The organism is Streptomyces sp. NPDC054872 (genome assembly GCF_053610705.1).
Map to the genome: position 1 here is coordinate 112,435 of NZ_JBSGYY010000008.1, position 112,771 is coordinate 225,205.

General features: G+C 70.3%; 104 protein-coding genes, 2 pseudogenes and 1 riboswitch (1 of these 107 cut by a window edge). Of the genes and pseudogenes, 52 read left to right on the forward strand and 54 right to left on the reverse strand.

What is annotated here, in order from left to right:
* Positions 1-25 precede the first annotated feature (25 nt).
* Together ACWGIH_RS12430 and ACWGIH_RS12435 are read right to left on the reverse strand one after the other, a co-directional pair.
* Positions 26-1,204 (reverse strand): adenylate/guanylate cyclase domain-containing protein, encoded by a 1,179-nt coding sequence (locus ACWGIH_RS12430; RefSeq protein ID WP_453452347.1) that lies wholly within the window; start codon positions 1,202-1,204, stop codon positions 26-28.
* Positions 1,205-1,431: 227 nt separating this feature from the next.
* Positions 1,432-2,328: a biotin--[acetyl-CoA-carboxylase] ligase gene (locus tag ACWGIH_RS12435; RefSeq protein WP_453452348.1), complete on the reverse strand. Its 897-nt coding sequence runs from the start codon at positions 2,326-2,328 to the stop codon at positions 1,432-1,434.
* A gap of 171 nt (positions 2,329-2,499) precedes the next feature.
* Here ACWGIH_RS12435 and ACWGIH_RS12440 point away from each other — a divergent pair, with 171 nt between their 5' ends.
* From ACWGIH_RS12440 to ACWGIH_RS12455, 4 genes are all read left to right on the forward strand, one after another.
* Positions 2,500-4,155, forward strand: coding sequence for an acyl-CoA carboxylase subunit beta (locus ACWGIH_RS12440; protein WP_453452349.1), 1,656 nt, complete (start codon positions 2,500-2,502; stop codon positions 4,153-4,155).
* A 26-nt stretch (positions 4,156-4,181) separates the two neighbouring features.
* The gene (locus ACWGIH_RS12445) at positions 4,182-4,388 is read left to right on the forward strand and encodes an acyl-CoA carboxylase subunit epsilon (RefSeq protein WP_453452350.1); all 207 of its coding nucleotides are present in this window, start codon (positions 4,182-4,184) and stop codon (positions 4,386-4,388) included.
* Positions 4,389-4,484: 96 nt separating this feature from the next.
* A complete protein-coding gene (gene mmpB, locus ACWGIH_RS12450) occupies positions 4,485-4,613 on the forward strand; it encodes a morphogenic membrane protein MmpB (RefSeq protein WP_451207149.1) in 129 nt (42 codons plus the stop codon).
* 31 nt (positions 4,614-4,644) lie between these two features.
* Positions 4,645-5,253: a nucleoside triphosphate pyrophosphatase gene (locus tag ACWGIH_RS12455; protein ID WP_453452351.1), complete on the forward strand. Its 609-nt coding sequence runs from the start codon at positions 4,645-4,647 to the stop codon at positions 5,251-5,253.
* A 25-nt stretch (positions 5,254-5,278) separates the two neighbouring features.
* On the opposite strand, the gene ACWGIH_RS12460 is transcribed toward ACWGIH_RS12455, so the two are convergent.
* Complete coding sequence (locus ACWGIH_RS12460; RefSeq protein WP_453452352.1) at positions 5,279-5,755, reverse strand: hypothetical protein; 477 nt, start codon at positions 5,753-5,755, stop codon at positions 5,279-5,281.
* Positions 5,756-6,104: 349 nt separating this feature from the next.
* On the opposite strand from ACWGIH_RS12460, the gene ACWGIH_RS12465 reads away from it, so the two are divergent.
* Together ACWGIH_RS12465 and ACWGIH_RS12470 are read left to right on the forward strand one after the other, a co-directional pair.
* The gene (locus ACWGIH_RS12465) at positions 6,105-7,877 is read left to right on the forward strand and encodes an acetyl/propionyl/methylcrotonyl-CoA carboxylase subunit alpha (protein WP_453452353.1); all 1,773 of its coding nucleotides are present in this window, start codon (positions 6,105-6,107) and stop codon (positions 7,875-7,877) included.
* Positions 7,878-8,010: 133 nt separating this feature from the next.
* A complete protein-coding gene (locus tag ACWGIH_RS12470) occupies positions 8,011-8,655 on the forward strand; it encodes a TetR/AcrR family transcriptional regulator (RefSeq protein ID WP_453452354.1) in 645 nt (214 codons plus the stop codon).
* On the opposite strand, the gene ACWGIH_RS12475 is transcribed toward ACWGIH_RS12470, so the two are convergent.
* Together ACWGIH_RS12475 and ACWGIH_RS12480 are read right to left on the reverse strand one after the other, a co-directional pair.
* Positions 8,641-9,618, reverse strand: a complete 978-nt coding sequence (locus ACWGIH_RS12475; RefSeq protein ID WP_453452355.1) for a DeoR/GlpR family DNA-binding transcription regulator — start codon at positions 9,616-9,618, stop codon at positions 8,641-8,643. The genes ACWGIH_RS12470 and ACWGIH_RS12475 overlap by 15 nt on opposite strands.
* 219 nt (positions 9,619-9,837) lie before the next feature.
* Positions 9,838-11,286, reverse strand: coding sequence for an NAD(P)H-quinone dehydrogenase (locus ACWGIH_RS12480; protein WP_453452356.1), 1,449 nt, complete (start codon positions 11,284-11,286; stop codon positions 9,838-9,840).
* Positions 11,287-11,415: 129 nt separating this feature from the next.
* On the opposite strand from ACWGIH_RS12480, the gene ACWGIH_RS12485 reads away from it, so the two are divergent.
* From ACWGIH_RS12485 to ACWGIH_RS12500, 4 genes are all read left to right on the forward strand, one after another.
* Complete coding sequence (locus ACWGIH_RS12485; RefSeq protein ID WP_249588135.1) at positions 11,416-11,853, forward strand: gamma-glutamylcyclotransferase; 438 nt, start codon at positions 11,416-11,418, stop codon at positions 11,851-11,853.
* A gap of 111 nt (positions 11,854-11,964) precedes the next feature.
* Positions 11,965-12,786, forward strand: a complete 822-nt coding sequence (locus tag ACWGIH_RS12490) for a purine-nucleoside phosphorylase (RefSeq protein WP_453452357.1) — start codon at positions 11,965-11,967, stop codon at positions 12,784-12,786.
* 844 nt (positions 12,787-13,630) lie between these two features.
* Positions 13,631-15,277, forward strand: a complete 1,647-nt coding sequence (locus tag ACWGIH_RS12495; RefSeq protein WP_453452358.1) for a phospho-sugar mutase — start codon at positions 13,631-13,633, stop codon at positions 15,275-15,277.
* 142 nt (positions 15,278-15,419) lie between these two features.
* Positions 15,420-16,667: a hypothetical protein gene (locus tag ACWGIH_RS12500; protein ID WP_453448103.1), complete on the forward strand. Its 1,248-nt coding sequence runs from the start codon at positions 15,420-15,422 to the stop codon at positions 16,665-16,667.
* A gap of 39 nt (positions 16,668-16,706) precedes the next feature.
* On the opposite strand, the gene ACWGIH_RS12505 is transcribed toward ACWGIH_RS12500, so the two are convergent.
* Complete coding sequence (locus ACWGIH_RS12505) at positions 16,707-17,366, reverse strand: PH domain-containing protein (RefSeq protein WP_453448102.1); 660 nt, start codon at positions 17,364-17,366, stop codon at positions 16,707-16,709.
* A 122-nt stretch (positions 17,367-17,488) separates the two neighbouring features.
* Here ACWGIH_RS12505 and deoC point away from each other — a divergent pair, with 122 nt between their 5' ends.
* From deoC to ACWGIH_RS12520, 3 genes are read left to right on the forward strand one after another with little or no spacing between them, the layout of a single operon-like run.
* A complete protein-coding gene (deoC, locus tag ACWGIH_RS12510) occupies positions 17,489-18,448 on the forward strand; it encodes a deoxyribose-phosphate aldolase (protein WP_453448112.1) in 960 nt (319 codons plus the stop codon).
* Positions 18,449-18,451: 3 nt separating this feature from the next.
* Positions 18,452-19,891 carry an aldehyde dehydrogenase family protein gene (locus ACWGIH_RS12515; protein ID WP_453448101.1) on the forward strand — a complete coding sequence of 480 codons (1,440 nt, stop codon included), beginning with the start codon at positions 18,452-18,454 and terminating at the stop codon, positions 19,889-19,891.
* The gene (locus ACWGIH_RS12520; RefSeq protein ID WP_453448100.1) at positions 19,884-20,798 is read left to right on the forward strand and encodes an aldehyde dehydrogenase family protein; all 915 of its coding nucleotides are present in this window, start codon (positions 19,884-19,886) and stop codon (positions 20,796-20,798) included. The genes ACWGIH_RS12515 and ACWGIH_RS12520 overlap by 8 nt, the downstream gene beginning before the upstream one ends.
* 118 nt (positions 20,799-20,916) lie before the next feature.
* Here the strand turns inward: ACWGIH_RS12520 and ACWGIH_RS12525 are convergent, their stop codons facing one another.
* Entirely contained in the window at positions 20,917-21,321 is a 405-nt protein-coding gene (locus tag ACWGIH_RS12525) for a hypothetical protein (RefSeq protein WP_453448099.1), read from the reverse strand.
* 123 nt (positions 21,322-21,444) lie between these two features.
* On the opposite strand from ACWGIH_RS12525, the gene ACWGIH_RS12530 reads away from it, so the two are divergent.
* Positions 21,445-22,083, forward strand: a complete 639-nt coding sequence (locus ACWGIH_RS12530) for a uridine kinase family protein (protein ID WP_453448098.1) — start codon at positions 21,445-21,447, stop codon at positions 22,081-22,083.
* Positions 22,084-22,263: 180 nt separating this feature from the next.
* On the opposite strand, the gene ACWGIH_RS12535 is transcribed toward ACWGIH_RS12530, so the two are convergent.
* Positions 22,264-23,043, reverse strand: a complete 780-nt coding sequence (locus ACWGIH_RS12535; protein ID WP_453448097.1) for a SigE family RNA polymerase sigma factor — start codon at positions 23,041-23,043, stop codon at positions 22,264-22,266.
* 181 nt (positions 23,044-23,224) lie between these two features.
* Here ACWGIH_RS12535 and afsQ1 point away from each other — a divergent pair, with 181 nt between their 5' ends.
* The 5 genes from afsQ1 to ACWGIH_RS12560 all read left to right on the forward strand — a co-directional run bounded on the left by afsQ1 (position 23,225) and on the right by ACWGIH_RS12560 (position 27,015).
* Complete coding sequence (gene afsQ1 / locus ACWGIH_RS12540) at positions 23,225-23,902, forward strand: two-component system response regulator AfsQ1 (RefSeq protein ID WP_030562528.1); 678 nt, start codon at positions 23,225-23,227, stop codon at positions 23,900-23,902.
* Positions 23,899-25,479, forward strand: coding sequence for an ATP-binding protein (locus ACWGIH_RS12545; RefSeq protein ID WP_453448096.1), 1,581 nt, complete (start codon positions 23,899-23,901; stop codon positions 25,477-25,479). The genes afsQ1 and ACWGIH_RS12545 overlap by 4 nt, the downstream gene beginning before the upstream one ends.
* A complete protein-coding gene (locus ACWGIH_RS12550) occupies positions 25,476-26,078 on the forward strand; it encodes a hypothetical protein (protein ID WP_453448095.1) in 603 nt (200 codons plus the stop codon). Before ACWGIH_RS12545 ends, ACWGIH_RS12550 begins: the two co-directional genes overlap by 4 nt.
* A 53-nt stretch (positions 26,079-26,131) precedes the next feature.
* Entirely contained in the window at positions 26,132-26,722 is a 591-nt protein-coding gene (locus tag ACWGIH_RS12555) for a VanZ family protein (protein WP_453448094.1), read from the forward strand.
* Between the two features lie 89 nt (positions 26,723-26,811).
* Positions 26,812-27,015, forward strand: coding sequence for a PspC domain-containing protein (locus tag ACWGIH_RS12560; RefSeq protein WP_453448093.1), 204 nt, complete (start codon positions 26,812-26,814; stop codon positions 27,013-27,015).
* Between the two features lie 91 nt (positions 27,016-27,106).
* Here the strand turns inward: ACWGIH_RS12560 and ACWGIH_RS12565 are convergent, their stop codons facing one another.
* Both ACWGIH_RS12565 and ACWGIH_RS12570 read right to left on the reverse strand, forming a co-directional pair.
* Complete coding sequence (locus tag ACWGIH_RS12565; protein ID WP_453448111.1) at positions 27,107-27,559, reverse strand: ATP-binding protein; 453 nt, start codon at positions 27,557-27,559, stop codon at positions 27,107-27,109.
* Between the two features lie 142 nt (positions 27,560-27,701).
* Complete coding sequence (locus ACWGIH_RS12570; RefSeq protein ID WP_453448092.1) at positions 27,702-28,871, reverse strand: adenosine deaminase; 1,170 nt, start codon at positions 28,869-28,871, stop codon at positions 27,702-27,704.
* Positions 28,872-28,985: 114 nt separating this feature from the next.
* On the opposite strand from ACWGIH_RS12570, the gene ACWGIH_RS12575 reads away from it, so the two are divergent.
* Positions 28,986-29,750 (forward strand): alpha/beta hydrolase, encoded by a 765-nt coding sequence (locus ACWGIH_RS12575; protein WP_453448091.1) that lies wholly within the window; start codon positions 28,986-28,988, stop codon positions 29,748-29,750.
* Between the two features lie 28 nt (positions 29,751-29,778).
* Here the strand turns inward: ACWGIH_RS12575 and ACWGIH_RS12580 are convergent, their stop codons facing one another.
* Complete coding sequence (locus ACWGIH_RS12580; protein WP_453448090.1) at positions 29,779-30,777, reverse strand: LysR family transcriptional regulator; 999 nt, start codon at positions 30,775-30,777, stop codon at positions 29,779-29,781.
* A gap of 62 nt (positions 30,778-30,839) precedes the next feature.
* Here ACWGIH_RS12580 and ACWGIH_RS12585 point away from each other — a divergent pair, with 62 nt between their 5' ends.
* Both ACWGIH_RS12585 and ACWGIH_RS12590 read left to right on the forward strand, forming a co-directional pair.
* Positions 30,840-32,141 (forward strand): MFS transporter, encoded by a 1,302-nt coding sequence (locus ACWGIH_RS12585; protein ID WP_453448089.1) that lies wholly within the window; start codon positions 30,840-30,842, stop codon positions 32,139-32,141.
* Positions 32,142-32,261: 120 nt separating this feature from the next.
* Positions 32,262-33,269: a sigma-70 family RNA polymerase sigma factor gene (locus ACWGIH_RS12590; RefSeq protein ID WP_453448088.1), complete on the forward strand. Its 1,008-nt coding sequence runs from the start codon at positions 32,262-32,264 to the stop codon at positions 33,267-33,269.
* Here the strand turns inward: ACWGIH_RS12590 and ACWGIH_RS12595 are convergent.
* From ACWGIH_RS12595 to ACWGIH_RS12655, 13 genes are all read right to left on the reverse strand, one after another.
* The gene (locus ACWGIH_RS12595) at positions 33,156-33,548 is read right to left on the reverse strand and encodes an STAS domain-containing protein (protein WP_453448087.1); all 393 of its coding nucleotides are present in this window, start codon (positions 33,546-33,548) and stop codon (positions 33,156-33,158) included. The two genes, ACWGIH_RS12590 and ACWGIH_RS12595, sit on opposite strands and share 114 nt — an antisense overlap.
* A 233-nt stretch (positions 33,549-33,781) precedes the next feature.
* A complete protein-coding gene (locus tag ACWGIH_RS12600; RefSeq protein WP_453448086.1) occupies positions 33,782-35,059 on the reverse strand; it encodes a thymidine phosphorylase in 1,278 nt (425 codons plus the stop codon).
* Positions 35,060-35,168: 109 nt separating this feature from the next.
* Entirely contained in the window at positions 35,169-35,558 is a 390-nt protein-coding gene (locus tag ACWGIH_RS12605; protein WP_453448085.1) for a cytidine deaminase, read from the reverse strand.
* Positions 35,555-36,817: an ABC transporter permease gene (locus tag ACWGIH_RS12610; RefSeq protein WP_453448084.1), complete on the reverse strand. Its 1,263-nt coding sequence runs from the start codon at positions 36,815-36,817 to the stop codon at positions 35,555-35,557. Before ACWGIH_RS12610 ends, ACWGIH_RS12605 begins: the two co-directional genes overlap by 4 nt.
* Positions 36,814-37,947 (reverse strand): ABC transporter permease, encoded by a 1,134-nt coding sequence (locus ACWGIH_RS12615; RefSeq protein WP_453448083.1) that lies wholly within the window; start codon positions 37,945-37,947, stop codon positions 36,814-36,816. Before ACWGIH_RS12615 ends, ACWGIH_RS12610 begins: the two co-directional genes overlap by 4 nt.
* The gene (locus ACWGIH_RS12620; protein WP_453448082.1) at positions 37,944-39,680 is read right to left on the reverse strand and encodes an ABC transporter ATP-binding protein; all 1,737 of its coding nucleotides are present in this window, start codon (positions 39,678-39,680) and stop codon (positions 37,944-37,946) included. Before ACWGIH_RS12620 ends, ACWGIH_RS12615 begins: the two co-directional genes overlap by 4 nt.
* A 95-nt stretch (positions 39,681-39,775) precedes the next feature.
* Positions 39,776-40,831, reverse strand: a complete 1,056-nt coding sequence (locus ACWGIH_RS12625; protein ID WP_453448081.1) for a BMP family lipoprotein — start codon at positions 40,829-40,831, stop codon at positions 39,776-39,778.
* Between the two features lie 244 nt (positions 40,832-41,075).
* Positions 41,076-42,200, reverse strand: coding sequence for a BMP family lipoprotein (locus ACWGIH_RS12630; RefSeq protein ID WP_453448080.1), 1,125 nt, complete (start codon positions 42,198-42,200; stop codon positions 41,076-41,078).
* A gap of 174 nt (positions 42,201-42,374) precedes the next feature.
* Entirely contained in the window at positions 42,375-43,673 is a 1,299-nt protein-coding gene (locus ACWGIH_RS12635) for a M20 family metallopeptidase (protein ID WP_453448079.1), read from the reverse strand.
* 256 nt (positions 43,674-43,929) lie between these two features.
* A complete protein-coding gene (locus ACWGIH_RS12640) occupies positions 43,930-45,054 on the reverse strand; it encodes a hypothetical protein (protein WP_453448078.1) in 1,125 nt (374 codons plus the stop codon).
* A 74-nt stretch (positions 45,055-45,128) separates the two neighbouring features.
* Positions 45,129-46,058, reverse strand: coding sequence for an N-acetylneuraminate synthase family protein (locus ACWGIH_RS12645; RefSeq protein ID WP_453448110.1), 930 nt, complete (start codon positions 46,056-46,058; stop codon positions 45,129-45,131).
* A gap of 26 nt (positions 46,059-46,084) precedes the next feature.
* Positions 46,085-47,371: a cytidylyltransferase domain-containing protein gene (locus ACWGIH_RS12650; RefSeq protein WP_453448077.1), complete on the reverse strand. Its 1,287-nt coding sequence runs from the start codon at positions 47,369-47,371 to the stop codon at positions 46,085-46,087.
* Between the two features lie 44 nt (positions 47,372-47,415).
* Positions 47,416-48,741 carry a DUF6716 putative glycosyltransferase gene (locus ACWGIH_RS12655; RefSeq protein WP_453448076.1) on the reverse strand — a complete coding sequence of 442 codons (1,326 nt, stop codon included), beginning with the start codon at positions 48,739-48,741 and terminating at the stop codon, positions 47,416-47,418.
* 198 nt (positions 48,742-48,939) lie between these two features.
* Between ACWGIH_RS12655 and ACWGIH_RS12660 the strand changes: the two genes are divergently transcribed.
* From ACWGIH_RS12660 to ACWGIH_RS12670, 3 genes are read left to right on the forward strand one after another with little or no spacing between them, the layout of a single operon-like run.
* On the forward strand, positions 48,940-49,917 hold the full coding sequence (locus ACWGIH_RS12660) for a glycosyltransferase family 2 protein (protein ID WP_453448075.1): 978 nt from the start codon (positions 48,940-48,942) through the stop codon (positions 49,915-49,917).
* Complete coding sequence (locus tag ACWGIH_RS12665) at positions 49,917-51,275, forward strand: alpha-2,8-polysialyltransferase family protein (RefSeq protein ID WP_453448074.1); 1,359 nt, start codon at positions 49,917-49,919, stop codon at positions 51,273-51,275. Before ACWGIH_RS12660 ends, ACWGIH_RS12665 begins: the two co-directional genes overlap by 1 nt.
* Complete coding sequence (locus tag ACWGIH_RS12670) at positions 51,272-52,414, forward strand: acyltransferase family protein (RefSeq protein ID WP_453448073.1); 1,143 nt, start codon at positions 51,272-51,274, stop codon at positions 52,412-52,414. The genes ACWGIH_RS12665 and ACWGIH_RS12670 overlap by 4 nt, the downstream gene beginning before the upstream one ends.
* Here ACWGIH_RS12670 and ACWGIH_RS12675 read toward each other — a convergent pair.
* Positions 52,398-52,556: a hypothetical protein gene (locus ACWGIH_RS12675; RefSeq protein WP_453448072.1), complete on the reverse strand. Its 159-nt coding sequence runs from the start codon at positions 52,554-52,556 to the stop codon at positions 52,398-52,400. The two genes, ACWGIH_RS12670 and ACWGIH_RS12675, sit on opposite strands and share 17 nt — an antisense overlap.
* 126 nt (positions 52,557-52,682) lie before the next feature.
* Between ACWGIH_RS12675 and ACWGIH_RS12680 the strand changes: the two genes are divergently transcribed.
* Positions 52,683-53,147, forward strand: a complete 465-nt coding sequence (locus ACWGIH_RS12680; protein WP_453448071.1) for a MarR family winged helix-turn-helix transcriptional regulator — start codon at positions 52,683-52,685, stop codon at positions 53,145-53,147.
* A gap of 31 nt (positions 53,148-53,178) precedes the next feature.
* Here the strand turns inward: ACWGIH_RS12680 and leuE are convergent, their stop codons facing one another.
* Both leuE and ACWGIH_RS12690 read right to left on the reverse strand, forming a co-directional pair.
* On the reverse strand, positions 53,179-53,832 hold the full coding sequence (gene leuE / locus ACWGIH_RS12685; RefSeq protein ID WP_453448070.1) for a leucine efflux protein LeuE: 654 nt from the start codon (positions 53,830-53,832) through the stop codon (positions 53,179-53,181).
* Positions 53,833-53,960: 128 nt separating this feature from the next.
* Positions 53,961-55,541: an acyl-CoA mutase large subunit family protein gene (locus tag ACWGIH_RS12690; protein WP_453448069.1), complete on the reverse strand. Its 1,581-nt coding sequence runs from the start codon at positions 55,539-55,541 to the stop codon at positions 53,961-53,963.
* Positions 55,542-55,671: 130 nt separating this feature from the next.
* Between ACWGIH_RS12690 and ACWGIH_RS12695 the strand changes: the two genes are divergently transcribed.
* A complete protein-coding gene (locus ACWGIH_RS12695; RefSeq protein ID WP_453448068.1) occupies positions 55,672-56,517 on the forward strand; it encodes a L,D-transpeptidase family protein in 846 nt (281 codons plus the stop codon).
* A gap of 259 nt (positions 56,518-56,776) precedes the next feature.
* Here the strand turns inward: ACWGIH_RS12695 and ACWGIH_RS12700 are convergent, their stop codons facing one another.
* From ACWGIH_RS12700 to ACWGIH_RS12715, 4 genes are all read right to left on the reverse strand, one after another.
* Positions 56,777-57,838: a hypothetical protein gene (locus ACWGIH_RS12700; RefSeq protein WP_453448067.1), complete on the reverse strand. Its 1,062-nt coding sequence runs from the start codon at positions 57,836-57,838 to the stop codon at positions 56,777-56,779.
* The gene (locus tag ACWGIH_RS12705) at positions 57,838-58,503 is read right to left on the reverse strand and encodes an RNA polymerase sigma factor (RefSeq protein WP_451207272.1); all 666 of its coding nucleotides are present in this window, start codon (positions 58,501-58,503) and stop codon (positions 57,838-57,840) included. Before ACWGIH_RS12705 ends, ACWGIH_RS12700 begins: the two co-directional genes overlap by 1 nt.
* Positions 58,504-59,208: 705 nt before the next feature.
* Entirely contained in the window at positions 59,209-59,796 is a 588-nt protein-coding gene (locus tag ACWGIH_RS12710; protein WP_453448066.1) for an RNA polymerase sigma factor, read from the reverse strand.
* A gap of 113 nt (positions 59,797-59,909) precedes the next feature.
* Entirely contained in the window at positions 59,910-60,752 is an 843-nt protein-coding gene (locus ACWGIH_RS12715; RefSeq protein WP_453448065.1) for a hypothetical protein, read from the reverse strand.
* 202 nt (positions 60,753-60,954) lie between these two features.
* On the opposite strand from ACWGIH_RS12715, the gene ACWGIH_RS12720 reads away from it, so the two are divergent.
* Positions 60,955-63,765 carry an FG-GAP-like repeat-containing protein gene (locus ACWGIH_RS12720; protein ID WP_453448064.1) on the forward strand — a complete coding sequence of 937 codons (2,811 nt, stop codon included), beginning with the start codon at positions 60,955-60,957 and terminating at the stop codon, positions 63,763-63,765.
* A gap of 119 nt (positions 63,766-63,884) precedes the next feature.
* Here the strand turns inward: ACWGIH_RS12720 and ACWGIH_RS12725 are convergent, their stop codons facing one another.
* The 3 genes from ACWGIH_RS12725 to ACWGIH_RS12735 all read right to left on the reverse strand — a co-directional run bounded on the left by ACWGIH_RS12725 (position 63,885) and on the right by ACWGIH_RS12735 (position 66,846).
* The gene (locus ACWGIH_RS12725; protein WP_453448063.1) at positions 63,885-64,532 is read right to left on the reverse strand and encodes a hypothetical protein; all 648 of its coding nucleotides are present in this window, start codon (positions 64,530-64,532) and stop codon (positions 63,885-63,887) included.
* Between the two features lie 31 nt (positions 64,533-64,563).
* Complete coding sequence (locus ACWGIH_RS12730; RefSeq protein WP_453448062.1) at positions 64,564-65,070, reverse strand: hypothetical protein; 507 nt, start codon at positions 65,068-65,070, stop codon at positions 64,564-64,566.
* 174 nt (positions 65,071-65,244) lie between these two features.
* Positions 65,245-66,846, reverse strand: coding sequence for a beta-N-acetylhexosaminidase (locus tag ACWGIH_RS12735; protein WP_453448061.1), 1,602 nt, complete (start codon positions 66,844-66,846; stop codon positions 65,245-65,247).
* A gap of 370 nt (positions 66,847-67,216) precedes the next feature.
* Between ACWGIH_RS12735 and ACWGIH_RS12740 the strand changes: the two genes are divergently transcribed.
* The 10 genes from ACWGIH_RS12740 to ACWGIH_RS12785 all read left to right on the forward strand — a co-directional run bounded on the left by ACWGIH_RS12740 (position 67,217) and on the right by ACWGIH_RS12785 (position 79,580).
* Positions 67,217-67,750, forward strand: a complete 534-nt coding sequence (locus ACWGIH_RS12740) for a 2-oxo-4-hydroxy-4-carboxy-5-ureidoimidazoline decarboxylase (RefSeq protein WP_453448060.1) — start codon at positions 67,217-67,219, stop codon at positions 67,748-67,750.
* A gap of 149 nt (positions 67,751-67,899) precedes the next feature.
* Positions 67,900-68,280: a succinate dehydrogenase, cytochrome b556 subunit gene (gene sdhC, locus ACWGIH_RS12745; protein WP_160506796.1), complete on the forward strand. Its 381-nt coding sequence runs from the start codon at positions 67,900-67,902 to the stop codon at positions 68,278-68,280.
* A gap of 8 nt (positions 68,281-68,288) precedes the next feature.
* Positions 68,289-68,771: a succinate dehydrogenase hydrophobic membrane anchor subunit gene (locus ACWGIH_RS12750; RefSeq protein ID WP_351172835.1), complete on the forward strand. Its 483-nt coding sequence runs from the start codon at positions 68,289-68,291 to the stop codon at positions 68,769-68,771.
* Positions 68,772-68,787: 16 nt separating this feature from the next.
* Positions 68,788-70,542, forward strand: a complete 1,755-nt coding sequence (sdhA, locus tag ACWGIH_RS12755; RefSeq protein WP_453448059.1) for a succinate dehydrogenase flavoprotein subunit — start codon at positions 68,788-68,790, stop codon at positions 70,540-70,542.
* Positions 70,542-71,312: a succinate dehydrogenase iron-sulfur subunit gene (locus ACWGIH_RS12760; RefSeq protein WP_453448058.1), complete on the forward strand. Its 771-nt coding sequence runs from the start codon at positions 70,542-70,544 to the stop codon at positions 71,310-71,312. Before sdhA ends, ACWGIH_RS12760 begins: the two co-directional genes overlap by 1 nt.
* A gap of 223 nt (positions 71,313-71,535) precedes the next feature.
* Positions 71,536-72,162, forward strand: coding sequence for a Uma2 family endonuclease (locus ACWGIH_RS12765; protein WP_453448057.1), 627 nt, complete (start codon positions 71,536-71,538; stop codon positions 72,160-72,162).
* Positions 72,163-72,286: 124 nt separating this feature from the next.
* Positions 72,287-72,934 (forward strand): hypothetical protein, encoded by a 648-nt coding sequence (locus ACWGIH_RS12770; RefSeq protein WP_453448056.1) that lies wholly within the window; start codon positions 72,287-72,289, stop codon positions 72,932-72,934.
* Complete coding sequence (locus ACWGIH_RS12775) at positions 72,934-74,004, forward strand: hypothetical protein (protein ID WP_453448055.1); 1,071 nt, start codon at positions 72,934-72,936, stop codon at positions 74,002-74,004. The genes ACWGIH_RS12770 and ACWGIH_RS12775 overlap by 1 nt, the downstream gene beginning before the upstream one ends.
* 31 nt (positions 74,005-74,035) lie before the next feature.
* Positions 74,036-78,583 carry a DUF6531 domain-containing protein gene (locus tag ACWGIH_RS12780; protein WP_453448054.1) on the forward strand — a complete coding sequence of 1,516 codons (4,548 nt, stop codon included), beginning with the start codon at positions 74,036-74,038 and terminating at the stop codon, positions 78,581-78,583.
* A 526-nt stretch (positions 78,584-79,109) separates the two neighbouring features.
* Complete coding sequence (locus tag ACWGIH_RS12785; protein ID WP_453448053.1) at positions 79,110-79,580, forward strand: VOC family protein; 471 nt, start codon at positions 79,110-79,112, stop codon at positions 79,578-79,580.
* Between the two features lie 15 nt (positions 79,581-79,595).
* Here ACWGIH_RS12785 and ACWGIH_RS12790 read toward each other — a convergent pair whose 3' ends face one another.
* Positions 79,596-80,162 (reverse strand): MarR family winged helix-turn-helix transcriptional regulator, encoded by a 567-nt coding sequence (locus ACWGIH_RS12790; protein ID WP_453448052.1) that lies wholly within the window; start codon positions 80,160-80,162, stop codon positions 79,596-79,598.
* Between the two features lie 79 nt (positions 80,163-80,241).
* On the opposite strand from ACWGIH_RS12790, the gene ACWGIH_RS12795 reads away from it, so the two are divergent.
* A complete protein-coding gene (locus tag ACWGIH_RS12795) occupies positions 80,242-81,516 on the forward strand; it encodes an MFS transporter (RefSeq protein ID WP_453448051.1) in 1,275 nt (424 codons plus the stop codon).
* Here the strand turns inward: ACWGIH_RS12795 and ACWGIH_RS12800 are convergent.
* Positions 81,456-81,899: an Lrp/AsnC family transcriptional regulator gene (locus ACWGIH_RS12800; RefSeq protein ID WP_453448050.1), complete on the reverse strand. Its 444-nt coding sequence runs from the start codon at positions 81,897-81,899 to the stop codon at positions 81,456-81,458. The two genes, ACWGIH_RS12795 and ACWGIH_RS12800, sit on opposite strands and share 61 nt — an antisense overlap.
* Positions 81,900-82,011: 112 nt before the next feature.
* On the opposite strand from ACWGIH_RS12800, the pseudogene ACWGIH_RS12805 reads away from it, so the two are divergent.
* Positions 82,012-82,952: pseudogene (locus ACWGIH_RS12805) on the forward strand (SMP-30/gluconolactonase/LRE family protein).
* Here ACWGIH_RS12805 and ACWGIH_RS12810 read toward each other — a convergent pair.
* Positions 82,949-85,384 (reverse strand): MMPL family transporter, encoded by a 2,436-nt coding sequence (locus ACWGIH_RS12810; RefSeq protein WP_453448109.1) that lies wholly within the window; start codon positions 85,382-85,384, stop codon positions 82,949-82,951. The pseudogene ACWGIH_RS12805 and the gene ACWGIH_RS12810 sit on opposite strands and share 4 nt — an antisense overlap.
* Positions 85,385-85,650: 266 nt before the next feature.
* Between ACWGIH_RS12810 and ACWGIH_RS12815 the strand changes: the two genes are divergently transcribed.
* Both ACWGIH_RS12815 and ACWGIH_RS12820 read left to right on the forward strand, forming a co-directional pair.
* Entirely contained in the window at positions 85,651-86,316 is a 666-nt protein-coding gene (locus ACWGIH_RS12815; protein ID WP_453448108.1) for a response regulator transcription factor, read from the forward strand.
* Positions 86,313-87,758, forward strand: coding sequence for a sensor histidine kinase (locus ACWGIH_RS12820; RefSeq protein ID WP_453448049.1), 1,446 nt, complete (start codon positions 86,313-86,315; stop codon positions 87,756-87,758). Before ACWGIH_RS12815 ends, ACWGIH_RS12820 begins: the two co-directional genes overlap by 4 nt.
* Before the next feature lie 60 nt (positions 87,759-87,818).
* Here ACWGIH_RS12820 and ACWGIH_RS12825 read toward each other — a convergent pair whose 3' ends face one another.
* The 3 genes from ACWGIH_RS12825 to ACWGIH_RS12835 form a co-directional block, all read right to left on the reverse strand.
* The gene (locus ACWGIH_RS12825; RefSeq protein WP_453448048.1) at positions 87,819-88,214 is read right to left on the reverse strand and encodes an ATP-binding protein; all 396 of its coding nucleotides are present in this window, start codon (positions 88,212-88,214) and stop codon (positions 87,819-87,821) included.
* A gap of 147 nt (positions 88,215-88,361) precedes the next feature.
* Positions 88,362-89,621: a metallophosphoesterase gene (locus tag ACWGIH_RS12830; protein WP_453448047.1), complete on the reverse strand. Its 1,260-nt coding sequence runs from the start codon at positions 89,619-89,621 to the stop codon at positions 88,362-88,364.
* 66 nt (positions 89,622-89,687) lie between these two features.
* Positions 89,688-89,930 (reverse strand): SCO4848 family membrane protein, encoded by a 243-nt coding sequence (locus ACWGIH_RS12835; protein ID WP_453448046.1) that lies wholly within the window; start codon positions 89,928-89,930, stop codon positions 89,688-89,690.
* A gap of 127 nt (positions 89,931-90,057) precedes the next feature.
* Here ACWGIH_RS12835 and ACWGIH_RS12840 point away from each other — a divergent pair, with 127 nt between their 5' ends.
* Positions 90,058-91,305 (forward strand): D-alanyl-D-alanine carboxypeptidase family protein, encoded by a 1,248-nt coding sequence (locus ACWGIH_RS12840; RefSeq protein ID WP_453448045.1) that lies wholly within the window; start codon positions 90,058-90,060, stop codon positions 91,303-91,305.
* Here the strand turns inward: ACWGIH_RS12840 and ACWGIH_RS12845 are convergent.
* Genes ACWGIH_RS12845 through ACWGIH_RS12860 form a run of 4 tightly spaced genes read right to left on the reverse strand, consistent with a single transcriptional unit; the run spans position 91,268 to position 94,125 of the window.
* A complete protein-coding gene (locus ACWGIH_RS12845; protein WP_453448044.1) occupies positions 91,268-92,227 on the reverse strand; it encodes a YihY/virulence factor BrkB family protein in 960 nt (319 codons plus the stop codon). The genes ACWGIH_RS12840 and ACWGIH_RS12845 overlap by 38 nt on opposite strands.
* A complete protein-coding gene (locus ACWGIH_RS12850) occupies positions 92,215-92,640 on the reverse strand; it encodes a GtrA family protein (RefSeq protein WP_453448107.1) in 426 nt (141 codons plus the stop codon). The genes ACWGIH_RS12845 and ACWGIH_RS12850 overlap by 13 nt, the downstream gene beginning before the upstream one ends.
* 26 nt (positions 92,641-92,666) lie before the next feature.
* A complete protein-coding gene (locus ACWGIH_RS12855; RefSeq protein ID WP_453448043.1) occupies positions 92,667-93,611 on the reverse strand; it encodes a decaprenyl-phosphate phosphoribosyltransferase in 945 nt (314 codons plus the stop codon).
* Complete coding sequence (locus ACWGIH_RS12860; RefSeq protein WP_453448042.1) at positions 93,604-94,125, reverse strand: phosphatase PAP2 family protein; 522 nt, start codon at positions 94,123-94,125, stop codon at positions 93,604-93,606. The genes ACWGIH_RS12855 and ACWGIH_RS12860 overlap by 8 nt, the downstream gene beginning before the upstream one ends.
* A gap of 166 nt (positions 94,126-94,291) precedes the next feature.
* Here ACWGIH_RS12860 and ACWGIH_RS12865 point away from each other — a divergent pair, with 166 nt between their 5' ends.
* Both ACWGIH_RS12865 and ACWGIH_RS12870 read left to right on the forward strand, forming a co-directional pair.
* On the forward strand, positions 94,292-95,701 hold the full coding sequence (locus tag ACWGIH_RS12865; RefSeq protein WP_453448041.1) for an FAD-binding protein: 1,410 nt from the start codon (positions 94,292-94,294) through the stop codon (positions 95,699-95,701).
* A gap of 20 nt (positions 95,702-95,721) precedes the next feature.
* Positions 95,722-96,477: a decaprenylphospho-beta-D-erythro-pentofuranosid-2-ulose 2-reductase gene (locus tag ACWGIH_RS12870; RefSeq protein ID WP_453448040.1), complete on the forward strand. Its 756-nt coding sequence runs from the start codon at positions 95,722-95,724 to the stop codon at positions 96,475-96,477.
* A gap of 13 nt (positions 96,478-96,490) precedes the next feature.
* Here the strand turns inward: ACWGIH_RS12870 and ACWGIH_RS12875 are convergent, their stop codons facing one another.
* Together ACWGIH_RS12875 and trpS are read right to left on the reverse strand one after the other, a co-directional pair.
* A complete protein-coding gene (locus tag ACWGIH_RS12875) occupies positions 96,491-97,078 on the reverse strand; it encodes a 2'-5' RNA ligase family protein (RefSeq protein ID WP_453448039.1) in 588 nt (195 codons plus the stop codon).
* Between the two features lie 73 nt (positions 97,079-97,151).
* Positions 97,152-98,165 carry a tryptophan--tRNA ligase gene (gene trpS, locus ACWGIH_RS12880; protein WP_453448038.1) on the reverse strand — a complete coding sequence of 338 codons (1,014 nt, stop codon included), beginning with the start codon at positions 98,163-98,165 and terminating at the stop codon, positions 97,152-97,154.
* A gap of 182 nt (positions 98,166-98,347) precedes the next feature.
* On the opposite strand from trpS, the pseudogene ACWGIH_RS12885 reads away from it, so the two are divergent.
* Together ACWGIH_RS12885 and ACWGIH_RS12890 are read left to right on the forward strand one after the other, a co-directional pair.
* Positions 98,348-98,422, forward strand: a pseudogene (locus ACWGIH_RS12885) (siderophore-interacting protein); the annotation flags it as partial.
* 47 nt (positions 98,423-98,469) lie between these two features.
* Entirely contained in the window at positions 98,470-99,282 is an 813-nt protein-coding gene (locus ACWGIH_RS12890) for a hypothetical protein (RefSeq protein WP_453448037.1), read from the forward strand.
* A 57-nt stretch (positions 99,283-99,339) separates the two neighbouring features.
* Here the strand turns inward: ACWGIH_RS12890 and ACWGIH_RS12895 are convergent, their stop codons facing one another.
* On the reverse strand, positions 99,340-100,653 hold the full coding sequence (locus ACWGIH_RS12895; protein WP_453448036.1) for a serine hydroxymethyltransferase: 1,314 nt from the start codon (positions 100,651-100,653) through the stop codon (positions 99,340-99,342).
* Positions 100,654-100,693: 40 nt separating this feature from the next.
* Positions 100,694-100,785, reverse strand: a riboswitch (ZMP/ZTP riboswitch).
* A 111-nt stretch (positions 100,786-100,896) separates the two neighbouring features.
* Here ACWGIH_RS12895 and rocD point away from each other — a divergent pair.
* On the forward strand, positions 100,897-102,099 hold the full coding sequence (rocD, locus tag ACWGIH_RS12900; protein ID WP_453448035.1) for an ornithine--oxo-acid transaminase: 1,203 nt from the start codon (positions 100,897-100,899) through the stop codon (positions 102,097-102,099).
* A 21-nt stretch (positions 102,100-102,120) separates the two neighbouring features.
* On the opposite strand, the gene ACWGIH_RS12905 is transcribed toward rocD, so the two are convergent.
* The 3 genes from ACWGIH_RS12905 to ACWGIH_RS12915 form a co-directional block, all read right to left on the reverse strand.
* Positions 102,121-102,906 (reverse strand): SAM-dependent methyltransferase, encoded by a 786-nt coding sequence (locus tag ACWGIH_RS12905; protein ID WP_453448034.1) that lies wholly within the window; start codon positions 102,904-102,906, stop codon positions 102,121-102,123.
* 122 nt (positions 102,907-103,028) lie between these two features.
* Entirely contained in the window at positions 103,029-104,216 is a 1,188-nt protein-coding gene (locus tag ACWGIH_RS12910; protein ID WP_453448033.1) for a glutathionylspermidine synthase family protein, read from the reverse strand.
* A gap of 54 nt (positions 104,217-104,270) precedes the next feature.
* Positions 104,271-104,618 (reverse strand): hypothetical protein, encoded by a 348-nt coding sequence (locus tag ACWGIH_RS12915; RefSeq protein ID WP_453448106.1) that lies wholly within the window; start codon positions 104,616-104,618, stop codon positions 104,271-104,273.
* A 235-nt stretch (positions 104,619-104,853) separates the two neighbouring features.
* Between ACWGIH_RS12915 and ACWGIH_RS12920 the strand changes: the two genes are divergently transcribed.
* Entirely contained in the window at positions 104,854-105,720 is an 867-nt protein-coding gene (locus ACWGIH_RS12920) for a hypothetical protein (protein ID WP_453448105.1), read from the forward strand.
* Positions 105,721-106,389: 669 nt separating this feature from the next.
* On the opposite strand, the gene pdxR is transcribed toward ACWGIH_RS12920, so the two are convergent.
* A complete protein-coding gene (pdxR, locus tag ACWGIH_RS12925; protein WP_453448032.1) occupies positions 106,390-107,796 on the reverse strand; it encodes a MocR-like pyridoxine biosynthesis transcription factor PdxR in 1,407 nt (468 codons plus the stop codon).
* A 47-nt stretch (positions 107,797-107,843) separates the two neighbouring features.
* Between pdxR and ACWGIH_RS12930 the strand changes: the two genes are divergently transcribed.
* Genes ACWGIH_RS12930 through ACWGIH_RS12940 form a run of 3 tightly spaced genes read left to right on the forward strand, consistent with a single transcriptional unit; the run spans position 107,844 to position 109,542 of the window.
* Entirely contained in the window at positions 107,844-108,353 is a 510-nt protein-coding gene (locus ACWGIH_RS12930) for a carboxymuconolactone decarboxylase family protein (RefSeq protein WP_453448031.1), read from the forward strand.
* Positions 108,350-108,826: a carboxymuconolactone decarboxylase family protein gene (locus ACWGIH_RS12935; protein WP_453448030.1), complete on the forward strand. Its 477-nt coding sequence runs from the start codon at positions 108,350-108,352 to the stop codon at positions 108,824-108,826. Before ACWGIH_RS12930 ends, ACWGIH_RS12935 begins: the two co-directional genes overlap by 4 nt.
* A complete protein-coding gene (locus ACWGIH_RS12940) occupies positions 108,823-109,542 on the forward strand; it encodes an isocitrate lyase/PEP mutase family protein (protein WP_453448029.1) in 720 nt (239 codons plus the stop codon). The genes ACWGIH_RS12935 and ACWGIH_RS12940 overlap by 4 nt, the downstream gene beginning before the upstream one ends.
* 90 nt (positions 109,543-109,632) lie before the next feature.
* Here the strand turns inward: ACWGIH_RS12940 and ACWGIH_RS12945 are convergent, their stop codons facing one another.
* The 3 genes in view from ACWGIH_RS12945 to ACWGIH_RS12955 are tightly spaced (at most 46 nt apart) and all read right to left on the reverse strand, a layout consistent with a single transcriptional unit that may run on beyond the window.
* The gene (locus tag ACWGIH_RS12945; RefSeq protein WP_453448028.1) at positions 109,633-110,595 is read right to left on the reverse strand and encodes a glycine betaine ABC transporter substrate-binding protein; all 963 of its coding nucleotides are present in this window, start codon (positions 110,593-110,595) and stop codon (positions 109,633-109,635) included.
* A gap of 46 nt (positions 110,596-110,641) precedes the next feature.
* Entirely contained in the window at positions 110,642-112,660 is a 2,019-nt protein-coding gene (locus tag ACWGIH_RS12950) for an ABC transporter permease (protein WP_453448027.1), read from the reverse strand.
* On the reverse strand, positions 112,657-112,771 hold the 3' end of the coding sequence (locus tag ACWGIH_RS12955; protein WP_453448026.1) for a quaternary amine ABC transporter ATP-binding protein. The gene runs 995 nt beyond the window's last position; 115 of the gene's 1,110 nt are visible here — the last part of the coding sequence; the start codon falls outside the window, past its right edge; the stop codon is at positions 112,657-112,659. Before ACWGIH_RS12955 ends, ACWGIH_RS12950 begins: the two co-directional genes overlap by 4 nt.

Here is a 112,771-nt window from a genome sequence, read left to right on the forward strand (position 1 = left end):
CGGGTCGGTCAGCGGGAAAAAACCGTCAGCTCCGCCGGGCGAGCAGCCAGGGCTCCACCACGCCGAGGCCTCGTACGGGACGCTGCCACATCGGCTGCAGGGCGAAGCGGTAGGAGGGGGGCTCCGTGCCCTCCTTCTCCGCCTGCTCGGCCGCCTCCGCCGCCTCCGTCTCGGAGGCGGGCGCGTCTCCCGTACGCGTCAGTTCCTCGGCGAGCGCGCCGTCCACCAGGACCGCGTCCTTGGGCGCTATCGACGTGAGGCGGCTCGCGAGGTTCACCGTCGTGCCGAAGACGTCGCCCATCCGCGTCGTGACCGTGCCGAACGCGATGCCGACGCGCAGCTCGGGCATCGTCTCGTCGTTGGCCATGGTCTCGATCAGCCGCAGCGCGATCTCCGCGGCGACGCCCGCGTCATCGGCGGCGTACAGCACTTCGTCGCCCAGCGTCTTGATGAGCCGCCCGCCGTGCGCCGCGACGAGATCCGCCGCCGTGGTCTCGAAGGCCTCGACGAGCTCGCCGAGTTCCTCCTCCTCCATGCGCCGGGTGAGCCGCGTGAAACCGACGAGGTCGGCGAATCCGACGGCCAGGCGCCGGTCGACCATCTCCTCGTCGTCCGCGGCCTGCACGACCCGGCCGGTGGCGGCGGCCAGCTGGCGCCGCCACACGTAGACGAGGAACTCCTCCAGCTCGGGCAGGAGCAGCTCTATCAGCGGATACGTGACCTCGGTCCGCGTCATGCCCGGCTCGGGCGGCTCCGTCAGACCCTCCAGGAAGGAGTCGATCTGCCACTCGGCCAGACGGGCGGTGGTCTGCCCGGTCGACCGGGCCACCTGCACCGCCATCGCCTCGCTGAGCAGCCCCGCCTCGACGAGGCCCGCCAGGCGGCGCAGCGCGAGTACGTCCGCCTCGGTCAGGGCCTTGGCCTGGCCGATGTCGGGGAAGCCCATGGCGCGCCAGAAGCGGGAGGCCAGCTCCATGGACACGCCGGCGCTGCGGGCCGCCTGGAACGGGGTGTAGCGGCGGTCCGCGCCGAGGATCAGCCCTTCGAGGCGCAGCGCCAGGGGGTCCTTCTCCGGATCTCCCGGCTTCTCGTCCCCGGAGTCCATCGAGTCGAACCCGTCCGTGGCGGCCCCTGCGGTACGTCCGGGCTCACCGTCGGGGCCGGGGGATGCACCCGTACCGGAGCCCGTGTCGTCGACGGTCACGCCTGCTGCCCTTCCGATCTGCCGCGGTCAGGTATCGACCGGCGCCAACTTTACGGCAGGTGTGCCGCAGCTCACGCCTTTCCCGGGCGGGGGCGCCTTGGACAGCGCTTTCCCCTCCGAGGTGGGCGCGAACACCCTTTTCCCACCCACCCGCCCGTTTGCCCCGCATCCTCACCTGGACGAACAAGCTTTTCCCGCCAACCCGCCCGATTGCCCCGCAGCTCCCCTTACGCCTTCCTCAAATGCACGACATCCCCCGCCCCCACCGGCTCCTGCACCCCGTCCTCGGTGGCCAGGACCAGGCGTCCGTCACCGTCCACCGCCACTGCCTCCCCCGTGATCGACCGGTCGCCCGGCAGCTCCGCCCTGACCTTGCGGCCCAGCGTCGCGCAGCCCGCGGCGTAGGTCTCCTGGAGGCGGGAAGCCGCCGGGTCGCCGTCTGCCGCGCGCCAGTCGCCGTACCACTGCTCAAGAGAACGCAGCACCGCCCGCAACACCGTGTCCCGGTCGGTGCTCGCCGCTCCGGCGAGCGCGAGGGACCCGGCCGTGGGCACCGGCAGTTCGTCCGCGCGCAGCGTCACGTTGATGCCGATGCCGACCACGACACCTCCGCCGTCCCCGGAACCCGCCCGCTCGGCGAGGATGCCCCCGGCCTTGCGCTCCTCTCCCCCCACCGTCACCAGCAGGTCGTTCGGCCACTTGAGCGCCGTGTCCACCCCGGCCGCCTTGGAGAGGCCCGTGGCGACGGCGACCCCGGTCAGCAGCGGCAGCCACCCCCAGCGCGCCACCGGGACCGTGGGCCCCGGCTTCAGGAGCACCGAGAAGAAGAGGCCCGAGCGGGCCGGCGCCGACCAGCGGCGGTCGAGCCGGCCACGGCCCGAGCTCTGCTCCTCGGCGACGAGCACCGCCCCCTCGGGAAGCTCGTCCGCGCGGGCGGCCAGGTCGGTGTTGGTCGACCCCGTCGCGGGCACCACCTCCAGGGAGGTCCACAGCCCCCCGTCCCGCAGCAGCGCACGCCGCAGCGACGCGGAGTTCAGGGGCGGACGGTCGAGGTCGGACCACCGGCCGCCACCCGTACCGAAAGGAGTGTCCGAAGGGTCGTCTGAAGCATCTCGCGGCGTCATGCAAGCCACCTTAGGTGTGGTAAACGCCGCACTGCCGATCCGTAGGCGCGCCGATACCCTACGAGTCAGTAGCAAGCGATCATCAGCAGCCGCGGAGCCACATGCCGCGGCCGCGAGCCGCAGCCGCAAGCCGCCAGTCGCCCCTTTGAGCAGGCAGGGAGCCGCATCCCTATGTCCGAGCCGGAAGAGCCCAACGTGCCCGTGCAGAGCGCCGCAAGCGATACCAACGCCACCACCGCCCCGGAGGCAGGTATCGACATCCATACGACTGCGGGCAAGCTCGCTGATCTGCAGCGCCGCATCGAGGAGGCCAAGCACGCCGGTTCGGCCCGCGCGGTCGAGAAGCAGCACGCCAAGGGCAAGTTGACGGCGCGCGAGCGCATCGAACTGCTTCTGGACGAGAGCTCCTTCGTCGAGTTCGACGAATTCGCTCAGCACCGCTCGACGGACTTCGGCCTGGAGGCCAACCGTCCCTACGGCGACGGCGTCGTGACCGGTTACGGCACCGTCGACGGCCGCCCGGTGGCCGTCTTCTCGCAGGATTTCACCGTCTTCGGCGGCGCACTCGGCGAGGTCTTCGGCCAGAAGATCGTCAAGGTCATGGACTTCGCCCTGAAGACCGGCTGCCCGGTCGTCGGCATCAACGACTCCGGCGGCGCCCGCATCCAGGAGGGCGTCATGGCCCTCGGGATGTACGGGGAGATCTTCCGCAGGAACACCCACGCGTCCGGTGTGATCCCGCAGATCAGCCTGGTCGTCGGCCCCTGCGCGGGCGGCGCGGTCTACTCCCCCGCGATCACCGACTTCACCGTCATGGTCGACCAGACCTCGCACATGTTCATCACGGGCCCCGACGTCATCAAGACGGTCACCGGCGAGGACGTCGGCTTCGAGGAGCTCGGCGGCGCCCGCACCCACAACAGCACCTCCGGTGTCGCGCACCACATGGCGGGCGACGAGAAGGACGCGATCGAGTACGTCAAGTCCCTTCTCTCCTACCTGCCTTCGAACAACCTCAGCGAGCCGCCCGCCTTCCCCGAGGAGGCGGACCTGGCGCCGACGGACGAGGACCGCGAGCTCGACACGCTCATCCCGGACAGTGCCAACCAGCCGTACGACATGCACACGGTGATCGAACACGTCCTGGACGACGCCGAGTTCTTCGAGACGCAGCCGCTGTTCGCGCCGAACATCGTCACCGGCTTCGGCCGGATCGAGGGCCGCCCGGTCGGCATCGTCGCCAACCAGCCGACGCAGTTCGCCGGCTGCCTGAACATCGACGCGTCGGAGAAGGGTGCCCGCTTCGTCCGCACCTGCGACGCGTTCAACGTCCCCGTCATCACCTTCGTCGACGTGCCGGGCTTCCTGCCGGGCGTCGAGCAGGAGCACACGGGCATCATCCGCCGCGGCGCCAAGCTGATCTACGCGTACGCCGAGGCGACGGTCCCGCTGATCACCGTCATCACCCGCAAGGCGTTCGGCGGCGCGTACGACGTCATGGGCTCGAAGCACCTGGGCGCCGACCTCAACCTGGCCTGGCCGACCGCGCAGATCGCGGTGATGGGCGCGCAGGGCGCGGTGAACATCCTGCACCGCCGCACCATCGCGGCGGCCGGTGACGAGGCGGCCCAGGAGGCCACCCGCGCCCGGCTGATGCAGGAGTACGAGGACCGGCTGCTCAACCCGTACACGGCCGCCGAGCGCGGCTACATCGACGCCGTGATCATGCCGTCGGAGACCCGCTCCCATCTGGTGCGCGGCCTGCGTCAGCTGCGGACGAAGCGGGAATCCCTTCCCCCGAAGAAGCACGGCAACATCCCCCTGTAGTCCGTGCGGCAGTGAGGAGACCGTTCATGATCAAGGTCGTACGGGGCAATCCCACCCCGGAGGAGCTGGCCGCCGCGCTCGCGGTGGTCCAGGCGCGCGCCGCGGCGGTCGCGAACCAGCCGTCCGGCGCGCCCACGGCGCTCGACGCCTGGGCGGACCCCGCCCGGGTGGCCCGCCACCGGCTGCCCGCGCCGGGGCCGACGTCGTGGGGCCGCACCTACTGGCCCGGCTGAGCCCGGCGGCACGGTGCGGGAATGAGTGGGACGGGCCGGGGCGCCTGAGTACGCGTACTCAGGCGCCCCGCCGTCACCGCGCGCAGTATCGATTGCATGCTGTGGTCGGACCCGGAGGACAACCCGCCGAAGGACATGCGGGACATGCAGGCGAAGATGCGCCGTGCGGGGCTCGTCCTCGCCCTGGCCATGGTCATCGCGATGTTCGTCCTGGGCATCCACTGAGACGTCCGCCGCGGCTCGCTAACCTGACCGCATGACTGATCAGCCCCGCCGCCTCGTCCTCGCCTCCAAGTCCCCCGCACGGCTCGGCCTCCTGCGCCAGGCCGGTCTCGCCCCCGAGGTGATCGTCAGCGGGGTCGACGAGGACGCGATCTCCGCACCGACACCCGCCGAGCTCGCCCTGGCCCTCGCCGAGGCCAAGGCATCGGTCGTCTCGGCGCGCCCGGACACCAAGGGCGCCCTGGTCATCGGCTGCGACTCGGTCCTCGAACTGGACGGTCAGGCGCTCGGCAAGCCCGCCGACGCCGAGGAGGCCACGGCCCGCTGGAAGTCGATGCGCGGGCGCGCGGGCGTCCTGCAGACCGGCCACTGCGTGTACGACACCGCGGCCGGCCGCCATGTGTCGGCGGTCGCGTCGACCGTCGTCCGCTTCGGCGACCCTTCCGACGAGGAGATCGCCGCGTACGTGGCGAGCGGCGAACCCCTGCACGTGGCGGGCGCGTTCACGCTCGACGGCCGCTCGGCCCCCTTCGTCGACTCGATCGAGGGCGACCACGGCAACGTCATCGGCCTCTCGCTGCCGCTGCTGCGCCGCCTGCTGTCCGAATTGGGCGTCGGCATCACGGAGTTGTGGGCGCAGTAGATCCACACGACGGCCCCTGAGGGGCTCAGGCGGGCTGTGGGGCGCCGTTCTCCGGGGCCGCGCCGCCCGCCGCCCCGTTGCCGGTGCGCGGCTCGTCGGCGACTTCGCCGGGCTTCTTGTCGTACGCCACGAGGGTCAGGACGATCAGGCCGAGCACGACCATCATGAAGACGAAGGCGGGCCAGCCGACCAGGCCGACCGAGAACGCCCCGAGCAGCGCGTGCACCACGGCGGCGCTGATCAGCAACAGCCGTCCGAAGCGCCCCGGCGCGCGGTCGCTGATCCCCGAGCGCGCCATGACGAGGGCGCACAGCGCGAGGTAGAGGCCGAAGACGCCGCCCGCGATCCACGTCGAGACGGACATCGCGTGCGGGTCGAGCCCGGCGAGGGACATGTCCTGCTTGTTCACGACAAGCCCCAGGAACCAGTTGAGGAGTGCGATGCCCACCGCCTCCACCAGGAGCACGATCGCGCCCACCAAGGCCACCGGTCTACGCGCCACGGCGCCCCACCTCTTCCCCTGTTACCGCCAGTACGTGCCAGACATCGCGAAGGCTACTAACGGGTAAACCGAGGGACAAGGGCCCTGCTGATGGCAAAGAATCATTGGGCCATTCGTAGGGACTCCACAAAGATTGCCCCTCTGCCGCAGCACGCTCTCACAGAGACCTTGGCCACACCGGGACGTTAGTCTGCCGGTAAGGGACCCTGCGTACCGTGGTGCGACAAGGGATTTCGCGGTACGGGCAGGCCCGGATCACGCTCCGTGTGGGCAAGCTCACCATTGGGGACGGGTCGAAAGGTCGTGTCGGCAGTCCCTAAACTCGGCTTGTTTCAAGGAGGGAGCCATCGTGCGCAAGGTGCTCATCGCCAACCGTGGCGAAATCGCTGTCCGCGTTGCTCGGGCATGCCGGGATGCAGGGATCGCGAGCGTAGCCGTCTACGCAGATCCTGACCGGGATGCTCTGCATGTACGTGCGGCAGATGAGGCGTTCGCGCTGGGCGGTGACACTCCGGCCACCAGCTACCTGGACATTTCCAAGGTGCTGGCAGCGGCCAAGGACGCGGGGGCGGACGCGGTCCACCCCGGCTACGGCTTCCTTTCGGAGAACGCCGACTTCGCGCAGGCCGTACTGGACGCGGGCCTGATCTGGATCGGCCCGCCGCCGCAAGCCATCCGTGACCTCGGTGACAAGGTCGCGGCCCGGCACATCGCGCAGCGCGCGGGTGCCCCGCTGGTGGCCGGTACGCCGGACCCCGTCAGCGGTTCCGACGAGGTCGTCGCCTTCGCCGAGGAGCACGGCCTGCCGATCGCGATCAAGGCCGCCTTCGGTGGCGGCGGGCGCGGTCTGAAGGTGGCCCGGACCCTCGAAGAGGTGCCCGAGCTGTACGACTCCGCCGTACGCGAGGCCGTCGCCGCCTTCGGCCGCGGCGAGTGCTTCGTGGAGCGTTACCTCGACAAGCCGCGGCACGTGGAGACGCAGTGCCTGGCCGACAAGCACGGCAACGTGGTCGTCGTGTCGACCCGTGACTGCTCGCTCCAGCGCCGCCACCAGAAGCTGGTGGAGGAGGCCCCCGCGCCGTTCCTGAGCGAGGCCCAGAACGCCGAGCTGTACGCGGCGTCGAAGGCGATCCTCAAGGAAGCGGGCTACGAGGGCGCCGGCACCGTCGAGTTCCTCGTCGGCACCGACGGCACGATCTCCTTCCTGGAGGTCAACACCCGTCTCCAGGTGGAGCACCCGGTCACCGAAGAGATCACCGGCATCGACCTGGTCCGCGAGATGTTCCGCATCGCCGACGGCGAGGAACTGGGTTACGGCGACCCCGAGATGCGTGGCCACTCCTTCGAGTTCCGCATCAACGGCGAGGACCCGGGCCGCGGCTTCCTGCCCGCTCCGGGCACCGTGACCACCTTCGCCCCGCCGTCGGGTCCGGGCGTCCGCCTGGACGCGGGCGTGGAGTCCGGCAGCGTCATCGGCCCGGCGTGGGACTCGCTCCTCGCCAAGCTGATCGTGTCGGGCGCGACGCGTCAGCAGGCGCTGCAGCGGGCCGCGCGCGCCCTCGAGGAGTTCACCGTGGAGGGCATGGCCACGGCCATCCCGTTCCACCGCGCGGTCGTCAAGGACCCGGCCTTCGCCCCCGAACTGACCGGCTCCACCGACCCGTTCACGGTCCACACCCGCTGGATCGAGACCGAGTTCGTCAACGAGATCCCGGCGTTCTCCGCGACGGCCGACGCCGAGACGGACGAGGAGCCGGGCCGCGAGACGGTGGTCGTCGAGGTCGGCGGCAAGCGTCTCGAGGTCTCGCTCCCCTCCTCGCTGGGCATGACCATCGCCCGCACGGCAGCGGCGGGCGGCGCCCGCCCCAAGCGCCGCGCGGCGAAGAAGTCGGGACCCGCGGCCTCCGGTGACACCCTGGCCTCCCCCATGCAGGGCACGATCGTCAAGATCGCTGTCGAGGAGGGCCAGGAGGTGCAGGAGGGCGACCTGGTCGTCGTCCTGGAGGCCATGAAGATGGAACAGCCCCTGAACGCGCACCGCTCGGGCACGATCAAGGGCCTCACGGCGGAGGTCGGCGCGAGCCTGACCTCCGGCGCGGTCATCTGCGAGATCAAGGACTGACCCCGCTTCTCGAACGCCGGACGAGCTGAATGCAGCCCGTCCGGCGTTTGAGGACGAACTCGGCGAAGCCGGTGATGAACGGCACGCACGCTTCGGGCAGACTTGAAGCACGCGTACGTCCAGGAGGCACGCCATGGCAGAGGCAGAGAGCCCGCAAGAGCGCCCCCGCTTGAAAAGAGCGGACGCGCGCCGCAACTACGACCGGCTCCTGGCGGAGGCCCGCGCCGCCTTCGCCGAGCACGGCACGGACGCCTCACTCGAGGACATCGCCCGCCACGCGAACGTAGGCATCGGCACCCTCTACCGCCACTTCCCCAACCGGCACGCCCTGATGAGCGCCGTCTTCGAAGAGGCGGTCAGCGACCTCCTGGACCGCTCCCACGCGCTGCTCGAAGATCCGCAGCCCTGCTCGGCCCTGGTGACCTGGCTGCGCGCCATCATCACTCATGCGGGTGAGTACCGCGGGCTCTCCCGCGCCCTCATGTCGGCGTCGCACGACGACAGTTCGGCACTCTCCCGATGCAGCAAGCCCATGCGTGAGGCGGGCACGGCCCTGCTCGCGCGAGCGCAGCAGGCCGGTGCCGTACGCCCCGGCGTCTCGATCGGCGACCTGATGCAGCTGACCAACGCGATCGCGCTGGCCGCCGAAGAGACCCCCGACGAGCCCGAGTTGGCCGACCGCCTCCTGATGCTGACCCTGCGCGGCCTGAAGGCCGAAGGACCGGCCCCCGAAGACCGCGGTTCGGCCCCGGCGGCGGCCGGTTCAGCGGCGGCGTAGATCCGCCACCCGCGCGGCCCGCTCCCCGGGCTGCTGCTCCCCGAGCACCGCACTGCGCAACTGCGCCCCGGGACCTGACCCGTGACCGCCGTGGTTACGGCGCTGTCCCGGCAGTGGCACGTCCCGACGCGGTTGTCGCGCCGGGGCGGAGTCCACCCCCGGCCCGGAGTTGGGGCTCGCCGTCCCGCCGGCGACCGCGATCTGCACGCCCTGGTCGGCCAGGGCCTGCAGTTCGGTGGCCGCGCGGTCGTCGTGCGTGGGCGGTTCGTCCGTGACCAGACGGGTGATGACGTCCGTCGGCACCGTCTGGAACATCGTGTCGGTGCCGAGCTTGGTGTGGTCGGCGAGGACCACGACCTCGGCAGCCGCCTGGACGAGCGCACGGTCCACGCTCGCCGAGAGCATGTTGGACGTGGAGAGCCCGCGTTCGGCGGTCAGACCACTGCCCGACAGGAAGGCGCGCGAGACCCGCAGGCCCTGCAGGGACTGTTCGGCCCCACTGCCCACGAGCGCGTAGTTGGAACCGCGCAGAGTGCCGCCGGTCATGACGACCTCGACGCGGTTGGCATGAGCCAGGGCCTGTGCCACCAGAAGGGAATTGGTGACGACGGTCAGACCGGGTACCCGCGCGAGCCGTCGGGCCAGCTCCTGCGTGGTCGTACCCGCCCCGACGACGATGGCTTCGCCTTCTTCGACGAGTCCCGCCGCGAGATCGGCGATGGCCGTCTTCTCGGCGGTCGCGAGATGTGATTTCTGCGGAAAGCCGGACTCCCGCGTAAATCCGCCCGGCAATACCGCACCGCCATGTCTGCGGTCGAGGAGTCCTTCTGCCTCCAGCGCGCGCACGTCCCGCCGTACGGTCACTTCTGAGGTCTGGACGACGCGGGCGAGCTCCCGGAGCGATACCGCTCCGTTGGCCCGCACCATTTCGAGGATCAATTGGCGACGTTCTGCAGCGAACACGAAACTGACAGTAACCCCAACGACCGTCTGCTTTCAGCAGTTTGCGCCGAATTACAGAAGTTGTTCGCACGGTTGGGTGGGAAGTGGTATACGCGCCTACCCACCCCGCCTATGCCGGGCGAATGGGCGACAACAGCCCGTGACCTGCGCAGAGTTGTTGCCCCGTACGCGCCGTACAGAAACCGATCAGTCGGCGTTCAGCCGACGATCGGCCCGCGATCAGGCTTCGCCCGCCGACTTCCGCGTGTGGAGCTGACGCGCGACCTCGGCGATCGAGCCCGAAAGGGATGGATACACGGTGAACGCATTCGCGATCTGCTCGACCGTCAGATTGTTGTCGACCGCGATCGAGATGGGGTGGATCAGTTCCGAAGCGCGCGGTGCGACGACCACACCGCCCACCACGATGCCCGTACCCGGACGGCAGAAGATCTTGACGAAGCCGTCGCGAATGCCCTGCATCTTCGCGCGCGGGTTGCGAAGGAGCGGCAGCTTGACGACGCGGGCGTCGATCTTGCCGCCGTCGACGTCGGACTGGCTGTAGCCGACGGTCGCGATCTCGGGGTCGGTGAAGACGTTCGACGACACGGTCTTCAGGTTCAGCGGCGTCACCGCGTCGCCCAGGAAGTGGTACATCGCGATGCGGCCCTGCATGGCGGCGACGGAGGCCAGCGCGAAGATCCCGGTCACGTCACCGGCGGCGTACACGCCCGGCGCGGAGGTGCGCGACACCTTGTCGGTCCAGATGTGCCCGGAGTCCTTGAGCTTGACCCCGGCCTCCTCCAGGCCCATGCCGCTGCTGTTGGGGATGGCGCCCACGGCCATCAGACAGTGCGTGCCGGAGATGACGCGGCCGTCGTTGAGCGTGACCTCCACGCGGTCGCCCACGCGCTTGGCGGAGGCGGCGCGGGAGCGCGACATGACGTTCATGCCACGGCGCCGGAAGACGTCCTCGAGGACGGCGGCGGCGTCCGGGTCCTCGCCGGGCAGCACGCGGTCGCGGCTCGACACGAGCGTGACGTTCGACCCGAGCGCCTGGTAGGCGCCGGCGAACTCGGCACCGGTGACACCGGAGCCGACCACGATGAGCTCCTCGGGGAGCTCGTCCAGGTCGTACACCTGGGTCCAGTTCAGGATCCGCTCGCCGTCGGGCAGCGCGTCGGGAACCTCGCGGGGGTGCCCGCCGGTGGCGATCAGCACGGCGTCGGCCACGAGCGTCTCTTCGGTGCCGTCGGCCGCGCGCACGATGACCTTGCGCGAACCGTCGGTGTCCTGCTGGCCCTCCAGACGGCCGCGGCCGCGCAGCACGCGCGCGCCCGCACGCGTGACGGACGCGGTGATGTCGTGGGACTGCGCGAGCGCGAGGCGCTTCACACGGCGGTTGACCTTGCCGAGGTCCACGCCGACGACACGGGCGGGGGTGTCGATGTGCGGGGTGTCGTCCGCGACGATGATGCCCAGCTCCTCGTACGAGGAGTCGAAGGTGGTCATCACCTCGGCCGTGGCGATCAGAGTCTTGGACGGGACGCAGTCGGTGAGCACCGACGCCCCGCCCAGACCGTCGCAGTCGACGACGGTCACCTCCGCGCCGAGCTGGGCGGCAACGAGTGCCGCCTCGTATCCGCCGGGTCCGCCGCCAATGATCACGATCCGAGTCACGTACTCCATTGTCCCGCACGCTTCAAGGTGCTTCGCCCCCGGGGGCGCCATCCGGGCCGATCCGGTCCGTTCTTCCTACAAGAAGGGCACTTCCGTTACCGGAGGGACGCACGGGTCGGCTGCCGTACCCTCGATCACATGTCGCTCTACGCCGCGTACGCCGGCAATCTGGATCCGCGGCTCATGTCCCGCCGCGCCCCGCACTCGCCGCTGCGCCAGACGGGCTGGCTGAACGGCTGGCGGCTGACGTTCGGCGGGGAGCACATGGGGTGGGAGGGCGCACTCGCCACCATCGTCGAGGCGCCGCGCTCACAGGTCTTCGTGACGCTGTACGACGTCGCCCCCATGGACGAGGACTCCATGGACCGCTGGGAGGGCGTGGGGCTCGACATCTACCGCAGGATGCGCGTGCGCGTGCACACCCTCGACGGCGAGGAGCCCGCCTGGGTGTACGTCCTCAACGGGTACGAGGGCGGCCTGCCGTCGGCGCGTTACCTGGGGGAGCTGGCCGACGCGGCGGAGACCGCGGGGGCGCCGCACGACTATGTGATGGAGCTGCGCAAGCGGCCCTGCTAGGCCGCCCCGGGGTGCCCGGAGGGCTCTCGTCGGAAACGACAAGACAACGATCCGAATCCCGTGAGCATCGTCATCTACGCGCGTAGGGCGAGAGCGGCTACTCTCGTCCGCGTGAACGCTTCAGTTATTTCGGACGACCAGGGCGACCCGTACGCCGCCGCCGACGCCGCCGCCACGCGCCTGCGTGAGCTGACGGGCGCCGAGACCCACGACGTGGCCCTCGTGATGGGCTCCGGCTGGGCGCCGGCCGTCGGCGCGCTGGGCGAGCCGGAGGCGGAGTTCCCCGTCACCGAGCTTCCCGGCTTCCCGGCGCCGGCGGTCGAGGGCCACGGCGGCAGCATCCGCTCCATCAAGATCGGTGAGAAGCGCGCCCTGGTCTTCCTGGGCCGCACCCACTATTACGAGGGCCGCGGCGTCGCCGCCGTCGCGCACGGCGTGCGCACCGCGGTGGCCGCGGGCTGCAAGACGATCGTGCTGACGAACGGCTGCGGCGGTCTGCGCGAGGGCATGCGCCCCGGTCAGCCGGTCCTGATCAGCGATCACCTGAACCTGACGGCCACGTCGCCGATCGTCGGCGCGAACTTCGTGGACCTCACGGACCTGTACTCCCCGCGGCTGCGCAACCTCTGCAAGGAGATCGACCCCTCCCTCGAAGAGGGCGTCTACGCGCAGTTCCCCGGCCCGCACTACGAGACTCCGGCGGAGATCCGCATGGCCCGCACCATCGGTGCGGACCTGGTGGGCATGTCGACGGTCCTCGAGGCGATCGCCGCGCGCGAGGCCGGCGCGGAGGTGCTCGGCATCTCCCTGGTCACGAACCTTGCCGCGGGCATGACGGGTGAGCCGCTGAACCACGAGGAGGTCCTTCAGGCGGGCCGCGACAGTGCTACCCGCATGGGCGAGCTGCTGGGTCAGGTCCTGGGCCGTATTTAGTTTCCCCCTGGCGGGGCTTTTCCCTGGCGGGGCGCCTTGCCTGGCGGGGGGCCTTGCCCGGCGGGGTGGCCTTGCCCGGCGGGGCGGCCTTGCCCGGCGGGGCGCCTTTCCGGCGGGGCGGCCTTGCCAGGCGGGGGCCTCTGCGCTGTGGGGCCTCTGCGTTGTGGCTTGGCGGTCTGCGGCGGCCGCTGCCGCGAGGCTTTCCCACCCGCCCGCCCGGTTGCCCCGCGGCATCGGCCCCTTGCCGCACAAGCCTCCCCGCCCACCCGCCCGTTCACCCCGCGGCTTCGGCTCCTGCCGTAGGGGCCTTCCCACCCACCCACCCGATTGCCCCGGAGTACTGCCCGTTGCCGAACAGGCTCTCCCGCCCAACCGCCCGCCCGATTGCCCCGGAGCGTCGGGGGGCGCACGACACCTTTCGCCCCGGGGTAATCGGGTGGGTGGGCGCACGAGATCTTTCACCCCGGGGTAATCGGGTGGGTGGGCGGGAAAAATCCGCCGCGGAGCGGCGGGACAGGAACGCACCACCGGGCCGCGCCGTGCACGCGCGCACCGGCGGGACAAGAAAGCACCACCGGCCCGCACCGTGCACGCGCACACCGGCGGGACAGGAACGCACCACCGAGCCACCGCACCGACCCACCGCACCGCACCGCGCAAACATCACCTGCGGGACAGCAACGCACCGCAGGGCCATCGCCGCGTCGGGTAGGCATACCCGGGGCGGGCCGCAAAGCCTGCCGGGCCCCGGGCCCAGCGGGCCACACAGGCTGCCGGGCCCCGGGCCCAGGGACCCGAACCCGGGCCCCGCACACGAACTCCGCACACGAGAGGCTGAAGAAACGTGCCGGACGACTCTGAACTCATCGCGCGGGCCCAGGCCTGGCTTGCCGAGGACCCGGACCCCGAGACCCGCGAGGAACTCGCGAAGCTCATCGACACCGCGGACACCGACGAGCTGAGCGCCCGCTTCAGCGGCACCCTCCAGTTCGGCACCGCCGGCCTCCGCGGCGAGCTCGGCGCGGGCCCCATGCGCATGAACCGCTCCGTGGTCATCCGCGCCGCAGCGGGCCTCGCCGCGTACCTGAAGGCCGGGGGGCAGGCCGGCGGCCTCGTCGTCATCGGCTACGACGCCCGCCACAAGTCCGCGGACTTCGCGCGCGACACCGCCGCCGTCATGACCGGCGCCGGACTCCGCGCGGCGGTGCTCCCGCGCCCGCTCCCCACCCCCGTACTCGCCTTCGCCATAAGGCACCTCGGCGCGGTCGCCGGCGTGGAGGTGACGGCGAGCCACAACCCGCCGCGCGACAACGGCTACAAGGTCTATCTGGGCGACGGCTCCCAGATCGTGCCGCCCGCGGACGCGGAGATCGCGGCGCAGATCGACGCGGTGGCCTCCCTCCACGACGTCCCCCGCCCGGAGTCCGGCTGGGCGACCCTCACGGACGACGTCCTGAACGCCTACCTGGCCCGCACGGACGCCGTCCTGTCCCCGGGCTCCCCCCGTACCGCCCGCACCGTCTACACGGCGATGCACGGCGTCGGCAAGGACACCCTCCTCGCGGCGTTCGAGCGGGCGGGATTCCCCGCCCCGGAGCTCGTCGCCGAACAGGCGGAGCCCGACCCGGACTTCCCGACCGTCGCGTTCCCCAACCCGGAGGAGCCGGGCGCGATGGACCTCTCCTTCGCGAAGGCCCGCGAGGTGGACCCGGACCTGATCATCGCCAACGACCCGGACGCGGACCGCTGCGCCGCCGCGGTCAAGGACGGCCCCGACAACGCGGACTGGCGCATGCTCCGGGGCGACGAGGTCGGCGCACTCCTGGCGGCGCACCTCGTGCGCAGGGGCGCCCGCGGCACGTTCGCCGAGTCGATCGTCTCCTCGTCCCTGCTCGGCCGGATCGCCGAGAAGGCGGGTCTGCCGTACGAGGAGACCCTCACCGGCTTCAAGTGGATCGCCCGCGTCGAGGGTCTGCGTTACGGCTACGAAGAGGCCCTCGGCTACTGCGTGGACCCCGAAGGCGTACGCGACAAGGACGGCATCACGGCGGCGCTGCTCCTCACCGAGCTGGCGTCCGAGCTGAAGGAGCAGGGGCGCACGCTCCCCGACCTTTTGGACGACCTGGCCGTGGAGCACGGCCTGCACGCCACCGACCAGCTGTCGGTCCGCGTGGAGGACCTCTCCGTGATCGCGGACGCGATGCGTCGCCTGCGTGAACTGCCGCCGACCACGCTCGCGGGCCTGCCCGTGACCAGGGCCGAGGACCTGACGCAGGGCACGGACACGCTGCCGCCCACGGACGGCCTGCGGTACACGCTCGACGGGGCCCGCGTCATCGTGCGCCCGAGCGGCACCGAGCCGAAGCTGAAGTGCTACCTGGAGGTGGTGGTCCCGGTCGCGGCGAGGGACGGACTGCCCGCCGCCCGCACGGAGGCGACGGACCTCCTCGCGGCGATCAAGCGCGACCTGTCCGCCGCCGCGGGCATCTAGCGGGCTCCCGAGGCGGGTGGCCGCGGGGCCGCCACCCGTCCGGGTGGTTCGCACGGCGCAGCCGCCTCAGTGATCCGGTGCGCTGCCGGTCCCCCGGGAAGGGTGACCGGCAGCGCACGATCACGTTCCAGGAGCTGCCGCAGTGCCGTACGGACCGACCCCTGAGACCACCTCGACCGCACCGGCGCCATCCGCTGAGCCCCGGGTCGTCGCCCCGTCCCGCCGCCCCCGCATCGCTCCGGGCCGCTCCCCCGGCCGCCCCGCACGCGCCGTCCGCGCCCTGCGCCGCGCGTCGCCCGCACTCCTCGCGTACGCCGCCGTACGCCTCTTCGGCGCCCTGGTCTTCGCCCTGTGGGCGCGCGAGGAGCACCGGGACGTCTGGCATCTGCTGGCGGAGTCCTGGGACTGCGACTGGTATCTGAAGATCGCGGACACGGGGTACGCGGACACCCTGGGCACCAGGATCGACGCGAACAACCTCGCCTTCTTCCCGCTGCACTCCCTGCTCATCAGGGCGGGCAGTCTGCTCGTCCCGGAGCCGCGCGGGGCCGTGGGTCTCGCGATCGCCGTCACGTGTTCGTTCCTCGCGGCGTGGGGGATCTTCGCGGTGGGCGAGCGGCTGTACGGGCGCAGGGCGGGCGTCCTGCTCGCCGTTCTCTGGGGGTCGCTCCCCGTCGCGCTCGTGCAGTGGATGGGCTACACGGAGTCGCTGTTCACGGCGCTCACCGCGTGGGCGCTGTACGCCGTGCTCACCGGCCGCTGGATCTGGGCGGGTTCGCTGGCCGCGCTCGCGGGCCTGACCCGCCCCACGGGTGTGGCGCTCGCGGCGGCGGTGTCCCTGGCGGCCCTGCTCGCGCTGTGGCGCGCGCGCCGCGGTGGCGGCACCGCCGGCCGCCCACGCCTGCTCCTGGGGGCGTTGCTCGCCCCGCTCGGCTGGCTCTCGTACGTCGCCTGGGTGGGGCTGCGGCTCGGCCGCTGGGACGGCTACTTCGCCGTACAGAAGTTGTGGCACAACGAGTGGGACGGCGGGGTGGCGACTCTGCGGACCGTGCAGGACCTGCTGTCGGTCCAGCGGCCGCAGCTGTTCCTGATGATGGTGACCGCGACGCTGCTCGCGTCGGTGGCGCTGTTCGTCCTGTCGGTGGGTGACCGGCAGCCGCTGCCGCTCCTTGTCTTCACGGGCCTGCTGCTCCTGATCGTGCTCGGCAGCAAGGGGGTCTACTTCCCCCGGGCCCGCTTCCTGCTCCCCGGCTTCCCCCTGCTGCTGCCGCTCGCGGCGGCGCTGTCCCGCGCACGTACGCACGTCGCCGTGACGGTGACGGCAACAGCGGCGCTCACATCGGCGGCGTTCGGCGGCCACATGCTGCTGGCCTGGCTGGGCCCACCGTAAGGCCGCGAGAAACAGCCGCACCGCGAGAAACAGCCACCCCTACCCGACAGCGAGCAGCACCACGAGCAGCACCGCCCCGGCCAGCGCGGGCGCCAGGATTTCGTAGCCCCAGCGCACCTCGGGCTCGCCCTGCGCCGACTTCGCGGAGGCGCGGAGTTCCGCCAGGTCGCGCAGGTCGTCCATGATCTGGTCCCCGGCGGCGCGCTGGGTCTCGGGCCGGCCGGACCTCATCGAGGCGCGCAGGCCCGGGCCGCCGACGCTCGGATCGCCCGCGGCCATCCCCTGCGACTTCCTGCGGGCGGCTTTCTTGCGGCCGCGCAGGGAGACCGGGATGGCCCAGAGCTGGTACTTGGTGCCCGTCTGGGTGAAGACCTCGTTCGAGTACCCGGAGCGGAGCCCCGAGACGGACGCCCACGGCAGCGTGATCGTCCGGAAGGGGTTGCGGATGCGCAGCCGGTCGTCGTTGGCGTACACGACGGGGCGCACGGTGAAGGCGACGACGACGGGCACCGCAAGGAGCAGCCCGGCGAGCGCGAGCCACGGGGTGCGGCCCTCCCCCCGGATCATCGCGTCGATGCCGAGCCAGCCGCCGAGGGCGAGCAGCAGGACGCCTCCGGCGATACCGCCGGACGACCGGTAGGTCCGGTCCTTGTACTCGGGGTACTGGGGCTCCGCCACGGGGGGCTGGGGGTCGCTCATACCTCTGATTCTGCCTGAGGCCCGGCTCGGGGGGCCTGCGGGTCCCGCCACGCCTCCCCGCCTCCGTTCCCACTCGCCCCCTGTACAGCCGCTACGCGCGTAGATATGCTCCCCTCGTGACCATGCCCCATGCATCCGCCCCCATCGCACACGCGCTGACGGACGCCACAGCGTCGGACCGCACGCTGCGCCGCTTCCTCCACGGGCTGCCCGGCGTCGACACGGTCGGCCTGGAGGCACGCGCCGCGGCGCTCGGCACCCGTTCGATCAAGACGACGGCGAAGGCGTACGCCATCGACCTCGCCATCTCGATGATCGACCTGACGACGCTGGAGGGCGCCGACACCCCGGGCAAGGTCCGGGCGCTCGGCGCGAAGGCCGTGAACCCCGATCCGACCGACCGCGGCACCCCGAGGACCGCCGCGGTCTGCGTCTATCCGGACATGGTGGCCACCGCCAAGGAGGCCGTCGGCGACAGCGGGGTCAAGGTCGCCTCCGTCGCGACCGCCTTCCCCGCGGGCCGCGCCGCCATCGACGTGAAGCTCGGCGACGTCCGCGAGGCCGTCGCGGCGGGTGCCGACGAGATCGACATGGTCATCGACCGCGGCGCCTTCCTCGCCGGTGACTACATGACGGTGTTCGAGCAGATCCGCGCCGTGAAGGAGGCCTCGGGCGAGGCCCGGCTCAAGGTCATCTTCGAGACCGGCGAGCTCTCCACGTACGACAACATCCGCCGCGCCTCCTGGATCGGCATGCTGGCGGGCGCGGACTTCATCAAGACCTCGACCGGCAAGGTCGGCGTCAACGCCACCCCCGCGAACACCCTCCTGATGCTGGAGGCCGTACGCGACTTCCGCGAGCAGACCGGGGTACAGGTCGGAGTGAAGCCCGCGGGCGGCATCCGCACCACCAAGGACGCGATCAAGTTCCTCGTCCTGGTGAACGAGACCGCGGGCACGGACTGGCTGGACAACCACTGGTTCCGTTTCGGCGCCTCATCACTCCTCAACGACCTGCTGATGCAGCGCCAGAAGCTGGCCACGGGCCGCTACTCCGGCCCCGACTACGTCACGGTGGACTGACCCATGACTTCCACGCCCTTTGACTACGCACCCGCTCCGGAGTCCCGCTCCGTCGTCGACATCGCGCCGTCGTACGGCCTGTTCATCGACGGCGAGTTCGTGGAGGCGGCCGACGGCAAGGTCTTCAAGACCGTCTCGCCCTCCACCGAAGAGGTCCTCTCCGAAGTCGCCCAGGCCTCCTCCGAAGACGTCGACCGCGCGGTGAAGGCCGCCCGCAAGGCCTTCGAGAAGTGGTCGGCGCTGCCGGGCGCCGAGCGCGCCAAGTACCTCTTCCGCATCGCCAGGATCATCCAGGAGCGCAGCCGCGAACTGGCCGTCCTGGAGACCCTCGACAACGGAAAGCCCATCAAGGAGACGCGCGACGCCGACCTCCCCCTGGTCGCCGCGCACTTCTTCTACTACGCGGGCTGGGCCGACAAGCTCGACCACGCGGGGTATGGCGCGGACCCGCGGCCGCTGGGCGTCGCGGGCCAGGTCATCCCCTGGAACTTCCCGCTCCTGATGCTCGCCTGGAAGATCGCCCCGGCGCTCGCCACGGGCAACACGGTCGTCCTGAAGCCCGCCGAGACCACTCCCTTGAGCGCCCTGTTCTTCGCGGACATCTGCCGCCAGGCCGGCCTGCCCAAGGGCGTCGTCAACATCCTTCCCGGGTACGGCGACGCGGGCGCGGCCCTCACCGCGCACCCGGACGTGAACAAGGTCGCCTTCACCGGCTCGACCGCCGTCGGCAAGGCCATCGCGCGCCAGGTCGCGGGCACGGACAAGAAGGTCACGCTCGAACTGGGCGGCAAGGGCGCCAACATCGTCTTCGACGACGCCCCCGTCGACCAGGCCGTCGAGGGCATCGTCACCGGCATCTTCTTCAACCAGGGCCAGGTCTGCTGCGCGGGATCGCGCCTCCTCGTACAGGAGTCGGTCCAGGACGAGGTGCTCCACGCGCTCAAGCGGCGCCTGTCCACCCTGCGCCTGGGCGACCCGCTGGACAAGAACACGGACATCGGCGCGATCAACTCCGCCGAGCAGCTCGCCCGCATCACCGCGCTCGCCGAGACGGGCGAGGCGGAGGGCGCCGAGCGCTGGTCCGCCCCGTGCGAACTGCCCTCCTCCGGCTACTGGTTCGCGCCGACGCTCTTCACGAACGTCACCCAGGCGCACACCGTCGCCCGCGACGAGATCTTCGGCCCGGTGCTCTCGGTGCTGACCTTCCGGACCCCGGAAGAGGCCGTCGCCAAGGCCAACAACACGCAGTACGGCCTCTCCGCCGGCATCTGGACGGAGAAGGGCTCCCGCATCCTCGCGGTCGCCGAGCGCCTGCGCGCGGGCGTCATCTGGGCCAACACGTTCAACAAGTTCGACCCGACCTCGCCCTTCGGCGGCTACAAGGAATCGGGTTACGGCCGCGAGGGCGGTCGCCACGGCCTGGAGGCTTACCTCGATGTCTGAGCAGCGTTTGAGTGTCTTCAAGACCTACAAGCTGTACGTCGGGGGCAAGTTCCCCCGCAGCGAGAGCGGCCGGGTGTACGAGGTGACCACAGGAACATCAGCCGCTGCCGCGGCGGGCAAGAACAAGTGGCTGGCCAACGCCCCGCTCTCGTCCCGCAAGGACGCGCGTGACGCGGTCGTCGCCGCGCGCAAGGCGCAGGGCGGCTGGGCGGGCAAGACGGCCTATCTGCGCGGCCAGATCCTCTACCGCGTCGCGGAGATGCTGGAGGGCCGCAAGGACCAGTTCGTGCGCGAGGTCGCCGAGGCGGAGGGCCTGTCCAAGTCCAAGGCCGCCGCGGTCGTGGACGCGGCGATCGACCGCTGGGTCTGGTACGCGGGCTGGACCGACAAGATCGCCCAGATCGTGGGCGGCGGCAATCCCGTGGCGGGCCCCTTCTTCAACATCTCCTCGCCGGAGCCGACGGGCGTGGTGACGGTCGTCGCCCCGCAGAAGTCGTCGTTCCTCGGCCTGGTCTCGGTGATCGCCCCGGTGATCGCGACGGGCAACACGGCCGTGGTGATCGCGAGCGAGAACTCCCCGCTCCCCGCGCTCTCGCTCGGCGAGGTCCTCGCCACCTCCGACCTGCCAGGCGGCGTCGTGAACATCCTGTCCGGCAGGACGGCGGAGATCACCCCGTCGCTCGCCGCGCACCAGGACGTGAACGCGATCGACCTCGCGGGTGTCGAGGACGACGACCTGGCCAAGGAACTCGAGGTCGCCGCCGCGGACAACCTGAAGCGCGTCGTCCGTCCACAGCCTGTGGACTGGTCGGCCGATCCGGGCACGCACCGCCTTACGGCGTTCCTGGAGACCAAGACCGTCTGGCACCCCACGGGTTCACTGGGCGCGTCGGGCTCCTCGTACTGAGACCGCCCGGGCCCGCCTGAAGCCGCCTGAAGCCGCCTGAAGCCACTGCGCACGACGAAGCCCCGGTCCTCCTCCGTCCAGGAGGGCCGGGGCTTCGCCACATCACCGGGCGGACCGGCTAGCCGGGCAGCAGCCCCGTGGCCGGACCCACCACCGGCAGGTCGCTCAGCGAACCCCCGCCCTGGGTCAGCGGGGCGGTCAACGGCGCCGTCGAGACCGGCTTGAAGTCCGCGATCTGGGTGCCCAGGGCGTTGTCCAACGGGTCGGACCCCGTCCCCGCCAGCGGGTTGATCTTCAGCTCCTTGACGGTTCCGAGCCCACCCCCGGTGACCTCCTCCACCGCCCGGAGCACTCCCGCACCGGCGGCCGGCAGGTTCTCGGAGGCGGGGGGCGCGGGCGCCGGCGCGGCGCTCGCCGTCGCCGCGCCACCGATGCCGAGCGCCGAGCCCGCGACGGTGACCGTCAGACCCGCCCGCAGCAGGACGCGGGAGAGGTGCTTGGAGGCTGTTGCGTGCCGTGCCATGGGTTCCGCCCTTATCCGCTTGAGTAATCAGATGCGCACGTAGCGTAGTTGAGGGGCGGTGCGGGCACCAAAGCCCTACCCTTCGGGTCGCCTGGGCGGGTCAATGCAGCACACTGTTCTCTCGTGAGTTCCCATCCCCCGATACCCACCCGAGTCGTGCTGCTCGCCGGCCCCTCGGGCTCAGGCAAGTCGTCGTTCGCGGCCCTCACCGGCCTGCCCGTCCTGTGCCTCGACGACTTCTACAAGGAGCACGACGACCCGACACTGCCGCAGGTCCCCGGCAGCACGGACATCGACTGGGACTCCCCCGACTCCTGGGACACGGACGTCGCCGTCGCCGCCATCGAGCAGCTGTGCCGCACGGGACGTACGCGCATCCCGGTCTACGACATCGCCACCAGCTCGCGTACGGGCGAGACGGCGATGGACATCGAGCGCACACCCCTCTTCATCGCGGAGGGCATCTTCGCGGCGGACATCGTGGAGCGGTGCCGGGAGATCGGGGTGCTCGCCGACGCGATCTGTCTGCGGGGGCGGCCGTCCACCACCTACCGGCGTCGCCTCCTGCGGGACCTGCGCGAGGGGCGGAAGTCCGTGGCGTTCCTGCTGCGGCGTGGCTGGCGCCTGATGCGGGCCGAGCGCGCGATCGTCGCCCGGCAGACCGCCCTCGGCGCGCACCCCTGCGGCAAGGACGAGGCCCTGGGTCGGCTCGCGGACGCCGCGGCCGGCCGGTGCGCCAAGGCTCGCGCCGACGCCGCGTAACTCCGTACGGGCGAGGGGACGCACGCCAAGCCGCCGGGACAAAGCAGAAGGACCGGAAAGACCCCCCGGCCTTCCGGTCCCGCCACTTGCTTCCCCCGTGGATCCCCCGTGATCCCCGTTTCCCCCGTGTCCCCCCTGCTTCCGCCGCCTCCCCCCGGGAGCGGCGGCCCCCCGTAATCCCTAGGCGACCAACTCGCCGAAGGACTCCTCCTGGTCACGGCCGAAGCTGAGGACGTCGTCCTCGCGCAGCCGGCGCAGGGAGCGCCAGATGCTGGACTTCACCGTGCCCACGCTGATGTCGAGGATGTCGGCGATCTCGGGGTCCGTGCGGCCCTCGTAGTAACGCAGGACCAGCATCGTCCGCTGCAGTTCGGGGAGGCGGGCCAGGGCCTGCCAGAGAACCGCGCGGAGTTCGGTGCCACGCATCGCGTCCGTGTCGCCCGCCGTCTCCGGCAGCTCCTCGGTCGGGTATTCGTTGAGCTTGCGGCGCCGCCAGGCGCTGATGTGCAGGTTGGTCATGGTGCGGCGGAGGTACCCGCCGACCGCGGCCTTGTCGCTGATCCTGTCCCAGGCCCGGTACGTCGAGAAGAGGGCGCTCTGGAGCAGGTCCTCGGCCTCGAAACGGTCACCGGTCAGGTGATAGGCGGTTGCGTACAGGGAGGCACGACGCTCCTGGACGTAGGCGGTGAACTCCGCCTCCGACGCTGTGGTGCGCTCCCCCGTGTCCTCCCTGTACGCGGCTCCCCCGTGAGCCCCCCCATCGGTTCCCCCGTTGTCCCCGCGGGTCGCCCCCGGGAACGCGTCAACCACCGTCATGTACGCGGTGTGCTGACGCCCGGTGCCGCGAGCGCACCCCCGCCCGCTCACGGCACCGGACTTCTCGTGCCTCTCGGCAGGCCGGATCACGTCGTGGAGACGCGTGATTACTGCGCTTGAGCTGGTGCTGTGCAGTGTGTTCATCTCGCGCCCCCCGTCGGTGGAGTCCGGCTTTTTCCGTGTGACCAGAACTCTGCCGGACCCACTTCATGACGGTGTCCGCCGACTGTCACAGGCCTGCAACAGGCCTTCCATGTGTAGGGGAGAAGTGTGGGACACCACCAACAGTCGAACTGTGCCCGTGCCATGGGACAGAATGACGTCCGTGCCTTCCCTGTTGCTGATCGAGGACGACGACGCCATCCGTACGGCCCTTGAGCTTTCGCTCACCCGCCAAGGGCATCGGGTGGCCACTGCTGCCACCGGCGAGGACGGCCTGAAGCTGCTCAGTGAGCAGCGGCCGGACCTGATCGTGCTGGATGTGATGCTGCCGGGCATCGACGGATTCGAGGTGTGCCGTCGCATCCGGCGCACCGACCAGTTGCCGATCATTCTGCTGACCGCGCGCAGCGATGACATCGACGTGGTCGTCGGGCTCGAGTCCGGTGCCGACGACTATGTCGTGAAACCCGTGCAGGGACGGGTGCTCGACGCCCGTATCCGTGCGGTCCTGCGCCGCGGTGAGCGCGAGGCCAACGACGCGGCGACCTTCGGTTCGCTCGTCATCGACCGTGCCGCGATGACCGTCACGAAGAACGGCGAGGACCTGCAGCTCACGCCGACCGAGCTGCGGCTGCTCCTGGAGCTGAGCCGCAGGCCCGGACAGGCGCTCTCCCGGCAGCAGTTGCTGCGTCTGGTGTGGGAGCACGACTACCTCGGTGACTCCCGGCTCGTCGACGCGTGCGTGCAGCGGCTGCGCGCGAAGGTGGAGGACGTGCCGTCCTCACCGACGCTGATCCGTACGGTGCGTGGAGTGGGCTACCGGCTGGACACTCCTCAGTGACCAAACCGCAGGACAAGCTCCGCGGTTGGGCCGCGGCGCGCAAGGCGATCATGGCAGGGCTGCGCTTCACGAGCCTCAGGCTCCGGCTCGTCGTGGTGTTCGGTCTGGTGGCCCTCACCGCCGCCGTGACGGCGTCCGGGATCGCGTACTGGCTGAACCGCGAGGCGGTCCTGACGCGCGCGCAGGACGCGGCCCTGAAGGACTTCCAGCAGGAGATGCAGACCCGCGCCGGCGCGCTGCCGCCCAATCCGACCCAGGACGAGCTGCAGCAGGCCGCCGGGACGATGGCCAACAGCAGCCAGCGCTACAGCGTGCTCCTGATCGGGAAGGACGCCGACGGTGACACGATCGTCGGCTACTCCGACCTGGACGCCTTCACGCTCGCCGACGTGCCCAAGTCCCTGCGTAAGACGGTGAACAAGGAACAGCCGCTCACCTCCAGCAACAAGAGTCCGTACCACCTGTACTGGCAGCGGACCGTCGAGGACGGCACCCCGTATCTCGTGGGCGGCGCCAAGGTCATCGGCGGCGGGCCGACCGGTTACATGCTCAAGTCCCTCGAGCCGGAGGCGAAGGACCTGAGTTCGCTCGGCTGGTCCCTCGCCATCGCCACGGGTCTCGCGCTCATCGGTTCCGCGCTGCTCGCGCAGGCCGCGGCGACCACCGTGCTCAAGCCGGTGCACCGGCTCGGTGTCGCCGCGCGGCGGCTCGGCGAGGGCAAGCTGGACACGCGCCTGAGGGTGTCGGGCACCGATGAACTGGCCGATCTGTCACGGACGTTCAACCGGACCGCGGAGAGCCTGGAGAAGAAGGTCGACGACATGAGCGCCCGTGACGAGGCGTCACGGCGCTTCGTCGCCGACATGTCGCACGAGCTGCGTACGCCGCTGACCGCGATCACCGCGGTGACGGAGGTGCTCGAGGAGGAGCTGGACGCGGAGACCGGCAGCGTGGACCCGATGATCGAGCCCGCCGTACGGCTCGTGGTCAGCGAGACCCGCCGTCTGAACGACCTGGTGGAGAACCTGATGGAGGTCACCCGCTTCGACGCGGGTACGGCAAGGCTCGTCCTGGACCACGTCGACATCGCCGACCAGATCACGGCCTGCATCGACGCCCGTGCCTGGCTCGACGCGGTCGAGCTGGACGCGGAGCGCGGCATCATGGTGCGGCTCGACCCGCGCCGCCTCGACGTCATCCTGGCGAACCTGATCGGCAACGCGCTCAAGCACGGCGGCTCCCCGGTGGAGGTCTCGGTGCGGCTCGCGGGCGAGAAGCTCGTCATCGCGGTGCGTGACGGGGGCCCCGGCATCCCCGAGGACGTACTGCCGCACGTCTTCGACCGCTTCTACAAGGCGAGCGCGTCCCGGCCGCGGTCGGAGGGCAGCGGTCTCGGGCTCTCCATCGCCCTGGAGAACGCCCACATCCACGGCGGGGAGATCACCGCCGCGAACTCGCCCGAGGGCGGCGCGGTGTTCACGCTGTGGCTGCCGCGCGACCCGTCGGCGCTGCTGCCCGAGGACGAGGCCGCGGAGGGCACGGACGGCGGCGACGCCGTCGAGGGGGAGAAGCGATGAACCACCGACGGCTTCGCGCCGCGCTGCTCGCCACCGCGCTGACCGCGGTCCTCGCGGGCTGCGGCATCCGCTCGACGGAGGTGCCGACGGACTTCGGCCCGGGGCCCTCCCGGGTGCCCTGCGTGATGTCCGGGTCGAGCATCGCCTCGCAGTCCACCAGCGGGGTTCCCGTGCAGGTCTTCCTGGTGTGCGCGGCACAGCTGGTGACCGTCGACCGGTCGGTGCGGATCCCCACCGAGAAGGCGACGACGGACCGCGTCCGGATCGCGCAGGCGCTCGTCGACGAGCTGTCGCAGGCGCCCTCGGCCCCGGAGAAGCAGGCGGGCTTCGCGACGGACGTACGCGCCGGCACGGTCGTCGACGGTCCCAAGAACGGCGACCCCGAGGACGCCCTGCGGTTCAGCACGTCCCCGGAGGATCTGTCGGCGTTCGCTCTGGCACAGATCGTTTGCACCTTCGCGGACAGCGCGGCGGCGGGCGACGACCGCGAGGTGATCATGGGCGGCCCCGGCGACGACCCGCTGCGCCGCTATGAATGCACCCAGGCGGTCCGGCAGCGCCCCGGGACGGTGGCTCCGCCCACCGAGACCGTGAAGTAGTCGATCAAGACAGTCACGGTGTGCGATCAGGACAGTGCGTGTTCCGGGAGTGAATGCGCGGAACCGATCCTGCCGTCAGGCGCGTCTTGGGGGGCGTGCGTCAAGGCTCGGGCGGCCACGGGGCCGCCATCCGCTTCCGTGCGGCAGGAGGATTCCTCCTCGTCGCGCATCTTCTGTTCGTCGGCTGGCTCACTCTGCGTCCACTGGACGTGCCGTGGGTCAGCGCGGCGAATCTGCAGCCCTTCGCCGGCATCAAGGCGGATCTGGCGCTCGGACCTGTGCAGGCCGCCCGGCAGATAGGCGGCAGTCTGCTGCTCCTCGCCCCGCTCGGTGTGCTGCTTCCGCTCGCCGGTGGGCGGGTTCACGTGTCACCGCTCGGTTCGCTGGTGCGGACGGTCGCGGCGGGCGCGCTGATCTCGCTCGGCATCGAACTGCTGCAGACCGGGGTCCCCGGGCAGGTCGTCGACATCGACTCGCTGTTCCTGAATTCCGTGGGCGTGGCCCTCGCGCATCTCGCCGTGGTGCCCGCCGCCAGGGCCAGGCTCCGCCGCCGTACGGACGGGGAGCATCGGGCGACCCTCCTGCGGGAGGACGCCTCTCAGGGATCGACCCCGACGATTCCCAGGGTCGGTATCGCACCTTAGAGCGACGCTTCGCCCGCTTCGTGAACGTAGCTTTGAGTCATCGGGGAAACGCCCCGGACCTGATCGCCACGGTTCACGAAGGAGCCACCATGACCGCCCTTGCCCGCCCCACCCACGGCCGGATGATCGGCGGAGTGTGTGCCGCCCTCGCCCAGCGTTTCGGCACGTCGGCGACCACGATGCGCGTGATCTTCGTGCTCTCGTGCCTGCTGCCCGGCCCGCAGTTCCTGCTCTATGTCGCGCTCTGGTTCCTGTTGCCCTCCGAGGGCAAGGCCAGGCAGGCAGCCTGGTGAACCGGCGGCCCCCGCCGCCGCACGCGTACGCCGATGGGGCGCACCCTCGTAGGAGGGCGCGCCCCATCGGCGTGTGCGGAGACCGCGAGGATCAGCCGAGCGGCAGACCGTTCAGGGCCAGACCGTCGGTGGGCAGACCCTGGAGGGGCAGACCCTGCGTGGGCAGGGCACCGGCGAGCGGCAGGCCCTTCGTGGGCAGGGCGCCGGCGAGCGGCAGGCCACCGAGCAGACCGGAGACCGGGTCGGCCGCGGCGGGCTTGGCCCTGTCGTCAGCGTCCTTCATGCTCTCGCCGAGCTTGTCCACGGTCGGCGCGGAGGCCTGGAGGGTGCTGCCGAGCACGTTCTGGCCGGCGGAGATCGCCTCGGGGCCACCGGCGGGCAGCTTCTCGCCGACCTGCTCCATGGGGAGCATGGCGGTGGCGGAGCCCAGGGCGCCCGTGGCGTCGGGCAGGGCCGGCGCGGCGTTGGCGGCACCCGCGCCCGCGGCGGCGAAGGCGGCGCCGAGAGCGGCGACACCGAGGGTCTTGGCGGCAGACTGCTTCATCTTCAATGCGTCCTTGATGACGGGGACTTTCGAGCGGCCCATGACCGTAAACATGTGAAGGGGCGGTCCGCAAACAGCGAAACAGCAAAAGCGCGGCCGGGAATTAATGTTCCCGGCCGCGCCCAAACTGCTTCATTTTCTGTTACACGTCGACAGAAGCCCTGGTGGAGGCGGTCTGACGGAACAGCCATTCGGACTTCAGCTCGGCATATCCGGGCTTGATCACGTCATTGATCATGGCCAGGCGTTCATCGAAAGGAATGAACGCTGATTTCATCGCATTGACTGTGAACCACTGCATGTCGTCGAGCGTGTAGCCGAAAGTCCCGACCAAATGCTCGAATTCGCGGCTCATGCTGGTGCCGGACATCAGGCGGTTGTCGGTGTTCACCGTGGCCCGGAAGTGCAGCTTGCGGAGCAGACCGATGGGGTGGTCGGCGTACGAGTCGGCGGCACCCGTCTGCAGGTTGGAGCTGGGGCACATCTCCAGCGGGATGCGCTTGTCGCGCACGTAGCTGGCGAGGCGGCCGAGCTTCACGGTGCCGTCGTCGGCGACCTGGATGTCGTCGATGATCCGCACGCCGTGGCCGAGGCGGTCGGCGCCGCACCACTGCAGGGCCTGCCAGATGGACGGCAGCCCGAAGGCCTCGCCCGCGTGGATGGTGAAGTGGTTGTTCTCCCGCTTGAGGTACTCGAAGGCGTCGAGGTGCCGGGTGGGCGGGAAGCCCGCCTCCGCGCCCGCGATGTCGAAGCCGACGACACCCAGATCGCGGTAGCGGTTGGCGAGTTCGGCGATCTCCAGGGCGCGGGCCGCGTGCCGCATGGCGGTGAGCAGCGCGCCCACGCGGATGCGGTGGCCGTTGGCCTTCGCGCGCCGCTCGCCCTCCCGGAAGCCTTCGTTGACGGCCTCGACGACCTCTTCGAGCGTGAGGCCCTGCTCCAGGTGCTGCTCGGGGGCGTACCGGATCTCGGCGTAGACGACGCCGTCCTCGGCGAGGTCCTCGGCGCACTCGGCCGCCACGCGCTTGAGGGCGTCCTTCGTCTGCATCACGGCGCAGGTGTGGGCGAAGGTCTCCAGATAGCGCGGCAGCGAACCGGAGTCGGCGGCTTCCCTGAACCAGATCCCCAGCTTGTCGGGGTCGGTCTCGGGCAGACCCTCGTAACCCGACTCGCGGGCGAGGTCGACGATCGTGCCGGGGCGCAGGCCGCCGTCGAGGTGGTCGTGCAGGAGCACCTTCGGGGCGCGGCGGATCTGGTCGGCGCTGGGCGTTTCGCGGTCCGTCTGACCGGCTTTGGTGGTCTGGCTCGTCATCTCGGCACTCTAGCGCCTACGCGCGTAGATCGCCGGGTGGATCTCACGGGTCGATACGTAACAGTGACCCCGCGGACGGGTGGCGTACACCATCGCTTCTGACACTGTTCTGTCATGGCACAGCAAGCGACGCCCGATTCCGCGCGCGCGGCCAGGCTCGGACGCGTGATCGGCGCCCGTCCTTCGGCGGTCAGCGGCGCGGTGCTGCTGCTCCCCGGCGGCCACGAGACCTCCGACCGCAAGCCGTCCCCGTTCGCCGCCGCCACGGTGCGCGCGCTCGGCCGCAAGCTCGCCCAGGACGGCCGCGAGGAAGGGCTCGCCGCGCACGTCGTGCACTACCGCAGCCGCGGGTGGAACGGCGCGCAGGCGCAGTTGGCGCGGGACGCGGAGTGGGCCGCGGACGAGGTCGTCCGCCTCTACGGCGATGTCTCGATCTGCCTCGTGGGCCGGGACATGGGCGGCCGGGCCGCACTGCGGGCCGGCGGCCACGAAGCGGTCAACTCCGTCCTGGCGCTGGCTCCTTGGCTGCCCGAGGACGACGTGGCCGCCTCCCCCGAACCGGTGAGGCAGCTCGCCGGGCGGCGGGTCCTGATCGTGCACGGCACGAACGACGAGCGGACCGACCCCGAGCTCTCGTTCCGTCTCGCGGCGCGGGCGAAGAAGGCGAACCGTGAGGTGTGCCGGTTCGAGGTGCACTCCGACGGCCACCGGCTGCAGCAGCACCAGTCCGAAGTCCAGGCGCTGGCCTCGGACTTCGTCATGGGCTCGCTGTTCGGCCATGCGTACGCGCGCCCCCTGGAGGACGCGCTCGCGGCTCCGCCGCCGCTCGGGCTGCGGATGCCGCTCGCCGCGGGGTTCGGGGAGTCGATGCGGCACTGACGCGGCACCGACGGCCGCGCGGGAGGCGCTACTCCGGCAGCAGCCGCCCGCGCCTGCTCAGCAGGAACTTCTTGAACGCCGCCACCGGCGGAGTGTCCGGGTGACCGTCCAACCAGGCCACGCCGATCTCCCGGACCGCACGCTGGCCCGTCACCGTCAGCTCCACGACCCCCGGGCGCGGCACGGCCGGCGGCGGCAGCAGAGCCACCCCCAGACCCGCCGCGACAAGGCCCCGGAGCGTCTCCGCCTCCTCCCCCTCGAACGCGATCCGCGGCTTGAAGCCCGCCTCCTGGCAAAGGTCGTCCGTGATGCGCCGCAGGCCGTAGCCGGGTTCGAGCGTCACGAACGCCTCGTCGGCCGCCTCCGCGAGACGCACCCGCTTCCGCGACGCGAGGCGGTGGTCGTCCGGCACGACGAGGCGCAGCCGCTGTTCGTCCAGGCGGCGGGCGACGAGATCGGGCGCGTCCGGCACGGGCGAGGTCAGGCACAGGTCGAGCTCCCCCGCCCGGAGCCGCTCGATCATCGCCTCCCCGTAGTTCTGTACGAGGCTGAAGCGGACCCGGGGGTGGTCCGCGCGGAAGGCGCGGATCAGGCCGGGGACGGTCTCCGAGCCCATGGTGTGGAGAAAGCCGAAGGCCACCTTGCCCGAGGCCGGGTCCGCGTCCGCCCGCACGGACTCCGCGGCCCGCTCCACCTCACCGAGCGCCCGCTCGACGGACGCCAGGAACGTACGGCCCGCCGGAGTCAGCGACACCGTCCTGCCGTGCCGCGCGAACAGGTCGACCCCCAGGTCCTGTTCGAGGCGCACCAACGCGCGCGACAGCGTCGACTGCGGCACCTGCATCTCCTGCGCGGCCCGCGTCACGTGCTCCGTCCGCGCGACCCCCGCGAAGTACGCCAACCGCGGCGAGAGCAGCGCGGACCAGGACTCCGGGGTCAGCTCGGCGGGTGCGGACACCGCCGCGCCGATGTCTCCTACGTAACTGCTCTGCGACAGACGCCGCTCTGAACTGCGCTCATGCACCATGGGAACGATTATGACCAGTCCATGCATTGGACGGATGAGTGGTGTGTGCCTACGTTCGACGTATGCCTCCCGCCAGTAGCGGGGCGTCCGTCACCCACGCGGCCGCCCTCTCCCCGTCGTCCCCGCAGACCGAACCCGCCGACACACGCCTGAACCCCGGCGGCCCCGGCTACCGCCGGATGAGCTTCGCCCTCTTCCTCGCCGGTGTCGCGACCTTCGCCCTCCTCTACTCCACGCAGGCGCTGCTCCCCCTCGTCTCCGCCGACTTCGGCGTCAGCGCGAGCACGGCGAGCTGGACGGTGTCGGCGGCCACGGGCGCGCTGGCCCTCTTCGTGCTGCCCCTGAGCGCGCTCAGCGAGCGGTTCGGGCGGCGCACGCTCATGACGGTCTCGCTGACGGTCGCGGTGGTCGTGGGTCTTCTCGTCCCCTTCGCGCCCTCCATCGGGGCGCTCATCGCGCTGCGCGCCGTACAGGGCGCCGCGCTCGCCGGGCTCCCGGCGTCCGCGATGGCCTTCCTCGCCGAGGAGGTCAGGCCCAAGGCGCTGGTCGCCGCGATCGGCATGTTCGTGGCGGGGAATTCGATCGGCGGCATGAGCGGGCGCATCATCACCGGCTGGGTCGCCCAGGCATGGGGCTGGCGCGTGGCCGTGGGCGTGGTGGGTGTCGTGGCCGTCCTGTGCGCCCTCGCCTTCCGCGCGCTGCTCCCCGCGCCGCGCCACTTCACGGCGGGGTCGCTCAACCCCAAGGCCCTTGGCCGGACGATCCGTTCGCATCTGTCCAACCCGCTGCTGTGCCGCCTGTACGCGATCGGCGCGCTGTTCATGACCGTGTTCGGCGCGGTCTACACGGTGATCGGCTACCGCCTCACCGAGGCGCCGTTCTCGCTCCCGCAGGGCGTCATCGGCTCGATCTTCCTGGTCTACCTCGTCGGTACGGTCTCGTCGGCCGCCGCGGGGAAGCTGGTGACACGGCTCGGACGGCGCGGGGCGCTGTACCTGGCGGTGAGCACGACGGCCGGCGGTCTGCTGCTCTCCCTCTCCGACTCCCTGGTCATGGTGCTGCTCGGGCTCGTCCTGATCACCGCCGGCTTCTTCGCCGGTCACGCGGTCGCCTCCTCGTCCGTGAGCCGGACGGCCACCACGGGGCGCGCACAGGCATCGGCGCTCTACCAGTCCGCGTACTACCTGGGCTCCAGCGCGGGCGGCACGCTCGGCGCGGTCGCCTTCCACGCGGGGGGCTGGGCCGGGACCGTGGGCCTGGGGCTGCTCGCGGTGACCGGGGTCGTCTCCCTCACCGTCTGGGGCTCGCACGTGGCCCGGGTCCAGGAGCGGCGGGACCGGCAGCGGCTCGTGGCGGCTCACTAGCCGCCCGGGGCGCCCCCCTCTCCCGCCTGCGGGTTTTCCCACTCCGGGGGCCGTTGTCAGTGGGCTGCGGTAGCTTCCAAAGTGCCGGGACATTCGTGGCAGCCGCAGGGGTGGGTTGGGATGACGGACATCGCAGGGACGACGTCGGAACTGGACGTCACGCTGGAGAAGCACCGGGTCGAACTGACCGGGTACTGCTATCGCATGCTGGGCTCCGCCTTCGAGGCCGAGGACGCCGTGCAGGACACGATGGTCCGCGCCTGGCGGAGCTACGAGAAGTTCGAGGGCCGCTCCAGCCTCAGGTCGTGGCTGTACCGCATCGCGACGAACGTCTGCCTGGACATGCTGAACGCGGGCAACCGCCGGGCCCGCCCCATGGACCTGACCGCGGCGGCGCCGCTGGCCCAGGCCGCGCTCACCCCGCGCCCGGACAACGTATGGCTGGAGCCGATGCCCGACGCGCGCGTACTGCCCTCCGTCAGCGATCCCGCCGAGGCCGCCGTGGCGAAGGAGTCGGTGCGGCTCGCGTTCATCGCGGCCCTGCAGCAACTGCCGCCCAAGCAGCGGGCGGTGCTGATCCTGCGCGAGGTCCTCGCGTGGAAGGCCAGCGAGGCGGCCGAGCTCCTCGACACCTCGGTGGCCTCCGTCAACAGCGCGTTGCAGCGGGCGCGGGCGACGCTGGCCGAGAGGCCGGCCGACGACACCGCCACGTCCGACCCGCTGGACGAGGAGCAGCAGAAGCTCCTCGAGCGGTATGTGGCTGCGTTCGAGGGCTATGACATGGCGGCGCTGACGGCGCTGCTGCACGAAGACGCCATCATGACGATGCCCCCGTTCGACCTGTGGCTGCGCGGCACGGCCGACATCACCGGCTTCATGTCGACGATGGGCGCCTCCTGCGCCGACAGCCGGCTGCTCCCGGTCGACGTCAACGGCACGCCGGGCTTCGCCCACTACAAGCCCGACCCCGAAAAGGGCGGGTTCACGCCGTGGGCGGTTCAGGTCATCGAGATCTCAGAGGGGCGGATCGCGGGCTTCCACTGCTTCCTGGACACACCCCGGTGGTTCCCGCTGTTCGGCCTGCCGGTCCACCTCGACCTCAATGGGGAGCCCGACGAGGTGCAGTAGCTCGCGCAGGGCCGGGGCCGCGTTCCGTACGCGGATCCGGCCGCCGGCGCGGCGGGCGGTGAGCTGTAGGCGGGCCAGGGCGTCTATTGCCGCCAGGACGGGCGGGCCTACGCCTGCGGCGTCGCATACGAGGACGTCCGCATCGGTCGCTTGCAGCGTGGCGCGGGCTTCCTCGCAGAGACGGTGCGTCGCCTCTCGGTCGAGGGTGCCGGTGAGGGTCAGGTCTGGCTGTGGGTTGGGGTTCACGTTGGGATGACTGGGCTGAGGGCCGGAACTCATCGGTAGGTCCGCCGGTTCGCCTGCGGCGAGCTTTTCCAACCCCGCCCCTTCCCGAAAACCCGCTCCGGCGCGGGGGCCTTGCGTGCCGTTGATCACCAGCTTCGCCGAGTTTGTCCTCAAGCGCCGGACGGGCTATTTCCAGCCCGTCCGGCGTTTGAGGACATCTTGTCGGGGGTCCAGGGGGCGAAGCCCCCCTGGTTTCGGGAAGGGGCGGGGTTGGGGAAAAGAAACCCCTACGCGATGCGGTCCAGCACGATCGGCGTCGCCGCGAAGCCCGTGCCCTCCGGGGCGATGTCGAAGGAGCCCTGCACCGCCTGCAAGGCGTACTCGAAGCGCTCCGGAGTATCCGTGTGCAGGGTCATGAGCGGCTCCCCGGCGCGGACCTGAGCGCCCGGCTTCGCGTGCAGCTCCACACCCGCCCCCGCCTGCACCACGTCCTCCTTGCGCGCACGCCCCGCGCCCAGGCGCCACGCGGCGACGCCGACGTCGTACGCGTCGAGGCGGGTCAGGACGCCGGAGGACGGCGCCGTCACGACGTGCGTCTCCCGGGCCACCGGGAGGGTCGCGTCGGGGTCGCCGCCCTGGGCGGAGATCATCCGGCGCCACACGTCCATGGCCGACCCGTCGGCCAGCGCCTTCGCCGGGTCGACGTCACGCAGACCCGCCGCGTCCAGCATCTCCCGCGCAAGGGCGAGGGTCAGCTCGACCACGTCCGCCGGGCCACCGCCCGCGAGGACCTCCACCGACTCACGGACCTCGAGCGCGTTGCCCGCCGTCAGGCCAAGGGGCGTGGACATGTCCGTGAGCAGGGCCACCGTGCGGACGCCGTGGTCCGTGCCGAGGCCCACCATCGTGGACGCCAGTTCCCTCGCGTCCTCCAGCGTCTTCATGAACGCGCCCGTGCCGACCTTCACGTCCAGGACGAGCGAGCCCGTGCCCTCGGCGATCTTCTTCGACATGATCGAGGAGGCGATGAGCGGGATGGCCTCCACCGTTCCCGTCACGTCCCGCAGCGCGTACAGCTTCTTATCGGCCGGGGCGAGGCCGTCGCCCGCCGCGCAGATCACGGAACCCACACCGTCGAGGACCGACAGCATCTCCTCGTTCGAGAGGAGGGCGCGCCAGCCCGGGATGGACTCCAGCTTGTCCAGGGTGCCGCCGGTGTGGCCGAGGCCCCGGCCGGAAAGCTGCGGCACCGCCGCGCCACACGCGGCGACCAGCGGGGCGAGCGGCAGCGTGATCTTGTCGCCGACACCGCCCGTGGAGTGCTTGTCGGCGGTCGGGCGGGACAGGGACGAGAAGTCCATGCGCTCGCCGCTCGCGATCATCGCGGCGGTCCAGCGGGCGATCTCGCCGCGGTTCATGCCGTTCAGCAGGATCGCCATGGCCAGGGCCGACATCTGCTCGTCGGCCACCACTCCGCGTGTGTAGGCGTCGATGACCCAGTCGATCTGCTCGCCGCTCAGCTCGCCGCGGTCCCGCTTCGTACGAATCACGGAGATGACGTCCATGGCATAACCCCTCTTTGCGCCTTAAAACGGTGAGGCGACTCTACGCGCATAGAGCCGCGAGATGAAGGCGGCCCCCACCCGTCGCACAGCAACAGGCAGGGGCCGTACGTCAGTTGAGGTGCTGCGGGCCGAACGGGTCCGGCAGCATCTCCCCCAGGGTCCTGACACCCGCGGCCGTCTCCAGGAGGAGCGTCGGGCCGCCGAACTCGTAGAGCAGCTGGCGGCAGCGGCCGCACGGCATCAGGATCTCGCCCTTGGCGTCGACGCAGGTGAAGTGCGTCAGACGGCCGCCTCCGGTGAGCTGGAGCTGCGAGACCAGGCCGCACTCGGCGCACAGGCCGAGGCCGTACGACGCGTTCTCCACGTTGCAGCCCGACACCGTGCGGCCGTCGTCCACGAGGGCCGCGGCACCGACCGGGAAGCCTGAGTAGGGCGCGTACGCACGGGACATGGCCTCGCGCGCAGCATCCCGCAGCGCGTCCCAGTCGGTCTCGGTCACGTTCCTTGTCCCTTTCGGTAGGGCTGTCCGTCCGCCTTCGGCATCCGCAGCCGCTGGGCGGAGAGCGAGAGCACGAGCAGCGTGACGACGTACGGCGTCGCGGTGACAACCTGGTTCGGCACCTCGTCGGTCAAGCCGTACCACGCGAACATCAGCGCCGAGACGGCCGCGGTGATCGCCGCGGGGACGTAACGCTTGCGCCATACGAGGTAGGCCGCGCCGATGACCAGCAGGATCGCGAGCAGCAGGAGCAGTGCGTGCACGTTCGTGCCGCCGCCCCGGAGCTTCAGGCTGTCGGTGTAACCGAACAGGCCGGCACCGAGCGCGAGTCCGCCGGGCATCCAGTTGCCGAAGATCATGGCGGCGAGGCCGATGTAGCCGCGCCCGCCGGTCTGGCCCTCCAGGTAGATGTTGGAGGCGACCAGGGAGAGGAAGGCGCCGCCCAGACCCGCCAGACCACCGGAGATGACCACGGCGAGGTACTTGTACTTGTAGACGTTGACGCCGAGGGACTCGGCGGCCACCGGGTTCTCGCCGCAGGAGCGCAGGCGCAGACCGAACGAGGTGCGCCACAGGACCCACCAGCTCAGCGGCACCATCGCGATGGCGATGACGGTGAGCGGCGACAGGTTCGTGAACAGACCGCCGAGCAGGCCCGCGATGTCCGAGACGAGGAACCAGTGCTTCTCGTTCAGGTCCTGCAGCCAGTCGGAGAGGCCCGGCACGGAGAACTCACCGAGCGAGTCCACCGGCGGCGACTGCTTCGACGTACCGCCCTCCTTGCCCTCGAAGGCGAAGGTGGAGAGGTAGCGGGTGACGCCCAGGGCGAGGATGTTGATGGCCACACCGGAGACGATGTGGTTGACGTTGAAGGTGACCGTGACGATCGCGTGCAGCAGACCACCGAGCGCGCCGCCGAGGATGCCGAACAGGATGCCGACCCACGGGCCCCACTGGTAACCGGCGAACGCGCCGAACCAGGTGCCGAGGATGAGCATGCCCTCCAGGCCGATGTTGACCACGCCCGCGCGCTCGGCCCACAGACCGCCGAGGCCCGCGAGGCCGATCGGCACGGCGAGCCGCAGCGCGGTCGACATCTGGCCGGTGGAGGTGATGCCGTTCGCGTCGGTGATGAGCCGGACCACGGACGTCAGGACGAGCACGCCCGCGATGATCAGGAGGAGGACGGGGAGCGATATGCGGCGGCGGCCCGGCGCGGGCTGCTTGGCCGGGGGCTTGGCTACGGTTGCCGAGCTCATCGGGCAGCCACCTCCTTCACGGTGTCGTTGTTGCCGTTGTTGCGGGCCGCGGCGGCCAGTTCCTCACCGACGCGGCGCTGCTGACGCTTGAGGCCCCAACGGCGTACGGCCTCGTACGAGACGACGACCGCGATCACGATGAGGCCCTGCATGATCACCGCGATCTCCTTGTCGTACGCGACCGGGGTCGCGTAGTCGAGGGCGGGCGACGCCTTGTCGAGGAAGGCCCAGAGCAGCGAGGCGAACGCGATGCCGACCGGGTTGTTGCGGCCGAGCAGGGCGATGCCGATACCGGTGAAGCCGAGCCCCGCGGGGAAGCTGAGGCTGTAGGTGTGGGTGTCGCCGAGCAGGATCGGCATGCCGGCGAGGCCCGCGACCGCGCCGGAGATCAGCATCGCGCTGAGCACCATGCGCTTGGCGTTCACGCCGGAGGCCGCGGCGGCCGACGTGGAGGCGCCGGTGGCGCGCAGGTCGAAGCCGAAGCGGGTGCGGTTGAGGATCACCCAGTACAGGACGCCCGCGAGCGCGGCGATGATCACGAAGCCGTAGATCTCGCCGGACTCGCCCATGCTGATGCCGGGGAACCAGCCGGACTCGTGCATCTCGCCGGTGGTCTGGTTGTTGCCGACCGGGACACCGAAGTTGTCGGTGAGGGTCATGTAGCCGATGACGCTCGTCGCGATGGCGTTGAGCATGATCGTCGCGACGACCTCGCTGACCCCGCGGGTGGTCTTCAGGATGCCCGCGATGCCCGCCCAGAAGGCGCCGGTGAGCATGGCGACCAGCATCAGGAGCGGGATCTGCAGCGGGGCCGGGAGCGCCACGTGCGCGCCGACCACCGCGGTGGTCATCGCGGCGAGGCGGTACTGGCCGTCCACGCCGATGTTGAACAGGTTCATGCGGAAGCCGACGGCCACCGCGAGCGCCGCCAGGTAGTACATCCCGGCCTGGTTGATGGTCAGGACCTGGACGTCGGAGTAGCTGATCTGCTCCAGCATCAGCGCGTACGGCTCGATCGGGTTCTTGCCCGAGGCGAGCAGCACGACCGAGGTCAGCGCCACGGCCACGACGAGCGCGATGACCGGTCCGGCCACCGCGAGGAGCACCCGCTCCTTGTCGAACTTCTTCATCGGGCCTCGTCCTCCGAAGTCTCGGCAGAGCCCTCTTCGGGGTCTTCTTCTACGTGTTCGAGGTGGCCGGAGGCGGCACCCGTCATGGCCGAACCGAGCTCCTCCGGCGTGATGGTGGCCGGATCGGCGTCGGCGACGAGCCGTCCGCGGTAGATCACGCGGAGGGTGTCGGAGAGGCCGATCAGCTCGTCCAGGTCCGCGGAGATCAGCAGGACGGCGAGTCCCTCGCGCCGGGCCTCGCGGATCTGGTCCCAGATCTGGGCCTGCGCGCCGACGTCCACACCGCGGGTGGGGTGCGCGGCGATCAGGAAGCGCGGCTTGTGGCTCATCTCGCGGCCGACGATCAGCTTCTGCTGGTTGCCGCCGGAGAGCGAGGCCGCCGTGACGTCGATGCCGGGCGTACGGACGTCGTACTGCTCGACGATGCGCCGGGTGTCGGCCTGCGCGCCCTTGGGGTCGAGCCAGAAACCGCCCTTGCCGCGCGAGTTGGGCTTCTCGGTGACGTGACCGAGGATGCGGTTCTCCCAGAGCGGCGACTCCAGGAGGAGGCCGTGGCGGTGGCGGTCCTCGGGGATGTAGCCGACGCCCTGCTCGCGACGGTGGCGCGTGGCGAGGTCCGTGATGTCCTTGCCCGCCATGCGGATGACGCCGGAGTCGGCGTGCTTCAGGCCGATCAGCGCGTCGATCAGCTCGGTCTGGCCGTTGCCCTCCACACCCGCGAGGCCGAGGACCTCGCCCTCGTGGATGGTGAAGGAGATGTCGTCGAGGAGGGCGCGGCCCGACTCGCCGTCGGCGAGCAGCTTGAGCTCCTCGACCTCGATCATCGCCCGGTCGGTGACCGTCGACTCGGCCGTCTCCGGGGTGGGCAGCTCGCTGCCCACCATCAGCTCGGCGAGCTGGCGCGGGGTCGTCTCGGAGGGAATCGCCGTGCCCACCGTCGTGCCGCGCCGGATGACGGTGATGTCGTCGGCGACGGACAGGACTTCGCCCAGCTTGTGGGAGATGAAGATGACGGACAGACCCTCGGACTTCAGCTCGCGCAGGTTGTCGAAGAGCGCGTCGACCTCCTGCGGCACGAGGACCGCGGTCGGCTCGTCCAGGATCAGCGTCGTGGCGCCGCGGTAGAGGACCTTGAGGATCTCCACGCGCTGCCGGTCGGCGACGCCGAGGTCCTCGACCATGGCGTCGGGGCGCACCCCGAGGCCGTACCGGTCGGATATCTCCGCGATCTCGCGGCGGGCGGCGGCGCCGATGCCGTGCAGCTTCTCGCTGCCGAGAACGATGTTCTCCAGGACCGTGAGCTGGTCGGCGAGCATGAAGTGCTGGTGGACCATGCCGATGCCACGCGCGATGGCGTCGGCGGGGCTGGAGAAGGTCACCTGGCTGCCGTCGACGGAGATGGTGCCCTCGTCCGGCTTCTGCATGCCGTAGAGGATCTTCATCAGGGTCGACTTGCCCGCGCCGTTCTCGCCGACGAGGGCGTGCACGGTGCCCTTGCGGACGATCAGGCGGATGTCGTGGTTGGCCACCACGCCCGGGAAGCGCTTGGTGATGCCGGTGAGTTCAACGGCGACGGCCTGGGCGATGGTCTGGCCCTTGTCGGGACTGGTGGACGCGTCGATGGCGCACTCTCCTCGGGAATCCTCAGGAAAGGGGCCACCTACGCGCGTAGCGCCCCTGGTTCGACGGGAGTTGGGCAGTGGGCCGCGCGAACGGGGCGCGGGGGAAACCATCGTCCCCCACACCCCGTTCCGCGACCATCACGCTGTTGTTACGGCTGCGGCGACCGATGTCGAGGTGGTCGCCGCAGCTGTCGGCACTGCGGTCGTTACGGCGTCGCCTTGACCTTGATCTTGCCGCCGATGATGCCCTCTTCGGCCTTCTTCAGGGCAGCCTGGAGGTCGGCGTTCTTCTTGAACTCGGGGTTCGAGTCGGCGAGCGCGACGCCACCGGACTTGAGGTCGGCGCGGACGACGCCGCCCTCGGCGTTGTCGTCGGCGACGGACTTCGCCAGGTTGTAGACCGAACCGGCGACGTCCTTCGTCGCGGAGGTCAGGATGTACTTCTTGTACTTGGCGAGCGCGTCCTGCTTGTACTGGTCGGAATCGACGCCGATCGCCCAGACCTTCTTGGCGGCGGCGGCCTCGATGACGCCCTGACCGGAGAGACCGGCGGCGTGGTAGACCACGTCGGCGCCGTCCTCGATCTGGCCCTGCGCGGCGGTCTTGCCCTTGTCGGGGCTGGTGAAGCCGCCGTCCTCGGCCTTCTCCGTCAGGTACTGCTTGACGACCTTGACCTTGGGGTTCGTGTCCTTGACGCCCTGCGTGAAGCCGGCCTCAAACTTGTGGATGAGGGGCACGTCCACGCCGCCGACGAAGCCGACGGTCTTGCTCTTGGTCGTCTTGGCGGCGGTGACGCCCGCGAGGTACGAGGCCTCCTGCTCGCTGAAGACCAGGTCGGCGACGTTCTTGGCCTTGACCGTCTCGTCGTCGACGATGCCGAAGGTGACCTTCGGGAACTTGGCGGAGACTTCCTTGACCGCGGGGGCGTAGGCGTAACCGACGCCGATCACCGGGTTGTAGCCCTGCTTGGCCAGCTGGGTGAGGCGCTGGGCCTTGTCGGCGTCGGACTCGCCGTCGTTCGGCTCGACGGCCTTCTTGCCGATCTTCAGGTCCTTGGCGGCCTTGTCCATGCCGGCGGTCGCGGCGTCGTTGAAGGACTGGTCGCCCTTGCCGCCGACGTCGTACGCGATGGCGACGCCCTTGCTCTTGCCGTCGCTCTTGGAGCCTGCGGCGTCGCTGGACGTGCCGCCGCAAGCGGTGGCGGAGACGGCGAGTGCGGCGGTGGCTACACCCGCTGCGGCGATTCGGGAAACCCGGCGCATAGAGAGGAACTCCTTATGTACAAGCAAGCACAAGCACGTACGAGCGCCTCACCTGGCGCTGATTTCGCCGCAGCGTAACGCGCGTAGACCTGACATAAGAACCCTTCTGTCCCGTCCGTTATCGAGCTGTGGCCGCGAGGTTGCGGGAGCATGTACGCGCTGTGGGGCGCCCCTCACCGCACGGGACGCCCCACCTGTCGCTGTCCGGCTCGAACGGGCCGGCCTGCCGTCTTCCGCGGTCCTGCTACGGAGTGGTCTTGACCGTGACCTTGCCGCTGATGATGTCCTTCTCGGCCTTCTCCACGGCGGCGACCACGTCCTTCATCGCCGTGTACTTCGGGTTGCTGTCGGCGAAGCCGACGCGGCCCGACTTCAGGTCGTAGCGCTGCTCGCCCGTGATCGGCTTGCCCTCGACGACCGACTTCGTGAGGTCGTAGACGGCGCCGCCGACGTCCTTGAGCGCCGAGCCGAGGATGTAGTCCTTCTGCTTGGCCAGGGCCTTCTGCTTGTACTGGTCGGAGTCGACGCCGATCGCCCACACCTTCTGCGAGCCGGCCTCCTGGATCACGCCCTGCCCGGAGAGCCCCGCCGCGTGGTACAGCACGTCGGCGCCCGACTCGATCTGGCCGCTTGCCGCGTTCTGCCCCTTGTCGGGACTGCTGAAGCCGCCGTCCTCGGGCTTCTCGGTCAGATACTGCTTCTCGACCTTGACCTTGGGGTTCGTGTCCTTGACGCCCTGCACGAAGCCGGCCTCGAACTTGTGGATGAGCGGGATGTCCACGCCGCCGATGAAGCCGACGTGATCGGCCTTGGTCGCCTTGGCCGCCGCGACGCCCGCCAGATACGAGCCCTGCTCCTCGTGGAAGACCAGATCGGCGACGTTGTCGGCCTTCACGGTGTTGTCGTCGATGATCCCGAAGGTGGTCTTCGGGAACTTCGCCGCCACCTCCTTGATCGCGGGGGCGTAGATGTAGCCGACGCCGACGACCGGGTTGTAGCCCTGCTTGGCCAGCTGCTCGATCCGCTGCACCTTGTCGGCACTGGACTCGCCGTCGCCCGGCTCCATGTCCACGCCGCCGATCTTGAAGTCCTTGCGGGCCTTCGCGTATCCGGCGTAGGCGGCGTCGTTGAAGGACTGGTCGCCCTGGCCGCCGATGTCGTACGCGAGGCCGATGCCCTTGTCCGAGTACTTCGACGATCCGGCGGACTTGTCGTCCTTTCCGTCCTCCTCCGATGCCTCGTTGCTGGTCTTGCCGCACGCTGAGGCCGCGAGGGCGAGGGACGCCACCACGACGGCCACCTGGGAGAGCCTCGACCCCCGGGTTCCACGGAACTCCCGGGTTCCACAAGATCCTCGACGAAGACGCATAGGACGCACCCCTTACGTTCCCCAAAGCACCCTTGAAGGGCCTGATTTCGGCGCACAGTAACGCGCGTAGAAAGGGAGGGGAACGGGGTTTCGCACTGCCGTTACCTATTCGTGCCGAGGGCCGGTTACGTCCGGATGAACGGGTCCGCCGTAACCGGCCGATAGCGGCGCTTCCTACCGGGCCCCGTCGAGCAGCGCGGCGGCGGTGAACATCTCGACGCCCACCGTGATCGCCGACTCGTCCGCGTCGAAGTCGCCCTGGTGGAGGTCGCGGACGGTGCGCTCGCCCGGCGTACGCACGCCGAGGCGGGCCATGGCGCCCGGCACGTGCTCCAGATACCAGGAGAAGTCCTCGCCGCCCAGGCTCTGTTCGGTGTCCTCCACCGAGTGCGGACCGAGCCGGAGCTCCATGGCCTCCCTCAACAGGTCCGTCACGTCCGGGTCGTTGACGACGGGCGGCACCCCACGGATGTAGTTGACCTCGGACTTGGCGCGGTACAGGTCGGCGATCTCCTGGATGGCGCCGTGCACCAGGTCGGGCGCCTTCCGCCAGGCGGCCAGGTCCAGGCAGCGGACGGTGCCGGAGAGTTCGGCGTGCTGCGGGATGACGTTGCAGGCGTGCCCGGACTCGATGCGCCCCCAGGTCACCGCGAGCCCCGAACGGGCGTCGATGCGCCGGGCGACCAGCGCGGGAACCTCGGTGACGACCTTGGCGGCGGCGGTCACGAGGTCGGTGGTCAGGTGGGGCCGCGCGGTGTGCCCCCCGGCCCCGTCGAGTGACACCTCCAGCCGGTCACACGCGGAGGTGATCGCGCCGTGCCGCAGCCCGATCTTCCCCGCGTCGACCCGGGGATCGCAGTGCACGCCGATGATGCGCCCCACCCCTTCGAGCACACCCGACTCGATGGCATCGGGCGCACCGCCGGGCAGGACCTCCTCGGCGGGCTGGAAGATCAGGCGCACGGGCTGCGGCAGTTGCCCCCGCTTCGCGAGCTCGGCGAGGACGAGCCCCGCCCCGAGCACGACGGTGGTGTGCACGTCGTGCCCGCAGGCATGGGCGCGGTCGGGCACGGTGGAGCGGTACGGGGCTGTGAGCTTGGTGTCGGGGATGGGCAGCGCGTCGATGTCGGCGCGCAGGGCGAGCATGGGGCGGCGCCCGCCGCGTTCGCCTTCCGCCCCCTGTTCGGCTCCTTCCCCCACTTCGCGGGTTCCGATGTCACAGACGAGTCCCGTGCCGATGGCGAGTACGCGGGGTTCGAGACCCGCGCGTTCGAGCCGGGCCTTGAGGGCCGCGGTGGTGCGGAACTCCTGGTTTCCGAGCTCGGGGTGCATGTGCAAGTCGCGGCGGAAGTCGATGAGTTCGGCGCGCAGGTCGTCCGGGAGCGCACCGGGGAGTACCGCTTCCCCGGGGGCACCCTCCGCCGTTTCCCCGGGCAGATCGGCCCCGGACCCTCGCTCGGACTCTCGTGACATCAGTTGGTTCACCCTCTGAAGGGTAGGGCGGCGTGGGGGCCAACTGACCCACGATCAACAAAAGTTCAGCCCGATAGGGTAAGAAAAAGTGGCCGCGTGGCGCATGACGGCTAGTTGAGCTGGGTAGGCTATTTGGCTTTTCGGGGATCTCCGCGGGAAGCTTTTCAGGGGTAAACCGCTGGTCACGGGCGGCTGAGTCGCACGTTGATCTGTGGGAGATACCCGCGATCCGCCCCGGATGCCGACGAGGCGGACGTCACGCCGTAGCCGCGACCCCGCGCGTCGTGGAGGTGGTCGAAGCCACCGAAGCCAGGCGGTGTACGTCACGTGCCGTTCCCGTCACGCCGGACAGGAAGCCCTGGGCCCTGGGCGAGGCGTTCTCCGTCAGCCAGGCCGGGTCGATGTCGCAGACCGCGACGCGGACCTCCGTGCCCGCAAGGGCCAGGGGCAGGGTGTGGACCACCGTTGACGGGAAGCTGAGGATCGTCCGGCCGATCGGGCCCCTGCGGGCGATCAGTTCGAGGGGGAGGTCGGGGCGGACCACCTGCAGGCCGGTCTCCACCGCGAGGCGGTGGAGTTTCTCGGAGCTTTCGCGGCGGTGGGCGAAGTAGCGCGTCGCGCCGTGCGCGCGGGACAAGGTGCGGACCGCCTCCAGATAGCGGTCCGGGTCCACCACGCCCGTCTCCACCAGCGACGTACCCACCAGGTCCGCGCCCTTCGAGACCCGCGGCGGGCCGAAGCGGTCCCGCGTCCAGGCGAAGGTGTTGGCCGTCACGACGACACCGTCCGGCGCCGAATCGATCGGCATGGAGGAGAAGACCTCCACCGTGCGCTTGCGGCCGGGCGTCAGGCGGCGGCGGGCGGAGGACGAGATCGGGGCGAAGGCGATGTCGCGCGCGCCGGGGCGGCCGCCGCGGCGGTGCCAGCGCACCAGGCGTTCGCCCGCCGCGAGTTGGGAGATGAACTCCATCGTCGCCGTGCCGTCGTCCACGACCACCAGCGAGCGGGCCCGCGTGATCGTCAGGAGCAGTTGTACGTAGCGCGAGAACGGGTCGCCGATCACGATCCGGTCCGCGGCCCGCAGCGCGCCCGCCAGGCCGCCGATGGTCTGGAAGGGAGCAGCCGCGCCGCCGCGCGCCTCCTCCCAGCGGACGTTCAGGCCCTCGTCCCGGGCCAGCTGGGCCATGCGGCGCAGCTGGCCCCGGGTCATGGGGTCGTTCGGGGAGAGGACGACGACGGTGAGCCCCCCGGCCGCCGGGCCGGTGGCCCCTGCCGAATGCGCCCACTCGAGGACGTTGAGGAGCTGCACAGGGCTCTCTACGAACGCCAGGGTGGTGGGCGCCGCAGCAGTGGGGGCCGTCGGCCCGGGTCGGGGGCTCATCGTCGTATGACCGTGTCCTGTCCTTGTCGGGAGGGGGCCCGGTGAGGGGCCCCGGTAGGAGCGGGGGTGTCCGCTCAGACCGCGACCGGCTCGCGGTCAGCCGCGTCGGCCTCGGCGACGACGCCCGGGACGCGGCGCAGCTTCTTCATCGGGCCGAGCTCCGACTCGTAGACCTTCTTGACGCCGTCACCGAGGGAGGCCTCGATGGTGCGGATGTCACGGACGAGGCGCGTGAGGCCCTGGGGCTCCACGGACGCGGCCTGGTCCGAGCCCCACATGGCGCGGTCGAGGGTGATGTGGCGCTCGACGAAGGTGGCGCCGAGCGCGACCGCGGCGAGCGTGGTCTGCAGGCCCGTCTCGTGGCCGGAGTAGCCGATCGGGACGTTGGGGTACTCGGCCTGGAGGGTGTTGATGACGCGGAGGTTGAGCTCCTCCGCCTGCGCCGGGTACGTCGACGTGGCGTGGCACATCAGGATGTTGTCCGAGCCGAGGACCTCGACCGCGTGGCGGATCTGCTTCGGGGTCGACATGCCGGTCGAGAGGATGACCGTGCGGCCCGTGGCGCGCAGGGCGCGCAGCAGCTCGTCGTCCGTGAGGGAGGCCGATGCGACCTTGTGGGCCGGGAGGTCGAACTTCTCCAGGAAGGCGACGGCCTCGGTGTCCCACGGGGACGCGAACCAGTCGATGCCGCGCTTCTTGCAGTGCTCGGTGATGGCCTGGTACTCGGACTCGCCGAACTCCACGCGGTGGCGGTAGTCGATGTACGTCATCCGGCCCCAGGGGGTGTCGCGCTCGATGTCCCACTGGTCGCGCGGGGTGCAGATCTCCGGGGTGCGCTTCTGGAACTTGACCGCGTCGCAGCCCGCGTCGGCGGCCACGTCGATCAGGGCGAGGGCGTTGTCGAGCTCGCCGTTGTGGTTGATGCCGATCTCGCCGGTGATGTAGACGGGCTGACCGGGTCCGGCCGTCTTCGAACCGAAGGTGCGCAGACGGGAGTTGGAGATCGTAGAGCTCATGGCAGGAACTTTCCTTACTTGTTGAGGGAGGGGCCGAGGATCCATGCGGCGATCTCTCGGATCGCGCCGTCACCACCGGGGAGAGCGGTGACCGCGCGTGCGGCGCCGCGCACGACGTCGTGGGCGCTCGCGACCGCCACGGGCCAGCCGACAAGGCCGAAGCACGGGAGGTCATTGACGTCGTTGCCGACGTAGAGCACGCGCTCGGGAGCGATGCCCTGCTCCTCGCACCACTGCTTGAGTGCGAGGTCCTTGCGGTCGATGCCGTGCAGGACGGGAAGCCGCAGCTTCCGGGCCCGCGCGGCGACGACCGGGTTCTTCTCCGTGGACAGGATCAGCAGCGGGATGCCCGCGTCACGCAGGGCGGCGATGCCGAGGCCGTCCCCGCGGTGCACGGAGACGAACTCCCGTCCTTCGGAGTCGATCAGCACCCTGTCGTCCGTCTGGGTGCCGTCGAAGTCGAGTACGACCGCGTCGATGTCGTCGCGGGTGGGAAGGGCGTCGGCCCGGCCGGTGTCGAAGAGCGGCGCGAGCGCCCTGGCACGGGCGAGGTCGTGCGGGTCGTCGATCTCCAGGACGCGCGCGGGGTCCGTGCGGACCAGCTCCGTGCGGCCGAAGAAGCGGTGCTTGTGCTCGCGGAAGCCGGCCACGTCCATGGCGTAGACCGCGCCGGTCTCCAGGAGGTCCTGGGGGCGGTCCTGGCGGCGCGGGCGGAAGGACTTGTCGTGGTTGACGCCGTAGCCGCCGTCGGTGGCCGTGGAGCTCGCCACCTTCGTGGTGCCGCCCATCTCGCCGGTGCGGCGCGCGTCCAGGGCCTTGGGCTCGTCGTCGGCGTCGCGCCACACGAAGCCGTGGAAGGGCGCGACGGTCAGCGCGGTGTCCGCGCCGCCGTCGACGATCGAGCCGACCACGCCGTCGACGTCCTCGCGGACGATGAAGGGGCTGGTGCACTGCACGAGCAGGACGACGTCCACGGAGGTGTCGTGCAGCGCCTCGTGGGCGTCCATGGCGTGCAGGACGGCGGCCTCGCTGGTCGCGGTGTCCCCCGCGATCGCCGCGGGCCGCAGGACCACCTCGGCGCCGGCCGAGCGCGCGGCCTCGGCGATCACGTGGTCGTCCGTGGAGACGACGACGTCCGTGACGAGCCGCGCGGCCAGGCACTCGCGGATGGCGCGCGCCACCAGGGGCACACCGCCGACCGGGGCGAGGTTCTTGGCGGGCACGCCCTTGGAACCGCCGCGAGCCGGGATGACGGCGAGGACACGGCGCGATGGCGCGCTCCCTGGGGCGGGGTGGGACATGGGGGCTCCTTGAGAGGGGTGGGGTATCACGGCTCGCCCGCGGTTCACAGCTCGCCCATCCGCCGGATGACGGGGGCCACGCGCTGCACCCCGTGCCGGTAGGCGCCGCGTGCCGCGCTGCGGACGGCCTGGCGCACGGGGCCGGGCTCGCGGTCAGCGGCGGGCGCGCCGGGAAGCGGGGCGCCGTCCGGGCCGAGGTGGTGGCGGGCCAGGATGCCGGGGAGGTAGCCGGGGGCGGTGATGAGGCTGTAGTACGGGGCGATCGGCGGCAGTGCGGGCCGCGCGAGAAGCTCCGTGACGCGCTCGCGGGCCGCGTCGAAGGCCGTGGCGTACGTCCCGTCGGGCGCGACGCCCTGCCGTGCGACCCACTCCGGAGCGGCCTCGGGGCTGTGCCCCGCGTCGATCTCGTCCCAGGACGTCAGGCATCCGGAGCCGACGAAGTGGTGGTTGCCGAGCGCCTCGCGCACCCCGAGGTCGGTGAGGACCGCGGTGGGGATGCGGCGGTGCAGGGATTCGAGCGCGGCGGTGGAGCTGACCGTGACGAGCAGGTCGGTGCGGTCCAGGACCTCGCCCATGTTTCCGTACACGAGACGGCAGTTGGGCGGCAGGTCCTCGCCCTTGGCGAGCTTCTGGTAGGGCAGTTCCTCGATGTGCGTGGTGTGTTCGCCGGGCTTGCTGCGCAGCTTAATCAGGACCTCGCGGTCCGGGTGGAGCCGTGCGTGCTGGACCATGCGGCGCAGCAGGTACGTCCGGTGTGCGCGGCTGTCGGGCACGGAGGGCTGCGCGGCGAAGACGACCGTGTACGGGTCGTGCTTCTCGTATGCCGCACCGCCGAGGAACGGCAGCGCGCTCTCCACCACGCCCGACGCGTCGGCGCCCACTCCCTCGTACACGGCGCGGAAACGTTCCGCGTCCTGGCGGGAGTTGGCGAGGACGACGTCCGCGCCGTGCCGCAGGAGCAGGCCGTCGGCGAGCTTCTCGTAGACGACGCCGACATAGCCGGTGACGACGACGGGGCGCCGCTTCAGGGACACCGCCGTACGGGCGAGCCCGTGAAGGACCGCCTGGACCGCGCCGCCCACGAGGGCGAGCACGATCACGTCGGGCGCGTCGCGCTCCACCTCGCGCAGGAATTCGACGGCGGTGACCTCACGGAGCGAGTCCGCGCGCACCCCGACCTCTTCGAGCTGCCGGACGGTGGGCGTGGCCCGGCCTCTCAGGAGGCGTCCATCGAGGCGCATGTCCGCTGCCTCACCCGAATCCGCTCCCTCGCCGGCGAGGCGGCTCGCGGTGAGCGCGCCCCATTTCCACCGGGTGTCGGAGTCGGCGAGCACGGTGATCCGTGTCGTCCCGCTGTTGCTTACTGGCACAGCCAAGACGCTAGGAAGGCATTCCGATTGGCGGCCCAACTCAGGTGCAACAAACGGTTAACAGCGCGCCGACGAATGGCGAATCGGCCCGGGAAAACGCCGGTCAGCAGGCGGGTTAACCATTCCGCCATGCGTCGTTCACCTGGCATCTCACCTTCGGTCAAGACGAATGCCGGGCCGACACCTAACGTCACCCACGTGGTTAAGCTCTCCGTCATCGTGCCGTTCTACAACGTGCAGCAATACGCGCCCGACACCTTGAGGAGTCTGCGGGCGAACGCACGCGAAGACTTCGAATTCATTCTCGTCGACGACTGTTCGAAGGACGAGACTCCAGAGATCCTGGAGCGTGCCGCGCGCGAGCTGCCCGGTGCCGTCCATCTCCGACATGAGACGAACGGCGGTCTGGCGACCGCCCGCAACACGGGCCTTGACGCGGCGCGCGGCGAGTACCTCACCTTCCTGGACGGTGACGACTGGCTCGCCCCTGGTTATTACGCGCAACTCGTCGCCACCATTGAGCAGTTGGGCTGTGACTTCGTGCGTACCGACCATGTGCAGTGCACCGCTCGGGCCCGCAGCATCCACCGTGTCCCGCACGGCAGACGCGGTGTCGTCATGCCGCCGCGGGACGTCATCCTGCCCGCCGACCGGTCGACGTCCGTCGACTACGCGTACGCCTGGGCGGGCATCTACCACCGGCGCCTGGCCGACCAGGGCCTGCTGCACTTCACGGACGGTCTGCGCACCGCGGAGGACCGGCCGTGGATCTGGCGCCTGCACCGCGAGGCGGAATCGTTCGCCGCGGTGGGACTTCTCGGCGTGTTCTACCGGCGCGGGGTCGCCTCGTCACTGACACAGATCGGCGACGTACGACAGCTCGATTTCATCCGGGCATTCGACCAGGTGGTCCGGGAAACAGCGGCGGACCGCGACGCGGACAAACTCCTGCCGAAGGCCGTCCGTACTTACTGCGCGATCATTTCCCACCATCTGGGATCCATCGAAAGGTTCGAGCCACAAGTGGCGCGGAAATTGAAGTCACTGAGTGCGGCCGCCCTGAAGCGGATGCCGCAGGGCGTTCTCGACGACGCCCTCGACTCCATGGACATACAGCGGGCGACCCGCCTTCGCCGGCTGCGCCGGCGCCCGGTGTCGGCGGAGGTGGCCGCGTAATGGCGACGACGCAGATCTTCCTCGCGTCCACGCTGTACGGCACCGCGACGCTGGCCGCCGCGATCGACGCGGACCGCTTCGGTCCGGCCGACCGGCGGCTGCTGCTCGTCAGCAACAACGCCGCGACGCCGGAGACCACGGTCGCGGTGGACGAGATGCCGGGTTTTGAACGCCTGCGGGACCGGTTCGACGACGTACGGTCCTGGAACGAGGCCATCTCCCCCTTCCACCCGGGCGGTTGGGCCCCCCGGGGGGACGACATCCCCATGTGGGAGCGGTACATCCGGCTCCTGTGGGACCTCGGTGACGACGACATCGAGCTGGCCGTCGAGTCGATCCAGGTCAATCCCGCCCTGGCCCTGACGCAGATCTTCACGGGCGCGCCCGTGGACGTGTACGCGGACGGCCTGATGAGCTACGGCCCCACCCGCAACAAGATCGACCCGCTGGTCGGCACGCGCGTGCGCCGCCTGCTGCACCTGGACCTGGTGCCGGGCCTGACCCCGCTGCTCCTGACCGAGTTCGACGTCGAGCCGGAGATCGTGCCGACCGACGCGTTCGTGAAGGTGCTCGACCGCCTCGCCGACGGCGACGCGGGGACCGCGGACGTCCCGGACATCGCCGAACCCGCCCTGCTCCTCGGCCAGTACCTCTCCGCCCTCGGCATCCTCACCGCCGAGGAAGAGGAGGAGCTGCACGTACGCATGGTGCGCGGCGCCGCCGAACTCGGCCACACGCGCGCGGTGTTCAAGCCGCATCCGACGGCCCCGGCCCGCTGGTCGCGCATGCTGGAGAAGGAGGCGGAGGCGATCGGCGTGGAGCTGACCGTCCTGGACTCGCCGGTCCTCGCCGAGGTCCTGTACCAGCGGATGCGTCCCGCGCTCGTCATCGGCTGCTTCTCCACCGCGCTGCTCACGGCGTCCGCGCTCTACGGCCTGCCGGTCGCCCGCACCGGCACGGACACCCTCCTGGAGCGGCTCGCGCCCTACCAGAACAGCAACCGCGTCCCGGTCACCATCGTGGACGCGCTGATCCCGGACCTCGCCGACAAGAGCGCGGTCACCGGACGGCAGCCCGGCATGCCGGTCACCGGCCTGGGTGAGCTGCTCGTCGCCGTCGGCTTCGCCATGCAGCCGCAGATCTACCCGCGCCGCCGCCAGGACGCCGAGCGGTACCTCTCGACGCACCTGACCCCGCACACCTGGCGCTACTTCAAGCGGCGCCGCCTCACCGCCCTCGCCCTGCCCGGAGCGCTGCCCACGCAGCTCTCGTTCATCCCGCGCAACGCGGCCGTCCGCCGGGTCGCGCGCCGCGCCCGCTCGGTCCAGCGCACCATCAAGCGGACCGCACTCGGATGACCTCTCCCGCCACCACGCTCCCGAAGGAATCCTCGGGGGCGGACACTCTCGCGCTCACGATCGCGACTCCCACCGTCCGGCGTGCGCGCCCCCGCCTCAGGGCCCTGGACGGGCTGCGGCTCGTCGCGGCCCTGATGGTCGCCGCCTATCACTACGGCGGACGGGACGGCGAGATCAGCGAGGCCTGGGGAAGCTCACCGCAGCTTCAGTTCCCCACGGCGCACAACTGGTTCGCGTACGGCTGCCTCGGCGTCCAGATCTTCTTCGTGATCAGCGGCTTCGTGATCTGCATGAGCGGCTGGGGCCGTCCGCTGCGCGCGTTCTTCGCCTCACGTGCCTCGCGGCTGCTGCCCTCCTACTGGGCCGCGATCATCCTGGTGACGGCGGTCTTCGCGCTGCCCGTCGTGACGTACGAGGCGGTCTCGCCGAGCGACGCCCTGGTCAACCTGACCATGCTGCAGCAACCGCTGGGCGTGGACCGGGTGTTGGGGGTGTGCTGGACGCTCTGGGCCGAGCTGCGCTTCTACGCGCTCTTCGCGCTCTGCGTCGTCATGCCGGGCGCGAACCGGGCCCGCGTGATCCTGTTCTGCGCGGTGTGGACCCTGGCCGCGGTCATCGCGGAGGGGGCGAACGAGCCGCTGCTCGACCTCGTCCTCATGCCCGAGTACGCCCCCTTCTTCATCGGCGGCATCGGCATCTACCTCGTGCACCGGGACCGCGGGGACCTGACGGCGTGGGGCATCGTGGGGGTGAGCTGGCTGATCGGCCAGCACTACGCGGTGGACCGCCTCTGGCACGCGCCGAACCCGGACTTCTTCTCCTACCGCACGTCCTTCGGCATCATCGCGGTCGTGACGGCGGGCTTCGCCGCGGTCCTGCTCATCGCGCTCGGCGCGCTGCACCGGGTCGACTGGAAGTGGCTGACGGTGGCGGGCGCCCTGACGTACCCGTTCTACCTGGTGCACGAGCACCTGGGCTGGGTGGCGGTGGGCGCGCTGCACCGGGGGCTCGGCCTGCCCGCGTACGCGACGCTCGGTCTGACCGTCGCGGCGATGCTGCTGCTCGCGTGGCTGCTGAACCGTTTCGTCGAGGAGCGGCTCACGCCGCTGATCCGCAACGGGCTCATGACCCGGAAGTGACTCCGTCCGCGGCGGTGCCGGCGGAGCCGTCCGCCGACACCGCGCGGGCCACGTCCATGGCCTCGTCCATGACGGCCCCGGCCTCTCCTATGGCGTCCGCCAGTTCCTGGACCAGCCGTTCCAACGTCTCGCCTTCATCCATGGGGCAAGACTAGGCCCCCGGTGCGCACGGCATCGCGGCCCCGGCCAGTCGGAGAAAGTCGACGACTTGAAGAAAGTCGACCGGGACAGTTGACCTCAACAAAACTTGAGGTTCTACCTTCTGGGCATGGACACTTTCACGTACTCCCACAGCGACGAAGACCTCATCAACCAGCCCATCGGCTACTGGGCATCGGCCACGGGCGACGCCGTCGTCCACCACATCCGCACCATGCTCGCCGAGGCAGGCCTCACCCAGCCCCAGTGGTGGGTCCTGAACCAGCTGCTCACGAGCGACGACCGCGAGCGCACGGAGATCGTGGGAATCCTGCGCGGCTACCTCGACGTGGGCGACGGCAAGCTGCACCACGACATCGACGCCCTGCGCGACCGGGGCCTCCTGGCCGAGGAGGCCGACGGCCGGATCCGCATCACCGACGAGGGCCGCACCCTGCGGGAGAACGCCGCCGCGCGTCAGCGGAAGCTGCGCGCGGAGATCCACGAGGGCATCCCGGAGGAGGAGTACATCCGTACCCTCAAGGTCCTCCAGCGCATGATCCACAACGTGGGAGGTGAGGCCTGGCACCACTGAGCGCCGCTCAGTGGCAGCCGGCCCTCAGCACTCACCCACCGGCGAGCGACAGCTTCGCCGCGAAACCGAGGAACAGCGCGCCCGCCGCCGAAGTGGCTCCAGCCGAGAGCCGCTTGCGGCGGCGGAAGGCGGCCGACAGCTTGGTGCCGCTGAAGATCAGGGCGGTCAGGTAGAGAACGCTCGCCACCTGGGCGAGGACGCCGAGCACGAGGAACGAGAGCGCCGGATAGGCGTAGCCCGGATCGACGAACTGAACGAAGAAGGCGATGAAGAAGAGGATGGCCTTCGGATTCAGGAGGCTGATCACCAGCGCCCTGCGGAACGGCCGCTCGGCAGCACCTTCCTGAGCCTGCGCGCCCGCCTCGGTCACCGGCTGCCGCCGCTCCCGCCACAGCCCCCACGCGGCCCGCAGCATCCCGATCGCGAGCCAGGTCAGATAGCCGGCACCGGCGTACTTCACGATCCCGAACAGCAGCGCGTTGGCCTGCAGCAGGGAGGCCACACCGGCCGCGGACAGCGTCATCAGGACGGCGTCACCGCACCAGACGCCCGCGGCGGCGGTATAGCCGGTGCGTACGCCGCGGCGCGCGGCGACGGACAGCACGTACAGCGAGTTCGGCCCCGGCAGCAGAATGATCAGGGCGAGGCCCGCGAGATAGGTCGGAAGATCGGTGACACCCAGCATGGGGCGGAGTCTCGCACGGGCGTACGACATGAGGAACGCGGTGTCCGCACATCGGACACCACACCTCCTGTGACATGGCTCGGAAGACAGCCGTGCGTCAGACGCAGGACGGAAGACAGAGCCGTGCGTCAGAAGACGTCCGAGGGCTCGTACGCCCCCCACACCTCCCGCAGCGCGTCGCACACCTCGCCCACCGTCGCCCGCGCCCGCAGCGCGTCCTTCATCGGGTGGAGGACGTTGGCCTCCCCCTTGGCCGCCTCCTGGAGCGACGAGAGTGCCGCGTCCACCGCGGCCTGGTCCCGCTCCGCCCGCAACTTCGCGAGGCGGGCCGCCTGCTGGGCCTCGATGGCGGGGTCGACACGGAGGGGTTCGTACGGCTCCTCCGCGTCCAACTGGAAGCGGTTGACGCCGACCACGACGCGCTCGCCGGAGTCGGTCTCCTGGGCGATGCGGTAGGCGCTGCGCTCGATCTCGTTCTTCTGGAAGCCGTGCTCGATGGCGGCGACCGCGCCGCCCATGTCCTCGACGCGCTCCATGAGTCCGAGGGTCGCTGCCTCCATGTCGTCCGTCATCTTCTCGACGACGTACGACCCGGCGAACGGGTCGACCGTGGCGGTCACGTCCGTCTCGTACGCCAGGACCTGCTGGGTGCGCAGGGCCAGGCGCGCGCTCTTGTCGGTCGGCAGCGCGATCGCCTCGTCGAAGGAGTTCGTGTGCAGGGACTGGGTGCCGCCGAGGACCGCGCCGAGGCCCTGCACCGCGACCCGGACCAGGTTCACCTCGGGCTGCTGGGCGGTGAGCTGGACCCCGGCCGTCTGCGTGTGGAAGCGCAGCATCAGGGACTTCGGGTTCTGCGCGCCGAACTCGTCGCGCATCACGCGGGCCCAGATCCTGCGCGCGGCACGGAACTTGGCGACCTCCTCCAGGAACGTCGTACGCGCCACGAAGAAGAAGGAGAGCCGGGGGGCGAAGTCGTCCACGTCCATGCCCGCGGCGACCGCCGTACGGACGTACTCGATGCCGTCGGCGAGGGTGAAGGCGATCTCCTGCGCGGGCGTCGCGCCCGCCTCGGCCATGTGATAGCCGGAGATGGAGATGGTGTTCCAGCGCGGGATCTCGGCCCGGCAGTACTTGAAGATGTCCGCGATCAGGCGCAGCGACGGCTTGGGCGGGAAGATGTACGTGCCGCGGGCGATGTACTCCTTCAGGATGTCGTTCTGGATCGTGCCGGTGAGCTCGCCCGCCTCGATCCCCTGTTCCTCGGCGACCAGTTGGTACATCAGGAGCAGCAGGGCGGCCGGGGCGTTGATCGTCATCGATGTCGACACCTTGTCCAGCGGGATGCCGCCGAACAGGATCCGCATGTCGTCGATCGAGTCGATCGCGACACCCACCTTGCCGACCTCGCCCGAGGCGATGGGGGCGTCCGAGTCGTGGCCCATCTGCGTCGGCAGGTCGAAGGCGACCGACAGGCCCGTCGTGCCGTTCTCGATGAGCTGCTTGTAGCGGGCGTTGGACTCGACGGCCGTACCGAAGCCGGCGTACTGGCGCATCGTCCAGGGGCGGCCGGTGTACATCGACGGATAGACCCCGCGCGTGTACGGATACGCGCCGGGGGCGCCCAGCTTCGTCGCGGGATCCCAGCCGTCCAGGGCCTCGGGGCCGTACACGGGCTCGACGGGCAGTCCGGACTCCGACTCACGCGCCATCGCTCTGTGCCTCCTGCCAGAGATCCTTCGTTACTTCTCCGGTATAGCGGTCATCCACCAGCATGCGGCAACGTTCAGGAGTGGTCACTCACCGGGAACACTCTCGGTGAGTCTGTCGATCGGTAGAGCGATGACGGGGGTCATTGTGCGCAAAGGTGCGATAGCCGTGGGGGCCGTGGTGACGGTCGCCCTGGTGGCCGGTTGCAAGGCGCAGGCCGTCGACTCGGACGGGAAGGCGCAACCGGTCCGGATCTCTCCCACGAAGACGGACGCGGGCGGTCAGGACGGGACGTCCAAGAGACCGGAGCGGGCCTCGACCCCGAAGGCACCCCCGAAGACGCCCCCGAGGACCCTGCTGGCCCCGGGACAGCGCGGTGACCAGGTGCGGGAGCTGCAGGCCAGGCTCCGCATGGTCGCCTGGCTCTACGAGGACCCCTCGGGCACGTACGGCTCCGCCACGGTCACCGCGGTCAAGGGGTTCCAGGAGAAGCGCGGGCTGCCCGCCACGGGCACGACCGACACGGTCACCTGGCAGAGGCTGCTCGCCATGACGCACGAGCCGTCGAAGTACGAGCTCTACTCCGGGGGCGGCATCCCGGCGTCGAAGCCCGCCAAGGCCTGCATGACCGGTCGTGTCCTGTGCATCAGCAAGGAGAGCCGCACGCTGACCTGGATGATCGACGGCCGGAAGGTCTCGACGATGGACGTGCGCTTCGGCTCGCAGGGCACGCCCACCCGCGAGGGCACGTTCACCGTCTACTGGAAGTCCCGCCACCACGTCTCGACGCTGTACGACTCGTCCATGCCGTACGCGTTGTTCTTCAGCGGCGGCCAGGCCGTGCACTACTCGACGGACTTCGCGGCGACCGGCTACAACGGCGCTTCGCACGGCTGTGTGAACGTACGGGACGAGCAGAAGATCGCGAGCCTGTACGCGCAGGTGAAGAAGGGCGACAAGGTCGTCGTCTACAAGTGATCGAGCCGGTCGACCGCGGGGGCCGAATACCTCGGCCGCGGGGGCTGCTGAACACGAGTGATTAATCAGCGTGGGCGGGATCGGGGGAACGTCTCCCGCCCACGCTGGTGGCACTGAGCCAAAGGTACGGGGGGAACCCCTGGCTCGTGCGCGGGCCGATGACCAGTCGGCTCACTTCTTACTGCGCCACTGCTTCAAAAAACGTCACACCCGCGCCGAACGGGGTCTTTGAGCAGGTCAGGAGCGTGGGAGAGGCGGGTCAGGAGCGGGGCAGTACGGGCTGCGCGCTGTAGGAGGAGGTGGGGGCCGGCGTCGGCCGCGGGGCCGGGGGCGGCGCGACGACCGGCGGGACGGGCTTGCTGCCGCCGTTGCCCCAGTGGTCGTTGCCGCCGCCGGATGATCCGTCTCCGTCGCTGTTGTCGCCGTCGCCGCCCTTGTCGCCGTCGTCGTCGCCACCACCACTGCCACCGCTGCTACCGCCGTTGTGCTCGCGGTCGCCGCCCGACCCGTCCAGTACGCGACCGCAGAACTCGGTCACCCGCTGGGAGCCCTTGGCCGCTTCTTCGAGGCGGCGCCTCTTCTCGCCCTGGAGTTCTCCGCTGCGGTAGTCGCGGCAGGCGGAGACCACTTTGCGGTACCAGCCCTTCGCCTCGTCCTCGCGCTGCGGATCACCGGAGCCGGGCTGTGTGGTGCCCGCGGTGCCGCCCTTGGACGCGCCCGCGGAATCCTCGGTCTTCCGCGGCGGGGCACTGCTGCCGGGCTCGCGCGTGGGGCCCTCGGGGGAGGTGGTCACGTCGTCGGGCTCGATGTCCGGGGTGTCGCTCGCCCCCGCGGACGGGGACGCGAGCGGCTCGGGCGAGGCGACGGAGGATGTGGAGGTGGCGGGCCCCGGCTGGTCCCGGTCGCCGAACGGGGAGGGCAGCACGCCCGTACCGGCCGCGACGGCGACCCCGCCGATCATGCAGCCGGCGAGCACGGCGGCGAGGCCGTAGCGCAGGGGGCGGGCCCAGCGTGCGGGGCGCGGGGGTGCGGCCGAGCGACCGATACGTACGGTTTCGCCCGCTCCCACGCGCGTAGAAGCCGCCCGGGGGCCACGGGCCTCCCGGAACGCCGCGAGCGCGGCTGCCTCACCGGGGAGTTCGGCGGAGACGTCGGCGGGTACGACCGATCCCGCGCGGTCGTCCGCGGCCAGCGCGGCCAGGGCCTCGGCCAGTCGCGCGGCCTGTTCCTGGGTGTGAGGGTCGGTTCCGTCGATGGACTCACCGCTCAGCAAACGCTCCGCCGTGTCGCGGTCCAGCCACCTGTAGTCCTCGTCGGCCATCACATGTCCTTCTGCGCCCGCGAACGCGAATGCGTCACACCGGCGGATGTCACCGCGCGCCCGCGCCGCTCCCTCTGCGGCGGTACGGCGTCGAGGGCGCCCTCGCTCGGCGGGCCCTCGGCGCCGAGCAGTTCGGCGAGCCGCTTCAGGCCGCGGTGCGCGGCGGTGCGGACCGCGCCGGGGCGTTTGCCGAGGGTCTGGGCGGCGCTCTTGGCGTCGAGGCCGACGACCACCCGGAGTACGACCGCTTCCGCCTGGTCCTGCGGGAGCTGGGCTATCAGGGCGAGGGCGTCGCCGGTGGCGAGGGACTCCATCGCCTCGTCGGCGGTGTCCGCCTCGCCCGGCTTTCCGGTCAGCTCGGTCTCGTCGCCGCCTATCGCCGGGCGGCGGCCGCGCATGCGTATGTGGTCGAGGGCTCGGTTGCGCGCTATGCGTGCGGCCCAGCCGCGGAACCGGTCCGCGTCGCCGCTGAAACGGTCGAGGTCACGGGCTATCTGCAGCCAGGCCTCGGACGCGACGTCCTCGGCGTCCGGGTCTCCGACCAGTGTCCGTACGTAGCCGAGCAGCCGCGGGTGCACGGCGCGGTACACAGTCCGGAACGCGGTCTCGTCCCCGTCCTGCGCCGCAAGCACCGCGGCGGTCAGTTCCGCGTCGTCCCCCAGCACAACTTCTCCCTATGCGCCTACACCGGTTGCGGTCCTGCCCCCGCAGCCTGGCGCGAAGCAGCACGCTACGGGCTGAAGTGGGCTCACGTCCATGTTTGGTACAACGTGCAACTAGCGCGTGACAGTACGCGGTGTGACAGAAAACGCACGCGCGGCGCTGAAGGGAGTACGGGCCGCGTGCGGTCCGTCCGCGTGACGGCCGGGGTCTCTCCTGTGGGGGGTGGCGACCCCGGCCGCTCACCTTGGCGGGGCCCGGCGGTCTGACTCCGCGGCTTCGCCGCCCCGGGTTTTGTCCCGCGACGCCCATCCCCCTGAACGCGCACCCGCCTCGGCGGCTTCGCCGCCCGGGGATTTTTGATCCCCGCCGCCCATCCCGCTGAACGTCGCGCAGTTCCCCGCGCCCCTATCAGGGCGCCCGCTCAGCCACGCCGCACCCTCCTCGGCAGCTTCGCCGCCCCGGAATTTGATCCCCGCCGCCCATCCCGCCGAACGTCGCGCCGTTCCCCGCGCCCCCAATCAGGGCGCCCGCTCAGCCGCGCCAGTCGTCGTTCGGGCGGGTGGGTGGGGGGTGTTCTGTGGATGCGGTGGCGCGGGCCGAGCGGAATGCGGCTAGGGCTCGGCGTTGGGCCTCCGTGTCGACCCGGTCTGCGCGGATCGCCTCCGCCAGGCGCCTGGCGAGGGTGCCGGCAACCGCCCGCGGCCGGCTCACCCCGCACCCCCCAGTTGCCGCGCAAGGCGTCGAAGCCCCCGGTACGCCGCGGTCCGTACCGCCCCGGGGCGTTTGCCCAGTACCCGCGCCGCGGCCCCCGCGTCGAGGCCGACCACGACCCGCAGCAGCACCGCCTCCGCCTGGTCCGGCGGCAGCCCGGCGATCAGCGCGAGCGCCTGGCCCGTGGAGATCGACTCCAGCGCCTGCTCCGAGGTGCTGAGCGGCCCGGGGAGATCGAGCATGTCCTGATCGAGAGCGGACGGGCGCGGCCTGACCTTCTGGCGCCGCAGGTGGTCAAGTGCCCGGTGGCGCGCGATGGTCGCCGTCCAGCCGCGAAAGCCGGCGCCGTCACCGCGGAACCGCCCCAGATCACGGGCGATCTCCAGCCAGGCCTCGGCCGCGATGTCCTCCGCGGTCTCGCCGTCGTGGCCGACCAGGCCCCGCAGATAGCCGACGAGCCCCGGCTGCACCAGGCGGTAGGCGACCGCGAAGGCCGCCTCGTCACCCTCCTGCGCCCGCGCGACCGCGGCGCCGAGCTCCTCGTCCCGCGCCCGTGCGCGACGGGGTTCCCCTCCTCGACCCACGCTTTCCCATCCGTACCGACGCGACACAGCTCACCGTGTCCGTGCCTCCACGCTGAGCTGCGCCAGAGCCGACAGAAATGTCACAGGTGGCTGTCACGGATGCGGACGGCGTCTCACACCTCGAACAGCGAGCCGCCGCCCGTGCCCATGCCGAGCGCTTCCATGTCGAGGACCAGGGAGGGGTCGGGAGCCTGCGCGGCGACCGGCTTGTCGTAGTCGGACATCCGCATCTCCATCAGCTCGTCGCCCCGCTCCTGCGTCATGCCGACGATGTACGGCTTGTCGCCCGTCGCCAGATAGGCCGTCATGTCGTGCCCGCCGTCCGTCGCGGCGAGCGGCGTGACCTTCTCCCCGTGCCACCGCCTGTCCGGCAGCGCGCGGGCGCCCTCCATGTCGGCGTCCGACCCCGGCCCGCCGAGCTGGCCGAGCACCTTGTCGAGGTCGCACATCTTCGTCGGCGAGGCCGCGCCCGAACGCGCGCCCCCCTTCGGGAGTTTCATGTACTTGCCCCGGGCGAGATCCGTCCGCTCCCTGGCCGTGGCCGCGATCCGCGGCCCACGCTCCACGGCGGCGTCCCGGATCGCGTCGAGCGACGCGTCCGAGAAACGGACGTACGCCTCCTCGCCGCCGATCATGACCAACTCGCCCTGCTGCATGGGCCCCGAGTCGAAGGTGCCCGTGCAGTTGCTCCGGCGGTCCAGGTGCACGGAGACCTCCTGGTGGCCCTTGGGGCTGGTCATCTCGACCCCGATGCGCACGGAGTCGGCGCCCCTGAGGAGAGCCATGGCCTCGCCTGCGAGCCGCCCGCCCCGCACCTCGTCGGCGGGGGCCGAAGGCTCCGCGGGCGTCCGCTCGACCAGCCCCTCGTACACCTTTCCCTTCGCGCCGCAGGCCGCGAGCGCCCCCATCGCGAGACAGCAGGCGACTCCCCGCACCCACCGGCGTCTCTTCCCCACCCCTGGCACCAAGGCCCCCACCCATCCTCTTCGTTCACACCTGTCAGGTGACTCAGCGCAATGATCCGCCCATATGTCACACCCCTGGAGTGCGGGATACGTCACGTCACATTTCACCCGCCCACGTACAACCGTTTGATCCTTCGGGCGGTCGTACGCACTCGCTTTGGTCAACCGGATCAGCCGGCAATTTCGTTGAGGGGTGGGGCATTTGAGCCCGCGTAAACCGCGCGAAACAGCGCGAAGCACGCACGCGTACAGACCACTGAGTCTCAAGCGCCGCGCGTGGCTGACGATCGGGGCCGTCGTCCTTGGCGGCGCGGGGGCCGTCACGTACGCGATGGCGGATCCCTCGGACGGGAGCCGGGCCGGTGACACCTCCCGCGGCAAGCGCCCGGTGAGCGTGCACGACATCGCGCTGAAGGCGGACGGCGCCAAGGAGAGGGAGCTGCCGCGCACGTCGACGGAGCAGTTCTCGCTGCTCGGTGTCTCGTGGACCGGCGTGACGAAGGAGCTCGAGGGCACGGCGCAGGTCCGCACCCGCTCCATCGAGAGCGACAAGTGGACCGGCTGGCAGCACCTGGACCTCGAACTGCACCTGCCCGAGAAGGCCGAGGCGGGCATGCGTGCCGCGTCCGAGCCGCTGTGGGTCGGCCCGTCGGACGGCGTGGAGGTCCGCGTGGTCGCGGCGGACGGTACCGCGAGTACCGCACTGCCCACGGGACTTGAGGTCAACCTCGTGGACCCGGGGGTGACGTCCAAGGAGGCGAACAACCCGGCGCTCGACGGTTCGGCGATGGCACCGGTGGCGTTCGCGGCCCCAGCGGCCGACGAGACGACGGTGCCGCCGGACCCGGGTTCGGGCGGCGGTTCCGGGGAGCCCGAGCCGTCGGAACCCCCGACCGTCCCCCCGACGGAGGGACCGACAGAGGCACCCTCCTCGCCCGCCCCCACTGATCCGGGCACCGAGCCGCCCACGTCCCCCGCCCCCACGGGCTCCCCCACCGCCTCCCCTGACCCGGACCCCACGGTTCCGCCCGCTCCGACGTCCACGGTCACCAAGCCGCCCATGATCAGCAGGGCGGGCTGGGGCGCGGACGAGTCGCAGGTCGAGGACCCGCCGGAGTACATCGAGAAGGTCAAGGCGGTCTTCGTCCACCACACGGTCGGCACGAACGACTACAGCTGCGCCCAGTCGGCGTCCCTGGTCCGCGGCATCATGACGTACCACGTGGAGACCGAGGGCTGGAACGACCTCGGGTACAACTTCCTCGTGGACAAGTGCGGCCAGGTCTTCGAGGGCCGCGGCGGCGGCACCGATCTGCCGGTGCGCGGCGCGCACACGTTCGGCTTCAACGGTGAGTCCGCGGGCATCGCGGTCCTCGGCGACTTCGAGGGCAACGAGAACCCGGCCCCGGGCGAGACGTACAAGAAGGCGGGCAAGCCGACGCGCGCCACCCTCGAGTCGGTCTCCCGCGTCGCGGCCTGGAAGCTCGGCCAGTACGGAGGCGACCCGTCCGCCAAGGTCACGCTGACGGCGGCCGACGACACGGGCGTGTGGAAGAAGGGCGACACCCCCTCCCTCAACACGATCTCGGGCCACCGGGACGGCTTCGCCACCCTCTGCCCCGGCAAGAACCTGTACTCCAAGCTCGGTGAGATCCGCCGTTACGCGGCGAGCGCGGGCCGCAACTCCGCGATTCCCACGGCGGACTTCAACCGCGACGGCATCACGGACCTGGTGGCGGGCACGCCCAAGGCGTCCGGCGGCGTCGGCACGCTGACGATCGTCCCGGGCGGCCTCGACGGCCCGGTGGCCGGTTCCAAGAAGACCCTCACCCAGTCGAGCCCCGGCGTCCCCGGCGCCTCCGAGGCGGGCGACAACTGGGCCGCGGCCACGGCGTGGGGCGACATCAACGGCGACGGCCACGCGGACCTGGCGATCGGCGCCCCCGGCGAGGACGACACCTCGAACAAGGACCGCGGCGCGGTCACGATCCTCTACGGCCCCGCCTTCGACACCGGCACGGACATGCAGCTGGCGGACGACTTCCACTACCCCGGCGCCAAGTTCGGCTCCGCGGTGGCGGTCGGCGACTTCAACGCGGACGGCAAGGCGGACGTCTTCGCGGCGTCCACCGGCACCGGCGGCAGCTGGGCGGCCCGCTTCAAGGCGGGCAACGAGGTGGGCGGCACCCTCACGTCGGGCGACACGGCCATCTCGTACGCGGATGCCGCGTCCGGCGACTTCAACCGTGACGGCTACGCGGACGTGGCCCTGAACTACCGCGACCAGGCCGGCATCGGCAAGGTCCAGTGGTTCAAGGGCACCAAGTCGGGCCTGAGCAGGGTGGGTTCGCTCTCCGTCAAGGGCGGCCGCGCACTGGCCGTGGGCGACGTGAACGGCAACGGCTACGACGACCTGGTCATCGGCCAGCCGTACACGGCGGAGTCCGGCGCATACGCGGGCGGCCAGGTGACGGTGGTCCCCGGCACGTCGACCGGCTTCACGACCACAGGCCTCAAGACGGTCCACCAGGACACGTCCGGGGTCCCGGGAGCAGCCGAGTCGGGCGACGCGATGGGCTGGTCGGTCTCGGCGGGCGACTTCAACCTGGACGGTTACGCGGACGTCCTCACGGGCGCCCCGAACGAGGACATCACGCGTTCCGGATCGGCGAAGAAGGACGCGGGCACGAGCCTCCTCCTGAAGGGCGCGTCATCGGGCCTCACGGGCACCGGCGCCCAGGCCTTCTCCCAGGACACGGAAGGCATCACGGGCTCCACGGAGACCGCCGACCGCCTGGGCTCGTCGGTGATCCTCGCCGACCTCTCGGGCTACGGCCGCGCCGACCTCGCCATCGGCGTGGACGGCGAGGACGAGGGCAACGGCACGCTCCTCCAACTGGACACCGGCTCGTCGGGCGTCTCGACGACGAGCGCGGTCTATTACGGCCGCACACAACTCGGCACCCCAGCAGCAGCCCACTTGGGCCAGACGCTGACGCCGTAGAGGGAGGGCTTACGGGGGGGGGATTGCAGGAAAATCCCGCGGACACGCCGGTTGTCACCGGATGCCGCGGGATTTTTCTGCATCCGGCCCCAAGCCAACCCGCCACCCGCACCCCACGGTCAGACCCGGCTCCCCCGCTCCCGCCGTGACACCACGGCCCGCAGGACCCGGCGCCCTTCCGTGGAAATGTCCAGCGCCTGCCGCAGCCCACCGGCACCCGCGCCCATGCCCCCGCCCACGCCCACGCCTCCGCCCTTGTTGGCGAGGATCTCCAGAATCCGTACCTGGCGTCTCAGTTCGGCGGCGACCAGGGGTGAGACCCCCTCCGTGCGTTCCGCGCGCCGCGCGCTCAGGGCCGAAGCGCGGGTGCCTCCGTCCGGGCCGGTGTCGAGAAGCCGGTGGATCTGCAGCGCGGCCACGGAGCAGGCGTCGGCCCACTCGCGGAGTTCGGCGGCGGAACGCCGGGAGGGCACGGCGCCGAGCATGCGGTAGGCGAGGGTGCTCGCCTCGTCGGCCGAGGGGTCCTCAAGGACGTCCGCGCCGCCCAGCGTCACCCGCGCCTCCGCGAGCGCCGCGTCCCAGGCGCCGCCCTCCGCGAGGCTCCCCCACAGCGGGCGCAGCACCTCGTCACCACCGCCGAGCAGCGGCACACACCGGTCGAGGCAGGCGAGCCCGCTCGCCGCCAGACCTCTCTCGTCGGCCTCGGCAATCAGCTCGACCAGACTCGCGCCGCCCATGTCGTACGCCTCCCGTCGGGGACAATGCATGTCCCCTACTGCGTGCGGGCCCTCGGTAACGTCACTGCGGCACCACGCCGAGCCGGTCCAGGAAGCGGAAGAAGAGCTCCTCGGCCGACGGTTCCGCGGCGGCGTTCAGCACATCGAGCAGCGTCGTGGGCGCCACTGTCCTGCCCGACTCCGCCGCCCAGGTCACCGCACGGTCCGCCGCGTCGCGCGGCTCCAGGAAGTAGTCGTCCAGGCTCAGGCCGTCGTCGCCGAGGTACCCGGCCATCGCGTCGCGGGCCAGGCACGTCGTCCATACCCCGCTCTCCGGGGCGGCCGCCTCGACGACCACGCAGTCGCTGTCCATGACGTATCCGAAGAGGGCGGGCGAACCCGTCTCCAGGGCCAGGGTGTTCATGTTGCCGACGTCGCGCGTGCCGTCGCCGCCGGGCACTTCCCACACCTGCCAGCCGTCGTCCCGCTGGACGAGGAGGCTGAGCTCGTCCCGCACCCCGGCCACCGCCGCGAGCTCCACGAGCGGCCGCTCGCTTCTGCCCACGACGTAATAACCCCAGTAGCCCATGCCCGCGTCTCCCCGTGTACTCGACTCCGGCCGATTGTGCTCGTCGATCGCGCTCGTCGACTGCGATCACCGGCTGCGGTCGACGGCCGCGATCGGCTTTGGGCCGAATACACCACAGACATAGGCAAGTTCGCCACCAGAAAGCCGAAAAAACGGATCTGGTGGCCCGAGGGTCTAGCCCACCCGGTCGGCCAGCTTCACGAATTCCGCCCAGGAGAGCTTCGGTTCGCGCGAGTCCCACAGCTTCTGGACCGTCGCCTTCAGCGGCATCCGGATGCCCTGCGCCACCTGCTCCTGCGTCTGCGAGCCGGCCAGGTCGCACCAGACCGCGAAGGAGCCGCCGAGGATCTGGTCGTCGTACTTCGCGTCCACCGGCTTCGTCCCGCGGATCACCAGCGGGGTCCACTGCTCGTAGATCCGCTGCCCGGTGGGATAGCGGAAGGCGTTGGGCTGGCCGAGGACGTAGTAGAGGTACTCGTCGTTGTAATTGATCACCTTCCGGCCCTCCTTCAGGTACTCGGCCGGCTCCCTCGCCCCGATCTCCTTGCCCGTCCAGTACGCGACGTCGATGTCGTCGTCGGCCTTCTCGACCCCGCCACGGAAGAACCCGTCGTTCCATGCCCTGAGCCCGCGCTCGTACGGGCGCATGGTCTCGGCCCTGTCGTTGAGCCAGCCGGTCGCGAGATCCTGCACGCGGGCGTCGGGCCCGTACTTGTCGCGGGCCGCGGCGGCCAGCTGCGGGTAGCTGGCCTCCGGGTCGGCGACCGTGAGGGCGGCGTACTCATCGGCTCCGAGGTGCCAGTAGCGCCCGGGGAAGAGGTCCGCGTACTCCTCCAGGAGGTCGTCGACGATCTCCGCGGCCAGCGGCTTGGAGATGTCGACCGCGCCGCGCGCGGCGACGCCCCGGGTGTCGCGGAGCTGGAGGGAGGGGTGCGCGGCGATGACCGTGCCGAGGTGGCCCGGTGAGTCGATCTCGGGCACGACGGTGATGTGACGGCTCGCCGCCAGCTTGAGGATGCGGCGGACCTGCGCCTTGCTGAGGTGGTCGCGCGAGACGATCTCGGGGTGCGATTCGGACTCGATGCGGAAGGCCTGGTCGTCGGAGAAGTGCAGGCCGAGCTGGTTGTACTTGAGGTCGCCGAGCTCGCGGATGCGGTCCTCGATCCACTTCGCGTCGAAGTGCTTGCGCGCGATGTCGAGCATGAAGCCCCGCTGCGGCTTGGCGGGCTTGTCGCGTACGACGCCTTCGGGCGCGGTTCGGCCGTCGCGCACCTCCTGCTTCAGGGTGCGGGTCCCGTAGAAGACGCCCGCTTCCTCGGGCGCGGAGATCTTCACCCGCTGCCCCTTCACGGAGAGGGTGTACGACTCGTCCCTGCCCTCCGAGGCGTCGGCGTCCCCCGGGGCGAGCACGAGCTGCACGTCACCCTTCCGGGGGTCGGCGTCACCGGCGTACGAGAGCTTCAGCTCACCGGCGAGCAGCTTGCCCTCGTCGGCGAGATCTTCGTCACCGATGACCACGCGCCCGCCGCTCCCCGGCTTCCACCCCGGTCCGCGCGCCGCACTGTGCTCGCGTACGGCGGGGATGGTGGCGGGGGCCTCGGAGAGGGGGTACGACTTCGTGGGCGAGGGGGTCGGGGAGACGGGGGCCTTGCTGTCGGACGGCGAAGCCGCGGGCGCGCCCCCGCCCCCGCCACCGGGCCAGACGGCCACGGCGAGCACGACGGCCCCGGCGACGAGCCCGGCGGAGGCGAATGCGAAACGCCGCTGTTGCTTCATCGGTGACCGCCTACAGCTGCCGGGTGGACGGGTGGGGGTGCGGGCAGGGACCGCGGGGCTGTGGCGGCACGGGGACCAACTGCCGGGCAAACGGGTGGGTGGGCGGGAGACATCCGCCGCCTACCGGCGGCGCACAGGACCCCCCGCCTACCGGCGGAGGCAGGACGAGCAGCGGGAGCAGGACGAGCTTGGAGGGCAAGACGAGCAGCACAGGCGGCAGTCATCCGGCCACGGTAAAACGGCCCCCGCACCGGTACCGTCCACCACGCGAAGCGAAACTCTCCCATCCGGGTGAAATTCACGCGTCCGTCAGACTGCCCCCACCAAGCCTCGCTAGCGTTGCGACAAAACCCCCACGCCTCCCTCGTCGATGCCCCCTGCCCAGGAGCCCCCGCTGTCCCAGCACCGTTCACCGAGCCCCGTCCCGGAGCAACTGAACACTGCCGAGCCCGGCGCGGCCGAAGCCGCGCTGCTCACCTGCTGCGGCAGCCACCTCTGGGCCCGCCGGCTGGTCGACCACCGGCCCTACCCCGACCTGGAAGCGCTGCTCGCCGCGTCCGACGAAGCGGCGTACGACCTGCCGCCCGCAGACCTCGCCGAGGCCCTGGCCTGCGAACCTCTGCGTCCCGTCCTTCCCCGGCAGGGGACGTACACCGCGGCCCACACCGCCCTGCGGGCCGCGCACGCCGCGTACGAAAGCCGGTTCGGTCACGTGTTCGTCATCTGCCTGGACGACGTCCCGCCGACCCAGGCCCTGGACCATCTGCTCGCCGGAATCCGCGCCCGCCTCGCCAACGACCCGGAGGAGGAGCGCGTCATCGCGGCCGAGGAGATGCGGAAACTGGCCCGCGGCCGACTCACCCGGCTCGCGCACGACCTGAATAGCCCGTACGTGCCTGTTTGATTGCCTGTTTGATCACACCTGGCTACCCCGCGCGAGCGAACCGACAACTCGTCGATACGATGACGAGCGGCCGGTGGACCGTACCCGGCCGGGCCCGTCCGACCACCCAAGCCGGCTGGCCCCAATCCCCGCTCCCGGAGGGTTCTGCCGTGCCGGCTGGAACGCTGTACCGCGGCCGGGAAGGAATGTGGTCCTGGGTGGCTCACCGAGTCACCGGCGTCCTCATCTTCTTCTTCCTGTTCGTGCATGTGCTGGACACCGCTCTCGTCCGCGTCTCCCCGGAGGCGTACGACGATGTCGTCAGCACCTACAAGACGCCCCTCGTCGCACTCCTTGAGTACGGCCTGGTCGCCGCCATCCTCTTCCACGCGCTGAACGGCCTGCGTGTCATCGCCGTCGACTTCTGGTCGAAGGGCCCGCGCTTCCAGAAGCAGATGCTCTGGACCGTCATGGGTATCTGGATCGTCCTGATGGTGGGGGCGCTCTACCCGGTCCTCGGCCACGCCGTCCGCGAAGTCTTCGGGAGCTGACGCCAGACATGTCCGACACCACGCTCGACAAAGCCGGAGTGGGTCCCGTCGAAGGCGCCTCGCTCTACGACGTCGACAACCCGGCTCCCCTCATCGAGGCGCCGCGCAAGCGCACCTCCAAGACCCCGCGCTCGACCCGCGGCAACTTCGAGATGGCCGCATGGCTCTTCATGCGCCTGTCCGGCGTCGTCCTCGTCGTCCTGGTCCTGGGCCACCTGCTGATCCAGCTGGTGCTCGACGGCGGCGTGAGCAAGATCGGCTTCGCGTTCGTCGCCGGTCGCTGGGCCTCGCCGTTCTGGCAGGTCTGGGACCTGCTGATGCTGTGGCTCGCGATGCTGCACGGGGCCAACGGCCTGCGCACGGTCATCAACGACTACGCGGAGCGCGCCAACACGCGCCTGTGGCTCAAGGGCCTGCTGTACACCGCCACGGTGTTCACCATCCTTCTGGGCACGCTGGTGATCTTCACCTTCGACCCGAACATCCGCTAAAGCCGAGGCGAACCCAGTGAAGATTCACAAGTACGACACTGTCATCGTCGGCGCCGGCGGCGCGGGCATGCGCGCGGCGATCGAGTCGACGAAGCGCAGCCGCACCGCGGTCCTGACGAAGCTCTACCCGACCCGCTCCCACACGGGCGCGGCGCAGGGCGGCATGGCCGCCGCGCTCGCCAACGTGGAGGAGGACAACTGGGAGTGGCACACCTTCGACACGATCAAGGGCGGCGACTACCTGGTCGACCAGGACGCCGCCGAGATCCTGGCGAAGGAGGCCATCGACGCGGTCCTCGACCTGGAGAAGATGGGCCTGCCCTTCGGCCGTACGCCCAAGGGTGAGATCGACCAGCGCCGTTTCGGCGGTCACTCCCGCAACCACGGCGAGGCTCCTGTCCGCCGTGCCTGCTACTCGGGCGACCGCACCGGCCACATGATCCTCCAGACGCTCTACCAGAACTGCATCAAGGAGGGCGTGGAGTTCTTCAACGAGTTCTACGTCCTGGACCAGCTCCTGGTGGAGGTCGACGGCGTAAAGAAGAGCGCGGGCGTCGTCGCCTACGAACTGGCGACCGGCGAGATCCACATCTTCCAGGCGAAGGCCGTGGTCTACGCGTCGGGCGGCACCGGCAAGTTCTTCAAGGTGACGTCGAACGCGCACACGCTCACGGGTGACGGCCAGGCGGCCTGCTACCGCCGCGGCCTGCCGCTGGAGGACATGGAGTTCTTCCAGTTCCACCCGACCGGCATCTGGCGCATGGGCATCCTTCTTACGGAAGGCGCCCGTGGTGAGGGCGGCATCCTCCGTAACAAGGACGGCGAGCGCTTCATGGAGAAGTACGCGCCGGTCATGAAGGACCTCGCGTCGCGTGACGTCGTCTCGCGCTCCATCTACACGGAGATCCGTGAGGGCCGCGGCTGCGGCCCCGAGGGCGACCACGTCTACCTCGACCTCACGCACCTCCCGCCGGAGCAGCTGGACGCCAAGCTCCCGGACATCACGGAGTTCGCGCGCACGTACCTCGGCATCGAGCCCTACACGGACCCGATCCCGATCCAGCCGACCGCGCACTACGCCATGGGCGGCATCCCGACGAACGTCGAGGGTGAGGTTCTGGCCGACAACACCACGGTCGTCCCCGGCCTCTACGCGGCGGGCGAGGTGGCCTGCGTCTCGGTGCACGGCGCCAACCGGCTCGGCACCAACTCGCTCCTGGACATCAACGTCTTCGGCAAGCGCGCGGGTGTCGCCGCCGCGGAGTACTCGGCGAAGAACGACTTCGTCGAACTCCCGGAGAACGCCGAGGAGCTCGTCGTCGCCCAGGTCGAGCGCCTGCGGGACGCCACGGGCAACGAGCGGGTCGCCGAGCTCCGCAAGGAGCTGCAGGAGACCATGGACGCCAACGTCATGGTGTTCCGCACGGAGCAGACGATTAAGACGGCGGTGGAGAAGATCGCGGAGCTCCGCGAGCGCTACCTCAACGTCTCGATCCAGGACAAGGGACGGCGCTTCAACACCGACCTCCTGGAGGCCATCGAGCTGGGCAACCTGCTCGACCTGGCCGAGGTCATGGCGCAGTCGGCCCTGGCCCGCAAGGAGTCCCGCGGCGGTCACTACCGCGAGGACTTCCCGAACCGCGACGACGTCAACTTCATGCGCCACACCATGGCGTACCGCGAGGTAGGCGACGACGGCGCCGAGTCGATCCGACTCGACTACAAGCCGGTCGTGCAGACCCGCTACCAGCCGATGGAGCGTAAGTACTGATGGCAACCCCGACCCTCGACAAGGAAGACGCCAAGCCCGAGGCCGGCTTCGCCGACTCCCCGTACATCACGGTCACCTTCCGCATCCGCCGCTTCAACCCCGAGGTCTCGGCGGACGCGACGTGGGAAGACTTCGAGATCGAGATCGACCCGAAGGAGCGTGTCCTCGACGCCCTTCACAAGATCAAGTGGGACCTGGACGGGTCGCTGACCTTCCGTCGCTCCTGCGCCCACGGCATCTGCGGCTCCGACGCCATGCGCATCAACGGCCGCAACCGCCTGGCCTGCAAGACCCTGATCAAGGACATCAACCCGTCCAAGCCGATCACGGTCGAGGCGATCAAGGGTCTGACGGTCCTGAAGGACCTGGTCGTCGACATGGACCCGTTCTTCCAGGCGTACCGCGACGTCATGCCGTTCCTGGTCACCACCGGCAACGAGCCGACGCGCGAGCGCCTGCAGTCGCCGGAGGACCGCGAGCGGTTCGACGACACGACGAAGTGCATCCTGTGCGCGGCGTGCACGTCGTCGTGCCCGGTGTTCTGGAACGACGGCCAGTACTTCGGCCCCGCGGCGATCGTGAACGCGCACCGCTTCATCTTCGACAGCCGTGACGAAGCGGGCGAGCAGCGCCTGGAGATCCTGAACGACAAGGACGGCGTGTGGCGCTGCCGCACGACGTTCAACTGCACGGACGCGTGCCCGCGTGGCATCGAGGTCACGAAGGCGATCCAGGAAGTGAAGCGGGCGCTGATCACGCGACGCTTCTGATTTCTTCCCGGCCTGTTTCTTCCTGGCCTGTTTCTTCCCGGCCTGCTTTACGCAGCCGCTGAGGGGCCCCGTCCCGGTCTTGCACCGGGGCGGGGCCTTTTCGCTGTTCCCGGCAGCTACCAGGACCTCGCTCACCCGTACCGGTGAACGCGTCGGGACCGGCCTTAGGCCCCTTCCCCGTCCTACGATGATGCTCTCGACACCAGCCCTCAGGAGGCACGCGATGTCCGCAGCAGCTGCCGAGCGGCCCCATGACGACCTCTCCGGCGAGCGGTCCCTGCTCGCCGAGGCGAACCTGCTCATGGATCGCAACCCGGGCCACCGCGTCGAGATCATCGGAGGCCAGATCACCGTGACCCCTCCCCCGGACGTGGCACATGCCCGCGCCCTCTCCCGGCTGAGGCGCCCGTTCGCCGTGGCCGGGCTCGACGGCGGGGAAACCGAGGTCCTCGAGGGCGTCGGTCTCTGGCTCCCCGCGGGCGCCGAGGACTACGCGATCCCCGACCTCGTCGTGGTCGACGCCGACATCGACGAGCACCTCATCGAGAACAACTGCTACGACCCCCTCTCCTTCCGCCTGGTTCTCGAAGTCACCTCCAGCAACTACCAGAACGACCTCCGGGCGAAGGTCACGTCGTACGCCGCGGCCGAGATCCCGGTCTACGTCATCGTCGACCGCAAGCACGGGCGCCTCCACACCCTCATGGACCCGTCCGACGACGAGTACAAGACCCACCAGGTCCACGCCCCCGGTCAGCTGGTCACCCTCCCCGAGTCGATCGGCGCGAAGGTCACGCTGGACGTGACGGAGGTCCTGGAGGCGGGAAAGTCTGTACGGAACGGAAGTTGAGAGCCACCGCCCCAGTCATCGCCCCAGCCGTCGATCAACGGAACCGAGTCCGCCTGGTGTCCTGACTCGGCCCAGAGATAGCGTTGGTTCGCTTCAGCTACCCTCCACCCCACGGGAGTCCCGAGTGAACCGCCCCAACCGCCTCCTGACGACCGCGCTTGCCGCGTCCGCGGCCCTGCTGTTGACCGCGTGCGGATCGGGAGGGGACAGCGACGACTCCTCCTCCGACAAGATCGAGGGGGCCGGGGACGGGGGCTCGAAGGCTTCCGCGAGCGCGTCGGCGAAGCCGGGTGGGGTTGCGCGGCCAAAGATCAAGCTCCCGGCCGAGTTCCAGGCGAACTTCGCGGGCTGGACGAACAGCGACCCGAAGCTCCAGGCCGTGTTGGACGACGGCAAGGAAGAACTGCGGGCGAAGTATGCGGCGATCATCGAGGCGAACCCGGAGTCGGAAGCGGTGGCGTTCTACGACGCTGGCAGCTCTCTCACCACGGCCCGTAAGTGGATCAAGGGATTCATCGAGACCGACGACAGCTTGATCGGCGAGATCAAGGTCTACGACCCGAAGGTCAACGTCAGCGGCAAGGACGCGGCCGTGTTCTTCTACTGCGTCGACGAGCGCGAGTCGTCCACGAAGAACCGCAAGACCAAGAAGGTCACCGCCACCCCCGACACCCCCGAGTCCGTACTGCAGTACCGGGCCCGGCTCACCAAGTCGGAGCATGGCGTGTGGCAGACCGTCTCGCTGGAGACCGTCCCTGGCGGTTGCAAGTAATGCGGACCACGGCGAAGGCGGGCGCCATCCTGCTCGCCACAGCTCTCGCCCTCGGCTTCTCATCGACGGCCGCGTACGCCATCGGGGACAAGAACAACCAGAATCCGCCCGGGCCTTCGGGCGGCGCGAACAACAACACCCTGAACGCCGGGGTCGGCGCCACGAACATCACGGTCAACCAGGTCAGCGGTGGCAAGGGCGGCTCCTCCACCAAGGGGCTCGCCCCGGTGGACCCCAACTGGAAGCCCCCGGCCTGCTGGTACGAACCCGTGGCGACGTCCGAGGAGGTGAAGGCCGCGACGGACCAGCTCAAGAAGACCCCGAACGAGAACCTGGTGCCTGTCACGCCTTCGCTCAGCTGGGGGCAACAGCTGATGGTGGACTACTACGAGAAGGGCAAGCCGCAGAGCGACGGCACGAAGAGCTACAAGAACTTCAACCTCGGCAAGGACGGCAAGTTCTGGCGCGGTGTCGTCAATCCGGACATGGAAGATGATCCGGAGGCCTACGACTGCGAGGAGACCCTCTTCTGGCAGGACGCCGGAACCCTCCCGAAGATCGACAACGCCCCCACGCCCGAGGTCCTCGCCTCATACGCGTACGACAAGGTCAAGGTCCCGGACACCAAGGTCGAGCTCAAGCCGGAAGCCAAGTCCACGGTGAACCTGCCCACGTGGGTCTGGCTGGACAAGGGCACCTTCGAGGACGTCAAGGTCCGCGCCGAGCTGCCCGGCACAGGCCTGTGGGCGGAGACCACGGCCAAGCCGGTCAGCCTGCACCTGGAGCCTGGCACGGCGGACGCGACGACGTTCCCCGCGTCGGGCGAGTGCAAGGTGAACGAGGACGGCAGCATCGGCACCCCGTATACGAGGGGCTCCTCCGAGGAAGACCCACCGTGCGGCATCGCGTACCTGCGGGCCACCGGGGGCGAGCCGTTCCAGCTGAAGGCTTCCATCACCTGGGAGATCACGTGGGAGGGCTCCGGCAACACCGGCGGCGACCTTCCGAACGGAACCTTCGACGGGACTCAGGACATCAACGTCCAAGAGATCCAGTCCATCAACCGATAGACGACGCTACGAGCACAACGGGGGTTGCGTTATGGCGGGGAATCGACCGGCGGATTGGCATGTCCTGGACTTAGACAAGGACCCGACGCCGGGTGACCCGGACCGGGTGCGGAATCTTGCGAAGAATCTGCACGATTTCGCCGACGACGTGTCGAAGGTTCTGCGGGACATCAAGGGGATGGCGGGCGAGGACGCGATCCTCACCTGGGCGGGCAAGACCGCCGAATCCTTCACGGCGGAATTCGAGGACGCGCCGGGCAAGCTGAAGAAGCTCAAGAAGAGCTACGAGATGGCCGGCGACGCCCTGTCGGCGTACTGGCCGGAACTGGAACGCTCCCAGGCCCTGGCCGACAAGGCACTGGTCAAGGGACGTGAAGCGCAAGGCGACTTGAGCAGCGCCCAGACGCGACTCACCTCCGCCGACTCGTGGATGGACAAGGCGGGCAAGGAAGCCGACAAGTACAAGGACGACAAAGACTCCGGGAAGGATGTTCCCAAGCCGGACCCGGACAAGGTCAAGGCCGCCACCCGCAACGCCGACTCCGCCGAGAAAGCCCAGACGACGGCCAAGTCGGACGTGTCCGCCGCGAAGAGCAACCTCGACGCGGCGAAGAAGATGGCCGAGGACGCGCGCAAGATGCGCCAGAACGCGGCCGGTACGGCGAAGAAGAAACTCGAAGAGGCCTCCGACGCCGGGATCCAGAACCGCAAGTGGTGGGAGGAGGTCGGCGACTGGGTCACTGACAACTGGGACACCATCGTCGCCGTCTGCAAGGTCGTCGTCGCCGTCCTCGGCGTCATCGCGCTGATCATCGGCGGCCCGATCCTCGGCGCCATCGTCCTCATCGCCGCCCTCGTCGTCCTCGCCGACACCCTCAACAAATACGCCAACGGAGAAGCAGGCCTACTCGACGTCGCCTTCGCCGCCCTCGACTGCATACCCGGCATGAAGGGCATCACCTCTGCCGCCAAACTCGCCAAGGGCATGAAAGGCCTCAAGGCAGGGCTCAAGGGGCTCAAGTCGGCGCGGGGAGCGCTGACGCAGGGCGCGAAGGGTGCGTTCAACCGCATCAAGAGCAAGATCAAGGGATGCGGTGACCCGGTGGACGTGGCCACCGGGCAGATGTTCCTGAGCGAGGACGATGTCACCCTGCCGGGTACGCTACCGCTGGTCTTCACCCGTCGTGTCGCCTCGGGATACCGCACCGGCGGTTGGTTCGGGCCGACTTGGGCCTCCACCGTCGATCAGCGCCTGGAGATCGACGAGGACGGCGTCGTGTTCGTCACCGAGGACGGCATGCTCCTTGCCTATCCTCACCCCGAGGGGCCATGCGCTTCCGTTCTGCCCGACTCTGGCCCGCACTGGCCACTGGAGCGCCTGGACGATGGTGGATACCGCGTCACCAACACGGTCACCGGGCACCGTCGATACTTCGCCCCGCCCGTCGATGACGTAGCGCTCCTGGTGCGGATATCCGACCGCAACCACAACAGCATCGATATCGACCACGAGGCCGATGGCACCCCGCTGGCGATCCGCCACAGCGGCGGCTATCACCTCAAGTTGGCCGTGGAGGACGAGCGCATCACCGTGCTGAGTCTGGCGGGTGCCGCCGAGGACGGCGCCGACGCCGTGATCAAGCGATACGGCTATACCGACGGCAACCTCACCCACGTCATCAACTCCTCCGGTCTGCCCCTGAAGTTCACCTACGACGAGCGGCTTCGCATCACGTCGTGGGAGGACACCAACCAAAGTCGTTACACCTACGCCTATGACGACCAGGACCGCTGCATCGCACAGCAGGGGATGGCCGGGCACCTGGCCAACACCTTCGCCTACGACATGAAGGACCCCGCGTGGCCCGGTTGCCGCATCACGGAGGCCACCACGGCCGAGGGCGCCACCTCCCGCTTCGTCATCAATGACCGCTGCCTGGTCGTCGCCGAGATCGACCCGCTGGGCGGCATGGTCACCACCGCCTATGACGCCCACCAGAACGTGGCAGCCACGACAGACCAACTCGGGCACACCACTCATGTGGTGAGCAATGAACTGGGACAGCCCATCTCGGTAACCGGCCCGGACAACACTGCCGTGCGCTACGACTACAACGATCTCAACCTCGTTACGGCCGTCCACCTCCCCGACGGCACTTCCTGGGAGCGGTCCTACGACGAGCGCGGCAACTGCATCGCTGTCCGCGATCGGTCAGGGGTCGCCACTCGCGCCTCCTACACCCAGTCCGGTCATTCCCTTGCAGTCACCGATGGGTTGGGCTTTGTCACCACCGTGCGCTGCAATCCTGCGGGGCTACCGCTTGAGATCACCGATCCGCTAGGGGCGACCACAACATACGAGCGGGACAGCTTCGGTCGTCCGACGGTCATCACAGATCCCACGGGCGGCTGCACCCGCATGGAATGGACGAGCGAGGGCAAACCAGCTCGTTCGACCGCCCCCGACGGCTCCACGGAATCATGGACCTTCGATGGAGAGGGCAACTGTCTCAGCTATACCGACCAGCTGGGACAAGTCTCCCGTTCTGAGTACACACACTTCGACCTGGTCGCGGCCCGCAGCCGTCCGGACCGCTCGCGCACCGAGTTCGTCTACGACGCCTCGCTGAGGCTTACCGGCGTCGTGAACCCACAGGGGCTGACTTGGAGTTATGAGTACGATCCCGCAGGGCGCCTGATATCTGAGACGGACTTCGACGACCGCACACTTAAATACACATATGATGCAGCCGGCCGCCTCTCCTCCCGCACAAATAGCATCGGCGAGACAGTCTCCTTCGAATACGATGCGCTTGGCCGGATCATCCGGAAGGATTTCGCCGGAGCCGTCACCACCTTCGCCTACAGCCCTCTGGGGCACTTGACCCACGTCACTGGACCGGACTCCGAAGTTCTGCTGCGGCGTAACCAATTGGGGCAACTGCTCTCTGAGACCGTCGACGGACGCACCGTCTCCTACACCTACGACGGAGCAGGGCGCCGCTCGAGCCGCACCACACCCACAGGTGCGACCAGTGCATGGACCTACGATGCTGTGGGTAATCACGCTCAGCTGAGCACCTCCGGCCAGGTGATTGACTTTCAGCACAACCCTGAAGGCCGGGGACTTTCCTGGCGGGTCAACGGGAAACTTACGCTGGATCATGCCTTCGATGAATTGGGGCGCCTCAGCGCGCAGTCGGTAATCACCCACGACGGCACACCGGTCCAGGGCCGCACCTATTCCTACCGACCCGATGGCAATCTCACCCAAGTCGGTGATCAACTATCCGGTACGCGCAGCTTCGATCTGGATTCTACCGGCCGTGTTACGGCCGTCCACGCCGATAAGTGGACTGAGACCTATGCCTACGACTCAGCCGGTAATCAAACCCATGCAATCTGGCCCGACAACCACGCCAGCCACGAAGCCACTGGCGCGCGCACCTATTCCGGCACTCGCATAACTCGTGCTGGACAAGTCCGGTATGAGCATGACGCTCTCGGCCGCATCACTCTGCGGCAGAAGATCCGTCTCTCTCGAAAGCCTGATACGTGGCGCTACGTCTGGGATTCCGACGATCGCCTCACGGAGGTGACGACTCCCGACGGCACACGCTGGCGATACCGCTATGACCCGCTCGGCCGCCGCACATGCAAGCAGAGGCTCGCGAAAGACGGCGAATCCGTTGTCGAGCAGACTGACTTCACCTGGGACGGAAGCACCCTCTGCGAGCAGACGACGTCTGCCGTCGACTTGCCTTATCCGGTCACGTTGACCTGGGACCATCAAGGACTGCGCCCTATAGCCCAGTCAGAGCGCATCGCGGCCGTAGATTCCCCACAGGATGAGATTGACTCTCGCTTCTACGCGATCGTCACCGACCTCGTCGGCACCCCTACTGAGCTCGTCGATGAACAGGGAAACGTTGCTTGGCACTCGCGGAGCACGCTCTGGGGAACCACCACGTGGGACGAGAAGAGTACGACATACTCCCCGTTGCGCTTCCCCGGACAGTACTTTGATCCAGAAACTGGACTCCACTACAATTACTTCCGCCACTATGACCCTGAAACGGCTCGATATCTTACCCCTGACCCTCTCGGCCTGGCGCCTGCACCAAATCCGAATACCTACGTCCAGAACCCTCATACATGGGTTGATGCGCTTGGACTCGCACCCGATGACTGTGTAAAACCTGTTCCCATTTATCGAACACCGAAGGCCAAGGATGCGGCTTACGAGCGGGCACACGGCCCCAATCCGGCCAATCATCAGCCAGATGTTGAAATCGCACCAGGTGTCATGTCGGACGGGAAAATATACTTTGGCGAGCGCGGAGTTGCCGCAGAATACATGAGCCCAACAAACAGTAACTTCGCGGACGGGATGGTTCGCTACGACATGCACCCCGATTTCCTCAAGGAATTCGGCCAGAAGCCGTACGCACAAGTCCATGACTGGAAGGGCCCGAATGGATCTCCGCGGATCGAGTTCGAGATCCCGGTCGATAAACTTGATAGATTCAACGAGTTGACACTCGATAGAACATGGGTACCCATGGGCGGAAGAGGTTGAGGAAATGGTTGTCAATCATCAAGAGCTCGATGTCACGATCAGGGTGGTCAGTCCGGTTGGATCCTTCGTAAACTTCGATGGGCAGGAGGGGTTCATCGACCAGACCAAGCACCCATCTTGGTGGTCTGATGTAGAGCCTCCCAAGGCGGGCGATCGAGTTCACGTAGTTGTTCTGGACGATTCCAGGACTCCGCCTCGCCTAAGCGCCCTCGATGATGACATCGAGATCGGGAGAAGACTCCGTGGGAACGGAGCCTGATCTCCTGAATGCCCCTCCGGCTCAAACACGAAGCCCTCCCCGACGGCAGCGATTCCGAGGTCGCCGAGGCCATCAGCACGGCCACGCGTCAGCAAGGGCTCCGGCGACCTCCCGAACGGCCCCGTCGACGGGACGCAGGACATCCAGTCGATCAAGACCTTAGCCGCAAAGGCGACCGAGCACCCTGGCGGGTGACGCCGACGTCCATGTGGCCGTCAAACAGCGACAGTAAGGCTGAATTCGGGTCGGCCGATCTACTCTGACGGAATGTCAGACAACCAGTCGGTCGGCCTGTCCGTTGAGCAGCCCGTTCGTCAATCCGGTGAGCAGTCGACCGCAGATCAGTCGACCGAGCTGCTCGGCTTCGACAACGTCCTCTTTCCCGTCGGTGATCTCGAGGAAGCCGTCAGCTTCTACGAGCGTGCCGGGTTTCCCGTGACGCATCGGATCGACGAGATCGGGCTCGCCATCCTGAAGGTGGGCAAGGAGACGCCCGGGATTCTGTTGCGGGTGGAGGAGGGGGTCGAGCATCGGCCGGCCGCCTGGGCCATGCCCCGCGTGTGGCTCGAGGTGGGGGACGCCCGGGCTGCCGGGCGGGCGCTTGAGGCCGCCGGGATCAAGCCGCTCACGCCCGCCGCCTCCGTGGCCACCGGGTGGACCGTCGAAGTCGCCGACCCCTGGGGCAATGTCGTCGGGTTCACCGACTACCGCAAGCGGCCCGAGCTGGCACGGAGTTGAGCAAGGGGGCGCGCGTCAGTTCCAGCGCGCCCCGCCGTCCGCCTCCGCCACCACCATGATGCGGCGCAGCATGTCCGAGAGCTGCGCCCGCTCCTCCCCGGAGAGCACGCCGAGCAGGCGGTACTCCTCGTGGCCCAGTACGTCCATCGCGCCCAGCCAGATCGATCGGCCGGACGCGGTCAGTTCCACGTCCACCCTGCGACGGTCCGTCTTCGACGGGGTGCGGTGGAGCAGGCCGCGCTTCTCCAGGCCGTCCAGGCGGCCCGTCACGGACGCGGGGGCCAGGTCCAGGTCCGCGGCCAGTTCGGAGGGGGTCGCCCGGCCGCCCCGGCCCGCCAGTTTGTGCAGCGTGTCGAACTCGTGGCGCTCCAGGTCGAAGTCGACGAGGGACTGCTCGCGGACGCGGCGCAGGTGGACGGTGAGCTTCTTCAGGCGGGTGACCGCGCCCTCCACGTCCGGGTCGAGGGCGGGGAGCACGGGGAGCCAGCGCTCCACGTGACCGTCCGTCCAGTCCCGGGGCGCCTCGCTCTCGCTCTGGTTCGCCTTCTCGTCGTCGGCCTCGACCTCGCGCCTCTTCGCCATGTTCGCAGCCTACGTCCACACACTTCGGCTTCAGATATTTCGTTGACGAATAATTCGTTACCGAAATATATTCCTCACCATGCCGTCGTACCCCCTGCTGCGCAACCGTCCCTTCCGGCTGTTCTTCCTCGGCCGCTCCCTGTCCGTCATCGGTGACGCCGTCATCCCCGCGGCACTCGCCCTCGCCGTCCTCCGCGTCACCGGATCCACCTCCGCGCTCGCGCTCGTACTCGGCTGCGCGATGGGGACGAAGTTGCTGTTGCTGCCGCTCGGGGGTGTCGTGGGCGACCGGTTCGATCCCCGTACCGTCGCCCTCGCCTCCGATCTGGTGCGGTGCGCGACCCAGCTTTTCGTGGGCGTACAACTGCTCGGCGGCGACCCGCAGTTGTGGCACATCGCCCTCGCCGAAGCGATCGGTGGCGCGGCTTCCGCCTTCGCCATGCCGACCCTTTCGCCGCTCATCGCGACGACGGTCGCCCCACAGCAGCGGCACGCGGCCAACGCCGCCCTGGGCGTGGTCGGCAGCGGCGCCCGTGTCGGCGGCCCCGCGCTCGCCGGGCTGCTGATCCTGGTCGCGGGGCCCGGCTGGGCGTTCGTCCTGGACGCCGTGTCCTTCGGCGTCAGCGCGTGCCTCCTCGCGGCGGTCCGCACCCATCGCGAGGAGGCAGAACCCACCGCGCGCCGGTCGCTCCGCAAGGACCTCGCCGAAGGCTGGCACGAGGTCCGCAGCCGCGACTGGTACTGGACCAGCCTCGTCGCGCACTCCGCGTGGAACGGCGCCGCCGCCGTCCTCATGACGCTCGGGCCGCTCATCGCCATCCAGGAGCTGGGCGGCGAAGGCGCCTGGATCGCCATCCTGCAGGCGGGCGCCGTCGGCCTGCTCGCCGGTTCCCTGCTCGCCGGGCGCGCCAGGCCGAAGCGCCCGGTCCTCGTGGCCAACCTCGGCCTCGCGACGTACGCGCTGCCACTGGCCCTGCTCGCCGCCGAGGCCCCCGCGCCCGCCGTGATCGCCGCCTACGGAGTCGCGCAGGCGGGGCTCGGCTTCCTCAGCCCCGTGTGGCAGACCTCGGTCCAGGCGGCGATACCGTCCGGCGCGCTGGCCCGCGTCACCTCGTACGACTGGCTGCTTTCGCTGGCCGCGATGCCCCTCGCATACGTGCTCGGGCCGCTCGCGGCGGACGCGTGGGGCACGGCGACCCCTCTGTGGATCGCGGCGGCCGTGGTGGGCGTCGCGTGTGCGGGGACGGCGGCCGTGCCGGGAGTACGCCGCTTCGGGGTGCACGCCACCACCCCTCAGGCCGCTCCCGTCGACACCGCCCTCTCGAAGAACGTCTCGAGCGACACCGTCGCCTGAGTCCCGCTCACCCCGTCGATCGCGTACAGCCGCCGCAGCACGTCCTGGAGTTGCTCCGTCGTCCCCGTGCGGACCTTCACCAGGACGCTGGCCGTGCCCGCGATGACGTGCGCCTCCTGGATCTCGGGGATCGCGGCGAAGTCAGCCGCCCGGTCCCCCATCCAGGCCGTCGAGTCGACCATGACGAAGGCCAGGACTCCCTGGCCCACGGCCGCCGGGTCCACGTCGACCGTCGTGCGGCGGATCACTCCGCGCTCGCGCAGCTTGCGTACCCGCTCGTGGGTCGCGCCCGCCGAGAGCCCCACCGCCTTGCCCAGGGTCGCGTAGGGCTGGGCGGCGTCCTCCTGCAGCAGGGCGAGCAGTGCCCGATCGGTGTCGTCCATCAGCTGTGATCCCGCCATCCGTTCGCCGACTCTTGACGTACACCATACCTCGTACTGCAATATCGCCTAGATACCGAATGCTGTTCACCCATTACGCGAGGCAGGGGTCGTCATGTCTTCCCAGAAAGTCCCGACGTCGTACGAGGTTCTGGACGAGCGCTTCCGTACGGGGCGGTGCGCCAACGGGGACGCGAAGCTGGAGGTGCTGTACGACGACTGCCGGTGGGCGGAGGGGCCGCTCTATCTGCCCGCCTGGCGCCAGCTCATCTGGAGCGACATCCCCAACGACCGGCTGCTGCGCTGGGACGAGACGACCGGCCGCGTCGGGGTCTTCCGGTCGAACGCCGGATACGTCAACGGCAACACCCTCGACCGGGAAGGCCGGTTGATCTGCTGCGAGCAGGGCAACCGGCGCGTGACCCGCACCGAGCACGACGGCCGTGTCACGGTGCTCGCCGACCGCTTCGAGGGCAAGCGGTTCAACAGCCCGAACGACGCCGTGGTCCGCTCGGACGGGTCGGTCTGGTTCTCCGACCCGGACTTCGGGATCACCAGCGACTACGAAGGGCACCGCGCGGCTGCCGAGATCGGCGGCTGTCACGTCTACCGGATCGACCCCGTGACCGGTGACGTGCGCATCGTCGCCGACGGCTTCGAGGGGCCGAACGGACTCGTCTTCTCGCCCGACGAGCGGCAGTTGTACGTGTCCGACTCCCGCGCGTCCAGGATCCGGTCCTCGACGTGAGCGAGGACGGGACCGCCCTCACGGACGGCGCCGTCTTCGCCGAGTCGAAAGCCGGCTTCGACAACATCCGCTTCGACGACGAAGGCCGGCTGTGGGCCGCCGCCTTCCACGACGGGGTGCACTGCTACGACCCCGACGGCACCCTCATCGGGCGGATCACGGTCCCGGAGGCCGTCGCCAACATCGCCTTCGGCGGACCGCGGAACAACCGGCTCTTCATCGCGGCGACGACCTCGCTCTACTCGCTCGTGATGTCGGTGACCGGGCTGCCGAGGGTCCGGGCCGCGGGCCCCGGACCCACCGGTTAGTTCACCGTGTCCATCTCTCCCACCGCCAGCTCCACGTCGTACACCAGCGGCTCGTCCGCGACCATGAGATGCCGTGCGCGGGACGCGTAGCCGGACGCCGTGACGGCAAGGAGGTACGCGCCCGCCGACGGTGCCGCGACGATGTACGAGCCGTCGGCGAGGGACGTCACGCGGTCCAGCTGGCCGCCTCCCTTGGAGAGGAGGGTCAGCGTCGCGCCCTCCACCGGGTCGCCCTCCGCGGTGCGGATGAAGCCGTGCACCACGGAGGCGCCGCCGTCGGACTCCCCCACGCGCGCGTGGGGGACGGGCGCCGGCTCGTCCGCCTCTTCCCGCGGCTCCACCGCCAGGTGCGGGAGGCGCTTCTCCAGGCCCGCGGGGAGCCACCAGTTGGAGCGGCCGAGCAGATGCATGGCGGCCGGGACGAGGGCCGTGCGCAGGATGAACGCGTCCAGGGCGACCGCCGCGGCCAGCCCGATGCCCGCCATCGCGCCCTCCATGTCACCGCTCAGGACGAACGCGGAGAAGACACAGATCATGATCAGGGCCGCGCAGTTGATGACCCTGCTCGTCTCCGCGAGGCCGACGCGCACCGCTCGCGCGTTGTCCTTCGTGTGCACCCATTCCTCGTGCATGCGGCTCACCAGGAACACCTGGTAGTCCATCGAGAGCCCGAAGAGCAGCGACAGCATGATGACGGGCAGGAAGGCGGTGATCGGGCCCTCCTTGCCGATGCCGAGGATCTCCGTGCCCCAGCCCCACTGGAAGACCGCCACCAGCACACCGAAGGACGCCGCCGCCGCGATCAGGTTCATCAGGGCCGCCGTCAGCGGCACCACGAGGGAGCGGAACGCGACGAGGAGCAGGAGGAAGCCGAGCGTGATGATCGCTCCCACGAAGTAGGGCAGCCGATCGCCGGTCACCGCCGCGAAGTCCTTGAAGACGGCGGTGACGCCGCCTACATGGGCTTCCACTCCGGCCTCCGGAATCACGTCTCCCCGTAGACGGTCGATGAGCTGATCCGTCTCCTCCGACTGGGGGGAGGTCGTCGGGACCACGCTGATGACCGACACGCCGTTCGCCGGTGGGGCGGCCGCCACCCTCGCGACGCCCTCCGTCTCGCGGATGGTCGCCACCAGGCTCCCGGTGTCGGCATCCTCGGCCACTACTTGGAGGGGGCCGTTGAATCCGGGACCGAACCCCTCGGCGAGCAGGTCGTACGCCTGCCGGGTCGTCGTCGACTCCTGGTGGTTGCCCTGGTCGGTCGCGCCGAGCCGCAAGGAGAGCAGCGGCAGCGCGAGGAAGGCCATCACCACGAAGGCGAGCGCCGCGATCGAGCGAGGACGCCGCTGGACGTACGAGGACCAGCGCGCCGCGAGGCCGCTCGCCTCGGCGGGCTCCGGTCCCGTGGCGGCGAGGTGGCGCCGCTGCCTGCGGCTGAGCACCCGGGGGCCGAGGAGTCCGAGGAGCGAGGGCAGCAGGGTGATGGCCGCGAGGACGCTCAGGACCACCGTCAGGGAGGCCGCGATGACCACGCCGTCCAGGAAGCGCATGTTCATCACCAGCATCCCGGCGAGCGCGATGCACACCGTGCCGCCCGCGAAGAGCACCGCGCGGCCCGAGGTGTTCAGGGCCTGCACCGCGGACTCCTCGGGCTCCATGCCGCGCAGGATGCCGCGCCGGTGCCGGGTGACGATGAAGAGCGCGTAGTCGATGCCGACGCCGAGGCCGATCAGCGAGCCGAGCAGCGGGGCCACTTCGGGGATGTCGGTGACGTGGCTGAGCAGCATCGTCGAGAGCATGCCGAGGCCCACTCCGAAGACCGCGATGACGATGGGCAGGGCCATCGCGAAGAGCGAACCGAAGGCCAGGAAGAGCACGACTGCCGCGGCCGCGATGCCGACCATCTCGGCGATGCCGGTGGGCGGCTCCTGGATGCGGGTGATCGCCTGGCCGCCCAGTTCGACCCGCAGACCGGAGCGTTCGGCGTTCTGCGCCGTGTCCACGACGTCCTGCACGAGTTCCTTGGGGACCGAGTTCGCCTCCTCGGCGAAGGTCACCTGGGCGTAGGCGATGCGCCCGTCCGCGCTGATCTGGGCCGCGCCCGCCTGCCGTGAGGCGTACGGGCTCGCGACCTCGCCGACGCCCTTCATGCCGGCGATCTCCTTGAGCGCAGGCTCGACACGGGAACGTACGTCCGCGTCCCGGGCCGATGCCCCCTCGTCGACGCGCCAGACCACCGTGTCGGTGTCTCCGGCGCTCTCCGGGAAGGCCTTCGTCATCAGGTCGTACGCGCGCTTGGAATCGGTGTCCGGCAGGGAGAACACATTCGAGTAGTTCGTCCCCGCCGAGGTCCCCGCGGCCCCCAGGCCGAACAGAGCCCCCACCCACAGCACAAGGACCACCAGACGGTGCCGATAGCACCACCGCGCCAAAGCCGCCACGATCCACTTCTCCTTCGCGTCGTCAGGTCCCCCGGGCCCGTGTTTCAGGAGCCTCAGCATCGGCGCCACCGCGCCGCGAAGGCGCCGCGCGGCCATGATTCTCAAGTAACTCCAAGGCACGGACCGGGTCTTCGTACAACGCCCGCGCCGATACTGAGGTCATGAGCCACGCCGAAGGCCAGCAGGGAACTGATGTCGGAGCACGAACCGGCCCGGCCGGTCGGAGCGGCCCGGCCGGGCCGGACGCCGGGGCCACCGTGCTCGTCGTCGAGGACGAGCCGAGCATCGCCGACGTGCTCGCCATCGCCCTGCGCTACCACCGCTTCGACGTGATGGTGGCGGGCACCGTGCGCGAGGCCCTCGCCCTCGCCGGGCGCACCCGGCCCGACGTGGCGCTGCTCGACGTGATGCTGCCGGACGGCGACGGCCGCGCCCTGGCCGGGGAACTGCGGGCCCGGTGCCCCGACGCGGCCCTGCTCTTCGTGACGGCGCGGGACGCGCCGGCGGAGGTCGTGGGCGCCCTCGGTCTCGGCGACGACTACATCACCAAGCCGTTCAACATCGACGAGGTCATCGCCCGTATCGGAGCGGTCCTGCGCCGCACAAGGGCGGGCGACGTGCTCCCCCAGCGGCCCCCGCTGCGCTACGGCGACCTGGAGCTGGACGAGACGGCCTACGTGGTGCGCCGCGCGGGCCGCACGGCACAGCTCACGCCCACCGAGTACGCCCTGCTGCGCTTCCTCGTGCGCAACGGCGGCCGTGTGGTGCCCAAGGAGCAGCTCCTGCGCCACGTCTGGCAGTACGAGCACCCCGCCGAGTCGACCGTCGTGGAGACCTACATCAGCTATCTGCGGCGCAAGCTGGACGCGCTCGGCCCACCGGTGATCACGACCCGGCGGGGTGTGGGATACGGCCTCGCATGAGGCGTGCGCACCGCGGCATGAGTTCGCTGCGCGCCAAGCTCACGTGGGTGAACGTGGCGCTCCTCGCCCTCGGCGTCATCGTGGCGACCGGGGTGAGCGTCATGGGCATGCGCCACTACCTGCTGGACAACGTGGACGCCGAGCTGACGCAGTCGCGCTCCTCGCTCCTGAGCACGGGCCTCACCATGAAGGAGTTCGAGAGGCTCAGTGATCTGGGCATCGCGCTCGACAAGCTCTCCCCCGGCGGCAAGGAACGGGCGGGCGCCCTGCCGCGCGGGAACACGGTGTTCGTGGCGGTGGACGGCCGCGGTGAGCCCGTGGCCATCGGCGCTCTCGCCCCGACCACGCGCCAGCGCGCCCTGGCCGCCGCCGTCGACGACGCCGAGGCGGTCGCAGAACGGTCCGAGCCGCAGGACATCACCCTGGACGGTGACGCCCACCGCATGGTGGGCGCGAAGCTCGCCGACGGCGCGACGGTCCTGATGGCCGCGGACACGCAGGACGTGGAATCGGGCATCAGGAAGGCACTCAAGCTCGACGCGGCCTTCGGAGTGGTCCTGTTGGGGCTGCTCGCCGTCCTCACGATGATCTCCGCGCATCACCGGCTGCGGCCTCTGGAGGACATGGTCGAGACCGCGTCCGCCATCGCCGAGGGCGACCTCACCCGGCGCGTCCCGTCGAGCCGTGCCCCGGCGACGGAGACCGAACAGCTGCGCCTGGCCCTCAACTCCATGCTCCACCAGGTGGAGTCCGCCTTCGAGACCCGCGAGCGCAGCTCGGCACAGCTGCGCCGCTTCGTCGCCGATGCCTCGCACGAACTGCGCACGCCTCTGTCCGCGATCCGCGGCTACTTGCAGCTGTACGACAAGGGGATGCTCCGTGACCCGGCGGACCGCACGCGCGCGTGGAGCCGCGTCATCGCCGAGACCGATCGGATGGGACGCCTCGTCGACGAGCTGCTCACCCTGGCCCGCCTCGACCAGCAGCCGGAACTGCGCTTCAGGAACGTCGACCTGAGCCGTCTCGTACGGGACGTCGCCGACGACCTGCGGGCACAGGAGCCGGAGCGTCCGCTCACGGTGTGCGCCGATGGGGCGGTGCTGATCCGCGCGGACGAGTCGGGGATGCGCCAGGTGCTCGGCAACCTCCTGGCCAACGTACGGGTCCACACGCCCGTCGACGCGCCGGTCACGCTGGGCGTGGAGCGGCAGGACGGGGTGGTGCGACTGCGCGTGGCCGACCGGGGGCCCGGGCTCGCGGAGGCGGACGCGGCGCGCGTGTTCGACCGGTTCTTCCGCGCGGGCGGCGGTGCGGGCAGCGGCCTCGGGATGGCGATCGTGCAGGGGGTCGTCGCGGCGCACGGGGGTGAGGTGGGGGTGGAGACGGCGCCGGGGGCGGGGCTCACGGTGACGGTCACCTTGCCTGCGCGGACGGGCGGTTGAGGTGGGCGGGCAGGGTGGCGGCGCGGCTCAGGGAGGGGCGTAAGGCCGCTCAGGGGGGTCTCAGGCGCGTACCAGTGCCCACACGGTCTTCCCGTGCCGTCCCCGTTGCCAGACGCCCCACGCCTCGGCGAGGGCGTCGAGCAGGCGCAGGCCGCGACCGTCCTCCTCCAGGGGCCCCACTTCTCGCAGCTCCGGTCTCGCCGGGCTCTCGTCGGACACTTCTATGAAGCAGTCCCCGTCGGCGAGCACCGTGACCGCGACCTCGAACTCCCGGTCGAGGACGAGGCCGTGGCACACCGCGTTCGTCACGAGCTCCGACACGAGGAGCACGGCGTCGTGCAGCGCAGCGCTCTCCTCCTTGTGCCCCCAGGCGGCGAGGTGATCATGGACGCGGAGCCGGGCGAGCGATACGGACGCCGGATGCGGAGCCAGCCGGAAAGCCTGTCGTCGCAACAATGTTCCCCCTATGGCACACCAAAGCGCCAAGAACTGCACACACTTCCGACACTTAATGCTGCGCAGAGGTAATACCCGGTGTCACACCGTCACCTCATGGCCCGGCTGTATCCGGCCAGGTTTGTCCGGCATCCGCCCCACGCGCGATCACGCCTGACGTGAGGCCAGTTCGACGACCGTGATGTCGGACGGCGCCCCCACCCGGACCGGCGGCCCCCACGCGCCCGCCCCCCGCGTCACGTACAACTGCGTGTCGCCGTACCGCTCAAGGCCCGCGAGCGTCGGATTCGCCAGGTCGGCGATGAAGTTGCCCGGCCAGAGCTGTCCGCCATGGGTGTGCCCGGAGAGCTGAAGGTCGACGCCGTGCTTGACGGCGTCGTGGATGACGACCGGCTGGTGGGCGAGGAGCACGGAGGCCCGCGAACGGTCCCTGTCGCCCAGCGCCTTGGCGAAGTCGGGGCCGTGCCCCTCGCTCTCGCCCGCGATGTCGTCCACGCCCGCGAGGTCGAAGCCGGGCAGTTCGGTGCGGGCGTTCTCCAGGGGCCGCAGGCCGAGTTCGCGTACGTGGTCGACCCACTGCTCGGCTCCCGAGAAGTACTCGTGGTTGCCGGTCACGAAGTACGCCCCGTGCCGCGCCCGCAGCTGCGCGAGCGGCGCGGCGGCAGGACCGAGGTCCTCGACGCTGCCGTCGACCAGGTCGCCGACGACCGCGATGAGGTCGGGCTGCGTGCCGTTGATCGTGTCCACCACGCGCTGCGTGAAGCCGCGGCCGAGAATCGGCCCCAGGTGGATGTCGCTGACCACGGCGATCCGGAACCCGTGCGCCGCGCGCGGCAGCTTGGCCAGCGGCACGGTGACGCGCTTCACGCGCGGGCCGCTCAGGACGCCGTACGTTCCGTAGCCGACGGTTCCGAGGGCGACGGCGGCGGCGGTCCCGCCGACGATGCGGGAGACGAAGAGGCGGCGGGAGGGCGCGCTCGGTTGGACGGGGGCCTTCGTGGGCGTGCCCGCGTCCCCGGCGAGGACCCGCACAGAACCGGAGCCCTCCGTGGAGGAGTCCTCCATACCGGAGCCCTCCGTGGAGGACGGCTTCGTACGCCGCCGCAAGAAGAAGGGCCGTACGAGCTCACCGACGAGCAGCGCGAGCACCAGGTAGATCGACAGCGCCATCCACATGAAGCCGGGCCAGGCGAGCACCTTCTGCAGCCAGAACGGCGCCCCGGCCCGCTCGCTCGCGACCGCCGCGAACATCAGCAGCGGCCCCGCCACGAAGACCACGGCGCCCGCACGCCGGGCGAGCCCAGGACCGGCCGTGGTGTCCCGCACGAGACGGCGCCAGGCGTACCACTGCATCGCGGCGAGGGCCGCGAGCGCGGCGAGGCCGACCAGCACGAACAGGATGACCACGGTGGTGTGCCCCTCAGCAGTGCCCGAAGTGACCGATCAGCCTTACCGATCGGCCTTACCGATCAGCTATGACGTACGGCGCAGAGCACGGACTCCGCGCAACCCGATGGCCCCAACCACCGTCCCCAAGACAAAGGAGACGACGGCGAGCGTCAGGTGCACCCAGAAGTATGCGGTCGGGTCGCCTGCGTCATCGAAGGCGAGACCGCTGCCGTCGTTCCACAGGTTCTTGACGAAAGTGATCCAGATGAACCAGCTCCACACACCGAAGGCGAGCAGGAACCAGGAGACCGGGCGGCTGAGCTTCATGCGTTCAGTATCGCGAGCCTCCCTTCCGCACCGCCGCCGGGGTGGGGAGTCCGGACCGCCCCAGCCGCACACGGCGCGACCCACCTCGGCGCAGACGTCCACAGCGGCGCCCTGTACGTTCTCGTCCGTGCCTGCCGTAAAAAAGACCGCCTTGTTGGTCACTTCCGCCGCATTGCTCACCATGTCGACCACGGCGCCCGCGTGGGCGGACGACAAGCCGGGAGGCGAGAAGAAGCCCAAACCGCCGGCCTCCATGTCGACGGTCGGCGGCGCCAAGCTCGGCGAGCCGGGCACCCAGGTGAGCCTGAAGGCGGGCGCGCCCGTCCTCCCCAAGGACCTGTCGGCGCGCTCCTGGATGGTGTCGGACGCCGAGACGGGCGAGGTCCTCGCCTCGCACAACTCGCACTGGCGGCTGGCCCCGGCGAGCACCCTGAAGATGCTCTTCGCGGACACGGTCCTGCCGAAGTTCCCCAAGACGCAGAAGCACAAGGTCGAGCTCTCCGACATGGCGGGCATCGGCGCGGGCAGCAGCATGGTCGGCATCAAGGAGAACGAGACGTACTCGGTCCACGATCTGTGGCTCGGCGTCTTCCTGAAGTCGGGCAACGACGCGGTGCACGTCCTGTCGGCGATGAACGGCGGCGTCCCCGAGACCGTCAAGGACATGCAGGCGCACGCCGAGGAGCTCCAGGCCCTCGACACGCACGTGGTCAGCCCGGACGGCTACGACGAGAAGGGGCAGGTCTCCTCCGCGTACGACCTGACGCTGTTCGCCCGCTCCGGGCTGCAGAAGAAGGACTTCCGCGAGTACTGCTCGACGGCCACCGCCCAGTTCCCCGGCGAGACCAAGAAGGTCACGAAGGGCAAGGACAAGGGCAAGAAGAAGCGCGAGTCCTTCGAGATCCAGAACACCAACCGGCTCCTTACGGGGGCTCCCGGTCTGGACGCCTACAAGGGCATCGCGGGCGTCAAGAACGGCAGCACCACGAACGCGGGCAACACCTTCACCGGGGTCGCCGAGCGCAACGGCAAGGTGCTGCTCGTGACCGTCATGAACCCCGACTCCGGTGAGCAGCACGCGGTCTACAAGGAGACCGAGCGGCTCCTCGACTGGGGCTTCAAGGCCTCCGGCAAGGTCGAGCCGGTGGGCGAACTGGTCGCTCCGAAGAGTGCCGGTACGGGCAGCGGCAAGGGCGCTCCCGCCGCGGGCAAGGGCGAGTCGGACTCGTCCAAGAACGTGGCGCACGCCTCCGACAAGGACTCGGGCAGCGGTGCCGGCGTCGCGCTCGGAATCGCGGCCGGTGTCCTCGCGCTGATCGCCGCCGGGTGGTTCGTGATCAGCCGCCGGCTGCCGCTGCCGAAGAGCCGCCGCTGACCTCGCCGGGCTTGCCCTGGCCCTTCCGCAGCTGCTCCTCTGCGGGCTGCTCCTGTTCTTCTGCTTCTGTACGCCCCTGCTTGCGCGTCGCCGTCCAGGCGGCGCAGAACAGCAGGAGTTTCGCGGTGAAGTTGATCCACAGGAGCAGCGCGACGGGGACTCCGAAGGCGCCGTACATGCTCTTCGCGGCGACGCCCTTGATGTAGCCGCCGATCAGCAGCTTGAGCAGCTCGAATCCGGCCGCGCCGATCAGACCCGCGGTGATCAGGTGGCGCCGGGGCGGCTGCACGCCCGGCAGCAGCGTCAGGACGTAGAGCAGCAGCAGGAAGTCCGCGAGGACGGCGATGGCGAACGCGATCACCTGCAGGAGCAGTCCGCCCCAGCCGTCCTCGGAGATCCCCACGAGGTCGGCGCTCCAGCCGACGGCGGTCGACGCGAGGGTCGAGGCGGCGACGGACGCGAGGCCCGCGGCACCGAGTCCGATGAGCACCCCGGCGTCCTTGACCTTGCGCATGACGGGGTTCTCGTCGGCGTCCTCCAGCTCCCAGACGACCCGCAGGCACTCCCTTATCGAGCCGACCCAGCCGATGCCGGTGAAGAGCAGCAGGGCGCCCGCGATGAGCCCGACGGTGCCCGCGTTGGCGACGAGGGAGTCCAGGTCGAGCTGGTCGGCGATGCCCGGGATCTGCTTCGAGAGGGTGTCTTCGAGCTTGCCCTGCTGGCTCTTGGAGAGCGTCGCGGCGGCGACGGCGGCGGCGACGGTGATCAGCGGGAAGAGCGCGAGGAAGCTGATGAACGTCATCGCCGCGGCGAGGCGCGTCCAGTGCACGTGGTCGAGCCGCTCGTACGCGCTCCACGCGTGCGTGCGCATCAAGCGCTCCACCAGGGGTCCGATGCCGGGGAGCTTCTTCAGCCAGTCCATGATGCCTCCCTGCCCGTTGTGCGGAAGACCAAGGTCCGTGTGCCCCAGAAACGCAGGACCGTGGCGAGTGCCATACCGACTCCCGCCCCGGAGATGGTGTCCGCGCGCTGTGAGGTGAGGCCGAGGCCGTAGTGGGACACCGCGATGCAGAGCAGCTGCACCAGGGCGCCCGCGATGTTGACGGCGAAGAAGACGCCGTACTGGCGAAGGCGCGAGACACCCGCCGCCTCGCGCCGCCGGTAGGTGCCGAGCGCGTTGCCCGCGTAGGCGACCGTGCAGCCGGCCACGAAGGACAGCGCCTTGGCGGTCAGCGGGTCGAGGCCGGCGGGCCCGCGCAGCCAGACGAAGAGGCCGAGGTCGACGGCGTACGCGCAGATCCCGGCGGCGGCGAAGCCGAGCAGTTCGGGGCCCATGGCCCGTAGCCGCTCCCTGAGGGCGCTCACCAGTCGGCGACCGCGAGGGCGTACATCGCGATCCACACCAGGCCGATGACGGCAAGGGCGCGGTCGCGCAGGACGACGTCCTCGGGCTCGCCCGCCGTGCCCCGGTCGGCGAAGACGGCGTAGCGCAGGACGGCGAGGACGAAGGCGGCCATCGACAGCTGCCGCCAGGGCAGCAGGCTGCCGTTGGCGGTGCCGCCGCTCTCCATGGCCCACAGGCAGTACGCGAGGACGGCGACCCCGGCGGCGAGCTGCCAGACGAAGCGGAGGTAGCCGGTGGTGTATTCGGTGAGCAACGCGCGCGTGGCGCCTGCCTTTCCCGACATCTGCACGGCTTCGGAGTAGCGCTTGGCGGCGACCATGAAGAGGGCGCCGAAGCCCGTGGTGATCAGGAACCAGCGCGAGAGCGGGATGCCGAGGGCCACTCCCCCGATCATCGCCCGCATCAGAAAGCCCGTGGTGACGACGGCCAGGTCGACGACCAGGATGTGCTTGAGGCTGACGCAGTAAGCCAGTTGCATCACCACGTAGGCGGCGAGCAGGCCCGCGGTCAGGGGCGTGCAGAGCGCGGCGGCGGCCACCGGCGCGAGCACGGCGAGCAGCCCGCCGACCGCGTACGCGACCGGCACCGGCACCTGGCCTGCGGCGACCGGTCTGCGGCACTTGGTGGGGTGCGCGCGGTCGGCCTCGGCGTCACGCGCGTCGTTGATGAGGTAGACGGCGGACGCGGCGGCCGTGAACAGGGCGAACACCAGGGCGAGTTGCATCAGCGAGTGGCGCGAGAAGAGTTCGCCCGCGGCGGCCGGGGCCGCGACGACCAGGACGTTCTTCACCCACTGGCGGGGGCGCGCGGTCTTCATGAGTCCGAGCGGCAGGGCCAGGGAGCCGGTGCCGGACGGCCGGGGCGGCCGGGGGCGTTCGAGCAGGGCGGTGCGGTCAGCCATGCGCGCGGCTCCCGTTCATCCAGGCGGAGCCCACGCGCGCGGTGAGGGCGCCGAGGGCCGCTCCCGCCGCCACGTCGCTCGGGTAGTGGACGCCGACGACCATCCGCGAGACACACATCGCGGCGGCGAGCGGCGGGACGACGCGGGCTCCCAGGGGGCTCAGCGCGCCGTACGCGACGGTGGCCGCGGCGGCCGAAGTGGCGTGCGAACTGGGGAAGGAGTGCCGGCCCGCCGTTCTCACGAGGGGCTCCGGGCCCGTGTCACCGCCGGGACGCGGACGCCGTACGACGCGTTTGACGCCCATGCTGGCCAGGTGTGCGGCAGCGGTCAGTGCCGTGGCGCGCAGCCATGTGCCGCGGCGTCCGGGGTCGATCGCGGCGCCCGCGAGCCCCGCGGCGATCCAGAGGGCGCCGTGCTCTCCGGTCCAGGACAGGGACCGTGCGGCGGCGGCCACGCGCGCGTCGGAGCCGCAGTCGCGCAGGGCCGACAGCAGCCGGTGGTCCATGTCGTGCATGTGGCCTCCTTCTCCGGGGACTTCAAGAACCTGACCTCCCGACTCTTCTAGGCGACCTCTCAATATTTACGGCAATATACGACGACACTCCATCAATCACCCATTTCGGTGAGAGCTCTGACGAATATGGGCAAACTGCCCTTGCTCGGACGATACGGTCACGCGTATGCCTGCCGATTCCGCTCCGCCCGCCGACCCCGCGACCGCGACGGCACCCGAGGCCGCACCCCTGCCGCCGTTCGTGTCCGTGTCGGGCTGGGGGCGCACCGCCCCGTCCACCGCCCGTCTGATCCGCCCCCGTTCGCCCGAGGAGGCCGTGGCGGCCCTCCAGGCGTGCGGAGAGCGCGGAGGCATCGCCAGAGGCCTTGGGCGGGCGTACGGGGACGCGGCACAGAACGCGGGCGGCGCGGTACTCGACATGACGGGCATGGACCGCATCCACGCCATCGACGCGGACGCGGGCACCGTCCTGTGCGACGCCGGGGTCTCCCTGCACCACCTGATGGAAGTCCTGCTCCCGCTCGGCTGGTTCGTGCCCGTCACTCCGGGGACCCGCTATGTGACGGTCGGCGGCGCGATCGGCACGGACATCCACGGCAAGAACCACCACGGCTCCGGGTCCTTCTCGCGGCACGTGATGGCCGTCGAACTGCTCACCGCCGACGGCGCGGTGCAGGCGGTCGAGCGTGGCACCCCCCTGTTCGACGCGACGGCGGGCGGCATGGGCCTGACGGGCGTGATCCTCGCCGCGACCCTGCAACTGCAGCCGGTCGAGACCTCGTTGATGACGGTGGACACGGAGCGCGCCACCGACCTGGACGACCTGATGGCCCGCCTCACGGCCACCGACCACCGCTATCGCTACTCCGTGGCGTGGATCGACCTCCTCGCGCGCGGGGCGTCGATGGGCCGCTCGGTGCTCACGCGCGGCGATCACGCTCCCCTGGACGCCCTCCCGCCACGCGCGCGCAGAGCCCCGCTCACGTTCCGCCCCGGGCAACTGCCCTCCGCCCCGCGCTTCCTGCCCGACGGCCTGCTCGGCCGCAGGTCGGTGGGGCTCTTCAACGAGCTCTGGTACCGCAAGGCGCCCCGCTCGCGCGTGGGTGAACTCCAGAAGATGTCGACGTTCTTCCACCCCCTGGACGGCGTCCCGCACTGGAACCGCGTGTACGGCCGCGGCGGTTTCGTGCAGTACCAATTCGTCGTCGGATACGGCAAGGAAGAGGCCCTGCGGCGGATCGTGCGGCGCATCTCGGATCGCGGCTGCCCGTCCTTCCTCGCCGTGCTGAAGCGCTTCGGAGAGGGCGATCCGGGCTGGCTCTCCTTCCCGATGCCCGGCTGGACGCTCGCCCTGGACATCCCGGCCGGCCTGCCGGGGCTCGGCGCCTTCCTCGACGACCTCGACGAGGAGGTCGCTGCTGCCGACGGGCGCGTCTACCTCGCCAAGGACTCGCGCCTGCGGCCGGAGATGCTCGCCGCGATGTATCCGCGGCTCGACGACTTCCGCGCGCTGCGGGCCGACCTCGACCCGCGCGGCGTGTTCCGCTCGGACCTCTCGCGCCGCCTCGCCCTCTAGCACCTCCAGGAGTTGGTCCCATGAAGGACGCCTTCGGCACCCCCCAGTCCCTGCTCGTACTCGGCGGCACCTCCGAGATCGGCCTCGCCACGGCCCGCCGTCTGGTCGCGCGCCGCACCCGTACCGTATGGCTGGCCGGACGGCCGTCCCCGGGCCTGGAGAAGGCCGCCGCGGGCCTGCGCGACATGGGCGCGGACGTCCGCACCGTCGCCTTCGACGCGCTCGACTCCGAGTCCCACGAGGCCACCCTCGGGAAGGTCTTCGCCGAGGGCGACATCGACATGGTCCTGCTGGCCTTCGGCATCCTCGGTGACCAGGCACGCGACGAGGACGAGCCGCTGTCGGCGGTGCGGGTCGCGCAGACGAACTACACCGGGGCCGTCTCGGCCGGCCTGGTGTGCGCGCGGTCGCTGCAGGCCCAGGGGCACGGCTCCCTGGTGGTGCTCTCCTCGGTCGCGGGCGAACGTGCCCGCCGCTCGAACTTCATCTACGGGTCGAGCAAGGCGGGCCTCGACGCCTTCGCCCAGGGCCTGGGCGACGCGCTGCACGGCACGGGGGTGCACGTGATGGTGGTCCGGCCCGGCTTCGTGCGCTCCAAGATGACGGCGGGCCTTGAGGAGGCGCCCATGGCCACCACTCCGGAGGCGGTCGCCGAGGCCATCGAGACAGGACTGCGGCGGCGCTCGGAGACGGTGTGGGTGCCCGGCGCGCTGCGGGTGGTCATGTCGGCGCTGCGGCACGCCCCGCGGGCGGTGTTCCGGCGGCTCCCGGTGTGAGGCCCTTCGGCGCTCAGCGGGCGGGCAGCGTGCCGTGCGCGGCCGGCGCCGCAGCCTGCGGGGGAACGACCGGGCCGCCACCGCCGAAGGCGAACTCGCGCAGCTTGCGCCACACGCCGTCGGCACCCTGCTCGTAGAGCGCGAAGCCGGTGCAGGGCCACTCGGCCTCGTACTCGGAAAGCTCCGCGTACGCCCGGTCCATGGCCTCCTCGGAGATGCCGTGCGCCACCGTGACGTGCGGGTGGTACGGGAACTGCAGCTCGCGCGCGATGGGCCCGGACGCGTCCCGCACCCGCTCTTGGAGCCAGCCACAGGCCGCGCCGCCCGACACCACCTGGACGAAGACGACGGGCGACAGCGGACGGAACGTGCCCGTCCCGGAGAGCCGCATCGGGAAGGGCCGCCCGGCGGCCGCGACGGCCCCCAGGTGCGCCTCCACGGCGGGCAGCGCCGCGGCGTCCACCAGGGTCGGCGGCAGGAGCGTGACGTGCGTGGGGATGCCGTGTGCCGCGGGGTCCCCGAAGCCCGCGCGCCGCTCTTGGAGCAGGCTGCCATGAGGCTCCGGGACCGCGATCGACACACCGATCGTTACGGTCCCCACGTCGTACTCCTGTCGGTCGGGTGGTGGGCAGAGGGCGCTGTTGTGCCTGGTGTGGTGCAGGGGGCTGTGTGGCTCAGTGCTTGGCGGGCAGGAGGCCCACCTTGTCGTACGCCTGGGCGAGGGTCTCGGCGGCGACGGCACGCGCCTTCTCCGCGCCCTTGGCCAGGATCGAGTCGAGCGTCTCCGGGTCGTCCAGGTAGGCCTGGGTCCGGTCCCGGAAGGGCGTCACGAAGTCGACCATGACGTCGGCGAGGTCAGTCTTCAGCGCACCGTAGCCCTTGCCGGCGTACTTCTGCTCCAGTTCCGGGATACCGGTGCCGGTGAGCGTGGAGTAGATGGTGAGGAGGTTGCTGACACCCGGCTTGTCCGCGGTGTCGTACCGCACGACCGTGTCGGTGTCGGTGACCGCGCTCTTGACCTTCTTCGCGGTGGCCTTGGGCTCGTCGAGGAGGTTGATCAGGCCCTTCGGGGTGGACGCCGACTTGCTCATCTTGATCGACGGGTCCTGAAGGTCGAAGATCTTGGCCGTCTCCTTGAGGATGTACGCCGCCGGGACGGTGAACGTCTCGCCGAAGCGGCCGTTGAACCGCTCCGCGAGGTCGCGGGTCAGCTCGATGTGCTGGCGCTGGTCCTCACCGACCGGGACCTGCTGGGCCTGGTAGAGCAGGATGTCCGCGACCTGGAGCACCGGGTACGTGAAGAGGCCCACGGAGGCGCGGTCCGCGCCCTGCTTGGCCGCCTTGTCCTTGAACTGCGTCATGCGCGAGGCCTCGCCGAAGCCCGTGAGGCAGTTCATGATCCAGCCGAGCTGGGCGTGCTCGGGGACGTGGCTCTGGACGAAGAGCGTGCAGCGCTCCGGATCGAGGCCGGCGGCCAGGAGCTGGGCGGCGGCGAGCCGGGTGTTGGCACGGAGCTCGGCGGGGTCCTGCGGGATCGTGATCGCGTGCAGGTCCACCACCATGTAGAAGGCGTCGTGGGACTCCTGCAGCGCCACCCACTGGCGGACCGCGCCAAGGTAGTTGCCGAGGTGGAACGAGCCTGCGGTGGGCTGGATTCCGGAGAGCACGCGAGGACGATCAAGGGCCATGGAGTCATTCTCTCAGGTGTCTCTCATTGCTCGGAAACAGCCATGTGACGGGTGTGCCGCGATCTTGTCCCGCGGCCGTGTCCCCCTCGCCCGAATCGGGTCCTCGCGAATGCGGAGCCGATCTTCTCCGGCCGGTGTATCAAGAGTGTGCGGGCACAGGGGATGCCTTGGAAGGGGCGGGCGGTTCGGCGTTCGGGCCGTGGCTGCTCTCGACCGTCGCCGATGAGACGAGGAACACAGTGCGTTCGGCGGCCCGGCTGGGTCGTTCGCCGGATCGTGCCGGAGAGCGGCTGGGGGGATCGACGTGCGGATCGACATGCGGATGCCGACGGCGAGGGCAGTGTGCGGGTCGGTGGCGGGGTGCGCGGCCGCGCTGGCGCTGGCGGTGGCGGGAGCGCCGCAGGCGGTGGCGGGCGGGTCGACGAGCGTCCTCGTGGTCGCGCCGGAGAGCGGGCAGAGCACGGCGCTTCACTGGAGTGCCGGGGAGTACGCGGAGCTGGAGAGCGCACTCGGGCACCTCGGCTCCGACTCGGGCACCGACCTGGGCAAGGGACGGCGCGCGCAGCCGCCGGGCCTGGCCATGGGCGACGGACGGCGTCAGGTCACCGTGACGTGGATGGTCCACGACGTGCGGCCGTGGCGGGTGGACCGGGCCTATCCGGTGGCGTCGGAGACCGGGGACGGCAAGGGCGGCGGGGACGGCGAGGGTGGCAAGGGCGGCACGAACACAGACGTCCTGTGGATCCACACCACGACGGACGTCGCGTCCATGAAGGGCGTCTGGCACAAGGCGAAGGACCCGCTTCGCCTGACGGCGCTGTTCGAGAAGCTCGGGGTCCTGGGCCCGGCGAAGGCCGAGGGCGGTCACGCGGCACCGCCCGAGGCGGACTCGGCCCCGCCGTCCGCGTCCGGCTCGGAGGCTGCGAGCGGCCGGGGCGACGGCGCTCCCGGTGACGGCGGGACGGGCTGGTGGTGGGCCATACCGGGCGCTGCGGCGGGGGCCGTGGGGGCACTGCTGCTGCGAGAGCCCTTCGCCGGGCGCCGTCCCCTCCTTGCCTCGCTGCGCGGGCGGCGGCCTCATGAGGACGGCCCGCGGCAGGAGTTGCGGGGCCTGTGAGGGGCTGCGGCCGCCCCCGGCCGGTGAGTCGGCCGGGGGCGGTGGTCCGGCCGGTGGTCAGTGGGCCGGCAGGCCCGGGGCCGGGTGGGCGGCCATCAGGTCGGCGACCTCGGAGCGGATCTTCGTCAGGGCGTCCTCGTCACCGGCGCGGGCCGCGGCGACGCCCCGGTCGATCCAGTCGGCGACGGTCGGCATGTGCTCGGTCCCGAGACCGCGGGAGGTGAGGGAAGGGGTGCCGATGCGGACACCGGAGGGGTCGAAGGGCTTCCTCGGGTCGTAGGGGACGGTGTTGTAGTTGACGACGATTCCGGCCCGGTCGAGGGCCTTGGCGGCGACCTTGCCGGGGACTTCCTTGGGGGTGAGGTCCATCAGGATCAGGTGGTTGTCGGTGCCGCCGGAGACCAGGTCGAAGCCGCGGGCGAGCAGTGCCTCGGCGAGGGCGTGGGCGTTGGCGACGACCGCGTGGGCGTAGTCGCGGAAGGACGGCTGCGACGCCTCGTGCAGGGCGACCGCGATGGCCGCGGTGGTCTGGTTGTGCGGGCCGCCCTGCAGGCCGGGGAAGACCGCCTTGTCGATGGCCTTGGCGTGCTCCTCGCGGGACATCAGCATCGCGCCGCGCGGGCCGCGCAGCGTCTTGTGGGTGGTCGTGGAGATCACGTCGGCGTGCGGCACCGGTGAGGGGTGGGCGCCGCCCGCGATAAGCCCGGCGATGTGCGCGATGTCGGCGACGAGGACGGCCCCCGCCTCGTGGGCGATCTCGGCGAAGGCGGCGAAGTCGATGGTGCGGGGGAGTGCGGTGCCACCGCAGAAGATCAGCTTCGGGCGTTCCTTGAGGGCGAGGTCGCGCACCTCGTCGAAGTCGATGCGGCCGGTGTCGTGGCGGACGCCGTACTGGACGCCGCGGAACCACTTGCCCGTGGCGGAGACGCCCCAGCCGTGGGTGAGGTGGCCGCCCATGGGCAGGGCCATGCCCATCACGGTGTCACCGGGCTCGGAGAAGGCGAGGTAGACGGCGAGGTTGGCCGGGGAGCCGGAGTAGGGCTGGACGTTCGCGTGCTCGACGCCGAAGACGGACTTGGCGCGGGCGACGGCGAGGCGCTCGACCGGGTCGATGTTCTGCTGGCCCTCGTAGTAGCGGCGCCCCGGGTAGCCCTCGCTGTACTTGTTCTGCAGGACCGTGCCGGAGGCTTCCAGGACGGCGGTGGAGACGTAGTTCTCGCTGGGGATCAGGCGCAGGGTGTCGGCCTGGAGCTGCTCCTCGGCGGCGATGAGGGCGGCGAGGTCGGGGTCCTCGGCGGTGAGCGCGGGGTGGCTGAGGATGTTCGGTGAATCCGCGGGATTCGGGGAAACGGGAGAAGCGGGGTGGGTCATGGCGTCCTCCGGGGCGAGCGGTGTGTGTCCGGTCGTGGTCCCGGGGTGCCCAGGCGGTCGGCACCTCGAAGGGTTCTGCCTCGCACGGCTTCCTCGGGGTCCGTTCCCCGTGCGCCAGTCGCCGTGCTGTCAGGGCCAGCGTATCGGGCACGCCGGGTCGGCAGGTTTCTTCGTCCACGATCCGAGCGACGATAGAAATTGGGCGCCACACCCGCCCCACGCCGCAGGACGAACGGAGACCCCGTGTCGACAACCGAAGAGTTCATCACCTCGGCCGAAGCGCACAGCGCGCACAACTATCACCCGCTGCCCATCGTGGTCGCGTCGGCGGAGGGCGCCTGGATGACGGACGTCGAGGGGCGCCGCTACCTCGACATGCTGGCCGGGTACTCGGCGCTGAATTTCGGGCACGGCAATCGCCGCCTGATCGACGCGGCCAAGGCGCAGCTGGAGCGCGTGACGCTCACGTCGCGGGCCTTCCACCACGACCGGTTCGCCGACTTCTGTACGCGGCTCGCGGAGCTGTGCGGCAAGGAGATGGTGCTGCCGATGAACACCGGGGCGGAGGCGGTGGAGACGGCCGTGAAGACCGCCAGGAAGTGGGGCTATCAGGTCAAGGGCGTGCCCGACGGGCGGGCGAAGATCGTCGTCGCCCGCGACAACTTCCACGGGCGGACCACGACCATCGTCAGCTTCTCGACGGACCATGAGGCGCGGGCGGACTTCGGTCCGTACACCCCGGGTTTCGAGATCGTGCCGTACGGCGATCTGACCGCGCTGCGGGCCGCGGTCACGGAGAACACGGTGGCTGTGCTCCTGGAGCCGATCCAGGGAGAGGCCGGGGTCCTGGTGCCGCCGGCCGGGTATCTGGCGGGCGTACGGGAGTTGACGCGGGAGCGGAACGTCCTCTTCATGGCGGACGAGATCCAGTCGGGGCTCGGCAGGACGGGCAGGACGTTCGCGTGCGAGCACGAGGGCGTGGTGCCGGACGTGTACATCCTGGGCAAGGCGCTTGGCGGGGGTGTGGTGCCGGTGTCCGCGGTGGTGGCGGACGCGGACGTTCTCGGGGTGTTCAAGCCGGGCGAGCACGGGTCGACGTTCGGCGGCAATCCCCTCGCCTGCGCGGTGGCGCTGGAGGTCGTGGCGATGCTGGGCTCGGGCGAGTACCAGCAGCGGGCCACCGAGCTCGGCGAGCATCTGCACGCCGAGCTGGGGCTCCTCGCCGGTACGGGCGCGGTGACGCAGGTGCGGGGCCGCGGACTGTGGGCGGGCGTCGACATCGAGCCGTCGCACGGCACGGGCCGCGAGATCTCCCAGAAGCTGATGGACCGGGGTGTGCTGGTCAAGGACACCCACGGGTCCACGATCCGGATCGCTCCCCCACTGGTGATCAGCAAGGAGGACCTGGACTGGGGTCTAGATCAACTGCGGGCCGTGCTGGCGTAGTTCGGGGGGCGGCGACTGGCGTCAGCGCTTGATGCCGACTCCGCCGAACATGGCCACGTCCTCGACCCCGGCCGCTGTCTCCGTGCGCCAGCGGTTGCACGAGACCACTCCGGGTTCGAGGAGCTCCAGGCCCTCGAAGAAGCGCCCCACCTGCTCGGGCGTGCGCTGCGTCAGCTTGGGCGTGCCGTTCTCGTTCCAGAACGCCACCGCCTCGTCCACGTCGGGCATCTCCGGGCTGGTGATCGTGTGCGAGAGGACCAGGTGGCTGCCGGCCGGCAGGCCGTCGAGCAGGTGGCGCACGATGCCGTACGCCTCGGCGTCGTCGTCGATGAAGATGACGACCCCGAGCAGCATCAGCGCGACCGGCTGGTCGAAGTCCAGTGTGTTGGCCGCGTGTTCGAGGATCGTGTCGACGTTGCGCAGGTCCTCGTCGAGGTAGTCGGTCCTGCCCTCGGGGGTGCTGGTGAGGAGGGCGCGCGCGTGGGTGAGGACCAGCGGGTCGTTGTCGACGTAGACGACGCGGGTCTCGGGGGCGATCCGCTGGGCGACCTCGTGCGTGTTGTCGGCGGTCGGCAGCCCGGTGCCGATGTCGAGGAACTGCCGGATCCCGCACTCGGTCACCAGGTGGCTCACGGCGCGCCCGAGGAACTGCCGGTCGGCCAGCGCGTACGCGCCGATGCCGGGGTGCAGCGTGCGGATCTGGTCCCCGGCGGCCTGGTCGACCGGGTAGTTGTCCTTGCCGCCGAGCCAGTAGTTCCAGATCCGGGCCGTGTGAGGCTGCGTGGTGTTGATCCTGCTGTCGGCCATGTGCGCGGTCGCCTCCGAGTCCGTCGTCGAACAACCGGCAGCGTACCCGGGCGACTTGACCGACAGGAGTTCAGCCCTTCACTCCCTTTCTCGCCTGCCCCGCCTGCCCCGCCTGCCTCGCCTCAAAGAATCACGTGCGGCAGGAACCTCGCGTACTCGTCCGTGATCAGGCCCGACGACTCCCGGATGCCGAGCCCCGCCGCCTCGTCCTCGACGACCCACGCGCCGAGCACCACGCGGTTGCCGTCGAAGTCGGGCAGCGGCGCCAACTCCTGGTAGCAGCAGGCGTTCTCGCGTACGACGGGCTCGGCGCCCGGTGGGTGGATCGTGACACCGGCGCCCTCGCGGCCGAGGAGTGGCTTGGCGACGTAACCCCGTCCGGAGGCGAGCTCGCGGGGGCCGTCCAGATAGGCAGGCAGGAGGTTGGGGTGGCCGGGGTAGAGCTCCCACAGCACGGCGAGCAGCGCCTTGTTGGAGAGCAGCATCTTCCAGGCCGGTTCGATCCACAGGGTGGAGCCGGTGCCACCGCCGTTGTCCAGGGTCTGAAGGACGTGCGGGGCGAAGCGGTCCGTGGTCAGCCACTCCCACGGGTAGAGCTTGAAGCAGCTGCGGATGAAGCCGAGTCTCTTGTCGACGAAGCGCCGCGAGAGCCGGTCCCAGCCGATGTCCTCCATGGAGATCGCCTCGGTGTCGAGCCCGGCCTGCTGTGCGGTCTCGCGCAGATACGCGACCGTCATCAGATCCTCGCCGAGCTCGTCGCCCGCGGAGTGCGCGAAGTACAGCGGGCCGCCGGGCGGAAGCAGCGACGCCTGCTTCTTCCAGGCGTCCACGAGGCGCTCGTGGAGGGAGTTCCACTGGTCGGCGCCCGGGAAGCACTCCTCCATCCAGAACCACTGGGGGCTCGCGGCCTCGACCAGTGACGTGGGCGTGTCGGCGTTGTACTCCAGCATCTTGGCCGGGCCGCCCCTGCCGTCGTAGCGCAGGTCGAACCGGCCGTAGAGGGACGGGAGTTCGGCACGCCGTCGCCATGCCTCGGTGACCGCGTCCGCCACTCGGGGGTCGGTGATGCCGAGATCGGCGAGGCGCCCCCGCGTGACGATGTACTCGGCGGCCGCGAGGCACATCGCGTGCAGTTCCTCGACGACCTCCTCCAGGGCCTCGACCTCGGGGAGCGTGAACGCGTAGTAGGCGGACTCGTCCCAGTAGGGGCGCAGCGAGTCGTCGGGGTAGCGGGTCAGGGGGTAGATGAGCCCCTGGTCCTCGACCGTCTGCTGCCAGCCGGGGCGGGGGGTGATGGTGTGGCGTTCCATGGTCTCGGGTCTCGGGTCTCGGATCTCGGATCTCGGATCTCGCTCGCTTCCGGCTCAGCCGCCGCCGCTACCGCTGCCCGAGCAGCCGAAGCCGTCGCGGTCGACGGCCTCGCTGCGGCTGAAGGTGCCGTAGTCGGCGCGGCGGCCGTCGATGTCCGCGTCGTAGTACCAGTCGGCGTCCATGCGGCCGGACTTGCCGGTGCCGGAGCCCGTGCCCGTCCCGTAGGAACTGCCGCCGGTGGTGCGTCCCTTGCCGTACGAGGAGGACGAACCGGCGCCGCTCTTGCAGTTCTTGTCGGCGACGATCTTGTAGCCGGTGAGGTAGTCGTAGCTGTCGCGGTCCACGCACCGCTTGTCCGGCTCCGAGCCGCACGAGGTCAGGGCCGCCGCGAGGACGCCCATCCCGCCGAGTACGACCGTGCTGGAACGCAGCTTGCGCCGCGGGGCCTTCCGCTCTGCCGGCTGCTTCGGCTGCTCCCTCTGCTCCGTCTGCTCCGTCTGCTGATCCGGTGCCATCTGTTCTTCCGCTCCCCCGTTGGCGTACATGATCGGCGATCAGCGTAGGTAAGGGTCCCCGCGTCGTGCCAACCGGCTCAGCCGAATCCCCCTCCTCTACAGTCACTTCGTGTCTCTTGGGATGATTTGCGCACTCGGTTCAGCGGTCTGCTTCGGCACGGCCTCCGTCTTCCAGGCCATCGCCGCCCGCGCCACGGCGCCGGGCACGGGCTCCGGGGTCGACCCCGCGCTGCTGCTGCGCGCGGTGAAGCAGTGGCGGTACGTCGTGGGGCTCGGGCTCGACGGGCTCGGGTTCCTGCTGCAGATCGTGGCGCTGCGCTCCATCCCGATCTACGCCGTGGGTGCGGCGCTCGCCGCGAGCCTCGCCGTCACGGCGGTGGTGGCCTCGCGGATGCTGCGGGTGCGGTTGAGCGGGGTGGAGTGGGCGGCTGTGGGGGTGGTGTGTGCGGGGCTCGCGATGCTGGGGCTCGCGTCGGGGGACGAGGGGGAGGGCGTCGGGTCGACGGCTCTGCGGTACGTGCTGCTGGGCGTGGCGGTGGGGGTGTTGCTGCTCGGCGCGGTGGCGGGGCGGTTGCCCGGGCGGGGGCGGGCGCCGGCTCTGGGGCTCGGGGCCGGGCTCGGGTTCGGGGTGGTGGAGGTGGCGGTGCGGCTCATCGACGACGTCTCGCCGGGGGCGCTGGTCCGGAATCCGGCTGCTTATGCCTTGCTGGTGGGCGGGGGTGCGGCGTTCCTGTTGCTCACGTCCGCGTTGCAGCGGGGATCGGTGACGACCGCGACCGCGGGGATGGTGATCGGGGAGACGGTCGGGCCCGCGGTGGTGGGGGTGGTGTGGCTCGGGGATCGGACCCGTGACGGGATGGAGTGGGTGGCGGTGCTGGGATTCGTGGTCGCCGTGGTGGGGGCGTTGGCGTTGGCACGGTTCGGCGAGGCGTCGGCTCCCGCGGAGGGGGCAGCCGAGGAGGGGTCACGCGTGGAGGGGGCTCGGTAGAGCGGCGGTCTCTGCGGAGGGGGCAACCGCGGAGGGGGCTCGGCAGGGCGGCCTCTGCGGGGCTTTCCGCCGTGTCGCTCGGTAGGGCGGCCTCCCCAGTCCCGCAGCTTCACGCAGCCGCGGCTCTCCCCAGTCCCGCAGCTTCACGCAGCCGCGGCTCTGCCCCAGCCCCGCTCCCCGAACGCCGGCGAGGCGTCGGCTCCTGCGGAGGGGTCAAGCGTGGAGGGGGCTCGGCAGGGCGGCCTCTGCGGGGCTTTCCGCCGTGTCGCTCGGTAGGGCGGCCTCTGCGCGGCTCTCCCCAGTCCGCAGCTTCACGCAGCCGCGGCTCTCCCCAGTCCCGCAGCTTCACGCAGCCGCGGCTCCGCCCCAGCCCCGCTCCCCGAACGCCGGCGAGGCGTCGGCTCCTGCGGAGGGGGCAACCGAGGAGGGGTCTCGGTAGGCCGCTCCCTCCGGGGCTCCCCAGTCCCGCCGCTTCACGCAACCGCGGCTGTGTACCGGCCCCGCTCCCCGAACGCCAGTGAGGCATCGGCTCCTGCGGAGGGGTCAAGCGTGGAGGGGACTCGGTAGGCCGGCCCTGCGGGGCTTTCCGCAATGTCGCCGCTTCCCGACACGGGGGCTCCCTCCCGGACCCGCTCCTCGAACGCCGGAGGGGCCGAAGGCCACAGCCTCCTACGGCAGCACCCTGCACAACGCGTCCAGCGCCCCCGCCCACCCATGGTCCGCAGGCGTTCCGTAGCCCACCACCAGCGCGTCCCGCTCCGGAGGGCGGGCCGAAGGGTGGCGGAAGCTGGACAGGCCCTGCACCGCCAGACGTTGCCAGCTCGCTGCCTGGACCACCGTCCGTTCCGTTCCCGGCGGGAGTTCAAGGACCGCGTGCAGCCCCGCCGCGATCCCCGTGGCCCGTACCTCCGGCGCCCGAGCGGCCAGCGCGGCGACCAGTTGGTCCCGTCGGCGGCGGTATCGCAGCCGCGCGCCCCGCACATGGCGGTCGTACGCGCCCGACGTGATGAACTCCGCGAGCGTCAGCTGGTCGAGCGCCCCGCAGGCCCACTCCGCGCCCCCCTTCGCCTCGACGACCTCGGCGGCGATCGGCGCGGGCAGCACCATCCAGCCGAGCCGGAGGCCGGGGGCCAGGGACTTGCTGGCCGTGCCGAGGTAGACCACGCGGTCGGGGTCGAGGCCCTGGAGCGCGCCCACCGGCTGCCGGTCGTAGCGGAACTCCCCGTCGTAGTCGTCCTCCAGGATCAGACCGCCCTCGCGCCGCGCCCAGTCCACGGCGGCGGCCCGCCGGTCGGGGTGCAGCGGGACGCCCATCGGGAACTGGTGCGCGGGCGTCAGCAGCGCGACCTTCGCCGAGCCCGCCGCCAACTGTGCGGTGGACGTGCCCAGTTCGTCGAACGGCAGTGGCCTGGTCCGCAGCCCGGTCCGCTTGAGCAGATCCCAGTGCACGTCGAGGCCGTACGACTCGACCGCCACCTCCCGCAGACCGCGGGCCCGCAGCACGCCTCCCAGCAGGCTCAGACCCTGCGCGAACCCGGCACAGACGACGATGCGGTCCGGGTCCGTGTGCACGCCGCGCGCCCGGGAGAGGTAGTCGGCGAGAGCGGTGCGCAGCTCGACGCGGCCGCGCGGATCGCCGTAGCCGAGCGCGTCGTTCGGGGCCGCCGCCATGGCCCGGCGCGCGGCCTTGAGCCAGGCGGCACGCGGGAACGCCGAGAGGTCGGGGGTGCCCGGCATCAGGTCGTACGTCGCGCCGCCCGTCGCCCTGCGGCGCGGTGCGGGCTCCGCGGGGCGCGGCACGGAGCGCTCGGCGACGCGGGTGCCCGAGCCCTGGCGTGCGGTGAGCCAGCCCTCGGCGACGAGGTCCGCGTACGCGTCGGCGACGGTATTGCGGGCGATGCCCAGGTCGACGGCGAGGGAGCGGGACGAGGGCAGGCGGGTGCCGGGAGCGAGCCTGCCGCCGCGCACCGCCTCGCGCAGGGCGTCCGTGAGGCCCTTGCGTACGCCGGAGCGCGTCGCCTCTCCCCCGGTCTCCAGGTGGAGGTCGACGCCCAGAGTGGCCCAGGATTCTTCCATGGAAATGGACCATACCTGTGGGCTACTCCGGTCGTACGGTCGATGTCATGACGACGAACGACAACACCACCCCCGCACCCGAGTACGTCCACGAGCACACCCCTCGCCTCGACTGGCACCAGCGGGCCCCCGAGGTCTTCAAGGCGATGGTCAGGCTCGACGCGGCCGCCCGTAAGGGCGTCGACCCGGTGATCCTCGAGCTGGTCAAGATCAGGGCCTCGCAGATCAACCACTGCGCGCTCTGCGTCGACATGCACAGCAAGGACGCCCTCGCGGCCGGCGAGAGCGTGGAGCGGATCATCCAGCTCAGCGCGTGGGAGGAGTCGCAGCACTTCTACACGGCTAAGGAGGTCGCCGCGATCGAGCTGACCGAGGCGATCACCGTCCTGACGGACGGCTTCGTGCCCGACGCGGTCTACGACAAGGCGGCGGGCCTCTTCGATGAGCAGGAGCTGACGCAGCTGATCGCCGCGATCACGGTGATCAACGCGTGGAACCGTTTCGGCGTCTCGACGCGGCAGGTCCCGGGCCACTACAAGGCCGGGGACCACAAGTGAGCGCCCGGACCACCCACCTCGACAAGGGCTTCGCCACCGCGCTGTCCGCGCTGAGCGCGGCCGCGAAGAAGGGGCTCGGCGACCCGGCGCTCGCCGAGCTCGTGATGATCCGTGCCTCGCAGATCAACGCGTGCGCGTTCTGCCTCGACATGCATGTGGACATCGCCGTGCGGAACGGCGAGACGGCGAAGCGGATCGCACTGCTCAACGCCTGGGCGGAGGCGGGCGCGCTCTTCAGCGAGCGCGAGCGTGCCGCCCTCGCGCTGACGGAGGCGGTCACCGTCCTGACTGGGGGCACCTCCCAGGCTTTCGGCTCTGGGGGAGGGTTCGTCCCCGACGCGACGTACGAGGCGGCGGCCAAGCACTTCGACGAGGCCGAACTCGCCCATCTCATCGGGGTGATCACCGTCATCAACAGCTGGAACCGGGTGATGGTCAGCCGCCGCGTCGAGCCGGGAGGGTACGCGCCGTGAGCCTCGTGGACGACTTCCGCTCGCTGCACCACGGGCGGGCGCCCGGTGATCCGCTGGTCCTTCCCGGACCGTGGGACGCGGCCAGCGCCCGGGTCTTCGCGGACGCCGGGTTCCCGGCCCTGGCGACGCCGAGCGCGGGGGTCGCGGCGTCGCTCGGGTACGCGGACGGTGCGGTGCCGCCGGACGAGATGTTCGCCGCCGTGCGCAGGGTGGCGCGGTCCGTGTCCGTGCCGGTGTCCGCGGACATCGAGGACGGCTACGGGCTGCCGCCGAAGGAGCTGGTGGAGCGGCTCCTGGAGACGGGTGCGGTCGGCTGCAACCTGGAGGATTCCTCGGGCGGCGCCCTGAAGGACCCGCGCGAGCAGGCGGACCGGCTCGCGGAGGTACGTTCCGTCGCGGGCGACCGGCTGTTCGTGAACGCCCGGGTGGACACGTTCGTCCACGGCGACGGTGATCCGGAGCAGGCGATCGAGCGGGCACGGCTGTATGTCGAGGCGGGCGCCGACTGCGTCTATCCGATCCTCGCGCCGCCCGAGGTGCTCCCGCGGCTGCGGGCGGGCATCGAGGGCCCCGTCAATGTGGCGGCGAAGCCGGCCGGGCCGTCCTGGCGGGAGCTGGGTGAACAGGGCGCCACGCGCATCACGTTCGGGCCGGGCCTGCTGATCCGCGCCTCGGAGGCGCTGCGGGAGATCGCCGAGAGCCTGAAGCAGACGTGACCTGAAGCAGACGCGACGGTGCCGGGGGTGTCCTTGGCGAAGGACACCCCCGGCACCGGCGCCGTCATACTGCCGCGAGCAGCGGCGACGTCACTTCTTCGGGAGCCACTTCTCCCACGTCGCCTTGTTGTCCTTGATCCACTTCTCGGCCGCGGCCTCGCCGGACATCTTGTCCTTGGCGATCGACATGGCGACCTCGTTCTGCTCCTCGGTCGTCCACTTGAAGTTCTTCAGGAACTCCGCGGCGTCGCCGCCGTCCTTGGCGAAGTCCGCGTTGAAGTACTTCTGCAGCGGGGTGTTGGCGTAACCGCACTCGGTCTTGGTCTCGGGCTCGTTGCAGCCCTCCTTGAACGGCGGGAGCTTCACCTCGACCATGTCCATGTCGGCGTTCGCCCACAGGGGCTCCCACCAGTAGCTGATGAAGGGCTCCTTGGCGGCGTACTTGCGCTGGATCTCCTTGATCTGCGCGGCCTCGTTGCCGGTGTCCTTGATCTTGAAGTTCAGCTTGTGGTTCTTGATCAGGAACTCGTCGTACGTGGTGTACGAGGGCGCCGCGCCGATGAACTCGCCCTTGTCGCCGCTGCGGTTGCTCTTGAAGTCCTTGGCGAACTTGTTGAGGTTCTTGTAGTCCAGGATCTCCGGGTGCTTGTCCGCGTAGTACTTCGGCACGTACCAGCCGATGTGCCCGGTGACGCCAAGGTCGCCGCCCTTGACGACCGTCTTCTTGTCGTCGATGTAGAGCTTCTGCTTCTTGGGCTGGCCGTCCCAGTCCTCCAGGATCGCGTCGGCCTTGCCGTTGTTCAGGGCGTCCCAGGCGATCGGCTCGTCGAGCTGCTGGAGTTCGACCTTCTTGACGCCGACCTCGTCCTCGAGGAGCTTCTTGGCGACCTCGGCGTTGGCGCGCGCGCCGACCCACGAGGGGACCGTGATGGTGACCTCGTCGGCACCGCCGGAGGACTTCGTGTCGGCGGCGCCGCAGGCGCTGAGCGCCACCATGGACGCGGCGCCGAGACCGGCGAGGATCGAAGTGCGTATCCGCTTGCTGTAGTTCACGCGATTGTTCCTTACGTAGCAGGAGAGCGAGGTCCGGAAGCGTACGTCAGCGCAGAGTGCGTTCCTTGACGTCGGCGCCGGGCTGGGAGATGCGGTCGAGGAGCAGACCGAGGCAGACGATCGCGATACCGGCCGTCAGGCCGAGACCGAGGTCGCCCTTGGTGAGGCCCCTGACCACATCCACGCCGAGCGCGCCGCCGCCGATCATGCCGCCGATGACGACCATGGAGAGGACGAGGACGACGCCCTGGTTGAGGGCGACGAGCAGCGCGGGCCTGGCCAGCGGCAACTGGACCTGCCGGAGCTGCTGGCCGGTGGAGGCGCCGAGCGAGCGGGCGGCCTCCAGGGCAGAGGGGTCGATCTGGCGGATGCCCTGGGCCGTGATGCGGATGACGGCGGGCAGCGCGTAGATGATGGAGGCCACCGCGGCGGCCGCGGGGTTGGAGCCGAACAGCGCGATCATCGGGATGAGATAGATGAACGCCGGCAGGGTCTGCATGGTGTCGAGCACCGGCCGGATGCCGCGCTCCACCCAGGCCACCCGGGCCGCGAGCACACCGATGGCGAAGCCCAGGATCAGCGTGACCACCAGGGCGGCGATCACCTGCGAGAGGGTGTCCATCGAGCGGCTCCACAGCCCCATCGCGCCGATCGCGGCGAGCGCGAGCACGACGGTGACCGCCGCGCGCCAGCGGCCCGCGAGGTAGGCGAGGACACCGGCCACCAGGAGCACCGCCCACCACGGGGTGGCGAGCAGGGCGTCGAACAGCGGGTTGATGCCCCAGTTGATGAAGCCGTTCGCCCAGGTGAGCGTGCCGCCGATGACCGGGATGCCGGAGCCGAGCTCGCGCTCGATCCAGCCGACGGCCTCGTTGATCGGCTGGGAGATGGAGACGACCCAGTTCTCCGGCCACTCCGTGCGGCCGAGCGCCTGGCCGAGCACGGCGGCGCCCGCCACCACGGCGGCCATGACGGCCCACAGGACGCGCGTCGCGACGGCGCTGCGCGCGGGTGCCGGGTCGTCGACGCGTTCGCCGAACCCGGCGGTCGTGCGGTCCAGCCAGACGGCGATCAGCACGATCGCGATGCCGGCCGGTACCGCGAGGCCCACGTCGAGGGTGGAGATCGCGGTGAAGATCGGGTCGCCGAGACCACCGGCGCCGACCACCGTCGCGAGCACGACCATCGACAGACACATCATGATCGTCTGGTTGAGGCCGAGCAGCATCGGCTTGCGGGCCAGCGGAAGGCGAGCGGTCCACAGCCGCTGCCAGGCGCTGGCGCCAAGCGACTGGGAGGCCTCGAGGGCGGCCGCGTCGGCGCCACGCAGACCGAGCGAGGTGAGCCTGGCCATCGGCGGGGCTGCGTAGATGACGGTCGCCATGAAGACGGCCGGGGTGCCGACGTCGAACATCAAGACGAAGGGCAGCAGATACGAGAACGCCGGAAGCACCTGCATGGTGTCGAAGACCGGCCGCAGGATGCGCTCGGCACGGTCCGAGAGCCCGGCCGCGAGACCGAGCAGGACACCGACGAGACCCGCGACGGCCACACAGACGACCATCAGGGCGAGGGTCTCCATCGCCTCTTCCCACACGTCGAGCACGCCGATCACGGCGAACGTGCCGAAGGCGATGCCCGCGAGGGCCAGCGCGCGGCGGCGCAGGTTCGCCCCGCCCGCGTACCAGGAGATGAGCACCGCGGCGACGGTCACCCCGATGAAGCCGAGGCCCTCCAGACCGCTGAGCACACTGTCCACCGCGGATTCCGAGGCGTTGCTGATGTGCAGCAGGAAGTACAGGAAGATCGGGTGGGTGTCGCGGTTCTGCGCCATCCAGGTGTTGACGTCGTCGAGCGGCGAGCGCACGTCGAAGGTCAGGTCGGACGGCCAGGCGCCGTTGGCGGTGACGGCCGCCGAGACGACCGCGACCAGCAGGGCGCAGAGCAGCAGGATCGCCTTGGGATTGCGCAGGAACCCGGCCAGCGGCCCAGGTCCTTCGGCGGGCGGGCCCGGCGGGGACGCGCCCTCCTTCTTTTCGAGGACGGCAGTCGGGGCGGCGCTCATACGGCAGCCACCGCCTTGTCCCGGGGATCACTGTCGAGGCCCGCGACCACGGCGAGAAGCTGCTCGTGGTCGACGATGCCGAGGGTGCGTCCGTTGTCCACGACACGGCAG

Coding starts and splice junctions, on each gene's coding strand:
- ACWGIH_RS12435 (WP_453452348.1), bottom strand. CDS start 2,328: ATGACGCCGCGAGATGCTTCAGACGACCCTTCGGACACTCCTTTCGGT.
- ACWGIH_RS12440 (WP_453452349.1), top strand. CDS start 2,500: ATGTCCGAGCCGGAAGAGCCCAACGTGCCCGTGCAGAGCGCCGCAAGC.
- ACWGIH_RS12445 (WP_453452350.1), top strand. CDS start 4,182: ATGATCAAGGTCGTACGGGGCAATCCCACCCCGGAGGAGCTGGCCGCC.
- mmpB (WP_451207149.1), top strand. CDS start 4,485: ATGCTGTGGTCGGACCCGGAGGACAACCCGCCGAAGGACATGCGGGAC.
- ACWGIH_RS12455 (WP_453452351.1), top strand. CDS start 4,645: ATGACTGATCAGCCCCGCCGCCTCGTCCTCGCCTCCAAGTCCCCCGCA.
- ACWGIH_RS12470 (WP_453452354.1), top strand. CDS start 8,011: ATGGCAGAGGCAGAGAGCCCGCAAGAGCGCCCCCGCTTGAAAAGAGCG.
- ACWGIH_RS12480 (WP_453452356.1), bottom strand. CDS start 11,286: ATGGAGTACGTGACTCGGATCGTGATCATTGGCGGCGGACCCGGCGGA.
- ACWGIH_RS12485 (WP_249588135.1), top strand. CDS start 11,416: ATGTCGCTCTACGCCGCGTACGCCGGCAATCTGGATCCGCGGCTCATG.
- ACWGIH_RS12505 (WP_453448102.1), bottom strand. CDS start 17,366: ATGAGCGACCCCCAGCCCCCCGTGGCGGAGCCCCAGTACCCCGAGTAC.
- deoC (WP_453448112.1), top strand. CDS start 17,489: ATGCCCCATGCATCCGCCCCCATCGCACACGCGCTGACGGACGCCACA.
- ACWGIH_RS12515 (WP_453448101.1), top strand. CDS start 18,452: ATGACTTCCACGCCCTTTGACTACGCACCCGCTCCGGAGTCCCGCTCC.
- ACWGIH_RS12520 (WP_453448100.1), top strand. CDS start 19,884: ATGTCTGAGCAGCGTTTGAGTGTCTTCAAGACCTACAAGCTGTACGTC.
- ACWGIH_RS12525 (WP_453448099.1), bottom strand. CDS start 21,321: ATGGCACGGCACGCAACAGCCTCCAAGCACCTCTCCCGCGTCCTGCTG.
- ACWGIH_RS12535 (WP_453448097.1), bottom strand. CDS start 23,043: ATGAACACACTGCACAGCACCAGCTCAAGCGCAGTAATCACGCGTCTC.
- ACWGIH_RS12550 (WP_453448095.1), top strand. CDS start 25,476: ATGAACCACCGACGGCTTCGCGCCGCGCTGCTCGCCACCGCGCTGACC.
- ACWGIH_RS12555 (WP_453448094.1), top strand. CDS start 26,132: ATGCGCGGAACCGATCCTGCCGTCAGGCGCGTCTTGGGGGGCGTGCGT.
- ACWGIH_RS12560 (WP_453448093.1), top strand. CDS start 26,812: ATGACCGCCCTTGCCCGCCCCACCCACGGCCGGATGATCGGCGGAGTG.
- ACWGIH_RS12565 (WP_453448111.1), bottom strand. CDS start 27,559: ATGAAGCAGTCTGCCGCCAAGACCCTCGGTGTCGCCGCTCTCGGCGCC.
- ACWGIH_RS12570 (WP_453448092.1), bottom strand. CDS start 28,871: ATGACGAGCCAGACCACCAAAGCCGGTCAGACGGACCGCGAAACGCCC.
- ACWGIH_RS12575 (WP_453448091.1), top strand. CDS start 28,986: ATGGCACAGCAAGCGACGCCCGATTCCGCGCGCGCGGCCAGGCTCGGA.
- ACWGIH_RS12580 (WP_453448090.1), bottom strand. CDS start 30,777: ATGGTGCATGAGCGCAGTTCAGAGCGGCGTCTGTCGCAGAGCAGTTAC.
- ACWGIH_RS12585 (WP_453448089.1), top strand. CDS start 30,840: ATGCCTCCCGCCAGTAGCGGGGCGTCCGTCACCCACGCGGCCGCCCTC.
- ACWGIH_RS12590 (WP_453448088.1), top strand. CDS start 32,262: ATGACGGACATCGCAGGGACGACGTCGGAACTGGACGTCACGCTGGAG.
- ACWGIH_RS12595 (WP_453448087.1), bottom strand. CDS start 33,548: ATGAGTTCCGGCCCTCAGCCCAGTCATCCCAACGTGAACCCCAACCCA.
- ACWGIH_RS12600 (WP_453448086.1), bottom strand. CDS start 35,059: ATGGACGTCATCTCCGTGATTCGTACGAAGCGGGACCGCGGCGAGCTG.
- ACWGIH_RS12610 (WP_453448084.1), bottom strand. CDS start 36,817: ATGAGCTCGGCAACCGTAGCCAAGCCCCCGGCCAAGCAGCCCGCGCCG.
- ACWGIH_RS12615 (WP_453448083.1), bottom strand. CDS start 37,947: ATGAAGAAGTTCGACAAGGAGCGGGTGCTCCTCGCGGTGGCCGGACCG.
- ACWGIH_RS12620 (WP_453448082.1), bottom strand. CDS start 39,680: ATGGTTTCCCCCGCGCCCCGTTCGCGCGGCCCACTGCCCAACTCCCGT.
- ACWGIH_RS12625 (WP_453448081.1), bottom strand. CDS start 40,831: ATGCGCCGGGTTTCCCGAATCGCCGCAGCGGGTGTAGCCACCGCCGCA.
- ACWGIH_RS12630 (WP_453448080.1), bottom strand. CDS start 42,200: ATGCGTCTTCGTCGAGGATCTTGTGGAACCCGGGAGTTCCGTGGAACC.
- ACWGIH_RS12635 (WP_453448079.1), bottom strand. CDS start 43,673: ATGTCACGAGAGTCCGAGCGAGGGTCCGGGGCCGATCTGCCCGGGGAA.
- ACWGIH_RS12640 (WP_453448078.1), bottom strand. CDS start 45,054: ATGAGCCCCCGACCCGGGCCGACGGCCCCCACTGCTGCGGCGCCCACC.
- ACWGIH_RS12650 (WP_453448077.1), bottom strand. CDS start 47,371: ATGTCCCACCCCGCCCCAGGGAGCGCGCCATCGCGCCGTGTCCTCGCC.
- ACWGIH_RS12665 (WP_453448074.1), top strand. CDS start 49,917: ATGGCGACGACGCAGATCTTCCTCGCGTCCACGCTGTACGGCACCGCG.
- ACWGIH_RS12670 (WP_453448073.1), top strand. CDS start 51,272: ATGACCTCTCCCGCCACCACGCTCCCGAAGGAATCCTCGGGGGCGGAC.
- ACWGIH_RS12675 (WP_453448072.1), bottom strand. CDS start 52,556: ATGGATGAAGGCGAGACGTTGGAACGGCTGGTCCAGGAACTGGCGGAC.
- ACWGIH_RS12680 (WP_453448071.1), top strand. CDS start 52,683: ATGGACACTTTCACGTACTCCCACAGCGACGAAGACCTCATCAACCAG.
- leuE (WP_453448070.1), bottom strand. CDS start 53,832: ATGCTGGGTGTCACCGATCTTCCGACCTATCTCGCGGGCCTCGCCCTG.
- ACWGIH_RS12690 (WP_453448069.1), bottom strand. CDS start 55,541: ATGGCGCGTGAGTCGGAGTCCGGACTGCCCGTCGAGCCCGTGTACGGC.
- ACWGIH_RS12695 (WP_453448068.1), top strand. CDS start 55,672: ATGACGGGGGTCATTGTGCGCAAAGGTGCGATAGCCGTGGGGGCCGTG.
- ACWGIH_RS12700 (WP_453448067.1), bottom strand. CDS start 57,838: ATGGCCGACGAGGACTACAGGTGGCTGGACCGCGACACGGCGGAGCGT.
- ACWGIH_RS12725 (WP_453448063.1), bottom strand. CDS start 64,532: ATGCATTGTCCCCGACGGGAGGCGTACGACATGGGCGGCGCGAGTCTG.
- ACWGIH_RS12730 (WP_453448062.1), bottom strand. CDS start 65,070: ATGGGCTACTGGGGTTATTACGTCGTGGGCAGAAGCGAGCGGCCGCTC.
- ACWGIH_RS12735 (WP_453448061.1), bottom strand. CDS start 66,846: ATGAAGCAACAGCGGCGTTTCGCATTCGCCTCCGCCGGGCTCGTCGCC.
- ACWGIH_RS12740 (WP_453448060.1), top strand. CDS start 67,217: ATGCCCCCTGCCCAGGAGCCCCCGCTGTCCCAGCACCGTTCACCGAGC.
- ACWGIH_RS12750 (WP_351172835.1), top strand. CDS start 68,289: ATGTCCGACACCACGCTCGACAAAGCCGGAGTGGGTCCCGTCGAAGGC.
- ACWGIH_RS12760 (WP_453448058.1), top strand. CDS start 70,542: ATGGCAACCCCGACCCTCGACAAGGAAGACGCCAAGCCCGAGGCCGGC.
- ACWGIH_RS12765 (WP_453448057.1), top strand. CDS start 71,536: ATGTCCGCAGCAGCTGCCGAGCGGCCCCATGACGACCTCTCCGGCGAG.
- ACWGIH_RS12775 (WP_453448055.1), top strand. CDS start 72,934: ATGCGGACCACGGCGAAGGCGGGCGCCATCCTGCTCGCCACAGCTCTC.
- ACWGIH_RS12780 (WP_453448054.1), top strand. CDS start 74,036: ATGGCGGGGAATCGACCGGCGGATTGGCATGTCCTGGACTTAGACAAG.
- ACWGIH_RS12785 (WP_453448053.1), top strand. CDS start 79,110: ATGTCAGACAACCAGTCGGTCGGCCTGTCCGTTGAGCAGCCCGTTCGT.
- ACWGIH_RS12790 (WP_453448052.1), bottom strand. CDS start 80,162: ATGGCGAAGAGGCGCGAGGTCGAGGCCGACGACGAGAAGGCGAACCAG.
- ACWGIH_RS12795 (WP_453448051.1), top strand. CDS start 80,242: ATGCCGTCGTACCCCCTGCTGCGCAACCGTCCCTTCCGGCTGTTCTTC.
- ACWGIH_RS12800 (WP_453448050.1), bottom strand. CDS start 81,899: ATGGACGACACCGATCGGGCACTGCTCGCCCTGCTGCAGGAGGACGCC.
- ACWGIH_RS12820 (WP_453448049.1), top strand. CDS start 86,313: ATGAGGCGTGCGCACCGCGGCATGAGTTCGCTGCGCGCCAAGCTCACG.
- ACWGIH_RS12835 (WP_453448046.1), bottom strand. CDS start 89,930: ATGAAGCTCAGCCGCCCGGTCTCCTGGTTCCTGCTCGCCTTCGGTGTG.
- ACWGIH_RS12845 (WP_453448044.1), bottom strand. CDS start 92,227: ATGGACTGGCTGAAGAAGCTCCCCGGCATCGGACCCCTGGTGGAGCGC.
- ACWGIH_RS12850 (WP_453448107.1), bottom strand. CDS start 92,640: ATGGGCCCCGAACTGCTCGGCTTCGCCGCCGCCGGGATCTGCGCGTAC.
- ACWGIH_RS12855 (WP_453448043.1), bottom strand. CDS start 93,611: ATGGCTGACCGCACCGCCCTGCTCGAACGCCCCCGGCCGCCCCGGCCG.
- ACWGIH_RS12860 (WP_453448042.1), bottom strand. CDS start 94,125: ATGCACGACATGGACCACCGGCTGCTGTCGGCCCTGCGCGACTGCGGC.
- ACWGIH_RS12865 (WP_453448041.1), top strand. CDS start 94,292: ATGCCTGCCGATTCCGCTCCGCCCGCCGACCCCGCGACCGCGACGGCA.
- ACWGIH_RS12870 (WP_453448040.1), top strand. CDS start 95,722: ATGAAGGACGCCTTCGGCACCCCCCAGTCCCTGCTCGTACTCGGCGGC.
- trpS (WP_453448038.1), bottom strand. CDS start 98,165: ATGGCCCTTGATCGTCCTCGCGTGCTCTCCGGAATCCAGCCCACCGCA.
- ACWGIH_RS12895 (WP_453448036.1), bottom strand. CDS start 100,653: ATGACCCACCCCGCTTCTCCCGTTTCCCCGAATCCCGCGGATTCACCG.
- ACWGIH_RS12905 (WP_453448034.1), bottom strand. CDS start 102,906: ATGGCCGACAGCAGGATCAACACCACGCAGCCTCACACGGCCCGGATC.
- ACWGIH_RS12910 (WP_453448033.1), bottom strand. CDS start 104,216: ATGGAACGCCACACCATCACCCCCCGCCCCGGCTGGCAGCAGACGGTC.
- ACWGIH_RS12915 (WP_453448106.1), bottom strand. CDS start 104,618: ATGGGCGTCCTCGCGGCGGCCCTGACCTCGTGCGGCTCGGAGCCGGAC.
- ACWGIH_RS12920 (WP_453448105.1), top strand. CDS start 104,854: ATGATTTGCGCACTCGGTTCAGCGGTCTGCTTCGGCACGGCCTCCGTC.
- pdxR (WP_453448032.1), bottom strand. CDS start 107,796: ATGGAAGAATCCTGGGCCACTCTGGGCGTCGACCTCCACCTGGAGACC.
- ACWGIH_RS12930 (WP_453448031.1), top strand. CDS start 107,844: ATGACGACGAACGACAACACCACCCCCGCACCCGAGTACGTCCACGAG.
- ACWGIH_RS12950 (WP_453448027.1), bottom strand. CDS start 112,660: ATGAGCGCCGCCCCGACTGCCGTCCTCGAAAAGAAGGAGGGCGCGTCC.